94 protein-coding genes and 1 tRNA gene (2 of these 95 cut by a window edge) are annotated in these 115,343 nt (G+C 68.0%); 34 read left to right on the forward strand and 61 right to left on the reverse strand.

Annotation, left to right across the window (positions count from 1 at the left end; all coding sequences use genetic code 11):
• Positions 1-669, reverse strand: partial view of an HNH endonuclease signature motif containing protein gene (locus tag AMYHA_RS18920; protein WP_157362248.1) — the beginning only. Its footprint begins 687 nt before the window's first position; only the first 669 of its 1,356 coding nucleotides appear in the window; its start codon is at positions 667-669; its stop codon lies beyond the left edge, outside the window.
• Between the two features lie 489 nt (positions 670-1,158).
• Between AMYHA_RS18920 and AMYHA_RS18925 the strand changes: the two genes are divergently transcribed.
• Positions 1,159-3,171, forward strand: coding sequence for a right-handed parallel beta-helix repeat-containing protein (locus AMYHA_RS18925; protein ID WP_051400086.1), 2,013 nt, complete (start codon positions 1,159-1,161; stop codon positions 3,169-3,171).
• 68 nt (positions 3,172-3,239) lie between these two features.
• On the opposite strand, the gene AMYHA_RS18930 is transcribed toward AMYHA_RS18925, so the two are convergent.
• The 13 genes from AMYHA_RS18930 to AMYHA_RS18995 all read right to left on the reverse strand — a co-directional run bounded on the left by AMYHA_RS18930 (position 3,240) and on the right by AMYHA_RS18995 (position 19,267).
• Complete coding sequence (locus AMYHA_RS18930) at positions 3,240-4,565, reverse strand: glutamate-1-semialdehyde 2,1-aminomutase (protein WP_034273145.1); 1,326 nt, start codon at positions 4,563-4,565, stop codon at positions 3,240-3,242.
• Positions 4,562-5,110, reverse strand: coding sequence for a dTDP-4-dehydrorhamnose 3,5-epimerase family protein (locus tag AMYHA_RS18935; protein WP_034273148.1), 549 nt, complete (start codon positions 5,108-5,110; stop codon positions 4,562-4,564). Before AMYHA_RS18935 ends, AMYHA_RS18930 begins: the two co-directional genes overlap by 4 nt.
• Positions 5,110-6,375, reverse strand: a complete 1,266-nt coding sequence (locus tag AMYHA_RS18940; RefSeq protein ID WP_051400087.1) for a polysaccharide pyruvyl transferase family protein — start codon at positions 6,373-6,375, stop codon at positions 5,110-5,112. The genes AMYHA_RS18935 and AMYHA_RS18940 overlap by 1 nt, the downstream gene beginning before the upstream one ends.
• Positions 6,372-7,310 carry a glycosyltransferase family 2 protein gene (locus AMYHA_RS18945; protein ID WP_034273149.1) on the reverse strand — a complete coding sequence of 313 codons (939 nt, stop codon included), beginning with the start codon at positions 7,308-7,310 and terminating at the stop codon, positions 6,372-6,374. The genes AMYHA_RS18940 and AMYHA_RS18945 overlap by 4 nt, the downstream gene beginning before the upstream one ends.
• Positions 7,307-8,617: an MATE family efflux transporter gene (locus AMYHA_RS18950; protein ID WP_231104817.1), complete on the reverse strand. Its 1,311-nt coding sequence runs from the start codon at positions 8,615-8,617 to the stop codon at positions 7,307-7,309. The genes AMYHA_RS18945 and AMYHA_RS18950 overlap by 4 nt, the downstream gene beginning before the upstream one ends.
• Before the next feature lie 5 nt (positions 8,618-8,622).
• A complete protein-coding gene (locus tag AMYHA_RS18955; RefSeq protein WP_034277942.1) occupies positions 8,623-9,888 on the reverse strand; it encodes a DUF4910 domain-containing protein in 1,266 nt (421 codons plus the stop codon).
• A 77-nt stretch (positions 9,889-9,965) separates the two neighbouring features.
• A complete protein-coding gene (locus AMYHA_RS18960) occupies positions 9,966-10,997 on the reverse strand; it encodes an NAD-dependent epimerase/dehydratase family protein (protein WP_034273152.1) in 1,032 nt (343 codons plus the stop codon).
• Positions 10,998-11,001: 4 nt separating this feature from the next.
• Positions 11,002-11,661, reverse strand: coding sequence for a PIG-L deacetylase family protein (locus AMYHA_RS18965; protein WP_034277944.1), 660 nt, complete (start codon positions 11,659-11,661; stop codon positions 11,002-11,004).
• A complete protein-coding gene (locus AMYHA_RS18970; protein ID WP_051400088.1) occupies positions 11,658-12,533 on the reverse strand; it encodes a sugar phosphate nucleotidyltransferase in 876 nt (291 codons plus the stop codon). Before AMYHA_RS18970 ends, AMYHA_RS18965 begins: the two co-directional genes overlap by 4 nt.
• Entirely contained in the window at positions 12,530-13,765 is a 1,236-nt protein-coding gene (locus tag AMYHA_RS18975) for a class I SAM-dependent methyltransferase (protein ID WP_034273154.1), read from the reverse strand. The genes AMYHA_RS18970 and AMYHA_RS18975 overlap by 4 nt, the downstream gene beginning before the upstream one ends.
• Entirely contained in the window at positions 13,765-15,384 is a 1,620-nt protein-coding gene (locus AMYHA_RS18980; protein ID WP_084037367.1) for a sugar transferase, read from the reverse strand. Before AMYHA_RS18980 ends, AMYHA_RS18975 begins: the two co-directional genes overlap by 1 nt.
• Positions 15,385-15,944: 560 nt before the next feature.
• Entirely contained in the window at positions 15,945-17,651 is a 1,707-nt protein-coding gene (locus AMYHA_RS18985; RefSeq protein ID WP_051400089.1) for a DUF4407 domain-containing protein, read from the reverse strand.
• A gap of 122 nt (positions 17,652-17,773) precedes the next feature.
• Positions 17,774-19,267 (reverse strand): flavin-containing monooxygenase, encoded by a 1,494-nt coding sequence (locus AMYHA_RS18995; RefSeq protein ID WP_034273165.1) that lies wholly within the window; start codon positions 19,265-19,267, stop codon positions 17,774-17,776.
• Positions 19,268-19,366: 99 nt separating this feature from the next.
• Here AMYHA_RS18995 and AMYHA_RS19000 point away from each other — a divergent pair, with 99 nt between their 5' ends.
• Positions 19,367-20,008, forward strand: coding sequence for a GNAT family N-acetyltransferase (locus AMYHA_RS19000; RefSeq protein ID WP_084037369.1), 642 nt, complete (start codon positions 19,367-19,369; stop codon positions 20,006-20,008).
• Between the two features lie 100 nt (positions 20,009-20,108).
• Here the strand turns inward: AMYHA_RS19000 and AMYHA_RS27170 are convergent, their stop codons facing one another.
• A complete protein-coding gene (locus AMYHA_RS27170) occupies positions 20,109-20,297 on the reverse strand; it encodes a hypothetical protein (RefSeq protein WP_157362250.1) in 189 nt (62 codons plus the stop codon).
• A gap of 460 nt (positions 20,298-20,757) precedes the next feature.
• On the opposite strand from AMYHA_RS27170, the gene AMYHA_RS19005 reads away from it, so the two are divergent.
• On the forward strand, positions 20,758-21,225 hold the full coding sequence (locus AMYHA_RS19005) for an NUDIX domain-containing protein (RefSeq protein ID WP_034273168.1): 468 nt from the start codon (positions 20,758-20,760) through the stop codon (positions 21,223-21,225).
• A 1,223-nt stretch (positions 21,226-22,448) separates the two neighbouring features.
• Here the strand turns inward: AMYHA_RS19005 and AMYHA_RS26585 are convergent.
• The 4 genes from AMYHA_RS26585 to AMYHA_RS19020 all read right to left on the reverse strand — a co-directional run bounded on the left by AMYHA_RS26585 (position 22,449) and on the right by AMYHA_RS19020 (position 25,736).
• Positions 22,449-23,090 (reverse strand): J domain-containing protein, encoded by a 642-nt coding sequence (locus tag AMYHA_RS26585; RefSeq protein WP_084037370.1) that lies wholly within the window; start codon positions 23,088-23,090, stop codon positions 22,449-22,451.
• A gap of 119 nt (positions 23,091-23,209) precedes the next feature.
• Positions 23,210-23,737 carry a hypothetical protein gene (locus AMYHA_RS19010; RefSeq protein WP_034273171.1) on the reverse strand — a complete coding sequence of 176 codons (528 nt, stop codon included), beginning with the start codon at positions 23,735-23,737 and terminating at the stop codon, positions 23,210-23,212.
• A 22-nt stretch (positions 23,738-23,759) separates the two neighbouring features.
• Positions 23,760-24,365 carry a hypothetical protein gene (locus AMYHA_RS28010; RefSeq protein WP_051400090.1) on the reverse strand — a complete coding sequence of 202 codons (606 nt, stop codon included), beginning with the start codon at positions 24,363-24,365 and terminating at the stop codon, positions 23,760-23,762.
• 627 nt (positions 24,366-24,992) lie between these two features.
• A complete protein-coding gene (locus AMYHA_RS19020; RefSeq protein ID WP_034273175.1) occupies positions 24,993-25,736 on the reverse strand; it encodes an HAD family hydrolase in 744 nt (247 codons plus the stop codon).
• 91 nt (positions 25,737-25,827) lie between these two features.
• On the opposite strand from AMYHA_RS19020, the gene AMYHA_RS19025 reads away from it, so the two are divergent.
• From AMYHA_RS19025 to AMYHA_RS19030, 3 genes are all read left to right on the forward strand, one after another.
• Positions 25,828-27,021 (forward strand): helix-turn-helix domain-containing protein, encoded by a 1,194-nt coding sequence (locus AMYHA_RS19025; protein ID WP_051400091.1) that lies wholly within the window; start codon positions 25,828-25,830, stop codon positions 27,019-27,021.
• Between the two features lie 332 nt (positions 27,022-27,353).
• Positions 27,354-27,512 (forward strand): hypothetical protein, encoded by a 159-nt coding sequence (locus AMYHA_RS27180; protein ID WP_157362252.1) that lies wholly within the window; start codon positions 27,354-27,356, stop codon positions 27,510-27,512.
• Positions 27,513-27,514: 2 nt separating this feature from the next.
• Positions 27,515-27,748: a hypothetical protein gene (locus AMYHA_RS19030; RefSeq protein WP_034273178.1), complete on the forward strand. Its 234-nt coding sequence runs from the start codon at positions 27,515-27,517 to the stop codon at positions 27,746-27,748.
• 493 nt (positions 27,749-28,241) lie between these two features.
• On the opposite strand, the gene AMYHA_RS19035 is transcribed toward AMYHA_RS19030, so the two are convergent.
• The 3 genes from AMYHA_RS19035 to AMYHA_RS19045 all read right to left on the reverse strand — a co-directional run bounded on the left by AMYHA_RS19035 (position 28,242) and on the right by AMYHA_RS19045 (position 29,362).
• A tRNA-Val gene (locus AMYHA_RS19035) sits at positions 28,242-28,316 on the reverse strand.
• Between the two features lie 94 nt (positions 28,317-28,410).
• Positions 28,411-28,872, reverse strand: a complete 462-nt coding sequence (locus AMYHA_RS19040) for a peroxiredoxin (protein ID WP_034277963.1) — start codon at positions 28,870-28,872, stop codon at positions 28,411-28,413.
• A 67-nt stretch (positions 28,873-28,939) separates the two neighbouring features.
• A complete protein-coding gene (locus tag AMYHA_RS19045) occupies positions 28,940-29,362 on the reverse strand; it encodes a DUF3052 domain-containing protein (protein WP_034273181.1) in 423 nt (140 codons plus the stop codon).
• Between the two features lie 326 nt (positions 29,363-29,688).
• On the opposite strand from AMYHA_RS19045, the gene aceE reads away from it, so the two are divergent.
• Both aceE and AMYHA_RS19055 read left to right on the forward strand, forming a co-directional pair.
• Positions 29,689-32,478, forward strand: coding sequence for a pyruvate dehydrogenase (acetyl-transferring), homodimeric type (gene aceE / locus AMYHA_RS19050; protein WP_034273184.1), 2,790 nt, complete (start codon positions 29,689-29,691; stop codon positions 32,476-32,478).
• Between the two features lie 147 nt (positions 32,479-32,625).
• Positions 32,626-34,416 carry a hydroxysqualene dehydroxylase gene (locus AMYHA_RS19055; protein WP_034273186.1) on the forward strand — a complete coding sequence of 597 codons (1,791 nt, stop codon included), beginning with the start codon at positions 32,626-32,628 and terminating at the stop codon, positions 34,414-34,416.
• A gap of 97 nt (positions 34,417-34,513) precedes the next feature.
• Here the strand turns inward: AMYHA_RS19055 and AMYHA_RS19060 are convergent, their stop codons facing one another.
• Genes AMYHA_RS19060 through AMYHA_RS19070 form a run of 3 tightly spaced genes read right to left on the reverse strand, consistent with a single transcriptional unit; the run spans position 34,514 to position 37,300 of the window.
• Complete coding sequence (locus AMYHA_RS19060) at positions 34,514-35,140, reverse strand: fasciclin domain-containing protein (RefSeq protein WP_034273188.1); 627 nt, start codon at positions 35,138-35,140, stop codon at positions 34,514-34,516.
• A 47-nt stretch (positions 35,141-35,187) separates the two neighbouring features.
• On the reverse strand, positions 35,188-36,843 hold the full coding sequence (locus tag AMYHA_RS19065) for a molybdopterin-dependent oxidoreductase (RefSeq protein ID WP_084037371.1): 1,656 nt from the start codon (positions 36,841-36,843) through the stop codon (positions 35,188-35,190).
• Between the two features lie 55 nt (positions 36,844-36,898).
• Complete coding sequence (locus AMYHA_RS19070) at positions 36,899-37,300, reverse strand: DUF4383 domain-containing protein (RefSeq protein ID WP_034273190.1); 402 nt, start codon at positions 37,298-37,300, stop codon at positions 36,899-36,901.
• Positions 37,301-37,477: 177 nt separating this feature from the next.
• Here AMYHA_RS19070 and sigK point away from each other — a divergent pair, with 177 nt between their 5' ends.
• The 3 genes from sigK (at position 37,478) to AMYHA_RS19085 (ending at position 39,406) form a co-directional block, all read left to right on the forward strand.
• Positions 37,478-38,083: an ECF RNA polymerase sigma factor SigK gene (gene sigK / locus AMYHA_RS19075; RefSeq protein ID WP_084037372.1), complete on the forward strand. Its 606-nt coding sequence runs from the start codon at positions 37,478-37,480 to the stop codon at positions 38,081-38,083.
• Complete coding sequence (locus AMYHA_RS19080) at positions 38,080-38,811, forward strand: anti-sigma factor (RefSeq protein WP_034273192.1); 732 nt, start codon at positions 38,080-38,082, stop codon at positions 38,809-38,811. Before sigK ends, AMYHA_RS19080 begins: the two co-directional genes overlap by 4 nt.
• A gap of 136 nt (positions 38,812-38,947) precedes the next feature.
• Complete coding sequence (locus AMYHA_RS19085; RefSeq protein ID WP_034273194.1) at positions 38,948-39,406, forward strand: RrF2 family transcriptional regulator; 459 nt, start codon at positions 38,948-38,950, stop codon at positions 39,404-39,406.
• A gap of 68 nt (positions 39,407-39,474) precedes the next feature.
• Here the strand turns inward: AMYHA_RS19085 and AMYHA_RS19090 are convergent, their stop codons facing one another.
• Genes AMYHA_RS19090 through AMYHA_RS19100 form a run of 3 tightly spaced genes read right to left on the reverse strand, consistent with a single transcriptional unit; the run spans position 39,475 to position 42,703 of the window.
• Entirely contained in the window at positions 39,475-40,710 is a 1,236-nt protein-coding gene (locus AMYHA_RS19090) for an SAM-dependent methyltransferase (protein ID WP_034273197.1), read from the reverse strand.
• Positions 40,707-41,432 carry a DUF1365 domain-containing protein gene (locus AMYHA_RS19095; RefSeq protein WP_034273199.1) on the reverse strand — a complete coding sequence of 242 codons (726 nt, stop codon included), beginning with the start codon at positions 41,430-41,432 and terminating at the stop codon, positions 40,707-40,709. Before AMYHA_RS19095 ends, AMYHA_RS19090 begins: the two co-directional genes overlap by 4 nt.
• Entirely contained in the window at positions 41,429-42,703 is a 1,275-nt protein-coding gene (locus AMYHA_RS19100; protein ID WP_034273202.1) for an NAD(P)/FAD-dependent oxidoreductase, read from the reverse strand. The genes AMYHA_RS19095 and AMYHA_RS19100 overlap by 4 nt, the downstream gene beginning before the upstream one ends.
• A gap of 155 nt (positions 42,704-42,858) precedes the next feature.
• Between AMYHA_RS19100 and AMYHA_RS19105 the strand changes: the two genes are divergently transcribed.
• Positions 42,859-44,124 (forward strand): SAM-dependent methyltransferase, encoded by a 1,266-nt coding sequence (locus AMYHA_RS19105; protein ID WP_051400092.1) that lies wholly within the window; start codon positions 42,859-42,861, stop codon positions 44,122-44,124.
• The gene (locus tag AMYHA_RS19110; protein ID WP_034273205.1) at positions 44,121-44,906 is read left to right on the forward strand and encodes a DUF1295 domain-containing protein; all 786 of its coding nucleotides are present in this window, start codon (positions 44,121-44,123) and stop codon (positions 44,904-44,906) included. The genes AMYHA_RS19105 and AMYHA_RS19110 overlap by 4 nt, the downstream gene beginning before the upstream one ends.
• Before the next feature lie 86 nt (positions 44,907-44,992).
• On the opposite strand, the gene AMYHA_RS19115 is transcribed toward AMYHA_RS19110, so the two are convergent.
• Positions 44,993-45,751 carry a mechanosensitive ion channel family protein gene (locus tag AMYHA_RS19115; protein WP_051400093.1) on the reverse strand — a complete coding sequence of 253 codons (759 nt, stop codon included), beginning with the start codon at positions 45,749-45,751 and terminating at the stop codon, positions 44,993-44,995.
• Between the two features lie 503 nt (positions 45,752-46,254).
• Between AMYHA_RS19115 and AMYHA_RS19120 the strand changes: the two genes are divergently transcribed.
• The 5 genes from AMYHA_RS19120 to AMYHA_RS19140 all read left to right on the forward strand — a co-directional run bounded on the left by AMYHA_RS19120 (position 46,255) and on the right by AMYHA_RS19140 (position 51,207).
• Positions 46,255-47,466: a PucR family transcriptional regulator gene (locus AMYHA_RS19120; RefSeq protein ID WP_034273211.1), complete on the forward strand. Its 1,212-nt coding sequence runs from the start codon at positions 46,255-46,257 to the stop codon at positions 47,464-47,466.
• A 220-nt stretch (positions 47,467-47,686) separates the two neighbouring features.
• Positions 47,687-48,634: an ACP S-malonyltransferase gene (locus AMYHA_RS19125; protein WP_084037373.1), complete on the forward strand. Its 948-nt coding sequence runs from the start codon at positions 47,687-47,689 to the stop codon at positions 48,632-48,634.
• Entirely contained in the window at positions 48,628-49,605 is a 978-nt protein-coding gene (locus AMYHA_RS19130; RefSeq protein ID WP_157362255.1) for a beta-ketoacyl-ACP synthase III, read from the forward strand. The genes AMYHA_RS19125 and AMYHA_RS19130 overlap by 7 nt, the downstream gene beginning before the upstream one ends.
• Positions 49,606-49,663: 58 nt before the next feature.
• Positions 49,664-49,918, forward strand: a complete 255-nt coding sequence (locus AMYHA_RS19135) for an acyl carrier protein (RefSeq protein WP_034273219.1) — start codon at positions 49,664-49,666, stop codon at positions 49,916-49,918.
• A gap of 47 nt (positions 49,919-49,965) precedes the next feature.
• Entirely contained in the window at positions 49,966-51,207 is a 1,242-nt protein-coding gene (locus tag AMYHA_RS19140) for a beta-ketoacyl-[acyl-carrier-protein] synthase family protein (RefSeq protein ID WP_034273221.1), read from the forward strand.
• A gap of 96 nt (positions 51,208-51,303) precedes the next feature.
• On the opposite strand, the gene AMYHA_RS19145 is transcribed toward AMYHA_RS19140, so the two are convergent.
• The 6 genes from AMYHA_RS19145 to AMYHA_RS19170 all read right to left on the reverse strand — a co-directional run bounded on the left by AMYHA_RS19145 (position 51,304) and on the right by AMYHA_RS19170 (position 62,597).
• Positions 51,304-53,478: a molybdopterin-dependent oxidoreductase gene (locus tag AMYHA_RS19145; RefSeq protein WP_034273223.1), complete on the reverse strand. Its 2,175-nt coding sequence runs from the start codon at positions 53,476-53,478 to the stop codon at positions 51,304-51,306.
• Positions 53,479-53,496: 18 nt separating this feature from the next.
• Positions 53,497-55,035 carry an acyl-CoA carboxylase subunit beta gene (locus AMYHA_RS19150; protein ID WP_034277971.1) on the reverse strand — a complete coding sequence of 513 codons (1,539 nt, stop codon included), beginning with the start codon at positions 55,033-55,035 and terminating at the stop codon, positions 53,497-53,499.
• 208 nt (positions 55,036-55,243) lie between these two features.
• Positions 55,244-55,504: a DUF6222 family protein gene (locus AMYHA_RS19155; protein ID WP_034273226.1), complete on the reverse strand. Its 261-nt coding sequence runs from the start codon at positions 55,502-55,504 to the stop codon at positions 55,244-55,246.
• A 15-nt stretch (positions 55,505-55,519) separates the two neighbouring features.
• Complete coding sequence (locus tag AMYHA_RS19160) at positions 55,520-56,098, reverse strand: flavin reductase family protein (protein WP_034277974.1); 579 nt, start codon at positions 56,096-56,098, stop codon at positions 55,520-55,522.
• A 68-nt stretch (positions 56,099-56,166) separates the two neighbouring features.
• Entirely contained in the window at positions 56,167-56,625 is a 459-nt protein-coding gene (locus AMYHA_RS19165) for an acyl-CoA thioesterase (RefSeq protein ID WP_034273228.1), read from the reverse strand.
• 128 nt (positions 56,626-56,753) lie between these two features.
• Positions 56,754-62,597 (reverse strand): type I polyketide synthase, encoded by a 5,844-nt coding sequence (locus AMYHA_RS19170; RefSeq protein WP_084037374.1) that lies wholly within the window; start codon positions 62,595-62,597, stop codon positions 56,754-56,756.
• A gap of 315 nt (positions 62,598-62,912) precedes the next feature.
• Between AMYHA_RS19170 and AMYHA_RS19175 the strand changes: the two genes are divergently transcribed.
• Entirely contained in the window at positions 62,913-64,133 is a 1,221-nt protein-coding gene (locus AMYHA_RS19175; protein ID WP_034273230.1) for a cytochrome P450 family protein, read from the forward strand.
• 137 nt (positions 64,134-64,270) lie between these two features.
• Here AMYHA_RS19175 and AMYHA_RS19180 read toward each other — a convergent pair whose 3' ends face one another.
• Together AMYHA_RS19180 and AMYHA_RS19185 are read right to left on the reverse strand one after the other, a co-directional pair.
• Positions 64,271-64,696: an SgcJ/EcaC family oxidoreductase gene (locus AMYHA_RS19180; RefSeq protein WP_034273232.1), complete on the reverse strand. Its 426-nt coding sequence runs from the start codon at positions 64,694-64,696 to the stop codon at positions 64,271-64,273.
• Positions 64,697-64,723: 27 nt separating this feature from the next.
• Positions 64,724-65,905, reverse strand: a complete 1,182-nt coding sequence (locus AMYHA_RS19185) for an acyl-CoA dehydrogenase family protein (RefSeq protein ID WP_034273234.1) — start codon at positions 65,903-65,905, stop codon at positions 64,724-64,726.
• A 191-nt stretch (positions 65,906-66,096) separates the two neighbouring features.
• Between AMYHA_RS19185 and AMYHA_RS19190 the strand changes: the two genes are divergently transcribed.
• From AMYHA_RS19190 to AMYHA_RS19200, 3 genes are read left to right on the forward strand one after another with little or no spacing between them, the layout of a single operon-like run.
• Positions 66,097-67,485 (forward strand): condensation domain-containing protein, encoded by a 1,389-nt coding sequence (locus AMYHA_RS19190; RefSeq protein WP_051400094.1) that lies wholly within the window; start codon positions 66,097-66,099, stop codon positions 67,483-67,485.
• Positions 67,486-67,508: 23 nt separating this feature from the next.
• Complete coding sequence (locus tag AMYHA_RS19195; protein WP_034273236.1) at positions 67,509-67,757, forward strand: phosphopantetheine-binding protein; 249 nt, start codon at positions 67,509-67,511, stop codon at positions 67,755-67,757.
• Positions 67,757-68,590, forward strand: a complete 834-nt coding sequence (locus AMYHA_RS19200) for a phytanoyl-CoA dioxygenase family protein (RefSeq protein WP_034273238.1) — start codon at positions 67,757-67,759, stop codon at positions 68,588-68,590. The genes AMYHA_RS19195 and AMYHA_RS19200 overlap by 1 nt, the downstream gene beginning before the upstream one ends.
• A 485-nt stretch (positions 68,591-69,075) precedes the next feature.
• On the opposite strand, the gene AMYHA_RS19205 is transcribed toward AMYHA_RS19200, so the two are convergent.
• From AMYHA_RS19205 to AMYHA_RS19220, 4 genes are read right to left on the reverse strand one after another with little or no spacing between them, the layout of a single operon-like run.
• Positions 69,076-70,647, reverse strand: a complete 1,572-nt coding sequence (locus AMYHA_RS19205; protein WP_051400095.1) for a 4-hydroxyphenylacetate 3-hydroxylase family protein — start codon at positions 70,645-70,647, stop codon at positions 69,076-69,078.
• Between the two features lie 34 nt (positions 70,648-70,681).
• Positions 70,682-72,295 (reverse strand): tyrosine 2,3-aminomutase, encoded by a 1,614-nt coding sequence (cmdF, locus tag AMYHA_RS19210; protein ID WP_034277983.1) that lies wholly within the window; start codon positions 72,293-72,295, stop codon positions 70,682-70,684.
• Positions 72,296-72,341: 46 nt separating this feature from the next.
• Positions 72,342-73,952: an amino acid adenylation domain-containing protein gene (locus AMYHA_RS19215; protein ID WP_051400096.1), complete on the reverse strand. Its 1,611-nt coding sequence runs from the start codon at positions 73,950-73,952 to the stop codon at positions 72,342-72,344.
• A 14-nt stretch (positions 73,953-73,966) separates the two neighbouring features.
• Positions 73,967-75,397, reverse strand: coding sequence for an FAD-dependent oxidoreductase (locus tag AMYHA_RS19220; RefSeq protein ID WP_157362257.1), 1,431 nt, complete (start codon positions 75,395-75,397; stop codon positions 73,967-73,969).
• A gap of 227 nt (positions 75,398-75,624) precedes the next feature.
• On the opposite strand from AMYHA_RS19220, the gene asnB reads away from it, so the two are divergent.
• The 6 genes from asnB to AMYHA_RS19250 all read left to right on the forward strand — a co-directional run bounded on the left by asnB (position 75,625) and on the right by AMYHA_RS19250 (position 84,845).
• The gene (gene asnB / locus AMYHA_RS19225) at positions 75,625-77,517 is read left to right on the forward strand and encodes an asparagine synthase (glutamine-hydrolyzing) (RefSeq protein WP_034273241.1); all 1,893 of its coding nucleotides are present in this window, start codon (positions 75,625-75,627) and stop codon (positions 77,515-77,517) included.
• Between the two features lie 52 nt (positions 77,518-77,569).
• The gene (locus AMYHA_RS19230; RefSeq protein ID WP_051400097.1) at positions 77,570-79,420 is read left to right on the forward strand and encodes a non-ribosomal peptide synthetase; all 1,851 of its coding nucleotides are present in this window, start codon (positions 77,570-77,572) and stop codon (positions 79,418-79,420) included.
• A complete protein-coding gene (locus AMYHA_RS19235; RefSeq protein ID WP_034273243.1) occupies positions 79,417-81,846 on the forward strand; it encodes a condensation domain-containing protein in 2,430 nt (809 codons plus the stop codon). The genes AMYHA_RS19230 and AMYHA_RS19235 overlap by 4 nt, the downstream gene beginning before the upstream one ends.
• Position 81,847: 1 nt before the next feature.
• The gene (cuyB, locus tag AMYHA_RS19240; protein WP_084037375.1) at positions 81,848-82,597 is read left to right on the forward strand and encodes a cysteate racemase; all 750 of its coding nucleotides are present in this window, start codon (positions 81,848-81,850) and stop codon (positions 82,595-82,597) included.
• A gap of 116 nt (positions 82,598-82,713) precedes the next feature.
• Positions 82,714-83,415, forward strand: coding sequence for a thioesterase II family protein (locus tag AMYHA_RS25975; RefSeq protein WP_169732958.1), 702 nt, complete (start codon positions 82,714-82,716; stop codon positions 83,413-83,415).
• Between the two features lie 131 nt (positions 83,416-83,546).
• Positions 83,547-84,845 carry an acyltransferase family protein gene (locus AMYHA_RS19250; RefSeq protein WP_051400099.1) on the forward strand — a complete coding sequence of 433 codons (1,299 nt, stop codon included), beginning with the start codon at positions 83,547-83,549 and terminating at the stop codon, positions 84,843-84,845.
• A 347-nt stretch (positions 84,846-85,192) separates the two neighbouring features.
• On the opposite strand, the gene AMYHA_RS19255 is transcribed toward AMYHA_RS19250, so the two are convergent.
• The gene (locus tag AMYHA_RS19255) at positions 85,193-86,353 is read right to left on the reverse strand and encodes an acyl-CoA dehydrogenase family protein (protein WP_034273245.1); all 1,161 of its coding nucleotides are present in this window, start codon (positions 86,351-86,353) and stop codon (positions 85,193-85,195) included.
• A gap of 4 nt (positions 86,354-86,357) precedes the next feature.
• Positions 86,358-87,113 carry an SDR family NAD(P)-dependent oxidoreductase gene (locus AMYHA_RS19260; RefSeq protein ID WP_034273247.1) on the reverse strand — a complete coding sequence of 252 codons (756 nt, stop codon included), beginning with the start codon at positions 87,111-87,113 and terminating at the stop codon, positions 86,358-86,360.
• Positions 87,114-87,266: 153 nt separating this feature from the next.
• Here AMYHA_RS19260 and AMYHA_RS19265 point away from each other — a divergent pair, with 153 nt between their 5' ends.
• On the forward strand, positions 87,267-87,737 hold the full coding sequence (locus AMYHA_RS19265) for an SRPBCC family protein (RefSeq protein WP_034273249.1): 471 nt from the start codon (positions 87,267-87,269) through the stop codon (positions 87,735-87,737).
• A 146-nt stretch (positions 87,738-87,883) separates the two neighbouring features.
• Here the strand turns inward: AMYHA_RS19265 and AMYHA_RS19270 are convergent, their stop codons facing one another.
• Both AMYHA_RS19270 and AMYHA_RS19275 read right to left on the reverse strand, forming a co-directional pair.
• Entirely contained in the window at positions 87,884-89,524 is a 1,641-nt protein-coding gene (locus AMYHA_RS19270; RefSeq protein WP_034273251.1) for an AMP-binding protein, read from the reverse strand.
• Positions 89,525-89,531: 7 nt separating this feature from the next.
• Entirely contained in the window at positions 89,532-90,851 is a 1,320-nt protein-coding gene (locus AMYHA_RS19275; RefSeq protein ID WP_231104821.1) for an acyl-CoA dehydrogenase family protein, read from the reverse strand.
• A 42-nt stretch (positions 90,852-90,893) separates the two neighbouring features.
• Here AMYHA_RS19275 and AMYHA_RS19280 point away from each other — a divergent pair, with 42 nt between their 5' ends.
• Positions 90,894-92,327 carry an extracellular solute-binding protein gene (locus tag AMYHA_RS19280; protein ID WP_034273253.1) on the forward strand — a complete coding sequence of 478 codons (1,434 nt, stop codon included), beginning with the start codon at positions 90,894-90,896 and terminating at the stop codon, positions 92,325-92,327.
• A 25-nt stretch (positions 92,328-92,352) separates the two neighbouring features.
• Positions 92,353-93,075, forward strand: a complete 723-nt coding sequence (locus AMYHA_RS19285) for a DUF2306 domain-containing protein (RefSeq protein ID WP_034273255.1) — start codon at positions 92,353-92,355, stop codon at positions 93,073-93,075.
• A gap of 211 nt (positions 93,076-93,286) precedes the next feature.
• Here AMYHA_RS19285 and AMYHA_RS19290 read toward each other — a convergent pair whose 3' ends face one another.
• From AMYHA_RS19290 to AMYHA_RS19310, 5 genes are all read right to left on the reverse strand, one after another.
• The gene (locus AMYHA_RS19290) at positions 93,287-94,243 is read right to left on the reverse strand and encodes an RNA polymerase sigma factor (RefSeq protein ID WP_051400100.1); all 957 of its coding nucleotides are present in this window, start codon (positions 94,241-94,243) and stop codon (positions 93,287-93,289) included.
• Positions 94,244-94,348: 105 nt separating this feature from the next.
• On the reverse strand, positions 94,349-94,690 hold the full coding sequence (locus AMYHA_RS19295; RefSeq protein ID WP_034273257.1) for a YciI family protein: 342 nt from the start codon (positions 94,688-94,690) through the stop codon (positions 94,349-94,351).
• A 93-nt stretch (positions 94,691-94,783) separates the two neighbouring features.
• Positions 94,784-96,415 (reverse strand): MFS transporter, encoded by a 1,632-nt coding sequence (locus AMYHA_RS19300; protein WP_034273260.1) that lies wholly within the window; start codon positions 96,413-96,415, stop codon positions 94,784-94,786.
• A gap of 232 nt (positions 96,416-96,647) precedes the next feature.
• Positions 96,648-98,060: an FAD-binding oxidoreductase gene (locus AMYHA_RS19305; RefSeq protein WP_051400102.1), complete on the reverse strand. Its 1,413-nt coding sequence runs from the start codon at positions 98,058-98,060 to the stop codon at positions 96,648-96,650.
• A 23-nt stretch (positions 98,061-98,083) separates the two neighbouring features.
• Entirely contained in the window at positions 98,084-99,637 is a 1,554-nt protein-coding gene (locus AMYHA_RS19310) for a class I SAM-dependent methyltransferase (protein WP_034273263.1), read from the reverse strand.
• Between the two features lie 179 nt (positions 99,638-99,816).
• On the opposite strand from AMYHA_RS19310, the gene AMYHA_RS19315 reads away from it, so the two are divergent.
• Complete coding sequence (locus AMYHA_RS19315; protein ID WP_034273266.1) at positions 99,817-100,179, forward strand: hypothetical protein; 363 nt, start codon at positions 99,817-99,819, stop codon at positions 100,177-100,179.
• A gap of 26 nt (positions 100,180-100,205) precedes the next feature.
• Here AMYHA_RS19315 and AMYHA_RS19320 read toward each other — a convergent pair whose 3' ends face one another.
• The 7 genes from AMYHA_RS19320 to AMYHA_RS19350 form a co-directional block, all read right to left on the reverse strand.
• Positions 100,206-101,033, reverse strand: coding sequence for an SAM-dependent methyltransferase (locus AMYHA_RS19320; protein ID WP_034273268.1), 828 nt, complete (start codon positions 101,031-101,033; stop codon positions 100,206-100,208).
• 10 nt (positions 101,034-101,043) lie between these two features.
• Positions 101,044-102,402: a 3-deoxy-7-phosphoheptulonate synthase class II gene (locus AMYHA_RS19325; RefSeq protein WP_084037377.1), complete on the reverse strand. Its 1,359-nt coding sequence runs from the start codon at positions 102,400-102,402 to the stop codon at positions 101,044-101,046.
• Positions 102,399-103,187: a TIGR03084 family metal-binding protein gene (locus tag AMYHA_RS19330; protein ID WP_034273271.1), complete on the reverse strand. Its 789-nt coding sequence runs from the start codon at positions 103,185-103,187 to the stop codon at positions 102,399-102,401. Before AMYHA_RS19330 ends, AMYHA_RS19325 begins: the two co-directional genes overlap by 4 nt.
• Before the next feature lie 188 nt (positions 103,188-103,375).
• Entirely contained in the window at positions 103,376-104,338 is a 963-nt protein-coding gene (locus tag AMYHA_RS19335; protein WP_034273274.1) for a carboxymuconolactone decarboxylase family protein, read from the reverse strand.
• A gap of 8 nt (positions 104,339-104,346) precedes the next feature.
• On the reverse strand, positions 104,347-105,078 hold the full coding sequence (locus AMYHA_RS19340) for a DUF6008 family protein (protein ID WP_034273278.1): 732 nt from the start codon (positions 105,076-105,078) through the stop codon (positions 104,347-104,349).
• Positions 105,075-106,724 (reverse strand): FAD-dependent oxidoreductase, encoded by a 1,650-nt coding sequence (locus tag AMYHA_RS19345; protein ID WP_034273281.1) that lies wholly within the window; start codon positions 106,722-106,724, stop codon positions 105,075-105,077. Before AMYHA_RS19345 ends, AMYHA_RS19340 begins: the two co-directional genes overlap by 4 nt.
• A complete protein-coding gene (locus tag AMYHA_RS19350) occupies positions 106,721-107,251 on the reverse strand; it encodes a DUF5987 family protein (protein WP_051400451.1) in 531 nt (176 codons plus the stop codon). Before AMYHA_RS19350 ends, AMYHA_RS19345 begins: the two co-directional genes overlap by 4 nt.
• 384 nt (positions 107,252-107,635) lie before the next feature.
• Between AMYHA_RS19350 and AMYHA_RS19355 the strand changes: the two genes are divergently transcribed.
• Together AMYHA_RS19355 and AMYHA_RS19360 are read left to right on the forward strand one after the other, a co-directional pair.
• Positions 107,636-108,562 carry a DUF222 domain-containing protein gene (locus AMYHA_RS19355; protein WP_169732959.1) on the forward strand — a complete coding sequence of 309 codons (927 nt, stop codon included), beginning with the start codon at positions 107,636-107,638 and terminating at the stop codon, positions 108,560-108,562.
• A gap of 108 nt (positions 108,563-108,670) precedes the next feature.
• A complete protein-coding gene (locus tag AMYHA_RS19360; protein WP_034277011.1) occupies positions 108,671-109,936 on the forward strand; it encodes an IS256 family transposase in 1,266 nt (421 codons plus the stop codon).
• A gap of 605 nt (positions 109,937-110,541) precedes the next feature.
• On the opposite strand, the gene AMYHA_RS19370 is transcribed toward AMYHA_RS19360, so the two are convergent.
• The 4 genes in view from AMYHA_RS19370 to AMYHA_RS19385 are tightly spaced (at most 7 nt apart) and all read right to left on the reverse strand, a layout consistent with a single transcriptional unit that may run on beyond the window.
• Positions 110,542-112,011, reverse strand: coding sequence for a cytochrome P450 (locus tag AMYHA_RS19370; protein WP_231104822.1), 1,470 nt, complete (start codon positions 112,009-112,011; stop codon positions 110,542-110,544).
• Between the two features lie 6 nt (positions 112,012-112,017).
• A complete protein-coding gene (locus tag AMYHA_RS19375) occupies positions 112,018-112,968 on the reverse strand; it encodes a hypothetical protein (RefSeq protein ID WP_051400105.1) in 951 nt (316 codons plus the stop codon).
• Complete coding sequence (locus AMYHA_RS19380) at positions 112,965-114,026, reverse strand: enediyne biosynthesis protein (protein WP_084037378.1); 1,062 nt, start codon at positions 114,024-114,026, stop codon at positions 112,965-112,967. Before AMYHA_RS19380 ends, AMYHA_RS19375 begins: the two co-directional genes overlap by 4 nt.
• A gap of 7 nt (positions 114,027-114,033) precedes the next feature.
• On the reverse strand, positions 114,034-115,343 hold the 3' portion of the coding sequence (locus tag AMYHA_RS19385) for a CRTAC1 family protein (RefSeq protein ID WP_034273283.1). Its footprint extends 682 nt past the window's final position; the window shows 1,310 of its 1,992 coding nt (coding positions 683-1,992); its start codon lies beyond the right edge, outside the window — the gene reads right to left on this strand; its stop codon occupies positions 114,034-114,036.

A 115,343-nucleotide genomic window follows, 5' to 3' on the forward strand; every position in this document is an offset into this window, starting at 1 on the left:
CATCCCATTCTCGGTGAACCGCAACTCCACCCTGCGGTCTTCGCGGCAGCGCCGCACCCGCTCAGCCGCACCGTCGGGGTCCAGCTTGTCCACCCGGTAACGAGCAGAGCGTTGGATCGCCGCCCCATCCCGCCCGTCCAGGAGTGGTTCCATCGCGGCATCGAGTTGGTCGGCGTGCTCATCGGAAAGCAACGCACCCGCCTCCACCACCTTCTCGGTCTTCACGGCGTCCACATCGCCACGCTCCAACGACGCCAACAACCGCGGAAACCGACGCGTCATCTGAGTAGCCAACTCAATCTGTCGATCCGCGTGATGCCGCCCGACCGCCAACGCGAGCCCCACCTCGTCCGCGGTCTCGCGCTCACACCCCCGCCGTGCCCGCAGTTCGGCGATCGCCTTGAGTTGCACGGCCTGCACCCGCCCGAGCAGACGCTGCGAGAGCTTCGCAACCTCCACGAGAGCATCCGCGTCGAAATCCGCCCACTCCACATCACCAAGGCACAACACGTCCTCAGGGACAGACAGGCTCTCAGCGGATTCGCCCTCGCCCACGGACGCGGCCCCGGACGCACCGCTGCCTCCCGGCACGGCCTCACTCTCGAAATTCGGCCCGCCATCAGGCTCACCCTCGAACTCATCCCCATGACTCGACTCTGACGCCGACATCGACCACACCCCCTAGCGCGCGACGACAAAAGACCCGTCATCCCGCGCCCCCAGAAGAGGCCCACATCACGACACTACTCGAACTGACATTCGACTACAAGAGAAGCGACGTCACCCACACAGGCACCGGCCCGACGTGCCTCAACAACGCCGTCGCCCAGGCCCGCGCCGCCGCCTAGGTCCGCCACCTCGCGTCCGAGCCCTCATCGTCGACCACCGACCGCGCCAAGCACCGCGAAGGACGGCCACGCCGCCACCGACAAATCACACCCAGAGGTGTGACGTGCGATGAGGGTTCCAACGGCACCGGTCGCCGTAGCATGAATTCCAACCAGAGAACACGGCCGCAGAACCTCGTCCCGCGACCGGCGTGTCGAATTCGAGATCGGAACGAGACAGCTACGTAGCCGTATACGTGACCTCACGGCTTCGCGTCCGCGCTCACTCAGCAAGGCTGTCAGTCCCGACCGCTCCCACACGAGGTGGCGCATGGCCAGACACAGTCACTACGACCCCGAACATCGACGGCATGCGCCGCATCGGCGTACCCGACGCCGCTCACACCGCCGTCGCCGCAGCCTCACCGCCGCGCTCATCGGCAGCGCGACCGCCATCGTGATCACTGGTGCCATCGCGGTGTTCCCCACGAGCGCCGAAACCCCAGCAGCGACCCAGCTCGAGGTGGAGCGCACCGTCACCTGCCTCACCGATGCGCAGGGCCAGTGCACCATCGGACACACGCTGGGCGTCGCGCCTACCCAGATCGAGGTCACCTCATCCCTGCCGCCGCGCGCCCGCGCGTACAAGCTGACAGTCGTGCCAGGATCGGCGAACGGCGACCAGTTCGAGGTACGCGCCGAGCGGAACAACGGGAAACCGAAGTCGTTCAGCCGCATCCGGTTCGACTACCGTGCCTCGGCCGACGCGAACGTCGGCGGCGCCACATCGTCGCCGGCGTCGCCGACGACCACGCAGGAAGGCGCCGAAACGCCGAGTCCCGCACCCAGCACCACGACCAGCACGACCGGCACGACAACGACCACCGCGGCACCCGAGACGACGACGGCCACGACGTCCGCGACGACAACCACCACCGAGCCGACCACGTCCGGCGCCACGCTCCCCGCCGGGGCCACCGAAGTCTGCGGCACGGACACGCTCAACGGCCCGGATACCCCGCCCGAGGGCGCCGTCGTCGTCCCAGCGGGCGACAACAGCGGTGTCGACTTCGGCCACCCCGACACCACGTACTGGTTCGCACCCGGCGTGCACACCCTCGGCCAGGGCGAGTACGCCCAGATCGTCCCGGGCGACAACGCGACGTTCGTCGGCGCACCGGACGCGGTGCTCGACGGCAAGAACATCAACCGCTACGCGTTCACCCAGCACGCGAGTGGCGTCACCATTCGCTACCTCACCATCCGCAACTTCGTCGCGCCCACCAATGAGGGCGTCGTCAACCACAACTCCGGCGACGGCTGGACGATCGCGCGCAACACACTGATCAACAACGCTGGTGCGGCGATGATGGCGGGCTCCGGCCAGCGCATGATCGGCAACTGCGTCGCCCATAATGGACAGTACGGACTCAATGCCTTCCAAGCGGGCAACCAGATCCGCGACATCGTGCTGCGCGACAACGAGTTCGCGGGCAATCACACCGCCGACCTGGAAGCGCAAAACCCGGGCTGCGGATGCAGCGGCGCGATGAAGTTCTGGTCGGTCGATGGCGCGCAGATCGTCGGTAATTGGATCCACGATAACCACGGGCCCGGTGTCTGGGCCGACACCAACAACAACGACTTCCTGATCGAACGTAACCTCATCGAGCGCAACGATGGGCAGGCGGTGTTCTACGAGATCTCCTACAACGTCGTCGTGCGCGACAACGTGATCCGGCACAACACCTGGGCCACCGGCCGCGCCTTCGCCGACCGGAACGATCCGTTCCCCATTGGCACGGTGTACCTGTCCGAGGCGGGCGGCGAACCGCGCGTGCCAGCGCGCAGCTCGGTCGTCGAGGTCAGTGGCAACCGGTTCGTCAACAACTGGGGCGGCATCGTCGGGTGGGAGAACGCCGACCGCTTCTGCGGCACCAACACCACCAGTGAGTGCACCCTGCTCATCGGCGAGAACGACGCCGACCGGTGCGCGCCGCCCGGCATCAACGCCGAGCCCGAGTACTCCGACTGCCGGTGGAAGACCCAGCGGCTGCGAGTCCACGACAACGTCTTCGTGCACGAGCCCGCCAAGATCGACGACGGCTGCCCGGCAGGATACTGCGGCGTGTCCGGGCTGCTGGCGAACTACGGCACCTGGCCGGACTGGTCGCCGTACCACGGCCGCGCGGTGCAGGAGGCGATCACGTTCGAACAGGACAACCGGTGGTTCGACAACGACTACACCGGGGCCTGGCGGTTCGTGCCGTACGAGACCGGCAGGCTGCTCACGCTGGCCGAGTGGCAGGCCGCTCCATACGAGCAGGACGCGGGCTCGTCGTAAGCGGCGCAACCAGAGCGCGACCAGGGTGAGCCGGGCACAACCGCGCCCGGCTCACCTGACTCGCACCGTCAGTTGTACCGCCGCAGCACCGGCACCACCGATCGGCCGCCCATCCAGGGCACCGGGTCGGCGACGTCCAGCGCCTTGCGGTACACCGCGCAGGCCCGCCCCACGACGTCGACGGTGCGGTCGATGTCGTCCTCGGTCAGCGCGCTGCTGACCACAAAGGACGATCCGAGCACCCCGCCGAGGACGAGTTGCCGCAGGAACAGCGTGCGGTATTCCTGCGACGGCCTCCCCCGCTCGTCGAGGGTGGCGAACACCAGGTTGCTCGACCTGCCCCGCACGAACACGTGGTCGGCGACGCCCATCGCGGCAGCCGCCTCGGTCACCCCGGCGGCGAGCCGCTCCCCCAGCGCGTGCAGCCGCGCCGTGACACCTTCGGCGCGGTAGGTGCGCAGCACCGCCATCGCCGCGGCGAGCGCGTGTGTCTCCGCGCCGTGTGTCGTGGACAGCAGGAACGTCCGCTCCCGCCCGGAGCGCAGCCCGCCCAGCTCCATCAGCTCCCTGCGCCCAGCGAGCGCGGACACGCCGAAGCCGTTGCCCAGCGCCTTGCCGAACGTCGACAGGTCGGGCGTGACACCGTACAGCCCCTGCGCACCTGCCTCCGACCAGCGGAAGCCGGTGATCATCTCGTCGAAGATCAACACACAGCCGTGGCGGTGCGCGAGAGCACGCAGCCCGGCGAGATACCCCTCCGGCGGTTCGGTCAGCGTCGCCGGTTCCAGCACCAAGCAGGCGACCTGGCCCTCGTGGCAGCGCAGTACCTCCTCGGTGGCGGCGAGGTCGCCGTACGGGAACGGAACCGACAGCGTCGCGATCGGTTCTGGCACTCCCGCGCTCATCTGCGTGGTGCCGATGAACCAGTCGTCAGTGGAGAAGAACGGCTGATCGCCGCAGTACGCCACCAGCGGTCTGCCGGTCGCGGCCCTGGCGAGCCGTACCGCGGCCGTGGTGACGTCGGAGCCGTTCTTGGCGAACTTGACCATCTCCGCCGTCGGCACGGTGGCCAGGAACAGCTCCGCCGCCTCGGCCTCGATGATGCTGGGCCGCACGAAGCCGGTTCCGCGGTCCAGCTCACGGCGTACCGCGGCGAGCACGGCGGGATGCGCGTGCCCCAGGCTGACCGACCGCATCCCCGCGCCGTACTCGGTGTAGCGATTGCCGTCGACGTCCCACACGTACCCGCCGTGGCCGTGTGTGATGACCGGTGCGAGTCCGTCCGGGTACTGGTCGTCGCCCTTGGCGTAAGTGTGGGCGCCGCCGGGGATCAGCTCGTGCAGCCTGCGGTTCAGCTCGGTGGATAACGGCAGTCCGCCGTCCGCAGCGATCATTTCAGCCGTCCAGTCACCTCCGATGTCGACCGCGCATGGCGGTCCCGCTCCGACAGCGCCGTGACCGGCAGCGGCCACGCGATGCCGAGAGCAGGGTCGTCATGCGCGATGGCGACATCGGCTGCCGGATCGTGCGTCTGGTCGATGCGGTAGGCGACGTCGGCGGGCTCGGTCAGCGCCTGGAAGCCGTGCGCGCAACCCGCCGGGATGTAGATCGTCACCTGTGTCTCGTCGGTGAGCTCGATGGTCTCCACCGCGCGGTAGGTTGGCGAGTCCGGCCGAAGATCGACGATGACGTCGAACACCGCGCCGTATGAGCAGCGCACCAGCTTCGCCTCCCCAGGCTCACGGCGCAGGTGCAGCCCGCGCACCACGCCCCTGCGCGATCGCGACACACTGTCCTGCACGAACGCGGTCGGGTCGATGCCGACGGAGCGGACGACGTCGGCATCGAAGGTGCGACTGAAGGTGCCTCGCTCGTCGCGGTGTGGTTGCGGTTCGAATCGGTAGGCCCCTGCGATGGCAGGGATCGGGATCGCTTTCATCATGCCCCCTCGGCGGACGAATGGTTGGTGAACAGCTCGGCGGACAGCTCGGCGAACTGCCGCTCGACACCACGGCGCGCCGCCGCACTGCGCTCGGTCATGGCCTCCCGCAGCTCGGGCGCGCGCCGTTCCAGGTCGGTGAACTGCGCGATGAGCCGGTCCAGGTCGGGCTGCCGTGCGGAATGGCAGTACGCGGCGAGGCCGGACTCGGCCATCACGATGTCGATCTTGGTGGCGTAGCCAACCGAGACCGTGGGTTTCGCCAGCATCAGCGCGCACACGACGTTGTGGTAGCGGGTGGCGACTACGGCCTCGACGGTGGCGAGCTGGCGCAGCAGGTCGTGCAGGCTGGTCAGTGGTTCCACGACCAGCCGTGACTGGTCGAGGTCGGGACGGTGGGCGCGCGCGGCGGCGAGGATCTCGTCGACGACGTCGGTGTCGGCGTTGTCGCCGGAGAGGATGCGCACCGGTCTGCCCTGGTCCAGCAGCCAGTACACGAATCCGGTCATGGTGGCGACGTAGTCGCGGTGGATCTCGTCAGCGCGGGCACGGTCGTCGTTACTGCCGTAGTAGCCCATCACACCGACGCCGACGGCGTGATCGTCCGCATCGGGCACCTCGGGCACCGGCAGCGCGAACGCCAAGTCCGGATAAACGTGGTCACCGCCGACGTCGAGGCCCATCTGGCGCATCGCGTCACGGGACGCATCGTCGCGGTACGAGCGGTAGTCGGCGAGCCGCGCGGCCTGAACGACCAGCCAGCGGGTCAGCGGCTTGCTGATGACGTTGGCGCCGACGCTGACCAGCGCGACCTTGGTGCCGGTGAGCTTGCTGGCCACCCCGAGCGCTAGCAGCGAATACGGCATCGCCCACGGCCGCAGCGGCTGCGTCGACTCAAGCACACCCATGCCGGGCACGATCACGGCGTCCTTGTCGCGCACCCAGGCCAGCGTCCGCAGTGGGTCGAGCAGTTTACCGGTGATCTTGAGCAGCACCGCCCGCACTCCGGTGGCGGTATTCGCGTGCGCCTCGTACCACTGCAACGACTGGGCGGGGGCGTCGTAGCGGCGGGCGAGCCGGTCGGGGCCCATGCAGAAGAACCCGATCCGCGCCTCGGGGTGGCGTTTGGCGAGGTAGTTGGTCACGGACTCCAGGGACCCGTCGTTGCCGATGTTGCCGGAGCCGAGGATGCCGAAGAAGCCGACGTGGGTGGCTCTGTGACTCGTGCGGTGCCCGGCACCGTTTCCCCAGCGCCGCCTGGTCACCTGTGTTCTCTCCCGTCCCGCGCTGAGGCCGAGGTGTCGACACTGGTCGTGCCGAAGGCGGGCAGTGAGCGAGCGAACGTCAGCCGCCGTACCGGGGCGCGCAGCCCACGGCCGAGGAACCAGCCGAGGATGGCGCGGTAGCAGGCGACGCGGTCCCGTGTGGACAGCGGTGCCTTGTGGATCACGCTGACGTAACCGCCGACGTACTCGGCCACCAGCCGCGCGGTGCTGTGGCTGGCCCGTCGCGGGTCGAGGTTGCGGCAGATCGCCGTGATGCTTGGCAACCGATCGCCCCGGCCGGGGTGGTCGCGGCGGAAGTACAGCACCTCTGGCACCTGCACGAACCGGCCGTGCAGCGCGAGCCCGGCGACGAACACCCTGCCGCCGTTGTGGAAGCTGTCCATCCGAGGCGTGCGGCGCAGCACGTCGAGGCGCACGACGCCGTAGAAGTCGTCCCCGCCATCGGTGACCAGCAGGCTGCGGAACCGGGTCGGTGCTGACGGCGAGTCGGTGGCGATGGCGTAGTCGTACTCGTGCGACAGCGCGCCGTCGGCGTCGATGACGGCCATGTGGGCGTGACAGAGGACCGCGTCCGGGTTCGCGTCGAGCGCGGCGATACAGCGTTCCAGCAGCGTGTCACCGAACCGGTCGTCGTGCGCTGCCCACTTGAACAACTCGCCGCGAGCCTGGCCGATCAGGAAGTTGTGGTTGGGAATTGCGCCGATGTTGCGGGGCTGGCGGATGTAGAGCACGCGCGGGTCGGCGGCCGCGTAGGAGCGACAGATCCGTTCCGTGCTGTCGGTGGACGCGTTGTCCGAAATGATCAGCTCGAAGTCGGTGTACGTCTGGCCGAGCAGGTCGTCGAGCGCTTCTGCCAGATAGTTCTCCCCGTTGTAGACGGGCAGCCCGACGCTCAACCGTGGCGTGGTTGTCATGTGTTCACTCCCTCATTGCCGATGGTGGTTGCCACCGGGGAACCTCCGGGCGCCATGGTGCGGCGCGAGTGATCGCGCAGTCCGGCATGAAGTTGGGTCCACCAGAAGATCGCCGCGCACCAGGCCGCGATGGCGACGCCCCATGCGGACCCAGACGCGTCCGCGATGGCCGCGCCGAGCAACCCGCCGGTGATCAGTCCAGCCGCGGCGGCGAGCTGACAACGGAGACTCCTGCGCGCCGCGCCGAGTGCCCGCAGCCCCGCCGTCGCGCCGTTGGACAGGCCGACGCCGGCGACGGCGAGCGTGGCGGGGATCAGCAGCACCGACGCGGCAGGCCAGACCTCGCCGAGCAAGCCGAGTCCGAGTTCGTTCGGCAGCAGCACCAGCAGTCCGAGCCCCCACATCAGTGCGCCGCCGACCTGCAGTCCGCCAAGGCCGAGGCAGAACAGCCGCAGCCGTCGCGGATGGCTGCGCAGCACGCGGGACGCCTCGGGCACCGCGACAAGCGCGAGCCCCATGGTCACCGCGATGAACGGGCCGAGCAGCAGGTCAGCGCCGCGCACCGCGCCGACGTCCGCGAGCCCGGCGATGGCGCCGAGGCCATACATCCTGACCTGCACCGCGCCGCTGATGCTGACGTTCTCCACCAGATACCGCGGGCCGAGGTCGCGCTGCTGCCGCAGCCACGGACCCACGCCGCCCGCGTGCGGCATCAGCCCGGTCTGTGCCCAGCCGAACATGGCGGCCACGGCGGCGGCGCCGCCCCACGCGAGCAGGAACCCGAACACACTGCCGGTGCTCGCGGCGAGCATGAGCGCGGGGATCAGGGCGCCCGCCCACACCATGTCGTTGGTGAACGCGCGGCGCCCCTCCCCCGCGGCGAAGAACGCGAACCGCCAGCTGTCCTGCCACAGCAGCGCGGGCAGGATCAGCCCGAGGGCGATGAACGCCGAACCGAGCGAACCGCCAATGGCCGTACCCGCCGCGATGCTGAGGACACCAGCGGTCGCGCCGACGCCTATCGCTGTCCCGCAGGAACGCGGCACGGCCTGTCGCCAGTCCGCGCGCGGCACCCCGCTGAAGCGCACCGTGAGCGGGTCGGTGGCCAGCCCGCGCGAGATGTTGAGGACGACGCCGTAGGTGACCCAGGCGAGGGTGAAGATGCCGAACTCGACAGCGCCGAGGGTGCGCGCGACGACGATGCTCACCGCGAAGTTGGTCATGCTCGACACGGCCTGGTCGGCAAGCCCCCAGCTCAGCCGCCCCGCCATGGCGCGGAGGGCTTGCGAGTGGAACGCGGCGCGCACGGTGTTCACTCCGTGACCAGCTCGGCGGCGAGCAGCGCGTCGGCCGCCGCGGTGATGGCGTCGAACGGCAGTTGGGCGCGCTCAGCGATGTCGAGCAGCGAGTGGCCGCCGTCGGAGTAGTTAAGCACCCACAGCATCGCGAGCTGGGCCTGCTTGGCGTCGCTGCGACCGCCGAGCGCGTCGTAGAGGCCGCGTTTGCCGAGCTGCGGCTCGCAGTGCGGGTTGAGGTTGACGTAGCGGCGGTCGCGATCGAGCACCGCGAGGGTCTCGCGGCAGGCCGCGAGGGTGTCGGCCATGGCCTCGGCGGTGACGAAGTCCGGGTTGTCGGCCGAGGTGTGGTACTCCGGGTAGGCGGCGTACGGCGTCCTGGTGAGGCAGCCGACGCCGAGGTTGAAGCCGGGCGAGCAGTACTGGCGTTCGTCGTAGCCGTAGGGCGAGAAGTCGACAACGCGATGCGGACGCTGCGATGTGGACAGCACGTGCTCGGCTGCCCTGTCGATTCCGGCGTTGCCGCGCCTGCTGCGTTTGTAGGTTAGCTGGCCCCTGTCTCCCGCGCAGGCCAGCACGAGCCCGTGGGCGATGCGGTCGACGCGGTGCTGGTTGCGTGCCAGCCAGGTGATCGAGCCGATCGTGCCAGGCACGAACAGGAACCGGTAGGTGTAGCGCGGCGTTTCGCGCGCCAGGTGCCTCGCGAGCTGGCTGGCGACGGCGATGCCAGCCAGGTTGTCGTTGGCCAGCGACGGGTGGCAGATGTGGCAGGAGATGATCACCTCGTCACTGACCTGGCCGGGCACGACGTGCTCGGCGTAGGTGAGGTGGCCGTCGGCGAGGTCGGAGTCGATGTGGACGTCATAGGTGGCGTCGTCGCCGTGCTGCTCCAGCGCGTCGAGGGTGCGCTGGCTGAGGCAGAAGCCCCAGTCGCGCTGGTAGTAGCTGGTGCGATACGGGATCCACTCGGGGTGTTCCGGCAGCGTGTGCAGGTGTGGCCGCAGTTCCGCGAGCGGCATCCTGGCCGACACCGGTTCGCTGTAGCCGACGACGTGCAGATTCGACGCGGCGAAGTCGACCACGCGCCTGCCGGTGGCGTCGGCGATGTAGGCGTCGCGGATCGTCCACTCCTGCGGCACGGTCCAGTCGAAGACCTGGGCGCCCGTCGGGACCTCGGTGACGTCGAGCGACAAGTCCTCACCGATGATCCGCAGCGTCTCGCGGACCCCGTCGCCGGTGATGCTGCGGCACAGCGGGTAGAGCCGCCGGACGAGGGCGTGCATCGCGGCGGCGGTGTCGGTGTCCACGGCGGCGCTCGGCGCACCGCTCCTGGCGATCGTGGCCCCAGGCACCGCCGTCATCACGCCACCACTTTCGCCGGCCGCAGCCGGGCGTCGATGTCGCCCGCCGCCGTGCGGTCGGACAGCCACGCGAGCCGGGTGAAGCGGCGTTCGAAATCCGGGGTGGTGAGGCCGAAGCGGCGGTAGGCGTCGGCGAGTTCGACCGCACCATCCGCGACGGTCCAGAGCGCGGTGAACCCGGTCGCGGCACGCATCCGGGAGAAGTCGACACGGTAGGAGCGCGGGTCGGCGCCGGTCTCACCGGTGATGCGCAGCTCGGCGTCCGGCACGGCGGCGACGACCTCATTCGCGATATCGGCCACGGTGAGGTTGTTGGCCTCGGTGCCGACGTTGAACGCCATGTCGTGCACCTGCTCGCGCGGCGCGACCAGCGCGGCGGCGAAGGCGGACGCGATGTCGGCGGCGTGCACCAGTGGTCGCCACGGGGTCCCGTCGGAGAGCACGAGCACCACCCCGGACAGCAGCGCGTGCGCGACGAGGTTGTTGAGCACGATGTCGGTGCGCAGCCGGGGCGAGAACCCGAAGGCGGTGGCGTTGCGCAGGAACACCGGCGAGAAGTCGGTGTCGGCCAGTGTGTGCAGGTCGTCCTCGACGCGCACCTTCGACACGGCGTACGGGGTAACGGGACGCAGCGGGGCATCCTCGTCGAGCAGGTCGTCGCCGCCGGACGCGCCGTACACCGAACAGGTGGAGGCGTACAGGAACCGGCGCACCCCGGCGTCGCGGGCCAACCGGGCGAGCCGGACGCTGGCGCGGTGGTTGATGTCGTACGTCAGCTCCGGGGCGAGCGAACCGAGCGGGTCGTTGGACAGCGCGGCGAGGTGGATCACCGCGTCGTAGCCGGATAGGTGGGACAGCGTGATCTCGCGCAGGTCAACCGGGATGCCGGGCGGGTCGTCCGGCTCATCGCCGAGCACGCAGGAGGCGAACAGTCCCGAGTCGAGCCCGGTCACGTCGTGGCCCGCTTCGGCAAGGATCGGCGCCATGACGGTGCCGAGATAGCCTTGGTGTCCGGTCAGCAGCACGCGCATCGGCTCAGCCCTCCAGGTCTAGGGTCACGGTGGTGGTGTGGAATGCCTCGGCGTAGCGTGCCCCGCATTCGATGCCTCGGATGCGCGCCAGCCCGACGAAGGCTTCCCGGTCGAACCAGGGGCGGTGCCGCTGGGACGGGTAGTACTCATGCAGCAGTTCGACCTTGCGGCGCATCACGTCGTCCCGCAGCGGCCGGTACACGGCCGGCCTGCCGAGGTCGCCGTCGGACTTGACGATCTCGTAGCCAAGCACGAGGTGATCGCGAAACGTCTGTGACACCAGCTCGGCCAGCAGCCGGTGGTCCTGGTGCGCGTCGTCGAGATGCGGGGCGAAAACGACGTCGGCGTCTGCGTCGGCATCCGCGCGTTGCCGCAGTTCGCGCACCGCCGACTTGGCCTCGTCCCAGTGCGCCGGGGTGCGCCCGTCCGGCAGTTTGAGCACGGTCACGTCGATGTCCGCGCCGGGGCAGAACGCGGTGAGGGCGGTGTGCTCCTCGGTCTCACGGTCGGTCCCGCCACCGGTGAGCACGAGGGCGTCCACCCGCACGCCGGGGTTGGCGAGACAGGCGGTGTACAGGCTGCCGCCAGCGCCGATGGCGATGTCGTCACAGTGGGCACCGACCGCGGCGATGCGTTCGATGCTCCCAGTACGCAGCCGGATCATGCGCGCCACGCCAGGGTCGAGGCATGCGCCGCACTGTCGGGCGCTGTGCCGTTGCCACCGGTGTCGCCGTTGCCGTTCGTACCGTTGGCTCGCCCGGCGTCGCGTTCCCACAGCGCCCATGGCCGGTCGCCGTGCGAGTACGCCTCGTCGAGGGCGATCCGCTCTTTCACGGTGTCGGTCGGCCGCCAGTAGCCGCGATGGGGATACGCCAGTAGCCGACCGCGCTTGGCCAGCTCGACGCAGCCGTCACCGACGAGGTCGCCGTTCTCCGGAATGTGGTCGAAGACCTCCTGCCGCAGCACGAAGTAGCCGCCGTTGACCCACAGCGGCATCTCGCTGACCGGGGAGATCGCCTCGACCCTGCCCCCGTGGTCGATGTCGATGCAGTGGAACGTGCCCGGCGGCGGCACCACCATCATCGACGCGCCCGCGTCGGAGGCCACGAACCGGTCGATGATCTCGGGCAGCGGCGCGTCGGTGAGCACGTCGGCGTAGTTGGCGAGGAACATCTCGTCGCCGTCCAGGTGCTCTCGCACGCGCCGCAGCCGCTCCCCGATCGGCGAATCGATCCCGGTCTGCACGAACGAGATCGACCAGTCGGAGATGTCGGTGGACAGCAGTTGGACGGCACCGTCGCGGAGCACGAAGTCGTTCGACGTCGTCTCCTCGTAGTTCAGGAAGAAGTCCTTGATGTGATGCGAGCCGTAGCCGAGGCACAGCACGAAGTCGGTGTGTCCGAAGTGGGCGTAGTAGCGCATCACGTGCCAGATCAGTGGTCTCGGCCCCACCAGCTGCATCGGCTTGGGGACGTCGCCGGGCACCCCGGTGCGCATCCTGGTGCCGTAACCACCACAGAAGAGGACGACTTTCATGACGTCACCTCGACGATCTCGACGCTGGGAATAGGGAAAACGAGCCTGCCGTCCCATTCGCCCACGTAGGACAGTTGCGCGGTGATCTCCTCACGCAGGTTCCACGGCAGGACGAGCACGAAGTCAGGCTTATCGGCGGCGATGCGCTCCGGCGGCAGAATCGGGATCCGCATGCCCGGTGTGTAGGTGCCGTGCTTGTACGGGTTGCGATCGACGGTGTAAGCGAGCAGGTCCGGCCGGATGCCGCAGTAGTTGAGCAGCGTGTTGCCCTTGCCCGGCGCGCCGTAGCCGACGACGGTCTGGCCGCGCCGCGCCGCCGTGAGCAGGAACAGCAACAGGTCGCGCCGCAGTTCGTCGACCCGCTGCCCGAAGCCGATGTAGCCGGACATCTCGTGCAGCCCTGCCGCCTTCTCGCGGGCGAGGACGTCCCGCATCCGTTCGCTCGGCCCGTCGGCCACCTCAGCGGGCCGAGCCCACAGCCGCAGCGACCCGCCGTGCGTCGGCAACAGTTCGACGTCGACCAGCCTGAGCCCACCGGAGGCGAGCGCCCGCTGCGCGGATGCGACGGTGTAGTACTGGAAGTGCTCGTGGTAGATGGTGTCGAACTGGTTGTGCTCGATCAGCGCGAGCAGGTGGTGCACCTCGATCGACACCCAGCCGTCATCGGCGACCAGTCGCCGCAGCCCCTCGGTGAACCCGACGATGTCGGGCACGTGCGCGTAGACGTTGTTGGCGACGACCAGGTCAGCGGCGCCGTGCCCGGCGCGCACCGACGAGCCGAGGTCGGGATCGAGGAACCCGGTCAGCGTCGGCACGCCCGCCTCGCGCGCGGCTTCGCCGACGTTGACCGACGGCTCGACGCCAAGGCAGCGGATGCCGCGCTCGACGCAGTGCCGCAGCAGGTAGCCGTCGTTGCTGGCGGCCTCGACCACGAAGGAGTCGTCGCCGAGGCCGAGCCGGTCGGCGGCGTCGTGCACGAAGCGGCGGGCGTGGTCGACCCACGACGTCGAATACGACGAGTAGTACGCGTACTCGCGAAATGTGTCCTCCGGCGTGATCAGCGCGGGGATCTGGGCGAGCAGGCAGGATTGACACACCCGTAGGTGCAGCGGATAGGTGGGCTCCGGCTCGTCGAGCATCGCCTCGGTCAGCACCCGCTCGCAGGGCGGTGTCGCCCCGAGATCGAGCACGCTGGCCAGCGAGTCCGAACCACACAACCGGCACAACCGCATCAGTACGCTCCCTGTCCGCTCACGACGGCCCGAATCGTCTTCCACAAGATCACCGCGTCGAGGGCGAGCGACCAGTCCTCGACGTAACGCAGGTCGAGCTGCACCGACTCCTCCCACGACAGGTCGCTGCGCCCGCTGACCTGCCACAGCCCGGTCATGCCTGGCTTGACCAGCAGGCGACGACGCACGTGCGGGGCGTACTCCGCGCACTCACTCGGCAACGGCGGGCGCGGCCCGACCAGCGACATCGATCCGGCGAGCACGTTCAGCAGCTGTGGCAACTCGTCCAGCGAGTAGCGACGCAAGACCGCGCCGACGCGGGTGATACGGGGGTCGGCGCGCAGTTTGAACAGCGGGCCTGCCCCCTCGTTACTCTCGACGAGCTCGGCGAGCCGCTGATCAGCGTCGCAGTGCATGGTGCGGAACTTGACGATGGTGAACTCGGTGCCGTCCTTGCCGACGCGGCGCTGCTGGTAGAACACCGGGCCTCTACTCTCGATCGCGATCAGCGCCGAGACGACCAGGAACAACGGCGCGAGCAGCATCAGCAGTAGCGCGGCGCAGCCCCGGTCGACCAGTTCCTTGATCACGCGACGGAATCCGGTGAACGTCGGTTCGCTCACCCGCAACACCGGCATCCCGAGCACCCCGCTGACGTGCAGCCGAGGTCCGGCGACTTGCATCAGGCCGGGGTCGATGACCATCTCGGTGCCGGTGCCTTCGAGGTCCCAGGCGAGCCTGCGGAGCCGGTCAGGGGTCCAGTAGGCGTCCGGGGTGATCGCGACGATGCGGTACCCGCCGCGCCGCACCTGCTCCGCGACGTCGCGGAACGTGCCGATGATGGGCACGCCGTCGAGTTCGGTCGCGTATGCGGTCGCGGGCGTCGCGGTGCCATGCCCGTTCGTGCCGTTCGCGGTGACCGCGGTGCCGTGCCCATTCGTGCCGGCGCCATTCGCGGCCGCCGCTGTCCCGGTCTCGGTGCACACCGCGTCGACCCGCCAGCCGATGTGGGTAGCGACCCGGGTGCGGGCAATGAGATCGCGGATCGCGGCGGGATCGCCCGCGGCGAGCACCGGCAGCAGGCACCTGCCCTTGTGTCGCTGCCGGTGCAGCACTTGCCGCAACAGGTAGCGCTGCGGGAACACCAGCAACGCGATGCAGGGCACGACGACGAACACCCACAGCCGCGCGCCGGCCGGGGTGCCGACGGCGAGCAGCGAGAGGTTGAGCGTGACGACGGAGGCGAACAGCCCCTTGCCGAGCCTGCTGAACTCGTCCGGCCCCTGGCCAAGCACTACGGGATGCCACACCCGGCTCAGTCCGAGCGCCACCGCCACTGCCAGTACGGTCAACACTTCCAGCGTCACCAGCGAGAACGTCGTCCACGCCGGGTGCCGCATACTCATCACGGCGCCGACGACGACCACGACGAGCGTCGTCGCGAACAGGTCGGAGCCGATCACGGCTTGCCGGTAGCGGGGTTCCCAGCGGGTGTCCGGGGTGCTCAGCGACCGATGGCCACGGCGCCTTCCGCCTTGACGACGGCGCGGCCGATGCTGGGACGGTACCGGGGCACACGGAGCCGTGCTCGCGAGCCGGTACTCAACATCCTCAGTCACTACTTCCGGCCCCCTAACCGTCCTGTCTCGATAGCTTTCCCACGAAGCGGTGCCAGCTGGCCTCGCAACCGAGTCGGTGAGTAGTCGCCCGCCAGGCCGCGGCCCGACCCCACATTTCGGGCTTTCTGTACCTTTTGGGAGCTACTGACCCTTCATTCGCCTCGCCACCCAGAAGAGTTACGGGCCAGATCACGAGGAAATACCGTTAACCGACGCCGCGCCGCACCCACATGGCGTAAACACGTCCATAGTTCGTACTTAGTGAAACGGCACGAGCTGCTCATCCGACCTGCAAGCCAGGCGACCGAGGACGGGAGTCTGGTCGGTGACGAGCACAATGGCCGCGCGACCACAGCGGCCCGCGGTGCCGCCCATGATGCGCTGGCCACTCGGCGTTCTTGCCTCGCTGGCTAGTCATGTTCGGGGGCCTCGCGCTGCGCTACAACGAAACCGGCACCCCTGGCCGCGTCGACCGATGGACACTGGACGCACTGGGCGGAACCCAATACGCACCCTCGGTTGCCAGCACTCGGCCTCAGGGGAGGTTCTCCCCTCTCACCTCACTCGCCGCTGGGCAGTTCCCGGCGCTGGCCCTGCTCGACGGCCCGTGTCGATAAGCCGGAGCCGAGGGCGGTGTCCGAACGTCCGGACAGCTCCTCGCGGGCGGGGTCGTCTGTGGCGTCGATGACGCGGCTGGCGGTGACATGCTGGACGCGCGGCCGGTCGCTGCCCGCCGTCGCGGAATCCGCACCGGAACCGCCGGACTCCTCCTCATGCACGGTGACGCTGCGCTTCCTGGTGAACGTCACCGTCAGCTCCTCGACGTCCTCCAGCAGTGTGCGGGCTGTCTTGACCGGGTTGGTCACCACCTGCGCCGGGAATTGGGTGATGCGCTCGGGGATGAATCCGGTGACAGCCCGCGCTATACCTGGCAATGGCCCTGGCAGGTTGTCAAGCGGACCCGGCGCGCGGTGCGCCACCTCTCCCGAACCGGACGATCGGGGTTCGAGCGCGGTACCCGTAGGCCCCGCGGTTTCCGCGGTCCCGCCCGGGGTGCCGGATGCCGTGACCCCGCTGGCATCAGGACTCCCGGACTCCAGCGCCATCGGGGTGGCCCACTCCCCCTGGCGGCTGGCGGTCGCGGTCAGCATCGGCCGCTGCATTTCGGGGCGCTCCGCGAGGGCAGCGAGCGCCACCGCCCGCTCCGCCGGTGGCAGCGCGGCGTGGGCCGCGACCGCCTCGGTGCGCGCCTCCGCCCGCGCGATCGCGAGCGCGGTGTCGGCCTCCTCCTCGGCACGCAACCGCTCCCGGCGCGCGAGGATCCTACGATCTTGCTCAGTCTGGCCACGCCAGAGCCGCAGCAGCAACGGCACTAGGTTCAGCGCCACGAAGAACGCCAGCACGCCGAGCCGCAACACGAGCGCGACCGGGTTCGACGTCGTGTAGGTGTGCATCGCCTGCCACCGCGCGTCGATGCCGGAGTCCGCGCGGGCCAGCGCGACGGCGCGTTCCCGGTCGGCGGCCAGCTGCTCCCGTAGCGCGGCGATGTCGCGGTCGAGCCCTGGCGCGTCCTGGCTCCGCTCGGCACGTGCCCGCGCCAGGTCGCGTTCCGCCGCGGCGAGCGCGGACTCGGCGTCCCTGGCTTCCTCGGCGTAGCCGGGATCGCCGGTGATCTGGTCGGTCGGGCAGCCGGGACCAGGGTCGACCTCGCACCGCGCCACCGCCCGCGCGCTGTTGCGCTGCGCGATGGCGGCGTTGACGTCAGCGTCGAGTTGCTGACGGTCCTGCTGGAGCCGCTCCAGCCGCTGCGCGAGTTCGCTGGTCGCGACATCGGCGCGGGCCTGGTCGACCTTGTCGTTCAGCGCCCGGTCGATCGGACCGGCGAACAGCGCCAGCGCGGCCAGTTCCCCCACGACGAGCCCGATCAGCACCGCGACGAGCCCGCCCGCGACGTCGCCCGGTCCGAACCGTCTGGTGCGGGTCAGCCTGCTCGCCAGCACCCTGCCGAACGCGCCGACCAGCAGACCCAGCGGCAGCGTGAACACTGCCGCTAGCAGCGGACTCACGGCACTGACACTGATCACGGCCGCCGTGGCCACGCCCCACGCCATCAACCCGTTGAGCAGCACAAGGAAGCCCGCGAGCTGGTAGGTGGCGCGTTCGTCGTGGTCGGCGAGGTCGCGCCAGTGACCGCCGCCGAACCACACCAGCACCTTGCCCGCTCGGGTGATCGGCTCGGACGTCTCTGCGGAAGCAACGGAAGACACGGCTTCTCCTTCGCGGGGGCGGCCAGGCACAAGGCGGCGGGAACCGAGCCATCATGGGCCGCTCACCTGGGCATCGACCAGGCTTTTGTAACCGGCTTCACCGGGTGATTCGTACCGGAATGTCAGCCAGCGCGTAGCTCGTAGTCGTCCAGCGGGAAGCGGTTGGCCCGCCACCGGGCGGTGACGCTCGACTGCGGCCGCACGATGGACGGCCTGCCGTCGCGGTCCAGGTAGTAGGTATTCGACCCGGCGCAGGACGGGTTGAGGAACAACGTCTTCTCGTGCCCGGTGTCCATCTCCCGGTAGAAGCGCCGTTGCGCGTCGGGGCGCACCCCGGCGTAGGTGGCGCCGCTGCGGCGGGCGTGGCTGATGACGCGCTGCGCGTGCCGGGTTTGCGACTCCACCATGACCAGCCAGGACCAGCTCGTCGCGAAGTGCGGCGCCGGAATCAGGAACAGGTTCGGGAAGCCGGTGACGCTGATGCCCTCGTAGGCCTGGTAGCGGTTGTCCACCCACCAGTCCCGCAGATCGACGCCGCCCTCGCCGCGAAGCGGGTAGCCGGGCACGGAGTCGTATTCGAGGAACTTGAACCCGGTCGCCAGGATCAGGGTGTCGATCTCACGAACCTGGCCGTCCACGGTCTCGATGCCGTGTGGCAGCACCCGCTGGATCTTCTCGGTCACCAGGTCGACGTTGTCCCGGGTGAAGCTGCGCCAGTAGTCGTTGGACAACGCGGGGCGCTTGCAGCCGAACTCGTACTGTGGACGCAGCCGACGTCGCAGCTCCGGATCGGGCACCTGGCGCTCCAGGTGGCGCTCCGCGAGCCGCCGGATGCCTTTCACCAGGAACGGCAGCCGCGTGTGGTTGGTGACGCCGGCGAGCATCGCGATCTCGATACCGGCACTCACCGCGGCGCGGGCGGCCCAGCGGGCGGGCGGCAGCGCGCCGAACAGCCGCCGCACGGCCGGTGGCACCCGCACGTCCGGCCGGGGCACCACCCAGATCGGGGTGCGCTGGTACACGTCGAGACGTTCGACCTGCTTGGCGATCTCCGGAACGAGCTGCACCGAGGTCGCACCGGTACCGATGACGGCGACGCGCTCACCGGTGAGGTCATGGTCGTGGTCCCAGTGCAGCGTGTGGATGGTTTTCCCGGCGAAGTTCTTGACACCCTCGATGTCGGGATACTTGGCCTGCGAGAACACCCCGTGCGCCGAGATGAGGAACCGCGCGCTGCGGGTGCGGCCATCGGCGGTGGTGACGCGCCAGCGGTGGGCGTCCTCGTCGAACTCGGCGTCGATGACTTCCGCGCGGAAGCGCACGTGGTCGCGGATGCCGTAGCGGTTCACGACGTCGTCGACGTAGTCCTTGACCTCGGCGCCGCGCGCGAACACCCACCGCCAGTCGCTCTTCTGCTCGAACGAGAACTGGTACGTCACCGACGGGATGTCCACCGCGACCCCCGGGTAGCGGTTGTCCCGCCAGGTGCCGCCGACGTCGTCGGCACGCTCCAGCAGGACGAAGTCCTCGATGCCAGCGTCCTTGAGCCGGATCGCCGCGCAGATCCCGGCGAACCCCGCCCCGACGATCACCACCTCGTGCACGTCGTCCGCCATCGCGACTGCCTCGCATCCTTCGTCTACATCATCTCGGATACCGATGGTATCTGAAGTAACTATGCGGTGTCACGGCTCCCGCCTCAGTACGGTTGCCGCGTGACTCCAGACCACCTCCGCATCAGCACCGACCGACTCCTGTTGCGCCCCTTCACCCATGACGACGCGCCCGCGTTCGCGGACATGCAAGCTCGCCCCGACGTCACCCGCTACCTGATGCACGAACCACGCGATGAGCAGGCATCCCGGCAGGCGCTGGAACGCAACCGGGGCTTGCGGTTCGAGGCTGACGGTGACCGGCTGGCGCTGGCGGGCACCGACAAGACGTCTGGCGGTTTCGTCGGCGAGTTCATGCTCGTGCTGCAAAGCCGGGAACACCGCGGCGGCGAGGTCGGCTACGTCATCCACCCCGACCACCAGGGCAAGGGCTATGCCACCGAAGGCACGCGGGAGATGCTGCGACTCGGCTTCGACACACTCGGGCTGCATCGGATCGTCGGCAGACTGGACGCGCGGAACGACGCATCGGCCGCCGTGCTGCGCAAACTCGGGATGCGCCACGAAGCACGCTTCATGCGGAACGAGTTCGTCAAGGGTGAGTGGACCGACGAGGACGTGTACGCGCTGCTGGCTGACGAGTGGCGGGATGCGGCTGGCGGACACAGTGAAGGGCGTCTTCGCATCGCAGGTGATGCGAAGACGCCCTTCACGTCATCGCCGAGGGGGACGCGGAGGACCTGACGGGTGTGGGTTCGCTCCCAGAGCACACCTGACAAGGCCCTCGTGGCGCCGCGTCCCGGCTGCCGCCTCGGCGATCGCACGGCGCGCGGGGCGAGCGCGCCTACCCGATACTGATGACGAGGCTACCGATGGTGATCAACAAGTCGTCGCCGTCGAACAGGTCGATGACGATCCCTGGATCACCCACGGTGATGTCCGAGCTCGGTGCCGCATGAGCCGCTGGCGCCAGCACTAACGCCCCTGCGGCCATGGTTGCCGTCAGCCCTGCCAGTCGTGTTGTCTGGCGCATCTCGCTACCTCCTGGTTCGCGGTGAAACCCCATGGTCAGGGCCGCATGGCCGTGATGGCGAGATGCTGGCGACGCCACCACACGGCAGGAGGCCGATGACTACCCGAATGCCAGCGATTACGGAAAGTGATCGACATGAGGTTGTCGCGGCATCACCTGCCCGCGCGATTTTTTCGCCCGGGATGGATGCGAACCCGACTGGCACATCACGTACAGAAAGCACGAATTACCTGGTGCTGCGGCTTGACGTCGTCCGGAAACCGGTGATGACGTCCGTTGTTGATCACACGTACTCGCACTGTTGCGCGAGTTTGTCCGCTTCGTCGTTATTCTCGAACAGCATCGCGAGTAGGCGTGATCAACTCCTGGCGCGCCTGCACGCCGGACCACAGCACAGCGGGACGTCAGGCGTGTCGAGGCTCGCGGCGTGCGAGCACCATCGTGCGGCAGACTGCGGACCGTGGCAGGCAAACGAAGCGCGGGGCTCCTCGTCTACCGCAGGCGCGCGGGAGCGGTTGAGGTACTGCTCGGCCATATGGGCGGGCCGTTCTGGGCTCGGCGGGACGCCGGGGCATGGTCGATCCCGAAGGGTGAGTACGACGACACCGAGGAGCCGCGTGCGGCGGCGTTCCGTGAATTCCAGGAAGAGCTGGGCCTCGAGCCGCCATCCGGTGAGCTGATCGCGCTCGGCGACGTCACGCAGTCCGGCGGCAAGGTGGTCACCGCGTGGGCGGTGGCAGGCGACGTCGATCCGGATGCCATCGAGCCAGGCACGTTCGAGATGGAGTGGCCACGCGGGTCCGGGCGGATGCGGGAGTTCCCCGAGGTCGACCGAGTGACGTGGTTCGGACTCGACGAGGCGACGGAGAAGATCCTCGCGGGCCAGCGGGAACTGCTGGAGCGGCTTCGGGAGTACCTGGAATCGTAGGCCGCTGTTCCGCGAGGTCTTGGAGTCATAGCGGCCGCTGTCCGCGCGGGCTGCCCATGTACCGGAACGTCAGAGCAGATACCGCGCGGCGTTGTTCGCGACAGCCGGCAAAACAGACATACTCTCGCAACACCGCGCGGGTCCCTGATCAACTCCAGCCGCATCGTCCTACCGGTGATACCGGTCTGCGTAACCGTGTTGAGTCTTTTCAAACCCGCCCGAGAGGTGAAGCGTCTCGGACACCCGGGTCCGCCGTCACGTTCGTGCAAGGGGCTGACCTACATTATCTCGAACTCGACGGTCGCCATAGCGTCAAAGACTTCGACATGTGATCGTTCTACTCATCACCACGGTGCTATCGCGCATACCCGTGTGTCTTCATGCCACCAGTCTCCGTACCCGTCCCGTCGCATCTGAGCACACCACTCACGATCCAGTAGATCACTAGCCAGAAAACCCCCGTCAGCATCCAACGGTATGTAGAAGGTACCTTTAGTGGAACCGGGTTCGCCCTTACACGATGCTTTGTGCGGAAATGGCTCGCATTGAGGGTATTCGATTGCGCATCCCCAGGAGTTCGGCCCTTCCGCCCACTCGCCAATAGGAACATCTTTCTTGACGACCGTCCCGCCCAATTCCTCACACGCTCCGGTGTACCTTTGTTCAGCGGCGCGTTGCGCCGACCGTGATGCGGCAGCGGCCGACCGTGACGCTGTCACAGAGGCTTCCCGCTCCCGCTCCGCTTCGAGAGCCTCCATCATGTCGATATCACACGTGCGTATAACTTCCCCTGCGTATCGGCGGATGGCTAGCGCTCGCTGCTCCCCTTCCAATTCGAGGACGGCCTGGCGCTTATCCCCATGAGCAAGATCGTAACTAATTGGCTTTCCAGTATCGAGATACCGGGCGAACTCTTGCCCCTGTTCCTCGCAGTGGGGATAAGCTGCCGGGATGAGATCGTATTCTTGAGACACAGCGGTGGCATCATCCGACGGATCTGCGCACCCGGCAGCGACGGCAACGAGGAAGCCCAGTGCCCAGGACTGCCAACCTTCTCTAATAGTCACCAACCTCCTTACCCTGTACGTGCGGCGCAGCTCCTTGCAGCGAGGTGCAAAATTCAAATCTGGATAGTCGGAACCATACGTTTACGCACGCTATAGCCTCCTTGTTGATTAATGTGACTCTCGATTCGTTCGATCGCAATTGTCATCTTCTGCTCATTATGAGTCCGAAGCCGGACGAGAATGGACCTCTATATCCCGACACTCACCAGCTCGCTCCACCCACTCTGACTCATAGGTGACATCGCACGGATACTCGGTGTCGTAAGCTCCAGGACAAATTTCCCGTTCAGTGTGGGTGCCGGTGACAATCTCGCACATAGGAGTGGACGTAAAGAGATAGATCCCCACCAGCAAGGTGAGGACTACCGCGCAGACCCCCAGCACGGTCTTTAGCTGATCATTGGCCATCGCTTGTGCTCCTGTTTCGCGGGCCGTTTCCTTGCTGGCTGCATTGGAGCGCTGGTGGCGGTGCGTATAGTCATTACGTGGCTCGTCAGTTCGCGGGCGCTGTGTATGTTGACGGCTGGCCCGAGGCGGTTGGCGTGGTTCCTTTCTCTCGGTCGTGGCCGACGAAGGCGGCACGGTGTTGTCGTCCGGGCTTGACTCGTCTGTGAGCAGGACTTCTCGTGCACGCAGGATCCGTTGGAACGCGGCGCTGGCCGTGGCCTGCTCGGTGGCATCGCCGCTGAACCGATCGGGGTGTAGCAGTCGTAGCTGTGCTCGTGCCGCCGTCTGGATTTCGTCCCGGCTCGCGGAAGGGGAGACACCCAACACTGCCGCCGCCTCGGTGCGATTCATTGACGCCCCCACCTTCACCTCCCTACCTCCGCCTGCTGGTGCTGTATACGGCACCTGTAGGAATACGTGCACACCATTACGAAGTCCGGTTGCCGTACCAGCTCCCCAAGCGCCGATCTCTAGTTTGAATTCTCCGTGCTGAGCCACAGCCGGAGACCGAGTCGCCGGAACCGATCCGGGTCCGCGCAGATGGTAAGCCAGTTGCGCCGACCGAATTGCAGTGTCGTCTCCTGCTCGCCGTGGCGCTTGCCAAGTGCACCACAAATGGCACCCAATTCGGATGGAAAGGCCACAATGCCGGACACACGGAACCCCTCGAAGATGACAAGCGCGTACCAATCGACTCCGGGCACTGATCGAACGACGTGTTCGTTGACCCACGCTGCTTGACCATTGGTGGCTGTATTTAGGAGGCACTTCGCCTGAACTCGTGCGCCATCCAGCAGCTCAATGTCCCAGTGCGCCTGCACAGGGTTGTCTGCCAGCCGCCCACCCATCCAGGCCGCAACGAGGTGTTCCGCGAATTCCGTGAGTGGATCACGATTCGACATGCGGGGCCCGAGCATCCGCAAGAGGCGTTCCCGCGCCGCCCGGTACGTCTCCAACTCGCTCAGCAAGGTGGTGAGCCGTTGCTCGTCGCTATTCATCGGCACGACCGAGGCAACACGCTCATCGTTGAAGCGCGTAGAATGCGCGGGTGTCTTCGAAACTCAAGGTTTCCTCGATGCGGATGGTGGCGCCGTCGAGTTGGTTGGAGGGTGCGGAGATGCAGACGTTGCCGCGGACTTTGCCGTCGGGGAACGTTTCGCCGGTGTCGTCGAGCGGCTTCGGGATGACCCCGCAGTGGTCGTCCATCGAGGTGCCGCCGAAGGTATTGCCCTTGTTGCCGACGATAGCCCAACTGAAGTCCGTCCACGCGGTGCCAGACTCCTTGCCCTGGTAGGTGGCTTTCACGGCGAACATGACGAACTGACGACCCTTGACGGGTTTCTCGTTAAACGGATTTTCGTTGAGTACCTTCTTGGTGGCGTCGAGTGTGACGTCAGTGACGGCGAGCGTCCAGTCACCCATCTCGATCCTGGTGCCCAGCGTCAACGGATTATCTCGCGTGCCCAACGCAGCGTCACCGTCGTCAGCTTGCTGCCCGGTATCCCCGGGAGCCACCTGATTCTCGTCAACGGTGGTTGCGCCGGAGCCAGACGCAGGCCCCGTGCCACAGCCGGTGAACAGCGCGAGTGCCGCCGCAGGGGCGACAAGAAGTGTCGGGTACCGCATCGAGGGGGTTCCTCCTTCATCCACGGCCACGTAGTCAGCTTGGTGCCGCTGCAGGTTTCACAGCCCCTTGTTGGCCGCACCCACAACAGACGGGAATCGCTCCTAGCGAGCCCCTTGACTGCACCGTCGGTCATATAGCGTGCGTCGTTACGCAGAGCGGCTGACGGAAGCATCACCGGTGCGTGGTCGAACTAACCGGCAAGGCCGCTCGTCGCGTCCACAGGGCTCACCACTTCGAGCGGTTCAGTTCCCTCGAGTTGTAGACACGACCGTTATGCTTTGAGCTTGGCTCGCTCGGCCGGAGTCGCTGTCGAAGCCCGTTCCCGCCGCTTGATGTGTCACCTAATCGCTCACGGCCTGCTCATTCAGAGCCACGCCCACCATCCACTCAATCTTCCGGTCGGCCCACGCATCAATGCGTATCTGCCCTCAATCGGAGCGTGTCGCGACTGAAGAAAGTTGAGCAAACCTTCAGGAGTGGTCACCTTGTAAGGTCCAACGTTAGTTAAAGTGGATCAGACATGTGGTAGCGACCGTAGCAGGAACGTCATCGAAGCCTTACGCTACGTAATATCACGGATCATGTGGGCTACAGACGCGAACAACCCCGCAAAACATTCCCCGCGATCATCGTGGCCCGCTAGTCGATCGTGAACACGTCAGCATCTCGATTACTCGCTCCACCTGAGTCAGCTCCGGCAGCACATTAACGGCCCCTGCACCACGCAGTACTTCGGCGTCGCTCTTGCCGGTTGCGACCGCGACGACCCGCACGCCTGCCACCAGCGCGGCTTTCACGTCGTTGACGGTGTCGCCAATGAGCACCGTGTGATCGTTGTCGAACGTTGTTCCGGTGTGCTCTTTGGCTCGGCGTTGTGCGATGGCCACTAGCTCGGCCCGGTCGGTGTGGTCGTCGCCGTAGGCGCTGCTCTCCAGGTCGAGATAACGATCAAGCCCGAACACCTCTACCTTGATCCGAGCGACCTCCCGGAGGTTCCCGGTCAGCACGCCCTGGTGGACGTGTGGGATCGCCGCGAGCGTCTGCAGCGCTTCGGCCGCACCAGGGAGTGCCCGCCCGGTGGTCGCCAGTTCGTCGCGGGCGTCCTCGTGACCCTGCACAAGCGCTGCCGCCAGTCGCTGCACCGCCGTGTCGGTTGGCTCGATCCCGTTGACCCGCAGCGATTCGCTCATGATGTCCAGCTCAGTCCGACCGGCGATCTGCGCCAGCTTTTCCAGCGATCGGCCAGTCGCGGCGGGAAAAGCCCGGTCGTAGATCGCGCGACCGACACCCCTGGTTTCGATCAAGGTGTGGTCGATGTCCCACAGCACCAGGGTGGGCGCGTCGGGATCAGTTGGTTGCGGCGTCACCATTCTTACAAGTTTGCCAGTTGTCACGCTGCGTGCGGATCGCGATACGATCTGTCCTGGTCAGCTCCCTCAGTGGGAAGGGACATCGAGCACAGTGGCGAACGAACAGCTGGCACGCATCGTCGGCGAACGGGTGCGCTTCTACCGCGCCACCGCTCGCAAGACCAAGACCGTGGTAGCTGGTCTGGCCGGGATCACGCCCGACTACCTGTATCAAATCGAACGCGGCCAGAAGCTGCCAACGCTGACCGTGCTTGCCCAGTTAGCCGACATCCTCCGGGTTGAACTCAGTGCCTTGCTGGGTCACCAGCCCATGCCAGGACCCTCACGCAGCAGCAGCGCCCACGGCGACGTGCTGTACCGCGCCCTAACCGATCCGACATCGCACTCTCGCGAGGTGTCGCCGCTGCCGACGCTGCGGCACGAAGTGCTGAACGCTTGGCGCACCTGGCAAACCTCACCACACCGATACAGCGAAGTAGTGCAGCGCCTACCGAGGCTTGTCGCGGCCGTCAACACAGCAACGCGAGCGGCGCAACCCGCCGACCAACAGGCATCACACCGCATCGCGGCCGATCTCTACGGCCTGCTCCGCACCGTGACCAAGCGGGTTGGCCGTGGCGACCTGTCGCTGCTCGCCGCTGACCGCGCTGTCCGTGCCGCCGAAGCTGCCGACGACCCGCTGCGGATGGCAGGGGCGACATGGAACCTGACGCAAGTGCTACTCGCAGACGGCCAAACAGAAGGCGCGGAAGCCACCGCCATGCACGCCGTCGAACAGTTGCAGCCAGGTGTCACGGACGGCAACCCTGACGCACTCGCCCTCTCCGGTGCACTCCACCTGGTAGCAGCGATTGCCGCCGCCCGCCGCGGCGACACGTGGACAGCTCGCGACCGCCTCCGCACCACCGTTCCCTGGGCAGAGCACACTGGTGAACGCAACACCTGCTGGACAGCGTTCGGCCCGACGAATGTCGCGATGTACGCCGTCAGTGTCGAAGTCGAAGCTGGTGAAGGATTACGACTGGCAGAGCGCATTGACTACGAACACTCACCCTCCATTGAACGGCGCGTCGCCTTCCTGCTGGACCAAGCCAAGGGGCACCAGCAACGCCGTGACTACGGCAGTGCCTTAACGCTCCTCAGCGCCGCCGAACGGGAAGCACCCGAAGACGTCCGCTACCGCCCAGCTGCGCATGCCGTCTTGCGCACGGTTGCCGAACGCGGTCACCGATCCATCTCGCGTGAAGCCGCCCGGCTCGCCGACCGCGTCGGACTGCCGCTCTGACGCAATCCGAACTCACAGATCACCCGAACTGACAGTTCGGGTTACTGCTGGGTAATCGGCATACGGTCCCATTCCAGGCACTCAGCGCCGGGTGATCCAGTCCTGATCGCCCCGCACGCGACCCTCCCGCATAGGTCCGCCCCCGGCGTGCGTCTTGCTGCGACAGCTGTCCCCGGCGCTGAGTGCCACCCCACGGAAGGTTGCACATCCCCGGATGAGACGGAGACCGAGACCCAATGCCCACCCAGCTCACCACCGAGCGACACCCCCTCCCCGTGCCGCGCGCCTGGTATCGCGGCCGCAATGCCCTGGCACCACGGACTGAGCCCCGTGTGCCGGAACCGGCCCAGCTGTACTACCTGACCGCGTGGGCGTTCCTGCGTCACGTGCCAGCCGTGGAGCCGGACCGCGAGCAGCGGTGCGGCTGTTGCGCGCAGCGGTGGCCCTGCCCGCAGGTGCGCCTGGCCTTCCGGCTGCGGGAAGGGTTCTAGCCGTGACTGTGGGCGAAGGTTTGCCCACCGAGCCACAGTCGGACGCCCTGGAACCCGATACCCGAGCGCTGCTCTCAGCACTGGCGGCCATCAACGGCAAAGTGCCGGACGTCGCGCTGGCACTGCTAGAAGGCCGGATCACGCCGCAGCGGCAGCGGGAGTTCGCCGAGCTGCTGCTGGAGTTGGCCGAGCTGCTGCGCACACACGCCAACAACGGCGAAACCACCGATACATAGCTACCTACCCAGGCAGGATGGCCATGAATGCCCCGAAACCTGATCTGATTCGGTCCCGCACCGAGTCCGTGAGAGCGCCCGTGAACCGGCCCGGTTTCGCACAGCGGTGAGCGAGCATGATCGTGCATCACTGGACCGGTCGAGAGGCCAGCGCGCTGCGGCACGCAATGCGGATGAGCGTGCGTGCGTGGGCCGATCATCTCGGAGTATCGGTGCGCGCGATTTCCCGCTGGGAAGAGTTGGGCGCTGCCCGGGTCCCCAGGCCTCACATGCAGGCGGCTCTCGATCTCGTGCTAGCGCGGGCGGACTCCGGTACCCAAGAGCGCTTTCACGCACGACTCCACAAGATCGCCGCACGCGCAAGCTGCTCCGCCTGCGAACGCTCCAGCAGCGTGAATATCAGGGGCTCCCACCGGGTGTAGGCGGTCCGGCGCAAGCTGGATACGGATGGGCACGACAACGACCACGACAGCCCTATGAACTGCGCTTTCAGTGGTGGGCGCAGCAGGGTTCGAACCTGCGACCCCTTGCTTGTAAGGCAAGTGCTCTTCCGCTGAGCTATGCGCCCGATGGTGCCCGCCGCGACGACGGGCACCGCATTACATCATGCCGCAGCGTCACCGACGGCCGCCGCATGCCACTACCGGCATCATGCCGTGCCGTCAGGACAGCCCGGCAATCGCCTTCTTCCACGCCTCCTGGTCCCGTGCCTCACCGGGCTGGTTGACCTCGGCGTAGCGGACGATGCCGTCGGTGTCGATCAGGAAGGTGCCGCGCACGGCGAGGCCCGCCTTGTCGTTGAACACCCCGTACGCCTGCGCGACCTCACCGTGCGGCCAGAAGTCCGACAGCAGCGGGAACTGGTAGCCCTGCTGGTCGGCCCACGCCTTGAGCGAGAACGGGGTGTCCACCGAGACGCCGAGCACCTGCACGCCGCTGCCGACGTAGTCGTCGAACTCGTCGCGGAGCTGGCACAGCTCGCCTTGGCAGATCCCGCTGAACGCGAACGGGTAGAACACCAGCAGCACCGGCTTGTCGCCGCGGAAGTCCGACAGCGTGACGGGCTGCTTGTTGTAGTCGTTGAGCGTGAAGTCAGGTGCCTGCGAGCCAACCTCGACCGCCATCGGCGACATCCTCTCGATCCTTCGGGTGTACTGCTGCCGATCACACCCTAGCGGCCTCGAAAGACGCTCAACGCTTCGCCTTTTTCGGCGACACCAGCCGGGAACCCATCCAGGCCTCCCCGACGCTGACGTTCGAGGTCTGCGACAGGCCCACCGTGGGCACCGCCTCAGCGAGCTCAGCGGGCTCGACGTGGCCTGGGCGACCCGTCTTGGGCGTCAGCACCCAGATAGCGCCGTCCTCGTCGAGCGACACCCGCGCGTCGACGAGCGCGTCCCCGAGGTCACCGTCGCCGTCGCGCCACCACAGCAGCACGACGTCCACCACTTCCTGGGCTTCCTCGTCGAGTAGCTCCTCGCCCGTGAGCTCCTCTATCGCGGCTCGAACATCGTCGTCGACGTCCTCATCCCAGCCGATTTCCTGGACTACCATGTCCGGCTTGATGCCGAGCCTTTCGGCGACGCTGCCCGCAGCGTCTCCAGAGGCGACCACGACCGCTGTTCCTCCATTCTCGCGCGCGCTGCTTTTCAGCGCGTCGGTGATACATCTTCATGCGCTAGCGAACACGGCAACGGCGTCACATGCAAGCGGCAACGCCCGACTTGACTCCTTACACGATCAAGTCAACACGAATGACCTGAGGTCGCACGGAGTGAGACACACTCCTCGTACTGGCTAGTAACAGTGACGTGGCCTACGAAACACGCCAGGATGACTAGGTAACCCGCGCGCGCGTGCCCGAACCGCGACAAGGCAGAGCGCGGAGGACAATAGAACTGTATGACCACGATCACAGCTAACCCAGGCTAGGAGATCCCTTGCCCCAGCACAGCTCGAACGGCGACGGCGCCCCGGCTGGTCACGCCAGCCCGTCGCGCGTGCACGTCATTCGCGACGGCCTCGCCGCCCACCTGCCCGACATCGACACCGAGGAGACCTCGGAGTGGCTCGACTCGTTCGACGAGGCACTCGCACGGGGCGGTCAGCAGCGCGCCCGCTACCTGATGCTGCGTCTGCTGGAACGGGCCAGGGAGCGCAACGTCGGCGTGCCGCCGTTGACCGAGACCGACTACGTCAACACCATCCCCACCGAGAACGAACCCTGGTTCCCCGGTGACGAGGAGATCGAGCGCCGCTACCGCGCCTTCATCCGGTGGAACGCGGCGATCATGGTGCACCGGGCACAGCGGCCCGGCGTCGGCGTCGGCGGGCACATCTCCACCTACGCCTCGTCCGCCGCGCTCTACGAGGTGGGCTTCAACCACTTCTTCCGTGGCAAGGACCACTCCGGCGGCGGCGACCAGATCTTCATCCAGGGCCACGCCTCCCCCGGCATCTACGCCCGCGCCTACCTCGAGGGCAGGCTCACCGAGTCCCAGCTCGACGGCTTCCGGCAGGAGTATTCGCATGCCGGTGAGGGCGGCGGGCTGCCGTCGTACCCGCACCCGAGGCTGATGCCGGACTTCTGGGAATACCCGACGGTGTCGATGGGCATCGGCCCGATGAACGCGATCTTCCAGGCGCGGTTCAATCGCTACCAGCACGCGCGCGGCATCGTCGACACCTCGGACCAGCACGTCTGGGCGTTCCTCGGCGACGGCGAGATGGACGAGCCGGAGTCGCGCGGCCTGATCCACATCGCCGCCGGTGAGGGCCTCGACAACCTCACCTTCGTGATCAACTGCAACCTGCAGCGCCTCGACGGCCCCGTCAGGGGCAACGGCAAGATCATCCAGGAGCTGGAGGCCTATTTCCGGGGCGCTGGCTGGAACGTCATCAAGGTGATCTGGGGCCGCGAGTGGGACTCGCTGCTGCACGCCGACCGCGACGGCGCGCTGATCAACTTGATGAACACCACGCCGGACGGCGACTTCCAGACGTACAAGGCCAACGACGGCGCCTACGTGCGCGAGCACTTCTTCGGCCGCGACCCGCGCGCCAAGGACCTCGTCGCGGACCTCTCCGACGCCGACATCTGGAACCTCAAGCGCGGCGGCCACGACTACCGCAAGGTTTACGCCGCGTACAAGGCCGCGCTCGAGCACCACGGCCAGCCGACGGTCATCCTGGCGCACACCATCAAGGGCTATGGCCTCGGCGCGTCGTTCGAGGGCCGCAACGCCACCCACCAGATGAAGAAGCTCACCCTCGACGACCTCAAGCTGTTCCGCGACGCCCAGCGCATCCCGATCAGCGACGAGCAGCTCGAGGCCGACCCGAAGCTGCCGCCGTACTACCACCCCGGCGAGAACTCCCGCGAGATCGAGTACATGATGGGCCGCCGCAAGACGCTCGGCGGGTTCTTGCCTGAGCGGCGCACCCAGTCGAAGCCGCTGGTGCTGCCCGGCGACAAGGTCTACGAGTCCATCAGCAAGGGCTCCGGCAAGCAGGAGGTCGCCACGACGATGGCGTTCGTCCGGCTGGTGCGCGAGCTAGCCAAGGACGAGGGCGTCGGCAGCCGGCTGGTGCCGATCATCCCGGACGAGGCCCGCACGTTCGGCCTCGACTCGATGTTCCCGACGGCCAAGATCTACAACCCGCACGGCCAGACCTACACCTCGGTCGACGCCCAGCTCATGCTGGCCTACAAGGAAAGCGAGCAGGGCCAGCTGCTGCACGAGGGCATCAACGAGGCTGGTTCGGTCGCGTCGTTCACCGCTGCGGGGACGTCGTACGCCACGCAGGGCGAGCCGATGATCCCGATCTACATCTTCTACTCGATGTTCGGGTTCCAGCGCACCGGCGACAGCTTCTACGCCGCCGCCGACCAGATGGCGCGCGGGTTCGTCATCGGCGCCACGGCGGGCCGCACCACGCTCACGGGTGAGGGCTTGCAACACGCCGACGGGCACTCGCTGCTGCTCGCGGTGACCAACCCGGCGGTGGTCGCCTACGACGCGGCGTGGTCGTACGAGATCGCGCACATCGTCCGGGACGGGTTGCGCCGGATGTACGGCGACGATCCGGAGAACATCTTCTACTACCTGACGGTCTACAACGAGCCGTACCAGCAACCCGCCGAGCCGGAGAACCTCGACGTCGACGGGCTGCTGCGCGGGCTGTACCGGTACCAGCAGGCACCGGAAGGCACGGGCCCGAAGGCGCAGATCCTGGTCTCCGGTGTGACGATGCCGGACGCGCTGCGAGCGCAGGAGATGCTGGCGGACGAGTGGGGTGTACGCGCCGACGTCTGGTCGGCCACGTCCTGGTCGGAGCTGCGTCGCGACGCGGTCGCGGTGGACAGGCACAACCTGCTGCACCCTGATGACGAGCCGAGGTCGCCGTTCGTGACCGAGAAGCTGCTCGACACCGAGGGCCCGATCGTGGCGGTCTCGGACTGGATGCGGGCGGTGCCGGATCAGATCCGGCCGTGGGTGCCCGGCGACATGGTCAGCCTCGGCACCGACGGGTTCGGCTTCTCCGATACCCGGCCCGCCGCGCGGCGGTACTTCTTGGTCGACGCGCAGTCGATCGTGGTCGGCACGCTGGCCGCGCTCGCTCGCAAGGGCCAGGTGGAACAGTCCGTGGTGTCGCGGGCATCGCAGGCCTACCAGCTGCACGACATCGCGGCGGCGGGACCACAGCTGTCGGAGTCCGGCGACGCGTAAGGGCGACGTGCGACAAGGGCCCTTCCGGCCGCACCGCGGAACCGGAAGGGCCCTTACTCTTATCGGGTGAGTTGACAGCCCGCCAATAGCTGTTGGCCGTTGTTCAACAGTACGGTCATGGTCCATGGCGGAACGGCGGGAGACATCATGAAACCACCCGTGCCACGCAGGACCTTCCTTCGCACCGCAGCGGCGACGGGTGCCGCCGTAGCCGCGTGGAGTATCGGCGCACCCGCGTCCGGGTCCGTTCGCCGGTCTCCTGGACGTAGCGTCGCGATATTCGGTGCTGGGGTCGCCGGGCTGACCGCCGCCCACGAGCTGGCCGAGCGGGGCTTCGACGTCATCGTGTACGAGCGCACGTCGCTGGGTGGCAAAGCACGCAGCATCCCCGTGCCTGAGTCCGCCACTGGCGACCGCAGGCCCCTGCCTGGTGAGCACGGGTTCCGGTTCTTCCCCGGCTTCTACCACGATCTCGGCGACACGATGCGCCGCATCCCGTTCCCCGGCAACGACAAGGGTTGCTGGGAGAACCTGACCAGGGCCACGACGTATCTCGGCGCGCGGGCCGATGGCCGGGCGGATCTGACGATCCCGTTCCCTGAGCCGTTCCCGCCGCAGCCCCAGCCGTACACGCCGGAGTCATTCCTGGAGACCATGCGCGCGGGAGCCGAGACTGCGTTCCGGCTGCCGCCACAGGAGGCGGCGTTCTTCGCGCAGAAGGCGCTCGTGTACGCGACCAGTTGTGACGAGCGGCGACTCGGCCAGTGGGACCGGCTGCCGTGGAGCGACTTCATCCGGGCAGAGCGGATGTCAGACGAGTATCGGGCGTTCCTGGCCGACGGCATGATCCGCAACCTCGCGGCGATGAAGTCCGCCGATGCCAGCACGCACTCGATCGGCCTTGTCGGCGAGACGACGGCGTGGAGCGCGATGGGCAGGGGCAACGAAGAGAACGCCTCCGTCGACCGGGTTCTCGATGGGGAAACGAGCGAACGATGGCTGGACCCGTGGATCGAGCACCTGCGCGGGCTCGGTGTGCGGTTCGAGGTCGGCTGGACACTGGACGGCCTCCAGCTCGACCGCGGCCGGATCACCTCGGCGACGATAAGCGGGCAGGATGGCAGTACCACGGCGGTGCACGCGGACTGGTTCGTCTCGGCGATCCCCGTCGAGCGATTCACCCAGCTGCTGACGCCCGATCTGCTCGCGGCGGACCCGAGCCTTGCCAGCATCCGCGATCTGCGCACCGACTGGATGAACGGCTTGATGTTCTACCTCAAGCAGCCGGTGCCGATCACCCCTGGCCACGTCAACTACGTCGACTCAGGGTGGGCGATCACGTCAATCAGCCAGGCGCAGTTCTGGCGCCGGGACTTCGCCACCTACGGTGACGGCACGGTGTCCGACTGTCTGTCGACGATCCTGTCCGACTGGACCTCCCCTGGCATGTTCACCACGAAGGCGGCCAAGGACTGCGTGCCAGAGGAGATCGCCGATGAGGTCTGGGCGGAGATCAAGGCCCATCTCAACGACACCGGCAACGAGGTGCTGACCGACGACATGCTGCACTCCTGGTTCCTCGACCCCGCGATCATCGACTCCGGCACACCGGGTGTCCGCAATGCCGAACCGCTGTTCATCCAGTCGCCTGGTTCGTGGGCAGACCGCCCGGAATCGGGCACTGGTGTCGACAACCTGTTCCTGGCAGGTGACTGGGTCCGCACTGATATCAACGTCACGACGATGGAAGGCGCGAACAAGGGCGGGCGGCAGGCCGTCAACGCACTGCTGGACGCTGCGGGTGCCGACGCGGAGAAATGCCAAGTCACGCCGCTGTTCCGGCCACCAGAGTTCGAACCGGCCAAGCAGTGGGACCGCCAGTTGTATCGGATGGGCCTGCCCAACCAGTTCGACGTCCTCGATCCCCGCTTTCCCTGAGGCAGCAGCGGGCTGGCCTGACGCCCTGCCAAGCGCACGACAAGGGCCCTTCCGGCCGCACTGAGAAACCGGAAGGGCCCTTGCTGCTCAGCCGAGCTTACTGCTTCGGCATGAGCACGCTGTCGATGATGTAGACAGTCGCGTTGGCGGTCTGAACGTTGCCGCAGGCGACGCTCGCGCTGCCGTTGACCGTGAATTCCTCGCCACTGCCCGAGGTCTCCACCGTGCCGCCCTGCAGGGTCTCGAACTCACCCGAGGACAGGTCCTCCGGGGTGACCTCCTCGCCGACCACGTGGTAGGTCAGCACCGAGGTCAGGGTCTCCTTGTCGGAGAGCACCGCGTTGAGGTCCTCCTCCGGGATCTTGCCGAAGGCGTCGTTGGTCGGCGCGAACACGGTGATGTTCTCGGCCGAGTTCAGCGTGTCGACCAGACCTGCCTTCTTCACCGCGGTGACCAGGGTGGACAGCACCGGGTTGTTGGACGCGGCCGTGGCGACCGGGTCCTGAGCCATGCCATCGAAGCTGCCAGCGCCATCCTCCGGCACGGCCGAGCATGCCTCGCCGAACTCACCGCTCGTGCTGGCCGAGGCCGCGGTGTCGTTGCCGCCCGCGTTCTCGCTGCCGCTGCTGGCGGCCTCTTCGCCCTGCGAACAGCCGGCGAGCAACAGACCCGATGCGGCGATACCCGCGATGACACCCGCGAACCGATTCATTTTCCTCGACATCTCTGCGTTTTCCTTTCCTACGAACCCGACGAGCCTTCGTGCGGGTGCTATGGGGTGACGGTCACGGCAACGGAATGCCAACCGGATGCGCCGTCGGGAAACGGCGGCGTGCGATTGGGCGTCTGGAGGTCCCCATTGCCGTCGGCGGCTCTGACCTCGAACCGGCGGGTGCCGGGCCGAGCGCTGAAGGTCGTGCGCCACTGCCGCCAGGTGTCGGCGCTGACCTGTTCGGACAGTTCAGCGTCCTGCCATGGACCTCCGTCCATGCGGACCTGAACCGCACTGATGCCGCGATGCTGAGCCCAGGCAACACCGGCGACTGTGACTTCGCCTTGGCTCACCCGTTCGAACGGTCGCGGCACGTCGACACGCGAGGCGGTCTTGACCACCCCGCGCGGATCCCAGTCCCGTTGGGTCCAGTACGCCTGGACCTGATCGAACCGGGTCGCGGTGAGCTCGACGACCCACTTGGTCGCCGAGGTGTAGCCGTAGAAACCCGGGACGATCATGCGAGCGGGAAAACCATGGTTGATAGGCAGCGGCTCGCCGTTCATGCCGACCGCGAGCAGCGCGTCCCTGCTGTCGAGCACCGCCTCCATTGGGGTGCCGATGGTCATGCCGTCCTCGGAACGGCTGAGCAGCTGGTCTGACGAGCTGGACACGCCCGCATCGCGAAGCAGGTCGCCGAGCGGGACGCCGAGCCAGCGCGCCGTGCCGACGTAGGGGCCGCCGACCTGGTTGGACACGCACGACAGCGTCAGGTCGCGCTCGGTCAGCCCCCGGTCGAGCAGTTCGGCGTAGGTCAGCTCGATCGGCCGCGTCACGTCACCGCCGATGCGCAGCGTCCACTCCTCCGCGGGGATGGACGGCAGCGACAGCACGGTGTCGACGCGGTAGAAGTCCTTGTTCGGTGTGAAGTACGGGCTGATGCCCGGCACCTTCGTGCGGTACCCGGCTGGCAGCTCGGGCGCGGGGTCGGCCGGTGTGGGCAGCCGGATGGCGGCGCGGGACTCCGCGACGTCTTGTCGGACGGCTTGCAGCAACCTGCCCGCGGTGGCGGCGACGGCGGCACCCGCGACGCTGGCCACGCTCGCGATGAGCAGGCCACGGCGAGAAGGCTTGACACTGGACGTCTCGTCGGTCTCCACCGGTGCGGCGGTGCCGGAGGCCGGGTCAGCGTCGGGCGCCGGGTCGGGCGCCGCATCGGTTGCCGCGGGCGCGGGCTCCTCGCCCCTCCGCCACACGCGGACGAGCAGGTACAGCACGCCGAGCGCGGTCAGCCCCGCCAGCGCGGACGGGATGCCGTCGGTGAGTTCCGAACTGGCGCGAGTCAACGCGGCGAGCACGCCCAGGACGCCGAAGACCAGGAAGATGACCGCGCCGATGCCGAACCGCGTCCTGGCCAGAACGCCGCCGAACGCCGACAGGATCACCAGCGCCGCGAGCACTCCGGAGATCAGCACCAGCTTGTCCGCGGTGCCGAAGGTGCGGATCGCGAATTCCTTCACCGGAGTCGGCGCGAGGTCGATGGCAGCCGAACCGACCGAGAGCACCGGCGACGTCGCTGGTCCGGTGCCGGCGGCTGCCAGCTCACCGATCGCGAGGCCGCAGCCAGCGGCGATGATGCCCACGATGGCACCGATCAGGATGCGGCCACCGCGGCGCGTTCCGCGCTTCCGGTCGTTGATGTTCATGCCCTGCATTCGGCGCGATGATCACGTCGGATTGGTCGTGCTGGCACTTCACTCGAACGCGTGATCACCTGCGTGCCGCCGAGACAACGAGCAGGATGACCGCGCTGGACAGGTGCAGCACGTTGTCCGCGCCGTTCAACGCGAGCGGGTTCATTCCGGCGTCAAGCAGGAACAACCCAAGCACCCCGAGCGCGCCGAAGCAGGCGCCGACGACGCCGTTGACCAGCATCGCGTGCCGCAGCCCTCGGTAGGCGGCGAGGCCGAGCGCCGTGCCCAGCACGAGGTGCAGCACGTTGTGCAGCGGGTTCAGCTGGAAAATCAGCAGGTGAACGCCCTCAGCCGCCGCGAAGCCCGTCGTCGCGGTCAGCGTCAACCCGGCGATACCGATGAGGACGTAGCAGGCTCCGACGACCGCGCCCGCGACCCGGTTGGACGAGATCGCGCGGACGTGAACGTGCGAGTCCATACTGGTCTCCTGGCTAATCCTGGTGCGTTGCCGTACTGGCCGGTCTGCTGACCGCAACGGTCATTCGGTGCGGGCACCGCGATGGACTGGTCACGGCGACAAGCTGGGCAGCCCACCAATCCGGAACGCCCGAGCCTCCGAATACCGTTTGGTAGCTGCCCGCGATGAGGAGATGCGATGCACGGTGCGAGAGCTGAGCGCGCGCGTTCCGGCAAACCGGACCTGCGTGCCGTAGCCCAGTCAGGTCATCAGGACCTGATGAGCAGGGTGGCCCGAGGGGACGAGCAGGCCTTCGCCGAGCTGTACGACTTGCTCGCCGATCGGATCTACGGGCTCGTGCTCAGGGTCATGCGCGACCCAGCCCAGTCGGAGGAGGTCACCCAGGAGGTCTTCATCGACCTGTGGCGGACGGCGTCCAGATTCCACTCGGAGCGAGGCAGCGTGACGTCCTGGGCGATGACCATCGCACATCGCAGAGCCGTTGACCGGGTGCGCTCGGCGCAGTCGACCGTCGACAGGGAAGCGAGAATGGCGGCAGGCCAGCAGGACACCCCGTTCGACAGCGTCTCGGACGAGGTCGCGAGCAGGTTCGAGCAACGTCAGGTGCGTAACTGCCTTGACACGCTCACCGAGCTGCAGCGGGAGTCCGTTGGCCTCGCCTACTACCAGGGCTACACCTACGGCGAGGTCGCAACACTGCTCGACACCCCGCTAGGAACGGTCAAGACACGTCTCCGCGACGGCCTGATCCGGCTGCGCGACTGCTTGGGGGTGAGCAAATGAACGCCGACATCCACACCTTGACCGGCGCGTACGCGTTGCACGCGCTGTCGGAGGCCGAACGCGTGGAGTTCGAGGACCACCTCGCCCAATGCCCGGCATGCGCCAAGGAAGTCGCTGAGATGCAGGAGACGGCGGCGCGGCTCGGCTCGGCCGTCGCGACACAGCCGCCAGAGTCGCTGAAACAGGACGTCATGGCCGGTATCAGGCGGGTGCGGCAACTCCCACCCGACGAGGGTCCGATCATCCCGCTCCGGGGCAGGAAGTGGCCGCTGCGCGTGACGTCGATGGCGGCAGCGGCGGCGGCGATCGCCGCGATCGTGCTCGGTTCGCAGGTCATCCGGCTGGACGACGAGGCGAGCCGCGCTGAGGAGCAACTCGCGGAAGTGAGCTCCCGGTACGAGACCGTCGCCGACATGATCGCGGCACAGAACACCAAGATCATGGCAGCGAAGTCGGGCGACATGCGAGCCACCGTCGTGGTCTCCCGGCAGCACGGCAAGGTTGCTTTCCTGCCGAAGGACGTGCCTGCTCCCGGCGAGGAAAAGACGTATCAGCTGTGGCTGATCGGACCGGACGGCGCGCACTCCGCCGGACTGCTGCCCGACCAGGACACACCGGTCATCGCAGACACGATCGAGGGAGCCAACGTGCTCGGCGTGACCATCGAACCGGAAGGCGGCTCCGAGCAGCCCACCACCGACCCGGTCATGACGATGGCACTCGGCTGACGCCGGAGGAGGTCGTGAAGGGCGTCCTCCTCCACCGGAGCGAGGGCGCCCGTTCTTTGCCTGCTCTTTATTGAGCCTTCGCACGCCCCTTATACCGCTGCGGCTCTAACTCATGTTTTCTGAGAGACTTTGTCGCATGCGGGTCTCAGCGAAGTCGGACTATGCCCTGCGCGCCTTGATCGAACTGGCGCGGCGACCGGAGGGCGAGGCGGTCAACGCCGAGGAGATCGGCCGTTCGCAGAACGTCCCGCATGGCTTCCTGCAGGCGATCCTCGCCGACCTGCGGCGGGCAGGGGTCGTGGTCAGCCAGCGCGGCCAGGCCGGCGGCTGGCGGATGGCCCGCGACCCGGCGACCGTCACGGTCGCGGACGTCATCAGGGCGGTGGACGGGCCGCTGGTCAGCATCTATGGCCTGCGACCGGAAGGCGTCACCTACAACGAGTCGGCCGCGTCGCTGCAGCACGTCTGGATCGCCGCACGCAGCAGCCTGCGCGAGGTCTTCGAACAGGTCAGCATCGCCGACCTCGCCGCGAAGCGGCTGCCGGACCGCGTCATGGTCCGCACAACGGACGAAGACGCCTGGCAACCGCGCTGAAGGGCTCGGCCGGAGCGAACCTTGAGGCGTTGTGGCTGCTATAGCGACCAGAACGCCTCAAGATCCACTCACGAGGCAGGCTTGACCATCGAGAACTGCCAGTCGTCCAGATAGGACGACCGGAAGCCAGCCTCGCTGTAGGCGAGGTAGAACTCCCACATCCTGCGGAACGTCTCGTCGAATCCGCCGCAGCGGATCTCCTCCCAGTTCGCCAGGAAACGTTCCCGCCACAGCCGCAGGGTGTGGGCGTAGTCGAAACCGAGTGTGCGGCGCTCGGTGATACGCAGCCCAGTGTTGTCCGCTACGGCTTCCTCGATGGCACGCACCGATGGCAGCATCCCGCCAGGAAAGACGTACTTGTGAATCCACGTGTACGACTCGCTGGTGGCCAGCATCCGGTCGTGCGGCATGGTGATCACCTGCAGCCCGATCCTGCCGCCCGGCCGCAGCAATCGGTCCACCGACGCGAAGAACGTCGGCCAGTACTCCAGCCCGACGGCCTCAAGCATCTCCACACTCACGATCGCGTCGTAGCTGCCGCTGACCTCCCGGTAGTCGCACAGCGACACCGTCGCGCGGTCGGACATGCCTGCCGCCGCGATCCTGCGCTCCGCAAGCTCGCGCTGTTCGGCCGAGATCGTCACCGACGTCACCCGCGCGCCACGCTGCGCGGCGCGGATCGCCAGCGCGCCCCAGCCGGTGCCGATCTCAAGCACCTCGCTGCCCTCGCGGACGCCCGCGTAGTCAAGGATGCCGTCGATTTTGCGCAACTGCGCGTCGTACAAGCTCTCGTTCTGATGCCCGAACCACGCGGCCGAGTACGTCATGGTCTCGTCGAGGAACGCCGCGAACAGGTCATTGGACAGGTCGTAGTGGCGGCCGATGTTGCTGCGCGCCCCGGAGAGGTCGTTGCGCTCGGCCTCCGGCTGGCGCCGGTCCACCCAGCGCCGCAGCCGTTGCAGCTTCGGCGGTACGAGGGTGGCCATCCGCGCCGCGAACGGCGTCAGCACCTCGGCAAGCTCATCGGAGGTCCAGTCGCCAGCCATGTAGGACTCGCCAAAGCCGATCTTCGCGTCGACGCCGAGCCGGTGGTAGAAGTCAACAGGCCGCACCAGCCGCATCGTGGGCGCGTCCAGTCCCCCGGCACCCAGATGGGAACCGTCCGGCAGCAGCACCCGCACCGGCAGGGACCGCACCGCCTGCCGGAACAGCATTTCCGCCAGCCAGGCGCGCGGCGCGGACCGGGGAACGGTCACGATCTCCGGCCACACCGTAGCCCTGTCGATGGTCATGTCGCTGGTCATGTCGCTTTCTCCTCGTTGGTCGCGGCACGGGGAACAATCGGCAGGCCACGCAGCCAGAGCGCGATGCCGCGCAGGCGGATGGCCACAGAAACAACCAAGGGGGCAACGGGGTAGCGCAGCAGCAGCCGGAGGAACTGCCGCCACGTCGCGGGCAGTCGATTGCCTCGCATGACGGCGGTGAGCACCCTGCCGTCGACCTGATCCAGCGCGACGGTGACATGCAACCGCTCGCCTGGTTCCGGCACGTGCAGCCGGTAGGTCCCGTCGACGGTGACGAACGGCGAGACGTAGAACGTCTTCTCGGCGGTGTCGTCGCCGCCCGCGTCCGGATAGAGCAGGTAGCGGTGCCTGCCGCCGTAAGTGTTGTGCACCTCGGCGACGACGCAGGCCAGCTCGCCGCTGTCGCGGTAGCACCAGAACACGCTGATCGGGTTGAACACGTGGCCGAGCACGCGGGCCGACGCCAGCATCAGCACCCGGCCGCCGCGCAGGTCGACACCCTGCTCATCGAGCCAGCGGTCCAGGTTCTCGCGGATCGTCGCGCCCCGTCCATCTCCGTGGTCGGCGGCATGGAACCGGGCGAACGGCGCGAGCGGTCGGGGCAACCTCGGCAGCGCGTCGATGTCGACCAGCCAGAGGTAGAACCGGTGGCGGAACGCTGTGACGCGCGGCTGTCGCCGGGCGTGCACCACCGTCGTCTCGTACAGCGCGGGCGCCGTCACGTCCAAGCCACCCCGAACGCCTCGGCGGCGGCGACCCCGGACGCGCAGCCGTCCTCGTGGAAGCCCCAGCCGTGGTACGCCCCGGCATAGGTCGTCGTGGTGGTGGTCAGCGACGGCAGATCCGCCTGCGCCGCGACCGAGTCAGGGGTATAGATCGGGTGCTCGTAGGTCATCCGCGCGAGAACACTGTCTTCGTCGATCCGCCGGTTCGCGAGATCGGTGGCGTTGAGGGTGACCACGTGCGGGTCGCTGGTGGGCAGACTCATCAGCCGGTTGAGGTCGTAGCTGATCAGCACCTTCTCCGGGGTGACATGGCAACCGGGTTTGCGGTAGTTCCATGACGCGCGCGCCTTGGCGGCGTCCGGCAGCACGCTGTCGTCGGCGTGCAGCCAGGTCTCGTTGACCGAGTAGCCGAACGCGCCGAGCACCCGGCGTTCATCCGTGCTGGGGTCGCCGAGGAGACCGAGTGCCTGATCGGCGTGGGTGGCGATGACGACCTTGTCGACGTCGTGGGCCTCCCCCGCGTCGTCTCGCACCGTCGCGCCGCCGGAGTGGCGAGTCACCGCACGCACCGGGGTCGACGTCCGCACGGCGGTGAGGTTCTTGGCCGCACGCTCGACGTAGGTGCGCGATCCGCCAGTGACGGTGCGCCACGTCGGCGAGCCGGTCACCGAGAGCATTCCGTGGTGGTCGAGGAAGGCGAACAGGTAGCGGGCCGGGTAGTCCAGGCAGGTGCGCAGATCCGCCGACCACACCGCCGAGATCAGCGGCAGCAGCAGGTGATCGGTGAAGTAACGGGAGTAGCCGCCCGCGCGCAGGAATGCGCCGAGCGTGGTGGCGCCGCCGTCCTTGGCGAGCAGATCGCGCGCGGCGCGATGGAATCGGGGCAGCTCGGCAAGCATCCGCAGGTAGGCGGGCCGGAGTAGCGCCCGTGGCTGCGCGACGACGCCGTCGATGCCCCGTCCGCCCGCGAACTCGAGGCCGCAACCGTCGCACCGCACGCTCATCGACATCTCGGAGTCCTGGGTGGCGACGCCAAGCTCCGCGAACAGCCGCAGCAGGTTCGGATAGGTGCGCTCGTTGTGCACGATGAATCCGCTGTCGACGCCGAGCTGTGCGCCCTCCGATGTGGTGACATCGTGGGTGTGAGCGTGACCGCCGAGCCGGTCGTCCGCTTCGAACAGCAACACGTCGTAGCGACGCTGGAGCAGGTAGGCGGCGGTCAGTCCTGACACACCCGCTCCGATCACGGCGACTCGCTGGCGACTCATCGGTGTCCTCTCGCTCGTCCTGTCACTCATCAGGCGTCACATCAGATTCGGCGCAGGCACCCGGCCGGATGGGTCGAGATCAGACCGTTCGCCAATCCGCCGGCCTCTCATCTCCGAACCAGCGGTAAGCAGCAGGACCGAGGAAGGGGTAGGCGATGACGGGTGTTGCCCACGAGATCGAACGGCTCATGACGGAGACGATGGGACTGGCGTTACCCGTCGGACTCAGGGCGTGGGACGGCAGCCACGCCGGACCGGCGGACGGGCCGCAGGCGGTCCTGCGCTCACCGAAGGCGTTGCGCCGGTTGCTCTACAAACCGGGCGAGCTGGGTCTCGCGCGGGCCTACGTGTGCGGAGATCTGGACGTCGATGGCGACCTGATCGACGCGCTGCGGGCAGGTGGTGCCGCGGTGCGTAACACCGGCGCCAGCGGACTCAGCGCAAAGACGCTGCTGTCCTGGCTCGGATTCGGGCTGCGGCGCGGCGTACTCGGGCTGCCACCAGCCCCGCCCGCCGAGGAAGCGCGGCTGCGTGGCAGGTTGCACAGCCGGTTCCGCGACCGCGCGGCGATCTCTCACCACTACGACCACGGCAACGACTTCTACGAGCTGGTGCTCGACGAGCACATGGCCTACTCGTGCGGCTACTTCACCGCCGACGACCCCGAGTACATGCTGGACGACGCGCAGTGCGACAAGCTCGACCTGATCTGCGAGAAGCTAGGGCTGCAGGAGGGCATGCGGCTGCTCGACGTCGGCTGCGGCTGGGGCTCGCTGCTGTTGCGCGCCGCCGACCGCTACGAGGTGCGCGCCGTGGGCATCACGCTCTCGCAAGAGCAGGCCGAGTTCGTGACCGCGCGGGCGAAACAACGCGGACTGGACCACCTGGTCGAGGTGCGGCTGCGGGACTACCGGGAGCTGCCCGATACCGAGGAGGCTGGCTCGTTCGACGCAGTGGCCTCGATCGAGATGGGTGAGCACGTCGGCGAGGACAACTACCCGCGCTACGCCGAGACGTTGCGGGCGATGGTGCGGCCGAGGGGCAGGGTGTTGCTGCAGCAGATGTCGCGCGGCAACACCGCGCCCGGTGGCGGGGCGTTCATCGAGTCCTACATCGCGCCAGACATGACAATGCGTCCGCTGTCGGCGACCCTGGCACACCTGGAGGGCGCTGAATTGGAGATCCGTGACGTGCAGGCGCTGCGGGAGCACTACGTGCACACCGTGCGAGCCTGGCAGGACATGCTGGAACAGCGCTGGGACGACGTCGTGGCGCACAGCGGCGAGCGGTTCGCGCGGGTGTGGCGGCTGTACCTCGCCGGTGGCGCGCTGGCGTTCGAGGAAAACCGGATGGGTGTGGATCAGGTCCTCGCGGTGCGCCCCGACGCCGATGGCCACAGCGGTTTCGGGGTGGGTGCGTGAACCTGGACGGCCTGCTGATCAACCTGGTGGCGTCGGCGGTAGCCGTCATCCTCGTGCTCGCGGTGACCTTCGCGGTCACCGTGGTGCGGGGCCGCAAGGACACCATCGACACCGCCTGGGGCCTCGGGTTCGTCGTCATCGCCGCGGTGGGCGTCGTCGTGTCGGCAGGCGAGCCTCGGGCGTGGCTGGTGCTGACGCTGACGGCGATATGGGGCGGTCGGCTGGCGGCCCACCTCCACGAACGCAACACCCTGCGCGGTGAAGACCCGCGTTACACCGAGATGGCCGAACGTGCGGGTGGCCACCCGCACCGGCACCTGCTGCTCGTGGTTTTCCCCGCGCAGGGCGCGATCATGCTGCTGGTGTCGCTGCCGTTGCAGGCGGCGGCGCACCTGGACGCGGCTCTCGGGCTGCTCGACGTCATCGCCGTGCTGGTGTGGCTGATCGGGTTCCTGTTCGAGACGGTCGCCGACGCGCAGCTGTCACGGTTCACCGGGAATCCCGCGAACAAGGGCATGGTCCTCGACAGCGGGCTGTGGCGGTTCTCCCGGCACCCGAACTACTTCGGCGACGCCTGCGTCTGGTGGGGCCTGTTCCTGTTCGCCGCCCACCATTGGATCGGACTACTCACCATCGTCTCGCCGCTGGTGATGACGGCGCTGCTCGCGCGCGGGACCGGCAAGCCGATGACCGAGCGGCGGTTGATGTCAAGCAGGCCCGGTTACGCCGACTATGTGCGACGCACCAGTGGGTTCGTCCCGTTGCCGCCGAAACGCGGCTGAGCCGGCGGGCAGTGCCGCACACACACAACGGTGCCCGGTGACGAGATTCCGTCACCGGGCACCGGGGCCGGGGCTAACCCGTGGTTCTACCGAACGGGGTTACCGTGCGGCGGGGTTGGCGGCTCCTGACCCTGCGCGGACCGCGCCCCCGCACCCGCGGGGGTGCGAGCCTGCTGGCCGCCACCGCCGAACTGGCCTTCCAGGCTGGACAGCCAGCCAGGCCAGCGCTCGGAGGTCGCCTTGATGAGGCCACCGCCGAAGCCAACGACGATCACGCCGCCGATGGTGGCGAGCACCGCGATCAGGACCGGACCGGTCACCGTCGTGGCGATCTGGACCTGGTTCAGGGCGGCGATGATGCCGAAGGCCAGGATGAAGTAGTACGCGATCGACGCGAGCAGGTTGCCCGCTCCCCTGCCGGCCAGCGCGTTGCTGACCAGGCCGCGCACCGCGTTGCCGACCGCCGCCGCGACGATCACCAGAACGATCGCGACCACGATCCTGGGCAGGAACGCGATGACGTCGTTGAGGAGCTCGCTCACCGGGTTGGTCGGCCCGAACGTGCCGAACGCGAGTTGCAGCGCGATCAGCAGAATGAAGTAGTACGCCAGTTTGGCAATAATTCCGGTGGCGTCAACCTTGGATTGGCTGAGCGTTCCCGAAAGACCCGTCTTCTCGATGAGCTTCGGGAAACCGAGCCGGTTGAGAACCAGCGTCAATCCCTTGGCAACCGCCTTCGCGATCAGCCATCCAATCAGCAGGATGATCAAAAAAGCGAAGAGCTTCGGCACGAACGTGGCTATGGCGCTCCACGCGTCGCCTAAACCCTCCTTGAGCTGATCCACTGCAATCTCCTCCTTGGTCGTGACAAACGCCGGTGTCTGGCGAGACCTTAATCAATGCACAGAACGGGGCAACTCGAAACGGCGACACGAAAGAGTGAGTCCGGTGGCGTATCCCGAATCATGGGGTCCATAGTGGATCTACCGGTGGGGACCGGGGATGCCGAGAAACCCGGTGCGGCGCGCCGTACCCGTCGCACCGGGTTTCTCGGCACGAAACCAAATTCGCGCACGTAGTGGCGTTATGCCGGATTTTTCCCGCCGATTCCCGGTATCGCGGTCGGTGTCCCGCCGCGCACTCGCCGCATTATCATCACACCGCCGCGATCCGCACATCGGCAATCACGCGAGATATCCCCGAAATGGGTAAGAATTCAACCGCCTGCTCCGGCCGATTTCCCGGTTTCGCACACCTCGAGGACACGGGTGCGTTCCGATGCGTGTCACGACTCCGTGACCGGACCGAGACCGCGACGGTGCCGATTACATTCGATTAGTGTTGCCCCATGGGCGCAGACACGACGTGGCAGACCAAGCACGCCGGGGAGCTGTCGGCGCGCACCGTGCGCAAGGTGGAACGCGCGTCCGGCGAACTCGCGGCCAAGAGCGTGGCGGCGATGGCGGAACGGCTGCCGTGGTTCTCCCGGATGCCCGCCGACCAACGTGCCAGCATCTTGCTGATCACGCAGGTGGAGGCGGCGGGCTTCATCGAGTGGCTGCGCGACCCCGACACCGCGCAGCGGCCGACGACCGACGCGTTCCGCAACGCGCCACAGGAACTGTCGCGCTGGATCAACATGCGCCACACCGTGCTGCTGATCCGGATCGCCCTCGACGTCTTCGAGCAGGAGCTGCCCAAGCTCGCCGCGAACGAGACCGAACGAGCCACGCTCGCCGAGGCCGCCGTCCGGTACGGCCGCGAGGTCGCGTTCACCGCGGCGACCGCCTACGCCACCGCAGCCGAGTCACGCGGTGCGTGGGACGCGCGGCTGGAAGCACTCGTCGTCGACGGCATCGTGCGCGGCGATGCCGAGGAGGCACTGCTCTCCCGCGCGTCGGCACTGGGCTGGGACCTCGCCGATGCGGCGACCGCCATCGTGGGCAACGCGCCCCCCGACGACCCGCCGATCGCGGTCAAGGACGTCCGCGCGCGGGCGGCTCGCATCGATCGGCCGGTGATGCTCGGTGTGCAAGGCTCCCGGCTGATCGTCGTGGTCGGCGGACCGACCACCGGCTCGCCCCGCGACGAGGCTGTGCTGGACGCCCTCGCGGAGTCGTTCGGCGATGGTCCCGTCGTCGCTGGGCCGACGGTGGCCAGCATCGCCGAGGCGCACCTGAGCACCGCGGAGGCGCTGTCCGGGCTGCGGGCGGTCGTCGGCTGGGCCGGGGCGCCGCGCCCGGTGCGCTCGCTCGACCTGCTGCCGGAACGCGCGCTGACCGGCGACGCCGCCGCCGAGCGGCAGCTCATCGACCAGGTCGCCCGGCCGCTCGACGACGCGGGCGGGGCCATCGAGGAGACCGTGACCGCCTACCTCGAGGCAGGCGGCGTACTCGAGGCCTGCGCGCGATCGTTGTTCGTACATCCGAACACCGTGCGCTATCGGCTGAAACGCGCCACAGAGCTAACCGGACGCAACCCGATGGACCCGCGCGACGCCTTCGTGCTGCGCATCGGGCTGATCGTCGGCGAGCTTGCCCGATCGCGCGGCACATGGTGAGCGCATCACCGGTGGGCGGCCCGGTCACCGCACCGCTCACCCGCTCGGCTGTGAGTAACCTCTCAGCCAGGGTGCTATCGCCAGGCGGCGGGTAGTGCTATATGAACCCGACAAGAGTGATCGCCACATGCGATTCATCTCCGGGAAACGTTTGTAGGGTTTCTCCAAATCCGCCGGAGGTACTTCGTGCTTCCCGGCATGCCAGGAACCGCCGCTGACCGTGTTCCCTGGAGAGGTGACCTCCGCTGTGCTCGCTCCAGGACAAGGTTCCCAGTCACCCGGCATGTTGACGCCATGGCTCGACGTCGATGGCGCGCGCGCGAAAGTCGACCGCTGGTCGGAGCGCGCCGGGCTCGACCTGCACCGGCTCGGCACCACCGGTGACGCCGACGAGATCACCGACACCGCCGTGACCCAGCCGCTGATCGTGGCGCTGTCGCTGCTGTCGTTCCACGCGGCCGAGCAGCGCGGCGGGCTGCCCGCCGACGCCCCTGTCGCCGGTCACTCCGTCGGTGAACTGGCCGCCGCCGCGATCGCGGGCGTGCTCGACGCCGACGACGCGGTCGCGCTCGCCGCTGTGCGGGGCGCGGAGATGGCCAAGGCGTGCGGGCTGGCCGAGACCAGCATGGCAGCGGTGATGCTGGGCGACCCCGACGAGGTCGTTGCCTGGCTGCATGACAACGGTCTGACCGCCGCGAACCAGAACGGCGCTGGCCAGATCGTCGCCTCTGGCGCCGCCGACGCCATCGCGCGCATCGTGGCGGAGCCGATGGCGGGCACCAAAGTGCGCCAGCTCCAGGTCGCGGGGGCGTTCCACACCGCGTACATGAAGCCGGCCCGCGATGCGCTGGAGTCCTACGCCGAGAAGGTCACCGTGCGCGATCCCGGGCGTCCACTGCTGTCGAACTACGACGGCGCCGTCGTCGAGAGCGGCGCCGAGTACCTGCGACGTCTCGTCAACCAGGTGACCAGCCCCGTACGCTGGGATCTCAGCATGGACACCCTGGCTAAGCTCGGCACGACGTCCACCGTTGAGCTCGCTCCTGCCGGTACGCTGACCGGACTGGTGCGGCGCCAGCTCAAAGGCACCGTGACATCAACGGTCGCGCTCAAGACCCCGGACGACCTCGCCAAGCTTGCCCCAACCGACGAGGACACCGCATCGTGACGACTCTGCGCCAGTCGACCGGCGTCGCAGCCACCCGCATTCTGGGTATCGGAAGTTTCCAGCCGGAGAGGGTCGTGACCAACGACGACCTCTCGCAGCTGATGGACACCAACGACCAGTGGATTCGCGACCGGGTGGGCATCATCGAGCGCCGCTTCGCCGATAAGGACGAGTTCCTTGTCGACATGGCGGTCACCGCTGGCGAGCGGGCACTGGCCGATGCTGGCGTCGAGCCGTCCGATGTGGACACTGTCATCGTGCCGACCTGCACCATGCCGTCGCCGATCCCCAACGCGGCCGCCCAGGTGGCCGACCGGATCGGCATCAAGGCGTCAGGCGCGTTCGACCTCAACGCCGCCTGCGCGGGATTCTGCTACGGCCTCGGCGTGGCCTCCGACCTCATCAAAGCGGGATCGGCGGGCCGGGTGCTCGTCATCGGCGCGGAGAAGCTCACCGACGTCGTCGAACCGGTGGACCGGGCGAACGCGATCATCTTCGCCGACGGCGCTGGCGCCGCGGTGGTCGGTCCGTCGGACGAAGCGGAGATCGGCCCCGTGGTGTGGGGCAGCGCTGGCGACCTCGTCGACACCATCTACATGCGCGACCACCGCTACATCTACCAGGAGGGCCAGGCGGTATTCCGGTGGGCGACCACCAAGATCGCGCCGGTCGCACTGGAAGCCGTCGCGGCCGCGGGTCTTGAGCCGTCCGATATCGACGTGCTCATCCCCCACCAGGCCAACCTCAGGATCGTCGAGGCCATCGCCAAGCGACTGCGCGCCAAGGGCGCGCGGGACGACATGGTCGTGGCCGACGACATCAAGTACTCGGGCAACACCTCGTCGGCGTCCATTCCGATGGCGCTCGACCACATGCGCGCGGCGGGCAGGGTCTCGCAGGCCGACGTGGTGCTGGCCGTCGGGTTCGGTGCCGGGCTGTCCTACGCGGGACAGGTCTTCATCGCACCCTGATCACCACCCGCCCCGCCATACCGCGTGGGGTGCAACCAAGGAAGGAAACCGGACACACATGGCTGACAAGCAGCTCACCGAGCAGGACATCGTCGCAGGCCTCGCCGAGATCGTCGAGGAGGTCGCCGGGGTCGCCCAGGACGAGGTGACCAAGGAGAAGTCGTTCGTCGACGACCTCGACATCGACTCGCTGTCCATGGTCGAGATCGCCGTGCAGGCCGAGGACAAGTTCGGCGTCAAGATCCCTGACGACGAGCTGGCCAACCTCAAGACGGTCGGTGACGCCGTCGCCTACGTCGCCAACAACTCCTGAGCGGCCGCGGTAACTCAGGCACCGCCCCGACGCACTCGGAGGACGATATGAGTAACGCCGACGTCGTGGTAACCGGACTCGGCGCGACCACACCGCTCGGCGGAGACGTCGAGTCCACGTGGGACGGTCTGCTCGCGGGCCGCAGCGGGGTCGCCCGGCTCGATGAGGACTGGGTGGAGCGCTTCGACCTCCCGGTCAAGATCGCCGCCCGGCTCGCCGTCGAACCGAGCGAGGTGCTGCCGAGGGTGGAGGCACGGCGGCTTGACCGCTCGGAGCAGGTCGCCATGATCGCCGCGCGGCAGGCGTGGCAGGACGCGGGCTTCGGCGATGGCAACGCGGACGACGTCGATCCCGAGCGGCTCGGCGTTGTCGTCGGCACCGGCATCGGCGGCGCGACCACCCTGCTGAACATGGACGACCTGCTGGAGACCAGCGGGCTGCGCAAGGTCTCGCCGCTGACCGTGCCGATGCTGATGCCCAACGGGCCCGCCGCCTACGTAGGGCTCGAGCTCAAGGCGCGAGCCGGGGTGCACGCCCCGGTGTCGGCCTGCGCGTCGGGTGCCGAGGCGATCGCGATGGCATGGCGCATGCTGCGGACCGGTGAGGCCGACGTCGTCGTCGCCGGTGGTGCCGAGGCGTGCATCGCGGCGATCACCATGGCGGGCTTCGCGCAGTCGCGCACCATGAGCACCCGCAACGACGACCCCGTCGCGGCGTCGCGCCCGTGGGACGTCGAGCGGGACGGCTTCGTGCTCGGCGAAGGCGCTGGCATCGTGGTGCTGGAGCGGGCGGAGTACGCCAAGGCGCGCGGCGCGCGGATCTACGCATCGCTGGCCGGGATCGGCACCAGCGCCGACTCGTACCACATCACCGCGCCCGACCCGGAGGGAACCGGGCAGGCGCGGGCGATGGCTGCGGCGCTGCGCACCGGCGACATCGACCCGGCACGGGTGGGTCACGTCAACGCACATGCCACGTCGACCCCGGTTGGCGACGTCACCGAGACCGTCGCGGTGCGTAAGGCGATCGGCGAACACCCCGTACTCACCGCGCCAAAGAGCGCGCTGGGACACCTACTCGGCGCGGCCGGTGCGGTGGAGTCGGTGTCGACCGTGCTGTCGCTGTACCACGGGCTGATCCCGCCAACGCAGAACCTCAACGAGATCGACCCCGGCGTCAGCCACGACATCGTCACCGGCGAGCCACGCAAGGTGGACCTCGACGTCGCCATCAACGACTCGTTCGGGTTCGGCGGCCACAACGTCTCGCTGGCCTTCGCGGCGGTATAGCCGCCAGGGTCTGGCGGACCTCGCGTGCGGTGAATGACGCTTTCCCCGCGGTGGATGCGGCGAAAGCGTCATTCACAGTGCGGCACGACAAGACGGTCAGGACGTGGCGGGGCGCACCGTCACCGGGACGCCGTTGAAGACGGCGGTGCCGGACAGCACGTCCACAACGGATTCGTCGGTCAAAGCGTTGGCGTTGACCCCGGCGTCGGTGGTGGCGACCCGCTGCCGCCCGCCGGTATGACCCCAGCCGTGTGGCAAGCTCACCACTCCTTGCCGGATGGTGTCGCTGTGCTCGACCGCCACCTCGACCTCCCCCGCGGCCGAACGGATCACCGCGCGCTCGGCGAGGCCGAGCCGGTCAGCGTCGGCGGGGTGGACCAGCAACGTGCAGCGGTTGGAGCCGCCCCGGAGCGGTTCGACGTTGTGCAGCCAGCTGTTGTTGGACCGCAGCTGACGTCTGCCGATCAGCAGCATCTCGGCGGGCCGTCGCACCAGCCCGGACCGCAGCCGGGCGACGTCATCCGCCAGTTCGGCGGGCGCCAGTTCGATTCGCCCGGACTGGGTGCGAATCAGCTCTTTTACCCGGGGTTCCAGCGCGCCAAGATCGATGCCATGCGGCTCGGCGCGCAACGCGGCCAGCGACAGGCCGTACGGCCCTGCCTTCAACAGCGCGTCCAAGAACCGTTCCGGACCGTCGGCACCGTCCAGTCCCGCCTGGACGGCGGCCGGATCCTGGCCGGACACCCCGGAGCCGGGTAGCTGGGTCAGGGCGGTCAGCACCTGCTCGATGATCTGCTCGTCCAGCTGTGCCGGGTCAGCGGCGGCGCCAGCCCCCGCCACGATCAGCGTCAACCGCGCCATGATCTCGGCCTCGGAGCGCTGGTCGGACGCCAGCGGCACGGCAGCGGGCGAGAATCGGGTGTAGTTGCGCACCGCGACGATCTGTTCCAGGAAGTCATAGTGCGGACTCTGCGTGATGCGCGGCGGCGGCATGACGACGTTCGCGTGCCGGGTCGTCTCGTTCAGATACGGATCGACCGCGACCATGAACTCCAAGTTGGGTAGGGCACGGCCGATGCGGGGGCCGTTCGGGGCGGACAGCACCGGATTGCCCGCGATCATCAGCAGCGCGCGAGGCTGTCCCTCCCCCGGCGTCTCGATCTCGTCGGCGAGGGTGGCGACCGGCAGCTCACCCATCGTCTCCGGCATGCCCTTGACCCTGCTGTGCCAGCGTCCCTGCTGGTAGGGCTCTGGCGCGCGGAAGATCTCTGCGTGGGCGGTCCTGGTGAACAGCACCCCGCCTTGGCTGTCGAAGTTCCCGGTGAGGATGTTGACGACGTCGACGAGCCACTGCGTCACCGTGCCGAACTCGGCGGTGCATGTCCCGGTGCGGGCGTAGACCGCGGCGGTAGGCGCGGCGGCCAAGTCCCGTGCCAAGCGGGTGATGGCGTCGGCGTCGATACCGCAGTGCTCCGCGACCGCGTCCGGCGCGAAGTCCCGCGCGAGCGCGCGCAGCTCGTCCAAGCCGGTGACATCGACACCGATCGTGGTCAGCTCCTCTGCCAGTAGAACGTGCACCACGGCGAGCAGCAGGGCGGCGTCGGTGCCCGGCAGGATGGCGTGGTGCTCGTCCGCGGCCTTCGCGGTGCGAGTGCGGCGTGGGTCGATGACGACCAGCCTGCCGCCCCTGCGGCGCAGCGCTCGCAGCCGCCGAGGGAAGTCCGGCGCGGAACACAGCGACCCGTTGGACTCCAACGGGTTGGCGCCGATGACGACGAGGTGATCGGTGCGATCGAGGTCGGGGACCGCGATCGCCATCGGGTCACCGAGCATCAGTCCGCACGCGACCTGCTTGGGCATCTGGTCGATCGTGCTGACGGAGTAGATGTGGCGGGTGCCAAGCGACTCACTCAGCGGCTGCCGGTACAGGAACCCTGCCATGGTGTGAAACGTCGGGTTGCCGAAGTACGCGGCGAGCGCCTGCCTGCCGTGTCGTTCGATGACGCCGGACAGTCCCGCTTCGACCGCCGCGAACGCCTCGTCCCAGCTCGCCTCCCGCCAGTCGTCGCCCTCGCGGATCAGCGGCGTCCGCAGCCGGTCGGGATCGGCGTCGATCGCACCGAGGCTGGCGCCCTTGGGGCAGATGAACCCGCGTGAGAGCGGGTCGGCCTCGTCGCCGGTGACCGAGGTGACCCGGTCGCCGTCCAGTGTCAGGCGCAGGCCGCAGATCGCGTCGCAGATCGGGCAAGTGCGGTAGGCGGTCGTGGTCATCAGCGGTCTCCTGGATTGCTACAGCGGAATGTTGCCGTGCTTGCGTTCCGGCATGCGCCTGCGTTTGGTGCGCAGCATCGCCAAGCCGCGCGCCACCATCGCGCGCGTCTGCGCCGGGTCGATGACGTCGTCGACGAGGCCCCGCTCGGCCGCGTAATGCGGGTGCATGAACTCGTCGGTGTACTCCGCGACGAGCTCCGCGCGACGTTCGGCAGCATCGTCGGCGGCAGCGAGGTCCTTGCGGTGCAGGATGTTGACCGCGCCCTCCGCGCCCATCACGGCGATCTCGTTGGTCGGCCACGCCAGCGACAGATCGGTGCCAATGGAGCGAGAGTCCATCACGATGTAGGCGCCGCCATACGCCTTGCGCAGAATCACCTGGATGCGCGGAACGGATGCCTCGCAGTAGGCATAGAGCAGTTGCGCGCCGTGCCGGATGACCCCGGCGTATTCCTGCTCGGTGCCCGGCAGGAAACCGGGAACGTCGACCAGGGTCACCAGCGGGATGTTGAAGGCGTCGCAGAACCGCACGAACCGGGCGGCCTTCTGCGACGCGACGCGGTCAAGCACACCGGCGAGTACCTGCGGCTGGTTGCCGACGATGCCGACGACGTCGCCACCGATCCTGCCGAGCCCACAGATCACGTTCTGCGCCCAGTCCTCGTGCAACTCGAAGAACTCGCCGTCGTCGACGATCTCGGCGACGACGTCGCGCATGTCATAGGGCTGGTTCGGCTCAACAGGCACGATGTCGGCCAACGCGGGCCGCTCGTCCTGCTCGGCGTCCGGCGCTGGCGCGCGCGGGGGGACGTCGAGGTTGTTGGCAGGCAGCAGCGAGAGCAGGTAGCGGACGTCGTCGAGGCAGCTCTCCTCGTCGTCGTAGACCAGGGTCGCGACACCCGAGCGGGAGCCGTGCACGTCCGCGCCGCCCAGCTCATCGTGGCTGACCCGCTCGCCACTGACGGCGGCCACGACGTCAGGTCCGGTCAGATACATCTGCGCGGTACCGCGCACCATGAACGTGAAGTCGGCCAGCGCCGGTGAGTACGCCGCGCCGCCCGCGCACGGCCCCATGATCACGCTGAGCTGCGGAATCACCCCGGACGCCTCGACGTGCCGCCGGAAGATCCCACCGTAGCCGTGCAACGAGAGCACGCCTTCCTGGATGCGCGCACCGCCGCTGTCATTGAGCGCGATCAGCGGCGCACCGGTGGCCAGCGCGTGGTCCATCACCTTGTGGATCTTGGCCGCCTGCGCCTGACCCAGCGAGCCGCCGAAGATGGTGAAGTCTTGCGCGTAGACGAACACCCGCCTGCCATCGACGGTGCCGGACCCGGCGACAACACCGTCGGTGTACGGGCGAGACTTCAGCGTCGCGCTCGACGACTGGTGCCGCCGGTACATGTCGATCTCGATGAACGAGTCGGGGTCAAGCAGCAACTCCAACCGTTCCCTCGCGGTGCGCTTGCCAAGATCGTGCTGCCGTCGCACGGCGGCAGGTGCTCCGGCGGTGATCTCGTCGCGCAGCCGCGCGCGCCGGTCCCGCAGATGCGGCATCGTCCGATCCGGTCGCACCGGCTCCGGTTTGCCGTCGGGGCCGACGACCCGCAACCTCGGCGGGGCAGGGTCGGGCGTACCGGTATCCGGTTGCGCGGGCGGTGTGGCGGGCGAGCTCACGCCGCCTCCTTTCCGAGAGCCCCGTGCCGCGCCAGCGTTTCCGCGTCGGCGAGCGTGATGTCCGATGGTTCGGACCTGCGAGCAGTCCTCACGCCGCCTCCTTCCGTGCGGCTTCGGACGCCAGCCGGTCGCGCTCGATCATCGCGACGATGTCCGACCAGCGCACCCCGCGTCCGAGCCGGTGCACGCCCGCGGTGTCATCGACGACCCGCTGGGGTGGCTGCTCGTGCGGCTCAGCGGTGTGCGGCTCGTCCGCGTGCGAACCGGCGACATGCAACTCACCGCGCGGCACACCGGCATGCGGTTGTCCGCTGTTCTCCTGCTCTGATTGCTGCTCTCGCTCGATCATTTCTATTCCCTCCCCTCAACTCGCTTTCGGCAGCCGGTGGAAGTCACCAGCGAAGAACAACAACGCGTCGGAGCCACTGCCCGGCGCGGCCGCAGCGGCGTCCTGGTTGCGCTGCGCCTGCAACACGTCGCCGAGGAAGATGGAATGATCGCCGCCGTCGTAGGCTTTGACCAGCTCACACTCCACCCACGCCAATGCACCGGACAGCAGCGGGGCCCCGGTGCGCTGGCCCCGCTCCCAGTGCACGGCGTCGAATTGGGCACGCCCGCTCGGCCGCTGCCAATCGGCGAAGTAGCGGGCGACGGACTTCTGGTCCGCACCGAGGATCGACACCGCGAACGAGTGCGCTGACATGATCAGCTCGTGCATACGCGCCGCGCGCGACACGCAGCACAGCACCATCGGCGGGTCGAGCGAGACCGAGGTGAACGCGTTCGCCGTCATGCCGTGACAGGTGCTGCCGCTGCCCGCGGTCAGCACGGTGACCCCGGTAGCGAACTGCGACATCACCGAGCGCAGCGCGGCCTGCGGCGATAACGCGCGCGGTGAGCGGCGCGGTGACCTCGTCAGCTCGGCACGCCGCTGCGGCGGCATCAGGGTTTGCAGAGGTACTGCTGCGGTCTGACCGTTGTCGGACACTTCTCCTCCGTGGCTGCTCGCGCTCAGGCTGATCCCACGCCGGCCTGCATGACCTGCGGGTCGGCGTACGGCTCAAGGGCGTCGCGCAATGCCTGCGGCACCCTGGCGGGAACGGTGTTGGTGTTGGGCCCGCGCATACACGCGATGCGCTGGCGTCCCCTGGCGACCAAGTTCTCCGCGCCGCCGGTGACCTGCACGTAGTCGAACGCGAACTGCACCTGCGTCTGAGTCAACTCCTCAAGGCGCATCCTGATGGACAGTTCGTCGAACGCGGTGATCTCGGAGAAGAACTCACACTCGACCTTCAACGTGAACAGCTTCAGCTCGTCGCGGACGTCCTCGAGCACTGCCGGCGCCTTCTCCTTGAGGAACATCTCCCGGCAGCGGCCCTGCCAGCGCAGGTAGTTCACGTAGTAGACGTTGCCGACGAGGTTGGTCTCCTCGAACCCGACGGTGTGGGTGATCTCGTAATAGCCGGACAATGTTCCACCCTCCTCTTAGGACTGGCCCATGACGCCTGCTGGTTCGGACCCGCAAGCGGTCCTCACGTCCGATGGTTCGGACCCGCAAGCGGTCCTCACGTCCGATGGTTCGGACCCGCAAGCGGTCCTCACGCGAGCACCGCGAACACCACCGGATGAGCACGGTCATTGACGGTCGTCACCCACGTCGCGATCCTGACCTCGCCCGCAGCGAGGGACACCCAGCCATCGGGATGGACGCGGTCGACGGCCAGCGACTGGGTCATCAGTCCGGTCTTGCGTACGCACTCCATCGCGCTCCAGACCCGCGTCCCGGTGATGGCGCTGGACTCGCCGGTCTCCGCTCCGATCTGCTCGGCCACCGCCAAGAGCTCCGCGCCGAGCAGTGCCGTCCAGTCCTCGTCCTCCCGGTCGATCGCGGCCTCGACGTCACAGGTCAACTCGCCCTGTCCGGCGACGACAACGGTGAGACCCGCGCCGTGGGACGCGGAGATCTCCGCACCGTCGACCTCCGGCTTGCCGTCCGGCCGGTAGTGAACCGTGACATCGCGGTCCAGCGCCCGCCGCGCGGCAACGGCGGTCTGTGCCCGCCTGCCCTCGGTGCCGCCGGTCTCGACGCCAGGCGGATCGGGCTCCACCGCGACCGCGAGGTCGCCAGCCAGCACCCGCTCCACGGAGCGCTGCAGGTACGGACCCAACATCGACGGCACCCACGGGCCAGCACCATCGCGCTTGCGGACCGCGCGCAGCATCAGCCCGTCCCAGCGCTCAACGACCGCGCCGTCAGGGTCGCGCACCTCGATGTCGTAGACGTAGCTGTCGCCGTCCTGCGAACGCTCCCGTGCGTCGAGGAGCACGTACTCGGTGTCCTGCGCGTCGCGATCGGCCAGGTAGAGCCGCTCTACCCCCTGCGGCAGCAGCGTCGCGTCCGGCACGCAGCACTGGATCGCGTGCATCATCGCGTCACGCGTGCCGGGGTCGGCCAGCTGCCGCTGTTGTGGCAGAAACGGCGCGAACCAGGGGGCGTCGGTGGTCGTTGCGATCTCGGCCACCGCGTGCCGCGCACTGACCTTGCGGTAGGCGACGAGCCGCTGGAACCGCTTGCCCTGGAACAACACCCCGCCGTACAGCTCGGTGACCGGATCGACCGGGACCGGCGGAGACACCGCGTCGTGCGCGTCGAACTCGACGGGCACGTCCGGTCGCGGAAAGCGCAACGTCGCGCGGAAGTGGTCGGCGCTGTAACCGGTCTCCGCGCTGCGCAGCACGACATCAACAGTCTCCGCGTCGCGGGCGAGCGCCGCGAGCCGGATCGTGGTCGAGCCGCCCCGCGCGACGATGATCGGCCGCAGGAACTCGGCGTCGTCCAGGACAGGAGACCCGTCGTGCCCGGTGAGCGCCGATGCCACCTGGGTCATGGCCTCCATGCCCATCACCGCGGGGAACAACAAATCGCCGTCGAGCAAGTGGTCGGTGAGGTACGGGTCACTGCCCTCAGATAGATCCGCCTCGGTCACCAGCTCGATGCCCGGATAGTGCACCACCGCCCGGTCGACGAAGCGGGTCAGCGGCAGCTCGCCGCGCTCGATCGGCAGCGTCGGCAGGCCGGACGTCCTGCCGCAGATGACCTGCACCGGCGCGGCGTCCGGGTCGGCGAGCAGCCTGCGCATCACGTCGATGCCCTCCGAAGTGGGGATCGGGGTGATGCCGTCGCGTTTGAGCGCCTCGACGACACCGAGCCGCTCCCCCATGCCCGCGCCGGACCACACCGACCACTCGAGCGCCAACGCACGGGCGCCGGGATGCTCGTCGGCGAACCGCACCGTCAGCTCGGTCATCCAGTCGTTCGCGGTGGCGTAGTGCGCCTCACCACGCAGGCCGGCCCTGCCGATGATGCTGCCGAACGTGACAAGCAGCTTGATCCGGTCCGCATCGACAGCGTTCAGCACGGCACGCAGGCCGTCGATCTTCGGCGCGAGCGTGGCCTGATAGCTCTGCTCAGTGAGGCTGAACAACGCGCCGGGATCGTTCCGGCCAGCGCCATGCAGCACCGCCGTCACCGGGCCGTGCTCGGCCTCGATCGCGGTGACCACCTCCGCGACCTGCTCGGCCGAGGTCACGTCCGCCTGCTGATAGGTGTAGCGCACCCCGGCGGCGTCCATCCGCGCCAGGTTGGCGGCCAACTCGTCGTCGTCCTCCGGTGCGCTGCGACCGAGTAGTGCCAGTGTCGCGGCCGACTCGCTGGCGATGGCGAGCGCGCACTCGGCCGTAATACCCTTGCCGCCGCCGGTAACCAGCAGCACGTCGCCGTCCCCGAGCGGCAAGTCGCCTGCGGCGGGTTCGGCCGCGGGCGGCGTGAGCACCGGTACCAGCCGCCTGCCATCGGCGTCGTAACGCGCTTCAACGAAGTCAGTGGTCGACGCGGCCTCAGCGACCACCCGAGCGACCGCCTGCTCCACAGCGGCGGTGTCGGAGGGCGTGACGTCGGCGAGGTCGACGATGGTCGTCTTGGCCGAGGGGTCCTCCAGCCGGAGCGTCTTGGCGAGACCGGATGCGCCAAGGCCCTGCTGCACCACGACGAACCGCGTGCCGGTGGGCGCGGCCAGCACGGCCCGGCCCGCGTCGAGGAACAGCCCGGAGTGGCTGGCGTCGCAGTCGGGCGGCAGGCACAGCAGCACGCCGTCCCCGATGCCAGCGCCCGCGAGCGCGGCTTTGAGAGGCGTGGCCAGCACGTGCCCTTCCGGCGCGAACACCGTCCACTCGTTGTGCGTGGTACCCGAGACGACCTCGGCAGCAGGTGGCTCCTGCGCCTGCCGGTAGCTGACCGCGAACGGGCGCACCCACGGCGCGACGCCAGCGACCTCGGCGCCGCCGCCGGAGTCGGTCTCCCGCGCGGTCTGCGCGAGCTCGTCGATCATCTCGGCCAGTTCGCCGAGGCAGACCGTCGCGAAGTTCGGCATGGCCTCAAGCGGTGGCCTGCCGAGCGCCCTGGTGACCTCATTGACCAGCTGACCGACGGTGATCGAGCTGAGATGCAGGTCGTCGAGCGGGTGGGTGTCGGCACTAATGGTCTCGATCGGCAGCTCCACCCGCTCCGCGGCGAGCCTGCGGAGCAGTTCGAGCGTGGCGTCCGCCGCCGCGGGGTCCAGCTCGGGCGGTGCCGCGGCCGAGGACTGGGCAGGGGCGGACCCAGCCTCGGTCGCGGCACCGTGGTCAGGCCGCACGGCGCTCAGCTCGGCGGCGATGTCAGGGGCTTCCTCGCACGGGTTCGACAGGAAGGTCATCGCGCCATCGAGCGGCACGTCGCGCACCACCCTGCCGTCGAAAAGCGCATCGAAGTCCACATCGGACCCGACAACGAACGCGGCACCGACGACGCCGAGCAACGCGCCAAGCGAGGCATTGTCGGTATCGACCGACAACACCGGCTTGTCCGGCGCGATGTCGGCCATCAGCCCACCGAGCACCTTGCCCGGCCCCACCTCGACGACGAGGTCCGCGCGCTCGGCCGCCTTCGCGGCGGCCTCCCGGAACCGCACGGGCTGCACTACCTGATCCTGCAGCAGCGCGCGCAAGTCGTCCGCCGCGTGCAGCACCTCACCGGTCACCGTGGACACGACGGGTCGGCTGAGCCGGTCGAAGTCGAACGCCGCCAGCTCGTCGGCCATCGCGACGGCCGCCGGTTCGACCGACGGCGAGTGGAAGGCGTGCGAGACGTTGATCCGTGTCGCCTGCATACCAGCGTTGAGCGCCTGCGTGCTGACCCGCTCGACGGCCTCAGCTGGTCCGGAGATCACGGTCTGCTGTGGACCGTTGTAACCCGCGATGACGACGTCGGAGTCACCGATGAGCTGCTCCACGACGTCAGGGGACGCGGCGAGGCCAGCCATCGCGCCGTCGCCCCTGCTGGCAGAAGCCATGACCGTGCCTCGGATGGTGGCAAGCCGCAGCAGCGCGTCCTCGTCCATCGCGCCCGCCCAGTGCAGCGCGGTCAGCTCACCGAGGCTGTGCCCAACCGCGGTGGCCGCCTCGACGCCGAGCTGCCCGAGCACCCGGAGCGCGGCGAGCGAGCCGGTGACGATGCGGGGCTGCGCGACGTTGGTGGCCACCTGGTCGCCGTCCGAGGGCAAGTTCGCGGCACGGAAGATGTCCTCGGCGACGGCGAAGCGCCTGCGGATCGCGCCGACGGCGCCGCGCCCCGAGCCCTGCCCTGGGAACAGGTACGCGATCCTCGGCTCGGCGGCGGTGGCGAGGAAGATGCCTTCCAGCCCGGAGAACACCGTCTGCTCGCCGTTGTCGATCAGCTCGATCAACCTGCCCAGCTTCCGCACCGCGACGTCGGGGCTGCTCGCCACGACAGCGGCGCGCACCGGTTTGCCGGACAACGTACCGGTCAGCGCGTGGGCGATGTCGGCCAACTCTGCCAGCGCCAACGCGCCGACGACCTCGCGTATCTCGGCGATACGCGTACGCAACTGCTCGACGTCGTCGGCGTCGAACACCAGCAGCTCGGTGTCCTGCCTGCCGCTGACCAGCAGCTTCGTGCGCTCGTCCAGTTCACCACGTCGGGTGGTACCCGGCGCCTGTTCCAGCGCGATGTGGGTGTTGATGCCGCCGAAGCCCATGGCGGACACCCCGGCGCGGGCGGGGTGGTCGTCCGGCCAACCGCGCGCATCGGTCGGCACGTGCAGTGTCGCGCCATCCTCCAGCAGCAACGGGTGCGGGTTGACCTGGCCGGTCGCGGGCGGGATGACCCCGTGGTGCACGGCGAGGGCCGCTTTGATCAGCCCAGCGACCCCCGCCGCGGCCTTGGTGTGACCGATGTTGCCCTTGATGGTGCCCAGCGCGGCGACCGGCGCCGCCGGGTCAGCGTCGCGCCGCGCGGTGGACAGCGCCTCGATCTCGGTGGCATCACCGACCTCAGTGCCGGTGCCGTGGCCTTCGAAGTACGACACCGTCTCTACGCCGTACCCGGCCCGCCGGTAGGCCCTGGCGACCGCGAGCCGATGTCCAGCGGCTTCTGGGCGGGTGATGCCGCCCTTGCCGTCGGACGACATCCCCCAGCCGGTGAGTGAGGCGTAGATCCGCGCACCCCTCGCGACGGCGTCCTCCTCGCGCATCAGCACGAGCAGCCCGGAGCCTTCGCCGGGCCAGAACCCGTTGGAGTCGCGGTCGTACACCTTCATTTCGCCGGTGGCCAGTGCCCCGGTCTTGGCGAAACCGATCACCTCGAACGGGTCGATCGACAGGTCGACACCACCGGCAAGCGCGACGTCGAGGTCGCCATCGGCGAGCGCGTTCGCCGCGGTGATCACCGAGAGCAGCGAGGACGAACAGGCGCCGTCAACGGTGTAGCCACCGCCGGCGAGGTCGTAGTAGTTGCAGATCCGGCCCGCGATGGTGTTGGCGAGCCCACCGGCGAGGGTGTCCTCGTTGATCTCCGGGAACGGCGCCTTGTAGCGGACCTCGAGCTCCGCGAGCAACGTGGCTGTCTCGTCGTCGCTGAAGCCCCGATCGGCGAGCGCGGCGGCGACGGTGCGGCGCACGTACGGCCAGCGCAGCCGCATCACGTTCGCACGGGAGAACTCCCCGGTCAGGCTGTTGCCGAGCACGACACCCGTCGACTGCTTCGGCAGTCCATCGCCGTCGGCGAATCCGGCGTCGGCCAGTGCCTGCGAGGCGACGTCGAGCGCGAGCCAGTGAGTCAGGTCGGTCGAGCGGAACGTGCTGCCCGCGACTCTGAACCGCACCCGGTCGAACTCGAAGTCGCGCAGCACCGCGGCCTTCTCGGTGTAGAAGCGATCCGGCGCTTCTGGATCGGGCGAGTAGTAGTCCGATCGATTCATCCGCTCGTCCGGTAACCGCCGGAACGCCCGCCTTCCCGCCAGCACGTTCTCCCAGAGTTCACCGGGCGTGTGCGCATCCGGATAACGGAGACCGATCCCGATAACTGCGATCCGCTGGTTGTTCATGCTCGGTGACAACCTTCCGTCCTTGCCCGCGTTTTCCGCTGCGACACAACTGCAGCCGACCCCGCGTTCAACCGTGGCGCGATTCCTGCGCTCCGGTGTCGTCCGTGGTCACAATCCACCATGCCGGACGTCTCGACCAGCGTCTTCTCCGAACCTGCCCGGCAGATGAATCCGCGCGGCGAATCCGCTACCTCTCCTGGAATGCGCATTTCCCGTTAATTGTGGAAACACCATTGGAAGGGCATTGCCACATCGCTACTCTCGCCACGGGAGTGTTTCATTTCTGGCGTTGACGAAGTATTGGGAGCGGTCATTATGGAGAATCACTGTCCTGTCGCACTCGACACGACGGGAGCCGATATCCACGCCGAGACGGCGCAGTTGCGCAAGCTCGGCCCCGCCGTCCAGGTCGAGCTGCCCGGCGGTGTCGTCGCGTGGTCGCTGACCGGCCACGACGCCATCCGCACGGTGCTGACCGACTCGAGGGTGACCAAGAGCGCCCGCAACCACTGGCCCGCGTTCATCAACGGCGAGATCCCGCCCGACTGGGAGATGATCAGCTGGATCGCGATGGACAACATGGTGACGGCCTACGGCAAGGACCACGTCCGGTTGCGGCGGCTGGTCGGCAAGGCGTTCACCCCGCGTCGCACCGAAGCGATCCGGCCACACATCGAGGCGCTGACCAACTCGCTCATCGAGTCGCTGGCCGCCACCCCCGCAGGCGAGGTCGTCGACCTGCGGGAACGGTTCGCCTATCCGCTGCCAGCCATGCTGGTCGCCGACCTGATCGGCATGTCGGAGGACGCCCGAGCCAAGACCGCGAAGGTGATCGACATGATGGTCGACACAACGGTCACCCCGGAGCAGGCGCAGTCGATCCTGCTCGGCTGGCGCGGCGCGATGGCCGAGCTGATCGCGGCCAAACGGGAGAACCCTGGTGAGGACATCACCAGCGACCTGATCGCCGCGCGCGACGAGGACGGCTCTCGTCTGTCCGAAGAGGAGCTGACCGACACGATCTTCGCGATCCTCGGCGCCGGTTCCGAGACCACGATCAATTTCTTCGACAACGCGATCACCGCGCTGCTGACCCACCCCGAGCAGCGGTCGCTGGTCACCGCGGGCGCGATCGCGTGGGAAGACGTCATCGAGGAGACGCTGCGGGCACAGTCACCGCTGGCCCAGCTGCCGCTGCGTTACGCCGTCGAGGACATCGAACTGGACGGCGTGACGATCCCGCAGGGCGACCCGATCCTGGTGAACTACTGCGCGATCGGCCGCGACCCCGAGTTGCACGGCGACAGTGCCGACGTCTTCGATATTACCCGCGAGAACAAGGACCACCTGTCATTCGGTCTCGGCCCGCACTACTGCCTCGGCGCGGGTATCGCGAGGCTGGTCGCCAAGATCGGGCTGTCGACGTTGTTCGAGCGTTTCCCCGACCTGCGGCTGGCGGTGCCACCCGAGGAACTGCGGCCGCTACCGACGTTCATCATGAACGGCCACCAGAGCCTGCCGGTGCTGCTGCGCTGAGTGTGCGGGGGCCGTGCCGCCGAGGCACGGCCCCATGGCACAGCCCCCGCACCAGCCCGCTCGCGAGCCGCCGTCCCCCAGCACAACGAAAAGACCTTCCGGCGATACAGCCGGAAGGTCTTTTCGCGTGGCTGGCCTCAGAACCGGGGGCTGTTCTGATAGGCGGCAAGCCGCCACTGTCCGTCCCGTTTGACGACGAGCCAGGACGCCCGAATGGCGCGTTCATCGGCCACTTCGGACTCGCCCTTGTGCATGACGCCGCCGGCGGTGAGCAGGATCGCCACGTCGGGTGCGAGGAAGCGCAGGTCGACCGGCTTGCCGGTCACCTGGGTGCCCTGGTACTTGCCCGCGAACGCCTCAGCCATGTAGGCACGGATCTCGTCGGCGCCCTTGCGGTAGACGCCGGGCAGGATCATGGTGGCGTCCTCGGTGAACACCGAGGCGAAAGCGTCGGCGTCGTGGTAGGCCCACGCCGCGACGACTCGCTGGGTCAGCGAGGCGACCGCTGCCTGGTCGGCGTCGGACGGGCCGGTCTCGGCCCTGGTGTCGGCTGTGGTGGTCATGGTGTCCTCCCTGTCGTCGGCTGCTCGTCAGATGTAGGTCGTGTTGGGCTCGAGCCCGCACAGCACCCGGCCGTACAGCTCGGCGTTGGTGTTCGGGTGCATGAGGGCGTGCAGGTTGACGGCCTGGATGTCGCGGTTGATCCGCTGGATCGGCACGTCCTCGTAGATCGAGGAGCCCCCGCTGGCGGTGTTGTAGATGTCCACCGCTTCCTTGGTGAGCCGGACGACGGCACCCATGTCGGCCCGCGCCCGCGCCCGTTCCTCCAGCTTCCACTCGGCACCCGCCTCGGCTTTGCCGTCGACCAGCGACGTGAGCCGGTGGGCGTGGAACTCGGCCTGGTCCAGCTTCAAGGCCGCGTCGGCGACCTGCAGATGGGTCAGCGGGGCCTCGCGCTGGCTCTCGTAGCCGGTGTAGGTGATCTTGCGGTTCGGCAGCCGCTTGAAGAACGCGTCGGTGGCGGCCTTACCGAGACCGACCACGGTACCGACCGAGGACGCCGACGCCACCGGCAGCAGCGGGGCACGATAGATCGCCGAGTTCTTGTTGATCGTCGAAGCGATCTGTCCCTGCACCACGGACGGCAGCGGCAGGACGCGCTCGGCGGGGATGAACAAGTCCTTGGCGACGGTGCTGACGCTGCCGGTGCCGCGCAGGCCAGCCGTGTGCCAGTCGTCGACGACCAGCAGATCCGACATCGGGACAAGCGCCATGATCGGGTACGGCTCAGACTCGCCGTCGGCAAGGATCGCGATGATTTCCTGCCAGTGGCTGTGGTGCGCCCCTGAGATGAAGCCCCACTTGCCGTTGACGACGACACCGCCGTCGGCGGGCGCGGCCATCGCCGATGGGCTCAGCGTGCCACAGATCCGCACGTCGGGGGTCGAGAACACCTCGTCCTGCACCTCATCGGGGAACAGGCACGTCATCCAGGTCGGAATCCAGTACACCGAGGCGGTCCACGCGGCCGCGCCGTCGCCTCTGCCAAGCTCGGTCGCGACGTCGACCAGTGTCGCCGTGTCGGCCTCGTAGCCGCCGTAGCGCCGCGGGGTACGTAGCCGGAACACGCCCGCGTCGGCGAGCGCGTCGATCGCATCCGGGTGGATGCGCCGATTCTGCTCGGCCCACGCCGCGTGCTCGTGCAGCACGTCCGCCGCATCGGACGCACGGCGCACCAATTCCTCGCGTGTCGGTATTTCGGGAGCGGACAATGCAGCCTCCTAGGTCGCGCACTTGCCGACCGAGGCTCCCACTGCCTGAATACGACCCGCGTCTCGCTGATTGCGTTTTCCGCGAAACAGCCGACAACGCAGGAGAACCATCCTCGGCGCCGCATCGCTACCGTTGGGTTTCGTGGGTTTCTCGCCAGAACGTCACCCGCCGAAGGAGGATTCGCACGGTTATGAGCATCGCCGAGAATGCGACGGAACCGGATACGCAGGTGCGCCGGATTCCGCTTTCGCTCAATCAGGAGTTCCTGTGCATGTTCGACAAGGGCGACGGCGAGGGCCCGTTCGGCCCGCAGTACAACATCGGCTACGCCAGCCGCATCACCGGCGCCATCGACACCGGGACGCTGCGGGCCGCACTGAACGACATCGTCGTGCGGCACGAGGCGTTGCGCACCGTCGTCGTCAGGGAGGGCGAGTCCGGCCACCAGGCCATCCACCCGCCGCGCCCGGTATCACTCGACATCCGCGACCTCGGCCCCCACGGCGACCGGGACGCCCGCGCCGAGGAGCTGATCATCGACGTCGAGGCGGGCACCTACCCCGCAGACGAGGTGCCACTGTTGCGCGCCGTACTCGGCCGGTTCGACGACACCGACGCGGTACTGGTGCTCGTCGTGCACCACACCGCGGCCGACGAATGGTCGATGCCGCTGATCATGCGCGATCTCGCCGCATGCTACAGCGCACGCGACGGCGAGCCGTCCGCTGCGATCGGCGTCGCGCCGCAGTTCAGCGACTACACCACCTGGGAACGCGAGCGGCCAGCCGATGACCAGGCGGCATCGGCCGCGTACTGGCGCGAGCAGTTGCGGGACGCGGAGATCCTGGCGTTGCCCACCCATCACGCCCGCTCTGAGGGGCTGCCGAAGTCGACCGCGTGGCAGCGGTTCACCATCCCGGCCCAGGTCGCCGACGCGGTTACCTCGGTGGCCCGTGAGACGCGCAGTTCGCCGTTCATGGTCTTCCTCGCCGCGTACAACGTCACGCTGCACCGGCTGACCGGTGCGACCGACATCGTGGTGATGACGTTCTCCTCGGGAAGGGGCCAGGCACAGTTCCATGACACGGTCGGGTCGTTCTTCAACTTCGTCCCACTGCGCACGGATCTGGGTGGCTGCACGACGTTCCGCGACGTCATCGCGCGCACCAGGAAGACCTGCCTCGCGGCGTACGCCCACGACATCCCGTTCGGACAGATCCTCGCCGAAGCACCGGCGCTGATGGGACCCGCCGCGACCGACGATCACGCGATCTGTGCGTTCCAGGTGTTCCGCTCCCCGATGCCCGCGGAAGGCGACATCGGCGCCGCACGTTACACCGAGATCAGGGGACGCACCCGCTCGCAGTCGGTCGGCGGCGACATTCCCGATGGCGCGATGTGGCATCTCGACATGGATTTCTCCGGCGATTTGGCGGGAAGGCTCGGCTACAACACGAACCTGTTCGACGGTGAGCGGATGGCCGAACTGATCACCGTGTTCACCGAAACGGTCGCCGAAACCGTCACCGACCCTGACGCGCCCGTGGTGAATCGCGACGCCTCCCTGCCCGCTCAGTAACTGGAATTCAGGATGGGATTGCTATGACGAATCGTATCGACTCCATTGTCAGGGACACGGTTGAAAAGATCTGGAACGACGTGCTCGACCTGAACGGCACGGATCAGGACGCCTCGTTTTTCGATCTGAATGGTGACTCGATTTCCGCGGTGCGACTGGCCGCGCGGATCGACGAGGAACTGCACGTCGAGATCGATGTCGCCGACATCTTCGAGGACGACCCCACGCTGGCGGACCTGACCGACACGGTCGAGTCGAGGGTCGGCCACTGATGGGCGGGCTGCACCGGGTGCGCTCCGGCCACGACGTCGGAGAGGTCGTCGAGATCCTGGAACGCGACGGGGGCGTCATCGTCGAGGACTTCGTGCGGCCCGACACCCTCGAGAAGCTCTGGACCGACCTCGGTCCCGCGCTGGACGACCGCGGGTTCGGCGACGACTGGTACAACGGCACCCGCACCCGGCGAGTGTCGTCGGTGTTCGCTCGCACGACGCACCTGACGCCGGTGGTCACCCACCCGCTGTTCCTCGACACCGCGCGAGACATCATGCAGCGGCCGGTACCGATGTGGATCGGCCGGTCGCGCGTCGACATGACGCCGACCATCCAGATCAGTGGCACGCAGGTCATCCAGATCCATCCCGGACAGGGCAAGCAGCCACTGCACCGCGACGACGCACTGCACCTGCGCCGTCACCCCGGTCCGACGAGCAGGGTGCAGCTGATGCTGGCGATGAGCGAGTTCACCGCGGCCAACGGCGGCACGCTGGTCATCCCCGGCAGCCACCACTGGGACGACGAACGCGCACCACGCACCAGCGAGGCGTACTCCACCGAGATGCCTGCCGGTGCCGGTCTGATCTGGCTCGGCGGCGTGTACCACGGCGGCGGCAAGAACACCGCCGACGCACCGAGGACAGGGCTGACCATCGCGCTCGATCTCGGCAATCTGCGGCAGGAGGAGAATCAGTACCTCGCCGTGCCGACCGAGTCCGTGCTCGCCTACCCGGAGGAGGTCCGCAGGCTGCTCGGCTACGACCGCTGCCCGCCAGGGCTCGGCTGGCTGGAGATGGACGATCCGTACCGCGCGCTCACCGGCGAGTGATTGGACGCTGCGCCCCGGCTTGGGCTTGACGCAAGCCGGGGCGCACGTGTGTCGATCGCTTCATCGAGCTGACCGGCCCTGCTCGCCGCACGCCGGTGCTCGTGAGGACGGCTGGGGTGATCACGGTGACGACGACTGACGGTGACAACGACTGGATGCCCCTTCCAAGTTGATCACACCTCTCGCGGTGTTGTTCGTAGTACCCACGCAAAACCGGCAATTTCGCGCAACAGTCCAAGCTCACGCAACAGTCCGAGTAGGTGTGATCAACACCGAGCGTGAAGGACCGGTTCGCCAGCACCGAACGTGGCGACGTACGACGTCCGCGCGTGGTGTTGTTCCAAGGACCGCGCGAAGTGGACATACTCGCACCACACCGCGCGCGGACGTGATCAACTGGACCGCCCTACGCCGCGACGCCAGCCCGCCCCAGCGCGACGCGGTGGGCGCGGCGATACCGCCGCGCCCACCGCGCGCTCCGGCGCTCAGCCAAGCAAGTCCGAGCGCCGCTGCCGTAGTTCGTCGAACGAATTCAGGTCGGGCACCGTCCAGCCATCGAGGTCGTACTCAGCCATGCAGCGATCGACGAACGCCCGGTAGCCGTCCAACTGCCCGCTCGCCTCCTGCGCGGACAGCAGCTCCACCCTGGTGTTCTCGTGGTTGCCCGCGTAGTTCAGTTCGTACAGCTCGTGCCGCCCGCCGAACTCGCTGCCGACGGCGTCCCAGAGCAGCTTCATCACCTTGACCCGCTCCACCGAGTCCACGCCCTTCGAGCCCCGCAGGTACTTGTCCAGATACGGCCGGATATCGGGGTTGGCGAAGTCCTGCGCGCTCGAGTTGACGTAGATCAGCCCGCTGGCGACGTCGGAGAGCACGATCTCCTTGATGCGCGGGTAGCCGACCTGCATGAACCACCGGTATGCCAGCCCACAGTCCGGGTTCGGCAGCACGGCGCCATTGACCCATTCGACCGGGTTACGTGCCGCCGAGTCCGACAGCGCCCAGAACAGGTTCCGCCAAGCCAGCACCTCGCCGAGCCGGGTCTGCACCCCTCGGAAGTCCTTGGTGCCGGTGATCTCCAGCGCCTTGGCGAGCAGACCCGCGATGAACTCCAGCTTCACCGCGAGCCGGATGCAGCCGTGGAACGTGAACCGCTCTGGAAAGCCGGACCGCCCGGTGAACAGCTGCACCTTGCCGATGTGGCCGTAGATGAAGACGTTCTCCCACGGGATGAGCACCTTGTCCAGCACGAGGATGGTGTCGTTCTCATCGAGCCGCGAGGACAGTGGATAGTCGAACGGACTGCCCATCACCGATGCACTGGCCGAATAGGACGGTCGGCAGATCAGCTTCATGCCTGGCGCGTTCATCGGCACCGTGCACACCAGCGCGAACTCGCGCTTCTTGATCGGCAGCCCGTAGTGGGCGATGAAGTTGTAGTGCGTCAGCGCCGACCCGGTGGCGACGACCTTGGCGCCGCTGACGATCAGTCCGGCATCGGTCTCCTTCTCGACGTGGATGAAGACGTCCTCCACCTCGTCCGGCGGGCGATCCCGGTCGACCGGCGGGTGCACGATCGCGTGGTTCCAGTACAGGACTTTCTGCTGCGACTCGGCATACCAGCGGCGAGCATTGTCGTCGAACGGCTTGTAGAAATCGGCGTTCGCGCCGAGCGTGCCGAGGAACGACGCCTTGTAGTCCGGGCTTCGTCCCATCCAGCCGTAACTCATCCGCGCCCACTCCGCGATGGCCCGTTGGTCGGCGACCAGGTCGTCCGCACTGTACGGCGTGGTGAAGAACCGGTGAGTGTAGCCGTTGCCGGTGTCGGTCGCGGTGGTCAGCACATCGCGCCGGTCCGGGTCGTGCAGTGCGTCGTACATCCGCGCCACCATCCTGATCGGATTGTGGAACGCGGGATGCGCGGTGACGTCCTTGACGCGCTCGCCGTAGAGATAGATCTCTCGGTCGTCGCGCAGGCTGTCGATGTACTCGGCGCCGGTCAGCGGCCGGGTCTCACCCTGCCCTGCTTGCCCTGCCGGTGTGTTGTGCTGGCTCATCGGCTCCTCCCTCGCCGTCGCGTACCCCGGGCCCTCAGTACAGCTCGACATCCGTGCCCGTGACCGCGGCGAGGAAGTCGCCCCTGGCGAGCGCCGCCGAGACGGCTTCGATGTCGTCGCTCATGAACCGGTCGACCTCAACCGTGTCGACCAGCGACCGCACCGCGCGGTAGGCGGCCTGTGCCGCCGGGCTGAGCCGGTCGTAGCTACCCGCGAGGTCAACAGCCTGCGCGGCGGCAAGGTACTCGACGGCGAGGATCGTGTTGTTGTTCGACAGCACCCTGCGTGCGTTGCGCGCCGAGATGAGCCCCATGCTCACGACGTCTTGGTTGTCGCCATTGGACGGCACGCTCTGCGTGCTCGCCGGGCCGATGGTGCGGTTCTCGGCCACCAGCGCGGTCGCCGGATACTGCGCGCCCGCGAAGCCGCTGTTCAGCCCTGCCTCGCCCTTGACGAGGAACTCCGGCAGCCCGTCGGACAGGTGCCGGTTGAGCAGCCGGTTGGTCCTGCGTTCGGAGAACACGCCGAGTTGGGTGAGCGCGATCGTCACGTAGTCCATGGCGAACGCGACCGGCTGGCCGTGGAAGTTCGCGCCGTGGAAGATCTCCTGGCCCTCGAACAGCAGCGGGTTGTCGTTGGAGGAGTTCAGCTCGGTGTGCAGGGTGCGCTCGGCGTGCGTCAGCGTGTCCCGCACCGCGCCGACTACCTGCGGGATGGCGCGCAGCGTGTACGCCTTCTGCAGGTAGACCTCGGTGCGGTTCACGCCAGACCCGGTGCGCTGCTCCTGGGCGAGCTCGCGCAGCTGGGCGTGGTCCATGGCCAGCTGCGAACCCCGCATCAGCGCCCGCATGTTCGCCGCGGTCGCGATCTGGCCAGCGTGCGGCCGCGCGGTGTCGTGGCCATCGGACAGGAACGGGCTCGTCGAACCCTGCAGCGTCTCCAGCACCAGCGCTGTCACGATCTCGGCCTGCCTCACCTGGGCGAATGCCCTGTCCACCACGAGCGAGCCGAGGCCGGTCATCGCCGAGGTGCCATTGATCAGCGCGAGCCCTTCCTTGAACCGCAGCTCCATCGGCTCGATGCCATGCTCGCGCAGCACCGACGCGGTCGCCACTTTGGCGCCGTCGCGCAGCACGTAGCCTTCGCCGATCACCGTGCTCGCGATGTGAGACAGCGGCGCGAGGTCACCGCTCGCGCCGAGCGAACCGATCTCCGGGATCGCGGGGGTGATGCCCGCGTTGAGGTAGAGCGCCAGCCGTTCGACCAGCTCCGGCCGGACGGCGGAGTAGCCCTTGGCGAGCGCGTTGACCCGTGCGGCCAGCATCGCGCGGGCCTCGTCCTCGGCGAACAGCGGGCCGACGCCCGCGCTGTGGCTGCGCACGAGGTTGGTCTGCAGCTCAACTTCGCGTTCGGTGCCGACGAGCATGTAGATCATCTCGCCGTAGCCGGTCGTCACCCCGTAGATCGGGATGTCGTTGCTGACGATGTCTTCGAACATCGACCTGCTCTTGGTGACCCGCTCCAGCGCCGCTGGCGCGATCCGGCAGCGCGCGCCGTCCTCCGCGACCCGCCGCACCGCGGGGATGTCGACGGTCTCGCCGTCGAACTCGACCGTCGCTTCGCTGTTCGCTGTGTTCGTAGCCGTCACGTCGTGCTCACCCGTTCCTGTCGTGTGGTTGCTGGGAATCGATGGGTCACCTGCCGGCACCGGGCACCGCCGAGACGAGGGCACGCCGGTCCACCTTGCCGCCGAGATTGCGGGGAAGTTCGGGCAGCCAGCTCACGCTGACCGGGAAGAGCTTGGCGCCGAACCGCTGTTTGAGATGCGCGCGCAGCTCGGCGGCCGTGGCTTCTCCCTTGCCGACCACGTACGCCGTGAGCCGCGCGACGAAGCCGGCGTCGTCGCGCTGCGCCAGCACCGCGCAGTCCGCGACGCTGGGGTGCGCCATCAGCGCTGCCTCGACCTCGCCCAGCTCAAGTCGGGTGCCGAGCAGTTTGACCTGCGCGTCGGCACGGCCAGCGAACTCGAACAACCCGTCGGGCCGTAGCCGACCCTTGTCGCCGGTGCGGTACCAGCGTCCCGGCATCGCACACCCGTCGGCCGCGGGCGGGCGGAACGCCGCGTCACCACCGGACGCGGTGGTATAGGAGGCGCCCACGTCGCCGCCGGGCGCGCTCGCGTCGCCGAGGTAGCCGGGCGTGAGGTACCGGCTGCCGATGACGATCTCGCCGACGACACCGGGTGGACACGGCCGGTCATGCGCGTCAACGACCAGCATCGTCCTGCCGGGGATCGGACGGCCGATCGGCGCCGCGTCGGACAGCCGCTCGCCCAGCTCACACCAGCTGGCGAGGATGCACTCGGTCGGCCCGTACAGATTGATGAGCCGGACACCGGGCAACGCCGCGCGGATCTCGTTCGCCAGCGACCCCGGCAACGCCTCCCCCGCGAGCAGCAACCGATCGAGACGCGTCAGCCGTGGCGCGAGCCCACCCTGGTCGATCACCTTGACCAGCGCCCGCGCGAAGCTCGGCACCGTCTGGAACACCGAGACGTCCTCGTCGGCCAGCCACACCGCGATCTTGTCCGGGTTGGGCCTGATCCGTGCGGGCGCCGGACACAGCGTGCCGCCCGCGATGAGCGGCGCGAACGTCTCCACCAGGCTGGCGTCGTAGCCAGGCGCGGCCCACTGCGCGACCCGCGATCTCGCTCCGATGCCGAACTCCGCGGCGAACCACCCGGTCAGCTGCGCGAGCGCGGCGTGCGTCATGGGGATGCCCTTGGGGCTGCCGGTCGAGCCCGATGTGAAAGCGACGTAGGCCCGCTCGCCGACCGTGCACGGCGACGGCGACGGCACCGCGTCCGGCTCCCGCATGTCGGTGACGTCGAGCACCGGCCTGCCGTGCTCCGCGCGGAACCGGCTCGCGACGTCGTCGGCTGTCTGCTCGCCGTCGACGAGCAGACACGCGGGCAGGACGCTCGCGATCGAGTCCATTCCGGACCGTCCGATGTCCCCGGTGCGCAGGCACACCAACGATGCGCCCACGTCCAGCACGCCAAGCATCGCGACGGCCTGCCACGGTCCCGGCGCCACCCGTACCGCCACCGCGTCGCCGCGCCGGACGCCGTGGCGCCGCAGCACGGCGGTGACGGCTGCCGCGCGACGGGTCAGCGCCCGGTAGGTCACCGTCTCCCCCGCGTAGCTCACCGCGACGGCTTCCGGGGCGCGCCGCGCGGCTTCGTGCACGAGGTCGGAGACGGTGAGTGTGACGGGACCGCCCATCGGCGGTGCGTCCTGCGTCATCGGGGCACTCCGCGTCAGGCCGCGAGCTCGGACGGCGCGTCCTGGCGCGACGACGTCGCTGCGCTGCCACGAGTTCCGCCGCCGGCACCACCACTGCCGTTGTCCTGACGGGACCGGCCTGGTAGCAGCGCTCGCCAGAGCACACGCGCCACGAAGCTGGGGCGCATCAACGCTTCTGGCCGGTCGATCAGCCCCGCCGCCCGCATGTACGCGGCGGTGACCTTGCTGTCGCGGGCGGCGGCGGTCTGCACCAGCGACAGGAATGCCTGCTGCATCTTGAGCTGGAACGTCCGCTTACCCGGAACACCGGGGAAGCTCAGGTCGACGGCGTTGGTCATCTCCCACGGCGGGTCGATGACGTCACGCGCCAGGTCACGGAAGTACTGCAGCGGATCGGGGGTAGCGCCGGTGTGCAGGTGATCGCGAATCGTCAGCGCCGACTGCGCCGCCACCGTCATGCCTTGCGCGTAGATCGGGTTGAAGCACGTGACGGCGTCCCCGGTGACCAGCAGGCCGTCCGGGAACCGCGTCAGGTTCTCGTACCGCCTGCGCAGCGTAGTCGGGAACCGGAATGCCACCGGCTCGTCCAGTGGCTCCGCCTGGCGCGCCGCCTCCGCGATCTCCGGCGCGGCCAGCGTCTCCAGCCAGCGGTACAGCCCTTCTTGGTCGGTGGGCGGGTGGTCACCGAGCAGGCCGTAGGTGGTCAACTCCACCCTGCCGCCGTCGGTCTTGGTGAAGATCGCGCCACGTGGTAGCTCCACCGACGCGGCCGGGTTGATCGACAGATCGCCGTCGTACGGGTCCGTGTTGAGCCGGTAGTGCTGGGTGACGTAGCCGAGGCCGATCTTCTTCAGCTCCTCCTCGACCCTCGGGTAGCCCAGTTGCTCCAGCCACAGCGGGGTGCGCGAACCTCGGCCGGTCGCGTCAACCACCAGATCGGCCTCGATGGTCTTCGCGGCGCTCTTGCCGGTCAGCCGCTGCACCCGCGCACCGGTCACCCTGCTGCCGTCCGCGGTCGTTGCCAGGCCGAGGATGTCGTGCTTCTCCAGGAACGACACCTGTGGCAACACGCGGGTGCGCTCGCGGATGTGCTTCTCCAGCATCGGCCTGCTCGCGGCGACGCAGACCAGGCCGGCGTCCTCCTGCCGCAGCCGGTTGCCCTTGAAGTACCACCGGACGCTGCCCGCGAGGTCGCCAGTGGGCACGCCATCGGCGAACAGTTCCTCGGTGATGCCGGGGTATAGCTCCTCCATCACCTGCTGGCCGCGGGCGAGCAACCCGTTGATGTGACGTCCCTGCGGGCAGCCGCGCCGGGGGCCGTCCTGGCCGACGAGTTCGTCGCGATCGACGATGAGCACCTCGTCGTAGGCGTCGGACAGCACCCTGGCCGCGAACAAGCCTGCCAGGCTGCCGCCCAGCACAACCGCGCGAGACTTCTCGCTCATCGATTACCTCCTCGAACGGTGATCTGCCGCGCAGACAATTACCGAGATAATCCATCGCGGCGGGCCATCCCGACGTCTCCTCAACTGCGATTCGGCGCCCGCTACGCGCATTGTTCTCGGTTCTTGCGCATTACCCCTGAAACCCGAGAAACGCGGCGGAATATCCGGGTAGCGTCGACGTGCGAATGTGACAAACCGGTTCACGAGCTGCACGAGGAGCACCCCACGTGTGCGGAATCACTGGTTCCATGGCCAGGAACGGCGGCACTGCCATCACAGGAGACGTGCTGGAAAGAATGATTTCCGCGCTCACCCATCGCGGCCCCGATGAGCGTGGTGAATTCACCGGAAATGGTGTCGCGCTCGGGTTCCGCAGGCTGTCGATTATTGATATCGACGGCGGGCGACAACCGATGTACAGCGAGGACGGCGGAATCGTCCTCGTCGGCAACGGCGAGATTTTCGACCACGCGCGCATCCGCGAGGAGCTGCGGCGCAGGGGGCATCGGTTCCGCACCGATTGCGACATCGAGGTGATCGTTCACCTTTACGAGGAAGAGGGCATCGACCTGCTGCACCGGCTCAACGGGCAGTTCGCGTTCGCGCTCTACGACAGGACGCGCGACCGGCTCTACCTCGCCCGCGACCAACTGGGCATCATTCCGCTCTTCTATGCCGACACCGGCGAGCACCTGGTGTTCGGCTCGGAGATCAAGTCGCTGTTGCCGCATCCCGGCATCAGCCGCGACGTCGACCTGGTCGGCCTCGACCAGGTGCTCACCTTTCCCGGCTTGGTCAGCCCCCGCACGATGTTCCGGGATGTCAGCAGCCTGCGAGCGGGCCATTACCTGCGGGTGGACGGCGCCGGCGCGCGAGAGGTGACGTATTGGGAGCTGGACTACCCCGCAGCGGAGGTCGGCCGGGGCACGGGCACAGACGTCAGCGGGGACATCTCCGAGGCGACCGAGCAGCACTACGTCGAGCGGCTGCGGGATCTCCTCGCGACCGCCGTGGACCGGAGACTGGTCGCCGACGTGCCGGTCGGCTTCTATCTCAGCGGCGGGCTCGACTCCTCGCTGATCGCCGCACTCGCCGCGGACCGCGCGCCGGGATCGCACTCGTACTCGGTGACCTTCGGCGAGTCCGGCATCGACGAATCGGGCTACCAGCGGCTCATGGCGGACTCGCTCGGTACCCGGCACCACGCCATCGAGTGCACGACGGACGACATCGCCTCCGCCATCGAGCGAATGGTGTGGCACGCGGAGTGCCCGGTGAAGGAGAGCTACAACACCTGCTCGTTGTTGCTCTCGCAGCTCGCCCACGACACCGGGACGCCGGTGATCCTGACAGGAGAGGGCGCCGACGAACTGTTCGGCGGCTACGTCGGCTACCGCTTCGACCAGCTCGGCGGCCACCGGGGTAGCGCTGCCAACGACCTCGCCGGTGCGCTCGAGCGGGACCTGCGCGCCAGATTATGGGGCGAGCCGGACCTGTTCTATGAGCGGGACTACGACGCCTGGCGCGACACCAAGCTCGACCTGTACGCCCCCGGCGTGCGGGAACGGTTCGCCGACGTCGACTGCCTGCGGGAACCGATCGTCGAGCACGCCATGCTGCGCGGTCGCGACCGGCTGAACCAACGGTCCTATCTGGACACCAAGCTGCGGCTGTCTGACCACCTGCTCGCCGACCACGGCGACCGGATGACGATGGCGAACTCGATCGAGGCACGCTACCCCTTCCTCGATCGCGACGTCGTCGAGTTCGCCAGGACCATCCCGCCGCGGCTCAAGGTCGGCAGGCTCGGTGAGAAACACCTGCTCAAACGAGCGGCAGCCGGGCTGGTGCCGCCGGAGATCAGCAGCAGGGAGAAGTTCGGCTTCCGCGCGCCCGGTAGTCCGAGCCTGCTGCGCCGGTATCCGGAGTGGACAGCAGACCTGCTCTCCCCTGCCCGCATCAAGCGACAAGGCGTGTTCGACGCGGGCGTCGTCGAGCACCTCACCACCCGTCATCGCGGCGCGGACGACGTTCATCCGCACTTCGACGACGATCTGCTGCTCGTGGTGCTCACCTTCTCTCTCCTGCACGACGCCTTCGGCATGACGGACATCGGCTGAGGCGCTGGACGACCGCTGCGACAACGCGACACCCCGACAGGAAGGACACCAGATGACCTTCGAACCCATCACCGCGCTCGTCCAGCGCGCGGTCGAGCGATTCGGCGAGCGGGTGGCCCTCGACTGCGCTGGCACCCAGTTCACCTACTCCGAACTGGACGAACGGGCGGGTCGCGTGGCGGCGACGCTCGCGGCGTCCGGTGCGCGGAAAGGCGACATCGTCGGGGTACTCGCGGACAACCGCGGCGAGGTCGTCGCGGGCATCCTGGGCGTGCTGCGGATCGGCGGCGTCGTGATGCCGCTTGACACCCACACACCACCGCAGGTGCTGCGGCACCAGGTCACCGACGCCACGCCAGGTCACGTCGTCCTCGACACCGCGGCCAAGGCGGTGGCAGACGACGTACTGACCCACGCCGCGCCGACGGCGACATGGGTTGTCATGGACGCGTTGCTCCCGGACGGCGGCGCCGCGCCAACCGTGTCTCACGCGCCCGACGACCCGGCCACGCTGTTCTTCACCTCCGGCTCGACCGGACGGCCGAAAGGGATCGTCGGCAGGCTGTCCGGGATCGACCACTTCATCCGGTGGGAAGCGGACCAACTCGGCGCCGGTCCAGGCTGGCGGGTCAGCAACCTGACGTCGCCATCGTTCGACGCGGTGCTGCGCGACATCTTCCTGCCGTTGACCACCGGCGGCACACTGTGCGCGCCGGACGCGGACGTGATACTCGATCCCGCCGCGCTGTGCCGATGGCTCGACGAACAGCACATCGATGTCGTGCACTGCGTGCCGTCGGTGTGGCGCGGCCTGCTCGGCGCGGCGACGTCGGCCCGGTTCGCGTCGCTGCGCTGCGTCGCGCTGTCCGGCGAACCGGTCGCCCCGAGCGATGTCAGCCGCTGGTTCGACCTGTTCGGCGAGCGGATTCGGCTGCTGAACCTGTACGGGCCGTCCGAGACGCTGATGACCAAGACCTGGCACGAGATCCGGCCGTCCGACGCCGAGCGGGAGTCGGTGCCGATCGGCAGGCCGATGCCGGACACCGACGTGGTGCTGCTTGACGATCAGGGCAGCCCGGTGCCGCAGGGAGCGATCGGTGAGATCTACCTGCGCACGCCGCACCGCTCGCTCGGGTATCACAATCAGCCCGAGGCGACCGGTGCGGCATTCGTGCCGAACCCGGCCGGCGAGACTTCCGATGTCCTGTACCGCACCGGCGACTTCGGCCGCCTCGGCGACGATGGCCTGCTGGAGTTCCTTGGCAGGACCGACCACCAGGTGAAGATCGGCGGGGTCAGGATCGAGCTGGGCGGCGTCGAGAGCGTGTTGCGTGCGCATCCGGCCGTAGCGGACGCCGCCGTTGTGGTCTCCAGTGCGGCCGATGGGCTGTGCGCGTTCGTTGAGCTGGCTGGTGAATCCGACCCGGACACCCTCACCGAGCACGTGGCCGAGCGGCTGCCCAGCGCCGCGGTGCCGAGCGTGATCGTGCCGCTGCCCGAACTGCCGCGCACGATCAGCGGCAAGATCAACCGCAAGGCGCTGCCCGTGCCCTCGGCGCGCCGCCAACCACCACGCTCTGACGGGCCGCCCCCCAGCACGCCGATGGAACGCACGATCGCACGGATGTGGGCAGCCGTGCTCAACATCGGCACCGAGACCGATCAGCTCGACGTCACAGCGGGCTTCTTCGCGTCAGGTGGCAGCTCGCTGCTTGTCATCGAGCTGCTCTCCCGGATCAGCGGCGAGCTGCGCGTCGACGTCGCGCTGCAGCGGTTCCTGGCCGAACCCACGATCGCCGCACTGGCGCGGCTGGTCGAGGACGCCGCCATCACTGATGACGCGCTCGACGACCTGCTTGACGACTCGGCAGCGGGCAGCACACGAGAGGAAGGTCTCGCATGAGCCAGCAGACACTGACCCAGCCGTCCGCCGAACAAGCGAGGTTGATCGAACGGCAGGTCGAGGACGCGCTGCGCCAGCGCGACGGCGTCGCGGACTGCGCGGTGGTCTACGCGGGTGCCGGAGCGACGGCCAGCGCGAACTGCGTCCGCTGCGGCATCAGCGACGCCTTCCCAGGCATCGGCTTCGACGACGGCGGGGTGTGCGACCTGTGCACCATGTACGCCACCCACCAGGACGAGATCCATTCTTACTTCGGCGACCTGGACGAGATGGTTCGGCTGCTCAAGGAGCGCGCCGCCGCCGTGGACGCGCCGTACGATTGCCTGCTGCTGTTCAGCGGCGGCAAGGACAGCAGCTACGTGCTGTACCGGCTGGTTGATCTCGGGTTGCGGGTCATGACGTTCACCTTCGACAACGGGTTCATCTCGAAGACAGCGCTGCGCAACGTCGAGCGGATCACGTCGGAGCTGGGCATCGAGCACGTCACCAAGACCCGTGCCGACCAGCGCAAGGTCTTCTTGGAGAGCCTGCGACAGCACAAGAGCGTCTGCAACGGCTGCTTCCGGTCGCTGCTCGACCTGAGCACCGAACTGGCCCATGAGCGCGGCATCCCGTCCCTGGTGACCGGACTGTCGCGCGGACAGATCATCGACGAGCGGCTGTCGTGGTTCTATCAGAACGGCATCTTCGACCCGGCGCAGATCGAGCCGAAACTCGCCATGGGCCGCCGGATCTACCACAGCGAGGAGGCCACCATCCAGCAGGCGGCCGTCGACGCCGTGGAGGTGGTCGACTTCTACCGCTACAGCGACGTCACCAAGGACGGCATCAAGGCGCTGCTCCAGGAGCGCTCGTCGCTGTGGTCGCAACCCGCTGACACCGGGTTCTGCAGCTCCAACTGCATGATCAACGACGTCGGCGTCTACGTGCACAACGCGGAACGCGGATTCCACAACTACGAGGCGCCGACGCGATGGGAGGTCAGACTCGGCCACCTCCGCCGCGCGGAGGCCGACGCCGAGCTGCGCGAACCCGTCAACATCGAGCGGGTCAAGCGGATGCTCGCCAAGATCGGCTATCCCGACCCTGAGAGCCACGCCCTGCTCGGCGACCGGCTCACCGCCTACGTCGTCCCCCGCGACGCCGGCGATTCGGAACGGCTGCGCGCCGGATTGGCCGAGGTGCTCCCGGAGTTCCTGCTGCCCGCGACGTGGGTCGACGTCGACGAGATCCCCCGCACGGCAGGCAAGGTCGTCCGGGAGCAGCTGCGTCCGGCGCGGGCCAGCCGCTTCGGCGTCGACACCAGCCCAACTGAGCCGCCGAGATCGGCGCCGCTGACGGCACCGCTGACCGAGACGCAACGCGTGATCCTGCGCGAGACCGGCGACGTCGACCAGGCGAGCATGGCGCTCCTGCTGGAACTGTCCGGCGACATCGACGCCAGCGCGGCGAAACGGATCGTGCTACAGGTACTGCTACACCACGACGCGCTCCGGCTGCGGTTCACCCGGGAAGACGGTGAGTGGTCGCAGTGCGACGGCGGGATGCCCACGACGCTCCCGGTGTCCAAACTGGACCTGTCAGGAAAACTGAGCGACGAGGAGCGGCTGACAGCCACGGCTGTCGCGCGGTTGCGGTCACGGTTGAGCGTGACCGCAGGACCACTGGTAGGCCTCGCTGTGGTCGAGCGTGGTGCGCTGCCGACGAGGTTGCTGCTCGTGGTGCACCAGCTCGCCACGGACACCCCCTCCCTGCGGCGACTGCTCGACGACCTCGCGACGGCCGTGCGGCAGTCCCAAGCAGGCGAGCCCCTGACGCTGCCCGACGCGGCGTCGTTTCTTGACCAGTGCGCTGCCGACGACGGGCCAGTACCGGCGGCCACGGCGACCCCGGACCACGACGTCCTGCCCGCGACAGACGACGGCGGCGACCGGGTTCGCATGCGCACCCAGTCACCCGATCCGGCACACCGTTCGGCCACGGACGTCGCGCGCGCCATCGCGTCGGCGCTCGCTGACTGGACGGGCGGCGACCTTGCGATCGACACGGTGGACCACACCAGCACCAACGACCACACCCGGCCCGTCGGGGCGCTCACGGAGCCGGTTCAGCTGGACATCGACACCAGCGGCCAGCTGATGACAACCGGCCGGCCATCGGCACGAGCGTCGGTCCGTTATGACCATTTCGGTGAGCCAGGTGCGCTCTACCCGTCGTCGAACACGCTGGCGGTCGTGCCGTGGCAGGAGATTGCGTTCGCACCCGCGTGGCACGGCGACCGCTACCGGATCGCGGTCACTGGATCCCGCAGCGATGGCGAGCTGACGCTGGACTGGTGGTGCTCGCCCGCCATGCGGGACCGGCTCGCCGCGGCAGGCGTGCCGCAACGAGTCGCGGATCGCCTCGGCGCCAGCGGGAGCCGGTGAGATGCGCGCACCGCAGCACAACCTGGGCGTACTCGGCGGTATGGGACCGTTGGCGACCGCGGAGTTCCTGCGGTCCCTCGCCGTGTCCGCCCCAGCGGCGACCGACCAGCAGCACCCCCGCGTGCTGCTGCTGTCCGAGCCAACGATCCCCGACCGCACCGAAGCCGTCCTCACCGGGGACGACGCACCACTGCCCGCGCTGGAACGCGGGCTACTCACGCTCGCGGGGTGGGGTGCGGACCTGCTCGCGGTGCCGTGCAACACCGCGCACGTGTACCTCGACCGGTTACGGGGGCGGCTCCCGGTCCCGGTGGTGGACATCGTCGACGCGACGCTGCGCGAGTCGATGCGGGTCAGCCCCGCGGGCGGTTGGCTCGCCGCGTCGTCTGGGACCGTCGCGAGCGGCCTCTATCAGCGACGCGCTAAGGCACTCGGCTACCGCGTGCTGGTGCCGGACGGCGTGCGGCGGGACGCGATCCACACCGCCGCGGTGCAGGTCAAGGCGAACCAGGCAGCCGAGGCGGGTGACACGCTACGGGAAGCGGTCCGGTCGCTGTGGCAGCGCGCGCGGCTCCCGGTCATCGGCGCCTGTACAGAGCTGCCACTCGCGTACGCGGCGGCGGACCTGCCGCCCGCGATGATGGTCTCCAGCCTGGACGCACTCGCGCAGGCGTGTGTGCGGCGCCTCTACGGCGCCACCCCGCCGCTGTGGGTCGGTGCGCCGTATGGCGAAGTAGGTGAGGCGGCATGAGGGCTGCTCGCAGGCCCGAATCAGCCAGCACTGGGGCTGCTCGCAGGCCCGAATCAGCCAGCACTGGGGCTGCTCGCAGGCCAGGGGCGGGCCGTGGCGCTGCGTGGCTCACGCCGTTGCGACCCGAGACCGGTGGCCCGCGCGTCGTCGCCGTCCCCCACGCGGGCGCGGGACCGCACGCGCTGATGCCACTGCTCTCCCATCTCCCCGAGGATCTCGATGTCTTGGGCGTGACACTTCCGGGCAGGGAACATCGTTTCGGCGAGCCGTGGGCCGATCCCGACCCCGGTGGGGTGGTCACGGAGATCGCCTCGGAGTTGGCGCTGTTGCCACGACGCCCAACCGTCTTGTTCGGACACAGTCTCGGCGCCGCCGTCGCGGCCGCGACGGCGCTGCGCAAACCCGAGGTGTGCGATGCTGTCGTGCTCAGTTCTTACCCGTCCGGCGGAACCGAGGCGCAGCGCGCTGGCCGCTGGGAGGATGCCGAACTGCTTGACATCGTCGCCCGCAGTGGCGGCACCCCGGAAGAGGTGCTGACCAGCGACTTCTGGCGAACACACCTGCTGCGGCTACTGCGGGGGGATCTCACGCTTGGCTCGCGGCTTTCGACGTCCACTGTGGATCACACACTGCCGATGCCCGTCACGCTGCTCACGAGTGACGACGACGAACTGGCGATAGGCACGAGTCTCGCACCAGGCGGATCACGAACACGGCGTCGGCGGTTTCCCGGCGGACACTTCTACCTGCTTGACGATCGCAACCAGCGCGGCGTCGCCAGCGAGATCGCCGCAGCGATCCAGCAAGCAGCGAGATGAGTTTCCCCTGGTAACGGCGCACGCTAAGACCCCATGTCACTTACCAAAACGACCGAAACCGAATCCCAGTTCGGGGTTCGCATTCGGCCGAGTTGGTAGCAACCGACACAGTAACGGACAAGGAGAAGCGCATGGTTGCCGTCGATACGGGCGCCTCGGGCGGTGCGTCACCGGGGCCAGTGACGACGCGACGCCGGTTCTTTCCCGAACTCGAGGGAATGCGAGGCTTCGCCGCGCTCGGCGTTCTGGTCACGCACGTGGCGTTCAGCTCAAGCCAAGTCGGCTGGGACGAGGTACCCGGCTTCGAACAGCAGGGCAATGGCTTCGCCGCAAACCTGCTGCAGCAGTTGCACGTCAGCCTGCCGATCTTCTTCGTGCTCTCGGGCATGCTGCTCTATCGACCGTTCGTGCTGTCCACCATCGCCGACACCCGGAGTCCCCGGCTGCGGCCGTACTTCTGGCGCAGGGCGCTGCGCACGCTTCCTGGCTACTGGGTGTGCCTTGGTGTCGTGCTGATCACCCTGAACACCGATCTCATCGAGAACTTCTGGGACGTCTTGCGCCCTGTGCTGCTACTGCAGGTATATGAGCAGGGGGCGCACGTCGCCGGTCTGGAGCAGGCCTGGAGCCTCGCCACCGAGGTCGCGTTCTACGCCACGCTGCCGGTGTTCGCGGCACTTCTGCACCGGTTCGCGCGCAAGGTCAGCGATCCAGGGCAGCGCGCGCGGCGCATCCTCACCGGACTGTCGCTCGGGCTGATCGTCGGTATCGCGTTCACGATCTACACGCACCAGCCGTCGATGGGTGTCTACCCGATGCAGAACGAATGGCCGATCGGCTGGGTCGGCTTCATCGCGATCGGGATGGCGCTGGCCACCTTGTCCGCGACGGCGGAGGTCGCGCCGCACGCGGTACCCGCGCCATACCGGCTTGTGATGGACCGTCCGATCCTGCCGTGGATCGGTGCGGTCGTGGTGTACTTGCTGGCGTGCGTGTCGCCGTTCGGTGACCCAGGCAAGGCGAACTACCCCGCGATGGACCAGGCGCTCGTCGAGCACATCGCCTACCTGAGCTTCGGACTGCTGATCGTCGCCCCGCTGACCGTGCCTGATCTGCGCTCCCGGTTCATCAAGGCGGTGCTGAGCAACCCGGTCACGCTCTACTTGGGACGGATCTCCTACGGCCTGTACCTCTGGCACATCGCGATCATCTACTACTACAGCACCGACGGCGTCCTGTTCCAGGTCGCCGGGTTCGGCGAGCTGCTTGTGGTGACCCTGCTCGGCAGCACCATCGCCGCCACGCTGAGCTACTACGTCGTGGAGAAGCCCGCGATGGCGCTCCGTGAGCGCCTGGGCAAGACAACCCGGACGCCGAGTGTCGCCGTCCTCGACAACACGCAGGAGCGCGCGCCTGTCCCGTCCGCCTGACGCGGCGGCTCATTCGCAACGCCCACGGTGGGGGTGGTCCTCGCGACCACCCCCACCGTGCTGCGCGCGCCGGCCTCGTGCGCCGTATCCCCCACTCTCGACGCTGTGTTCCCCGTTCCCGACGCTGTCGTCAGCGTTTCGGTCGTCGGTGTGTGCTCACGGGGCCCGAGCTCCTGGACCGACCACACACCGTCGGAGGGTGCGCAACACGCAACACGGCAGCAGGAACGTGGGACACAACGCCCTAGGCGTGGGACACGGCGTTCTGAGCGTGGGACACGGCGTTCGAAACGCGCAGCACGACGCTCCGGACGCCGCACATCGCGTCCGGAGCGGACGAGACGATGCTACGCGGGCAAGCCGAGGTGGCGGGCGATAAGCATCCGCTGCACCTCGCTGGTGCCTTCACCGATCTCCAGGATCTTGGCGTCGCGGTAGAAGCGCCCGACCGGCGACTCGTTCATGAAGCCGTAGCCGCCGAAGATCTGCGTGGCGTCGCGGGCGTTGTCCATGGCCGCGTTGGAGGACACCAGCTTGGCCATCGCCGCTTCCTGCTTGAATGGCTCGCCACGCAGCAGCTTGGCCACGGCCGCGTAGTACGCCAGCCGGGCGGTGTGCACGCGGGTTGCCATGTCCGCGATGGTGAACTGAATGGCCTGGCGGGACCCGATCGGCGCGCCGAAAGCCTCACGTTGACTGGCGTAGCGGACGCACTCGTCGACGCAGCCTTGGGCGAGTCCGACACCGACCGCCGAGATGGCGATGCGGCTTTCATCCAGAATGGACAGAAACTGCGCCATTCCCCTGCCGCGCTGGCCGAGCAGGTTCGATTCAGGTACCCGGCAGTCGGTGAAGGACAACTCGTGGGTGTCCGATGCGCACCATCCCACCTTGGAGTAGCTGGGACCGACGTCGAACCCCGGCGTGCCAGACGGCACCAGAATCGTGGAGATCTCCGCGCCGCTAGTACCAGCGTGGCCACCCGTCACCGCGGTCACCGTCACGACGCTGGTGATATCGGTGCCCGAGTTGGTGATGAAGCATTTGGTGCCGTTGATGACCCAGTCGCCGCCGTCCAGCTCAGCGCGCGTGCGAGTCGCTCCCGCGTCCGTACCGCCATCCGGCTCGGTCAACCCGAACGCCGCCAACGCCTCGCCACGGCACAACGACGGCAGCCACCGCTCGCGCTGTTCGACCGTGCCGAACCGGTACAGCGGCATCGCTCCGAGCGACACCCCGGCGGACAAGGCGATCGCGACGGACGAGTCCACCCGCGCCAGCTCCTCCAGCGCGATACACAGCGCGAGATAGTCGCCGCCCATGCCGCCCAGTTCCTCGGGGAACGGCAGACCGAACAGGCCCATCTTGCCCATGGTGGCGACCAGTGGATACGGGAACTCGCCACGCTCGTAGTAGTCGCCGATCACCGGCGAGACCTCGCTGCGCGCGAAGTCCGCGACGGTCGCGCGCAGCGCGTCGTGCTCGTCGTCCAGCCGAAGATCGATCACCGGATCACCCGGGAACCGAGCCGACCATGCCGCCGTCGGCGACGATCTCCTGGCCGGTGACGTACCCGGACGACGGCGACAGCAGGAACAGCACGACGTCAGCGATCTCGTCAGGCTCAGCGAGCCTGCCAGCAGGAACCTGGCTGCGGAAGAGGTCCCTGACCTCTTCCGATCCGGTCATGTCCATGAGCATCTCGGTCGCGACGTGGCCGGGCGTCACGGTGTTGACGCGGATGCCGCGCCCCGCGAGCGCGGGCGCCAGCGTCTGCGCGAGGCTGCGGACGGCCGCCTTGCTTGCGGCGTAGACCGAACCGGGCGCCATGCCACGATGCACCAGCCACGAGCCGTTCAGCACGATCGAGCCGCCATCGGCGAGCAGGTCGAGGGCCTTCTGCACCGTGAAGAAGGTGCCCTTGAGGTTGGTGTCGACGACCTGGTCGAAGTCAGCTTCGGTGATCGCGTCCGGCATCGCGTTGAGCCCGACACCGGCGTTGGCGAACACGCCGTCGAGGCTGCCGAAGCGGTGCTTGGTCTCGGCGATGATCCGATCGATCTCGTCGGGCCGTGCGACGTCGGCTGCCACCGCGAGCACCCGCGTGCCCGCGGCGAGCTCGTCGCTTGCCCGCTGCAACCGGTCCTTGTCCCTGCCCGCGATGACGACATTGGCGCCCTCGGCCACGAGACGACGGGCGGTGGCGAAGCCGATTCCCGAGCCGCCACCGGTGATGAGCACTGTTTTGCCTGCGAAAAACTCAGCCATGCCATCAGCGTCGCAGCCGAGGTACCCAGGAGGCGTCTTGCCGATTGCGCTTCGCTGACCAGCGGCGCCGCAATGCTGAGGACGCCTCCGTGCGCCAACCTGCGCGACGCTGCCCTCGACACGCACGGTTGTCACACCGAGAAAGGACCACATATGAGCGAGCTTCGCGAGATCCGGCTCAGCCGCGTCATCCCGGCGCCGCCGGAGACCGTGTTCACGGCGTGGATCACGCCAGAGCAGTTCACACACTGGTGGGGCGGCGAGGGCTTCTCGGCCCCGCTGTCGACGATCGAGATGGACGCCAGGCCGGGCGGCACCTGGAAGGCGACCATGATCTCCGACGAGGACGGCATGGAGATCCCGTTTCACGGCATCTACCACGAGGTCGTCCCTGGCGAGCGGTTGGTGTTCAGCCTGATCGACGAGAACGACGACGACCTCGAGGCCAAGCGGCAGGCAGGCACGGCGGAAGAGTCGGTAACGATCACCTTCACCGACCGCGACGGCAAGACCGAGCTGGAGTTCCTGCAGCGCGGATACCTGCCGGAGGAGGAACTGCCACGCGCGGCAGAGGGCTGGTCCAGCTTCTTCGACGGCCTCGCCAAGTACCTCGGCGAACGCTGAGACGTCGACCCCGCCACGCGACAACGACCCGGTGGCGCACCCGCACTACGCAGGGCGCCGCCGGGTCGTTCCTTGCCCTGGGTAGGAGTCCCGATGTTGATCAGGCGCCCACGCCAGGCGCGCCGCCACGGCCGCGTGCCACTGCCCTACCGGCTTGTTGGTAAGCCCACCACGAGGTCTTCGCGCGCCCATTCGGCCAGCTCCACCTTGCGGACCTTGCCGCTGGCGGTCATCGGGAACTCGCCGGTGAAACGCACGTAGCGTGGCACCTTGAACGCGGCGAGCTGGCCCCGGCAGAATTCGCGGACCTCATCCGGCGTCAGCTCGTCGGCGTGCTCAGCGGGCCGGATCCAGGCGACCAGTTCCTCCCCATAACGCTCGTCGGGGACACCGACCACCTGCGCGTCGGCGATGTCCGGGTGGGTGTGCAGGTACTGCTCGATCTCGGCGGGGTAGATGTTCTCCCCGCCTCGCACGATCATGTCCTTGATCCGCCCGGTGATACGCAAGTAGCCGTCGTCGTCGAGCACACCCTGGTCACCGGTATGCATCCACCGTGCCGGGTCCACGGCCTGAGCGGTCTTCTCCGGCATCTCCCAGTAGCCGAGCATCACCGAGTACCCCCGGATACACACCTCCCCCGGCGTGCCACGCGCCACGGTCCGCCCGGTAGCTGGGTCGACGACCTTGATCTCGACGTGCGGTCCCGCCGCACCCACCGTGGACACCCTGCGGTCCATGCCGTCCTGTGCCCTGGTCTGCGTCGCGACCGGCGAGGTTTCCGTCATGCCGTAGCAGATGGTCACCTCCGCCATACCGAGCTTGTCGATGACCTGCTTCATCACCTCGACCGGGCACGGCGAGCCGGACATGATTCCCGTGCGCAGCGAACGGACGTCGAGCTCATCGACGTCCGTCCTGTCGAGGATGTCGATGAACATCGTCGGCACCCCGTACAGCGACGTGCACCGCTCGTCGGCGACGGCGTGCAGCGTGGCACCAGCGTCGAACGACGGCGCGGGCAGTACGACAGCGGCGCCGTGGGTCATGGCGGCGAGCGTGCCCATCACCATGCCGAAGCAATGGAACAACGGCACCGGGACACACACCCGGTCCGCCTCGGTGTAGCCGCACAGCTCCCCGACGAAAAAGCCGTTGTTCAGGATGTTGTGATGCGACAGGGTCGCCCCCTTGGGGAAGCCCGTCGTGCCAGAGGTGAACTGGATGTTGATCGGGTCGTCGGCGCTCAGCGTCGCCTGCACGCCCCGCAGAATGTCCAGTTCGGACCGCTGGCCTGCGGCGAACAGGTCGTGCCAGCGAGCACTCCCGATCAGCACCACGTGCTCGAGTGCAGGGCAGCGCGGCAACACCAGGTCGATCATGGCCGTGTAGTCGGACGTCTTGTAGCGCCGCGCGGCGACAAGCAGCCGCACGCCCGCTTGGTTGAGCACGTACTCCAGCTCGTGCTCGCGATACAGCGGGTTGATGTTGACAAGAATCGCGCCGATCTTCGCCGCGGCGAACTGCGTCACTGTCCATTCCGCACAGTTCGGCGCCCAGATGCCGATCCGGTCACCGGTCGCGATCCCGGCGTCGAGCAGGCCGAGCGCGAGGGCATCGACCTGCGCGGACAGCGCGGCGTACGTCAGCCGGACGCCGCCGGCGACGTCGACCAGCGCCTCGCGGTGGCCGAACCGGGACACGATCGTGTCGAAGCGGTAGCCGATGGTGTCCCCAGCCAGCGGCGCCCCATAACCACCCGACGTGTAGCTCGGCAGGCGTGTCATCGCTGCCTCAGGCCGCGACGCCGAACTCGGCCTTGGCCAGCTCCCGAGGCGCGATCGCGGACAGGAACACCGCGACCCCGGCGTGACTGTGCAGCATGGACAGATCGCGCCACACGCGCTCCACCCGTTCGCCCTGCCGGATGGCGCTGGAGCCAGCGGTCGGGAACAGGTAGTCGGCGACCGCGCTCCAGCACAGCTGGACAACCTCCCGGCAGATACCGGCGATCCGCAGTTCCTCGGCCTGGGTGAACGACGACGGCCCCGCGGCGCACAGGTCATTCCACTGCTGGATGGCCTGCAGGAACGCAGCCTCCGCCGTCGCGATCCTGCCAGCGGCCTTGCCGTACCACCACTGGAAGTCCGGATCGTCGGTGCGGTCGACGATCGGCGGGAAGGTCGTCGTCCGAGAACGCATCAGGTCGGCGTAGGCGTCCAGTGCGTTCAGCGCCATCCCCACCGCGAGCACCGCGTCCTCCAGCACCATGAAGCTGAGCAAACCGCCGCCATACAGCGGATTGCCGTGCAGCGCCAACCCCGGCGTCCCTTCGGTCACCGTGATCATGCTGAGGTGCTGGCGGATCGTGAAATGGTCGGGAACCGTGCCGTCGGTCATCGCGATGCTGTGTGAACCACTGCCCCGCTGCCCCAGGTAGCCGCCCCAGTCATCGAGCCGCTCCCACTGGTCGCGTGGCGCGATGAACAGCATCGGTTCCGGCTCGCCGCCCTCGCCTTCGACGAGGGTGTGTCCCATGAAGTGCGTCGCGTACGGCACGCCAGAGCAGTACTTCCAGATGCCGTTGAGCACCCACTGGCCATCGCCACGTTCCACCGTGCCGCTTGGCACGACCGTCGCGGGGCAGATGAAGTCGCCGTCGCGGAACAGCTCGTCCTGCGCGCGCTCGTCGAACAACGAGGCGACGGCGTGTGCGTGCGCTGCTCCGAGGCAGTACATCCAGCCGGTAGACGGGCAACCGCGGATCAGCTCGAGCGCGACCCGCATGAACGTGTCGACGCCGAACTCGTAGCCGCCGTAGCGCCGGGGAACGAGCAGCCGGTAGAAGCCTGCCTCGCGGAAGTCCTCATGGGTGTCCTCCGCGTAGTAGGTGCGCTTCTCCGTCTCCGTCTGGCGCTCCACCAGCGTTGGCGCGATCGCCTTCGCGCGGGCCACGACGTCGGCTGGAGTGAGATCCGGTTCGGGGGGTGCGGACAGCTCGGCCATGCCCGCAGCATCACACCCGCCGCCGAACCGGTGCGTCTCATCGATTGCGTCGCGCTCCGGCAAACAAGGAGACGTCTCCGCGGTGACCCCGCCGTCACGCTGTCGCATGGATCAAACCCGGCCACAACGTGGAGGAACGAGGAGAGCGCAGTGAGCAAGACCGTTATCACCGTCTGGGTACCCGATCTCACTTTCCCCGGCTGGATGGAGCGGTGGCACGGGTTCGGACGCGAGTTCAACCAGCGCCACCCTGACTACGAGGTAGTCATCGAAGGCAAGGACTTCTGGACGTTCCCGCTCGAGGTCGCCAAGGCCGCCCAGCACGGGAAGCAGCCAGCGCTGGCCGAGCTGTACTTCTACCTCGGCCAAACCGCACGCGACATGCGGGCCCAGGACGGTTCCCCGCTGTTCACCTCGGTGGAGCGCGCGGTGGGATCGCGGCAGCACATCCTCGGTGAGCCGGTGGTGCTGGACGACGTCGTCGGCGCGTTCCGTGAGTACTACACCCACGACGGCGACCTGATGTCGATGCCGTCGGTCGGCACCACCAGCCTGATCTACGCCAACGCCGAGCTGCTTGAAGCGGCAGGCGTGTCCGAGCTGCCGCAGACCTGGGACGACGTGACCCGCGCGTGCGAGGCGGTCGCGCGCATGAACGGCGGGCCGGAGCACGCCATCACGTGGTCCAACCACGGCACGTTCTTCCAGCAGGCGCTCGCCACTCAGGGCGGGCTGCTCGTCAACAACGACAACGGCCGCTCGGGCAGGGCCACGACCACCGACCTCGCGTCCAAGGAGATGCTGCGCTGGGTCGAGTGGTGGCGGGAGCTGCACCGTGACGGGCACTACCTGCACACCGGCGGCATTCCGGACTGGGCGCCGACCATGCAGGCCTTCGCCGACGGTCAGGTCGCCATGCGGATCTCGTCGTCCAACGACGTCAACTACATGGTCAGGGCCGCGGAAGCCACCGGTTTCACCATGGAGGTCGGCATCTGTCCGTTCACCAACGACGTCGACTACACCGGCAACGCCGTGGCAGGCACCTCGCTGTGGCTCGCAAACGGCCTCGACAAGTCCGAAGAGGACGGTGCACTGGCGTTCCTGCAGTTCCTGCACAACCCGGAGAACGCGGCGCAGCGGCACAAGGACAACAGTTTCGCGCCGATCACCCACGCCTCGTTCGACCTGCTCGAGCGGGAGGGCTGGTTCGAGCGGCACCCGTACCACCGGGTCGCCAGCGACCATGTCAGCGCCTATCCCCGCGACGCCCGGCCGCCCCAGGGTGCGCCTGCGACACCGGTCTCGCAGGGCGCCGTGTTCGGCGACTTCGCGGGCAACCAGGACGTGATGACCCGCGCGATGCGTGACGTGCTCGACGGGGCCGACCCCGCCGACCGCTTCGCGAGGGCGACCGAAGAGGCCCAGCGGCTGCTCGACGCCTACAACGCCTACGCCATCGAGACCGGATTCCGTTCCCCGGACGACAGTCCCAACAGCAGCCTGAACGTGGAGTACTTCACCACGGCCATGGCTGGCAGGGACTACTCGGCAGCCGACCTGGAGAAGGTCGTCAACCGCTGACCCCACCGCGAGACAGGAGCACGTCATGACCCAGATCGACCAACGCGGCCCCGTTGCCGTGAAGCCCTCCACGTCAGAGGGAGGTCAGCACCCAGCCGCACGGAGCGGAAAACGGCGCCGCGCCTGGTGGCTGCTCGGCATCGCCGCCGTCATCATCGCGTTCCTCATCTACCAGGTCCCGCCGTACGCCAGCATGGACCCCAGCCAGTCGCGCATCCCGTTGCAGTTCCCCGCGCACTATTGGCTGATCGTGGGGCACGTGCTGTTCGGGTCGGTCGCGATGCTGACGCTGATCCTGCAGCTATGGCCGTGGATCCGCCGCAGGCATCCCACGGTGCACCGCTGGAGCGGCAGGGCGTACGTCTTCGCGGGCGCGATCCCGTCGGGCCTGTTCGCCGTGGCGATGCTGCCGGTGTCGTATCCGGCAGGCCGGATCGGCGTGGCGATGTCGGCCGTGCTGTGGATGGCCACCGCCGTGCTGGGCTGGATCAAGCTGCGGCAGGGCCGCTACGCCGTGCACCGCAGGCTGATGCTGTACAGCTTCGCGATCGTGTGGGGCCAGGTGATCTGGGGCTTCGTCATCGGCATGCCGTTCGCGCTCGGCTGGATTCCGTTCACCGGCGACTTCGACCACATCGTCGAGGCCGCGCGCTGGGTAGGCTGGGTCGGCAACCTGGTCGTCGTCCAGTGGTGGCTGGACCGCACCCGGGGTCGTGACCTCGGACTGGTCACCCCCAGGACCGCCTAACCCGGTCCTCCGGGCCCTGCGCCCAGCCCACTGGCAAGCCCCGGCCGCTTCGGATACCGAAGTGGCCGGGGCTTCGTCGTGCTCGGACATCGCGACGTCCCCAGATCATTGTCCGCTGGGTGGAAGACGATCTCCCCATCAGTCGACAGCGCGAAGCGGTCAGGATACGACCAAAGTGGGCGTCATGTCCGCTCACGCCAGTTAGGAGAGTCTATTCCGCGGGAGCGGTCTCCGCGAGACGCGCGGTGAGGAACGCTCGCTCTGCCTCGTTCTCGGCGAGCGCCAGCGCGGCGCGATAGGCGGTGGCCGCCTCGACGTCGCGGCCGAGTTGGCGCAGCAGGTCGGCCTTGACGGCTGGCAGGTAGTGGTACCCGGCGAGGGTGTCATCCGTTTCCAGCTCAGCGACCGCGTCGAGCGCGACGGCGGGGCCGTGCACCATCGACACCGCAACTGTCCGATTCAGCGCGACCACTGGTGTGGGTGAGACGCGGTACAGCTTGTCGTAGAGGTCGAGAATCGTTGGCCAGTCGGTCTCGTCGTAGCTGGGCGCGGTGGCGTGGACGGCGGCGATCGCGGCCTGCAGTGTGAACCGGCCGGGCTCACCCCTGCGGAACGCGCCCGCGATGAGCGCACGCCCCTCCTCGATCGCCGCGCGATCCCATGCCACACGGTTCTGCTCGGCCATGGTCAGCAGTCTGCCGGTGCCGTCGGTGCGAGTCACGCTGCGGGCTTCCATGATCAGGATCAGCGCGAGCAGAGCACGCACCTCGGGTTCGTCCGGCATCAGATCGGCGAGCAGCTGCGCGAGCCAGAGCGCGTGCTCAGCCGGTTCGGCGGCCATCAGCTCCGCGCCGGACGGTGCGGAGTGCCCCATGGTGTAGAGCAGGTGGACGACGCCGAGTACCGCGTCGAGCCGATCGAGCAGTTCGGCGCCCTTCGGCACCCGGTACGGCGTGCTCGCGCTCAGCACGGTGCCTTCCGCGCGGTCGAGCAGCGCAGCGGCCTCGTCCTCCGGCATGACCAGGACGTGGGAAATGTCGGAAACACTGACGTCGCAGACCAGCCGCAGCGTCAGCGCCAGCTGGGTCGGCACGGGCAGTCGCGGGTCGCAGCAGGTGAAGATCAGCCCCAGTTCATCCTGACCGTCGTGTGATGGCGCTGGTCGCATCGGTGGCTTCCCCCTCGGTGCTGGTGTGTCTTACGAGAAAAGGCACGCACCGGGCAGCGTGGATGTCGCTGTCCCGGTGCGTGCCTGCCGCGTGTAGTGCGGTCCTCACTCCGACGGCGGAACGAACACCGGACGCACCTCGACGCCGCCGCCCTTCTTGGTCGGCACCAGCTTGGCGATTTCGGTCGCCTCGTCAACGCTGTCCGCCTCGACGAAGAAGAAGCCAGCGAGGACCTCCTTCGCCTCGACGAACGTGCCGTCGGTGACGGTGCCGTCCTTGACGGCGCGCGCGTCGGTGCTCGGGGTGAGCGCCTGCGGATTGAGGATCTCGATGTTGCGCTCGCTGACCTCCTTCTGGAAGACCTCGTGCGCCTCCATGTCTTCCGGACCCATGTCCATCGGGTCGGCGGGTGCCGGCGAGTAGAGCAAGATCGCGTACTGAGCCACTGTGCTATCTCCTTTCACTTTCTTCTTTCGACGAACGGGACCGTGTCTCATGCATTGCCACGCGACAGCCCCCCTTCGACACCTGTGAGTTCGCTAGCCCGGCGTCGCGGCGGACTCCTTGTCCGCGTCGGCGCCTTCCGCCGCGCCGGCGCCGGCAGCGCCGTCATCGGAGTCGGTCGGCGCGTCGTCGGCAGGGGCCTGCTGCCCGATCGGCGGTTGCGACTTGAGCTTGGCCGAGACGAGACCCGCGATGACGACCAGCAGCACCGCACCAGTCAGCGCGACGGTCTGCACGCCGCTGGCGAACGCCTCCCGCGCCGGGGTGAGCAATGCGGACGCGGTGTCGCCCGGCAGCTCACCCGCAACGGCGTTCGCGCCTGCCAGGCTGTCGCGTGCCGCGGTGGCGGCGGACTCGCCGATACCAGCGGGGATCGCGCCGTCAACGCTGAACCGGTAGATGGCGGTGCCCAGCGTGCCGAGCACTGCCAGACCGAGCGTGCCGCCGAACTCGTTGGCCATCTGCGCCAGCGACCCGGCGGAGCCCATCTTCTCCGGTGGCGAGGTGCCCATCACCAGTGCCGTCCCGAGCCCAGCCATCGGTGCGCCACAGAACGAGAACACCGCGAAGCCGATGATCAGATAGGCCGAGCCGGACGTCGGGCCAACCTGGGTCATGAACACCAGCGCGGCGGCGGAGCCGAGCAGCCCGACCGCGATCACGTGCGCTGGCCGGAACCGGGCGCCGAGCTTCGGCGCGACCGTGAAGCCGAGCGCACCAGCCGCCATACCCGGCACCATCGCCAGCCCTGCCTGCAGCGTGGACATGCCGCCCACCAGCTGGAAGTACAGCATCATGAACAGCATGATTCCGCCGCCGACCGTGGCGTAGCTGAGCTGACCGACCAGCGACGTCCCGATCACTCTGCTGCGGATGAGGTCGAGGTCGAGCAGCGGGTCCCGCAGCGAACGCTGCCTGCGCAGGAACGCGAACCCGGCACCGAGGCCGATGACGAGGGACACGATCGGCAGCGTTTCCCAGCCGTCGCGGGCCAGTTCCTTCATGCCGTAGACGATCGGCAGCAGCGCCAGCAGCGAGAGCAGCACGCTCGCAAGGTCGACGCGGCCCGGCTCTGGGTTGCGGAACTCCGGCAGGAACTTCGGCGCGAGGAGCAGCGTCAACACCATGATCGGCACACCGAGCAGGAAGATCGAGCCCCACCAGAACTGCGCGAGCAACGCACCACCGATGACGGGACCGAACAGCGCGCCGAGGGTGAACGTGCCACCCCAGATGCCGAACGCCGTCGCCTGCTGCTTCGGGTCGGTGAACAACGTGCCGATCAGCGCCAATGTCGACGGCCCGAGCGTGGCGCCCGCGATGCCGAGCAGCGCGCGGGCCGCGATCAACATCTCGGGTGTCGTCGAGTACGCGGCGAGCAGTGAGGCCGCCGCGAACGCCGCGGCACCGATCAACAGCAGCTTGCGCCGCCCGATCCTGTCGCCGAGCGTTCCCATGGTGACCAGGAAACCGGCGAGCATGAAGCCGTACATGTCCATGGTCCACAGCTGCTGGTTACTGCCCGCGCCGAGGTCGGCCGCCATGTGTGGCAGAGCCAGCATCAGCACGAACAGATCGATGGCGACGACGAAGGTCGGCAAGGCGAGCACCACCAGGCCGAACCACTCGCGTGCGCCAGCCGGTGCGGGCGCATCGTCTGTAGTCACTGTTCTCATCCTCTCGTTCTCACGCCGCGTACGCGGTTGATGTGCGCGGGACTTGTCGGTACGTCGGAGCTACGACCTGGTGTGTCGACATGTCCGCCGAAGTACGTCGCGCGAACGCTTCGTGCGGTAACAGTGTGTTGCTTTCCGTAGTCGCTCCAGAAGTGCCGCACACACCAGGTCGATGTGCATTTCTCATATCCGACCTGGTCAGGCCGTTTGCCGTCGCGCCTTGTCAGTGACATCGCGGCGGCCTGCCTGGCCGGTTCTGTGCCGCTGCCGCGTAGCAACCGGGCGCGATGTCGTCACTGAACAGCCCGGTCGGGTCGACTCGTGCCCTGACGCGGTCGACCGCATGGATCTGCTCGGCGGCGAGATGGCCCTGCGGCTGGTCCCGGTTCTCCACGAAGCTCGGTACCGTGCGCCCGGTGTCCCACGGCCGCAGCGCGACCCGCACCTTCTCGCAGTGCTCGGTGATGCCCGCCGCCGTCTCGGAGTCGGTCGCCACACCCGCGCCGGAATAGGCGTACCGGCCATCCAGGTGGTCCAGCACACCGCCAGCCGGGTCCGGCGTGGCGAACGCGCCACCGAGCTGTCGCAAGCTCGCGCTGATCAGCGGTGAGCCAGAGCCCTCGCCGACGGCGCCGAGGAACGCTGCGGCGCCGTCGTCGCTGATCTCGTCGAGCAGCAAGTGATCGCCAACGATCGGGACTGGCTCCTCCGGGTCCATGTGTGCTCGCAGCACCGCGGCCGGTTCGGTCTCCTGCCAGGTGTCGAGCAGCGGTGGCGCCACCGCCCGCAGCCGGCTCAGCAGATCCTCCGCCTCCTGCGTCGGGTCGGTGCCCGCCGTGCCGAGCACGGCACCGTCCACGCACAACACCGGCCCATCGGTCAGTTCGCGCGGGATCTCCGGCAGTGGCGGCAGCGTGAGGATCTGCAGCGACGTCGTCGCTTCGCGTGGTGCGTCGACGGTCCACACCCGCCAGCGCCACAACAGCTGCTCTGCGTGGCGCACCGGCCAAAACGCCGCACCGGTGCAGACCCGGCTCGCGGGGAACAGCGCCACCTCGATCGCGGTGACGACGCCGAACCCGCCACCTCCGCCGCGCAATGCCCAGAACAGTTCAGGGTCGGTGGTCGCATCCACCTTGCGCAGCGTGCCGTCCGCGGTGACCAGTTCGACGGCGCGCACGCTGTTGACGGCGAGGCCGGTGTACCTGCCGTAGAAGCTCATCCCGCCGCGCAGCAGGTAGCCGACGACACCGACGGTGCCGGACGAGCCGTGCGGCGCGGCAAGCCCGTGCTCGGCGGCCGCCGCGACGACGTCCGCCCACAGCGTGCCCGCCGGAACTCGCGCGACTCGCCGCCGAGGGTCGACGGTGACACCGCCGCGCAGCCGTGTCCTGATCAGCAGCGCGTCCGTCATGGGATGCGCTGTCGGCGCAGCGTGCCCCGTCGCGTGCACCCGCACCCGCATGCGGCTCGATCGCGCGCACGCGATGGCGGCTTTGACGTCGTCGACGGTGCGCGCGGTGACCGCCGCGTCTGGGGTGGCTGGCGCGGCGAGGTTGAACACCTGGGTCGCCGCGTCGAAGGCATCGTCTCCCGGCACCGAGACTCGGAAACCGCCGTGATCGACCGTGGTCATCGTTGTTCCCCTTTCGGCATCGGTCACGCGGTCCGTTCCGCGGTGAGGAACACGAACGTCCCCGGACACCACTGCTCGCGCACCGTCAGCCCGGCATCGGACAACCACCGGCTGATGTCGGCACGCTCGAACAGCAGGTGTCCCTGTGGCCTGCTCGGGAAGTACTGGGTGGCCTGGAAGTGGCGGCCGATCGGGTCGTCGTCCCAGCGGAAAGTCATCATCGTCAGCCTGCCGCCCGGCCGTAGGCAGCGACCGATCTCGGCGATCGCGGCTGGTGCGTCATCCGGGAACGCCTGCAACGCGTTCCAGCAGTTCACGACGCCGAACGAGGCGTCGTCGAACGGCAGGCTCAGCGCGCTGCCCAGCACGGCGGGGACCTCGGGGACCGAGCCACGCAGCACGGTGAGCATTGGCAGCGCCATGTCCACGGCGAGCACTCGGTCAGCGCCCACCGCGTCCGCGACGATCCTGGTCCATCTGCCAGCACCCGCCGCGAGGTCGAGCACAGGGCCTTCCGTGTCTCGCAGGTTGCGCCGCAGGAAGGCGTCCTCATCGGCGATGGTGACGTCGTTGCCCCAGTTGGACCCGGCGAGCCGCAGGTAGGCGGGCCGCAGCATCGCCTCGTAGTGCAGCCCGAGCCGCGGCATCGCGGCGAGCTGCGCCAGCAAGTCGGCGGTGTCGTCATCGCCGGGGCGGGTCACAGCATCCGCCGAGAGGTCGACGATGCCGCCCGCGATCGGGTACGCCCGCGCGCACCGCTGACAACGAGCGGACGAGCCGTTGAACGACAGCGGGCCCGCGTCGCAGGACGGGCAGCGGAACGTGGCGGCATGGCGGGTGAACAGGTCAGCGCCGGTCTCCGCGCCGTCGAAGGCCGGTGCGGAAGCCAGCTTGTCGGCGGATTCAGGGCCTGGTGCGCGGTTGCGCACCGCCCAATACGCCTTCGCGCCGGAGTAGGCCCGCACGGTTCGGGTGTCGTTCTCCCAGTTCAGCCGGAGCTGGTCCGGGGTGAGGCTCCTGATGTGGCGTTCGTCGAACGCCCGCTCGTCCGCGTCGAGGTCCCACGCCGTCGGCGCTGGCCACACCCGCCCGACGTCGGGGTCGTCCGGATCGAGCGGCTGCGACGCGCGGACCAGCCGGGAACGGTCCGATGCGGACAGTGGCAGGGCATCGGCGGCCGCGAGGATGCGATCCCGCTCGGCAGGCAGCTGTCCAAGCAGATACAGCAGCGCGAACGTCAGCGGCTGCCCGTCGCCGGACCGGCCGAGCAGCCGCAGGTAGGTGTCGATACCCCTGCTGACCTCCGCCGTCACCGGTCCCGGCGTGGGGTACTCAGCTTCCGCGAGCAGCCCGAGCAGCACGGCGAGGTAGCCCTTGCGTTCGTCGTCGACCAGGTCCAGCTGCTCGATCAGCACCCTGGCCGCGGGCTCGGACAGCGAGGTGAGAGCGCCGTCGCGCCACACGGCGTCCGCCAACCGCAGGAAGGAATCGCGGAGCGCCCCCTCGGCGTCGCCTTGCGCGTCGGCGAAGGATTTCACTAGTTCCGCTACGGTCTCGTGCGCGCTGGAATCAGTCATGGACGTCCTTTCCGCGAGAAGCTCGGAACCGATCGTCGCAACGGGTGATCAGGCTGGTCTTCTCAAGCCATGCGCAGCGAGCACCGCGGAACAGCGGGCACGAATAGTGAGCAGCGCCTAAGATATGCGGCACGAACCTGCACGATGGATGATGTGATTTCCCAAGGGGTGACGGCGTAGTGCGACATATCTGGATCCGCACCTTCAGCGACGGCTTGGTTCGTGCCGACCAGGTCATCGGGATCACCGCGCATCGCACCCCATCCATCGTCGGCAAACCGTCGCGCTGGTTGCTCGACCTCGCCCTCGCCGTCCCGGCGGGCAGCGGCACCACCGAGGGGTGGGACCTGGCCGACCTGCATCGGACGATTCTGCAAACCGACTGGGAACCACGCGGCGCGAGCCAATCGCTCGCGAAGCTGCTGCACGAGTTGTCCGGCACCGACAAGGCCGGTGTCATTCGTACGACCGTTGTCGACGGTGAGGTCAGGTTCCAGTTCGCCTCCTTCGACGAGCTCGATGCTCACGGTGACGAAAGGTAGGCCTCGGCCTGCGCCCCGCTCCCGAGTCAGGCCGGCTTGCGCGCGGCGACGATGACGTAGCCGATCTGGTCCTTGCGCGGCGCGAAGAACCCCCGGTGCCTGCTGGAGAACTCAGCGACGGCGTCGTCGCCGAACTTCGCGGCGAGCCGTTCGCGCTGCGCCATCGCCGCGCGCAGGTACTTGCCCTTCATCCCGAACGAGCGCGGACCGCACTGGGTGTACTCCTCGACCACGAATCCGGCGTCGCGCACATGATCGAGCCAGCCGGACAGCGTTGGCAGCGTCGGCAGCTTCAACGTGTCCATAAAGGTCGTGATCCGGTCCGGGTCCGCGTCGGACTCCAGGCTGAAGTCGGACAGCGTCAACCTGCCACCTGGTCGGAGCACGCGGCACAGCTCCGCGAGCACGGCGGCGACGTCGGTGGCGTTCTGCAGCGACTCCAGCGCCAGCACGGCATCGAACGTTCCATCCGGAAAGGACAGTGCGGTGTAGTCGCCGTAGTCGATCCTGACCCGCTCGGTGAGCCCCCGTTCCGCCGCCCTGCGCCGGGCGGCGGCGACCTCAACGTCGCTGAGGGTGACGCCGGTGACTCGCGCACCCAACTCGGCGGCGAGGTAGACAGCGGTGTTCCCCGGCCCGCAACCCGCGTCCAGCACGTGCTCGCCGGGCCGCAGTCCGAGCGTGTCTGTCACCTTGCGCGTCATGCGGTGCACCGCGGCGGGCAACGTCGCCTCGTCGGCGTCGTCGTAGAAGTACCACATGTGCAGCTGGCCATCCCGCAGCTCGTCGGCGATGGGCGTGCGTTCGTCGTAGTGCCTGCCGATGACGCCCGCGTCGGTGATTGGCTCGGTCACGACGTGCTCCTCACGCGGCGGGCCGCAGTCGCGGCCTGGGAATGTCGAGCGGGGTGTCGACCCAGGTCCAGGGGTGGTGCCTGCGTCGCACCTCGGCGATCACCCGGAACGCCAGCTCGACAGCCTGGTCGGCATTGAGCCGGAGATCGCTCGCGGTCTCGTAGGCTCTCGCCAGCTGGGCGTCGAGCACCTGGTCGGCTCCCCCGACGCGTTCGGTGGCGTGCTCGTCGCTGGTCAGCTCAAGATGCAGTCCACCAGGGTGGGTACCGCATTCCTCATGCACCTCAAGGAATCCCGATACTTCCGCTGTGATGTCGTCGAACCGCCGGGTCTTGTACCCGCCCTCGGACAACAGGGGGTTGCCATGCATCGGGTCGCACGCCCACACCGGCAGGTGACCCGCCGCAGCCACCCCGTCCAGCAGCGGCGGCAGGTGCTCGGTGACCCGCTCGGCGCCCATCCGTGTGATGAGCACCAGCCTGCCGGGAACGCGCCATGGGTCGAGGCGATCACACAGGCGCCGCAACTCGTCCGGCGTGACGCTCGGCCCGAGCTTGACGCCGATGGGATTGGCGATGCCGGACAGTAGCTCGACATGCGCACCGTCGACCTGCCGCGTCCTGTCGTCGACCCACACCAGGTGGGCACTGCCGCAGTACCACGCCCCGGTGTCCGGATCGCACTGGACGAGCGCGCGTTCGTAGCCGGGAAGCAACGCCTCGTGCGAGGTGTAGCAGCCCTGCTCACCGCCGTACGCCGCGTCCGGCTCGACCCTTCGCGCCGCCATGAACCGCAACGCCATGGTGATCTCGTCGATGACCCGCTCGAACTGCCGCCGCGCCGGACTGAGCCGCACGAACCGCTGGTTCAGCGCGTGGATGTCCGACAGCTCCGGCGGCCCAGCGGTCGCCATCGCGCGTAACAAGTTCAGCGTGGTCGCGGCGTGGTAGTAGGCGGTGCGCAGCCTGCTCGCATCCGGTGTGCTGGTTGTGCCGAACTGGCCCGCGGTCCTGCCGAGCGTTACCACCGGAAGCCCGGCACCGTAGCTGAGCAACACCGCCAACTGCTGGATTACCTGGAACGTTCCGCGCACCTCGCGCTCGGTGCAGGAGGAGAACAGCTCGGCGCAATCCCCCGCCTGCAGCAGAAACGCCTCCCCGCGCGCCACCTCAGCCAGCGCCGACTGCAGCCGGCGCACCTCGCCGGGCACCACAAGCGGCGGCAACCCGGCGAGCTCGCGCAGGACCGCGTCAACGGCACCGGGGTCGGACCAGTCCGGTTGCTGCGCTGCGGGAAAGTCCCGCCAGGAGTCAGGATGCCAGCCCGCTGCCGGGTGGTGCACCGCGACGTCGATGGCGGCGTGGCTCATGCGAACTGGCCCGGCTCACGACCTTGGCCCGCTGGTCCCCGATACGCCTGCGCGATCGTGAGCCAGTGCTCGGCGTCGGGCCCGACAGCCCGCAGCGCGAGGTCGTCCGGGTGCCGCCTGCGGGTGACAAGCAGGCAGAAGTCCGCCGCGGGACCAGTGATCCGCTGGGGCGAGTCGGCCGGACCGAACAGCCACGTCCTGCCGGATGGCGCGGTCAGCTCGAAACGGAACTCTACGTCGGGTGGGGTCAGGTCCCGGGCCTGGTAGCCGAAGTCCCACGTGCGCACCGCGAACGCGACAATGTGCTTGAGCCGGTCGGTGCGGGTGCGCCGCACGCCGAGCGCGTCGGCGATGTCCTGACCGTGGCCGAACAGCTCCATCATCCCAGCCGCTGCCAGCACCGGCGCCGGCAACGGGTTGACCAGCCATGGCACCAACTGACCAGCTGGCACCTCGGCGAGCGCTTTGATCCCGGCGTCGCGCTCCGCGCGCCAGCGGGTCAGCAATGCCTCCGGCGGGTCGTTGACGTAGTCGTCCAGCGCGGCGTTGACCGCGGCATCGAAGCCGCCGCCCACCTGGGCCGCCATCGCACGGAAGGCCTCAGGCTCCGCGGCGGCCATCCCCGCGATGCGGAAAATGAACGCCAGATGCCCGATCTGGTGCGCGATCGTCCACCCCGGCGCTGGGGTCGGCGACGCCCATCGTGCCGTGTCGAGCCCAGCGACCAGCTGGTCGACCTCAGCGGCCTCAGCGGTGAGATCGGCGATCACAGTCTGCTCTTCCACGTTCGACCTCTTTTCTGGCTGCGGCAACCCATCCGTTGCCTGCCGACGGTGCCTGTCAAGTACAGCGCGGCACCGGCCGTCCGGTCTTCTCCGCCGCTGTTCTCCCTGGTTGCGTGGCTGCGGGCGCGCTGTGGCGCGTCAGGTCGTTGCGGCAGACGACACGGCTACGCGTGACAACCAGTTGCGGCTCATGCCACGCGGCGTCGCGCGGCCGCCCAGCTTGCCCACGCGGTCAGCGCGATCACCGCGGCGTCGTCGTTGTCCTCTGCCAGGAACGCGCTGATCAACGCGTCGTCGATCTGGTATGAGGCCAACGCGGTGAGCAGCGCGACACGACCCGCCGTCCGGTGCTGTGCTGGCAGCCGCGCGACGTCGTCTTCCACCCACGCCCTGCTCGGGCCAGACGGACCCGCTTCCGGCGCCGCCACCCGCTCGAGGACCAGCTCGCGAACCGTGTCCGGCACCGACCGCGCACCGGCGGCATCGAAGGCGTTGCTCGCTCTGGCGAGCGCGGCGGCGATCGTTGGGTTCGGTGTCGCCCACGCGAGCTCCTGCGGCAGTACGGCGTCCGGCAGCAGATCGACGGACTCCCCCGGCACGATCGCGATGTCGCGCACCACGACGCGCCCGAGCAGCCCGCCAGCCGTGGCCGCAGCCGACTCCGGAAGCCCGGGCAGCGGCGAGTCCGGCAGGAACACATTGACCATCCGATTGAGATAGTCGAACGTGGCCGCCACGCCGAGGTACTCCGCACGATGCTCGGCGGAGAACGGCTCATCACCGCCACGCATCGCCCACGTTCGCAATGCGTCCGCCGCGTCGCCGACCTCGCCCGCCCGCCGTCGCGACGCGCCGTGCACCGCGACGCAATACGGGCAATGGTTGGCTTCGGACACCGCGGTCGCCACGACCTCCTTCGCCGCGCGACTCGCCAAGCCGTCCGCCAGCAGGCTCTCCCGCAACAGCGTCCAGCTCGCCGCCATCACCTCAGGCACGGGCGCGTGCAACGCGATCGGCGGCGCCAGCATTCCGAAGTCCCGCTCCACCTGGCGGTAGACGTCGGCGACGAGACCACTCGCCGCCGACGTCTTGACCGGTCGAACATGCCGGACTTGGTTGCGCGCGCCGCGCAACAGTCTCGTTGTCAGCATGTCCCGCGCTACCGCGCTGCCGTCAGTTCGGGCTCAGGGGTGGGCGCTGCCGCATCCCACTGGCTCCCGGCGGACAGGTACCCAAGCCGCACCTCACGCCGCTCCCGCCACAGGTGATACACCGCGACCGCGAAGATGACCGACCCGACGACGTTGGCGATGAAGTGCCACCAAATGCGGTACGTCCACAAGCCTGGGCCGGGATCGAGCAGGCCGAACCACGTCGACAGCCCGATCGCCTGGCTCGCGCCAAGCGCCACCGACAACGTCAACACGAGGTGCTCCATGCCGTGGATGCCCTGCATCAGCACGCCCATCTTCCCCCACTTTCGGGCCTTGGTGGACAGCGCGCGACGGGTGATGAGCACGACTCCGACCAGCCCAGCAAGGAAGATGAAGTTGCCCGTCATGTGCAGGATCTCCATGCCAAGCGACGGTTTGTCCGGCGCGACCTGGCCTAGACCGTTGGCGAGACCCGTGCCGAGCGGCGTCATCCACGCCTTCTCGTTCGGATGCGCGAGCCAGTAGGCCACCTGCGCGAAGTGCTCCTGGACGTGGCCGAGTTGCCCGATGATCCCAAGACCGATCACCCCGACGGACAGGCTATACACCCACGGCCGCACCGGCCCGCGGTTGGCGTAGGCAAGCACACCTACGGCCGCCCACATCGCCACCGCCCACACGACCAGGCCGACCGCCCCAACCGACGCCAGCGGCGACGGCATCGCACTCATGGTCATGCCCGCTCTCCCCTCATAGCTGACACCCTGTTGCCTCGTGAGCCCGCATCCGGCGGCGGCGCGCCGTAGGTGACGTCGACGCCGCGTTGCCGCGCCGCGCCGACGATGCCCGGCATCGCACGTTCGGCGAGTGCCGCGATGGTCATGGCGGGATTCACCGTCAGCGCGCCAGGCACGGCGGAACCGTCGGTGACGAAAATGCCAGGGTGATCGCGCAGCTCATGGTTGTCGGTCAGCGCCGACGTCGCGGAGTCGTCACCGATCCGGCAGGACGCAAGCGGGTGCACGGTGTAGGCGCCGACGAGATCGTTCGTCCACGCCGCGACCTCGGCAAGCCCGTCACGCTCCAGGATGTCGGCGACCTCGGCGTCTGCCATCGCCCACGCCCGCAGCGTTGATTCACGCGGCTGGTAGCTCAGCGCGCCCTTGCCGAGCATCTGCTGCGAGATGCGCATCGCGTTGCCGGTGGGCGGCGGCGGGCCGAACACACCCTCGTTGTCGTCCTCGATCATCTGGAAGATCGTCAGCCAGGAGCGCCAGCGGGACAACATTTCCTTCTTGTCAGGGCCGAACCAGTCGCCCGTGCCCGGCACCTGCGCCAGGATCGTGCCAAGGCCAGGCGGGAAGTAGAGCTGTTCCAGCGAGTAGCGGGTGAACTCGGGCAGCGAGCCGTCCAGTCGGTCCCAACTCGCGACGGTCGGGCCTTTGCCGATGTGATTGGCCTCGTAGGCAGTGTTGTCGTCCCCGTCGCCACGCCTTAACCCGAGGACGTCGCGGACCTTGTCCTCGTTCATGATCGCGGTGTTGAGGCGCTCGCCGTTACCGGAGAAGTACCGGCCGACGGCGTGCGGCATCGCGCCAAGCTCAGGTTCGGAGCGTTGCAGGATCACCGGCGTCGCCCCGGCACCGGCGGCGAGGACGACGAGTTTGGCATCGATGGTGCCGCTACCGACGTGCTGGCGATAGTCGACCTGGTCGATCTGGTTGTAGTGCACCCGGTAGCCCCCGTCTACCGTCCGGGTCAGGTGCTGCACCTCATGCAGCGGCCGGATCTCCGCACCGTGCGCCACGGCGGCTGGCAAATAGTTGAGCAGTAGCGACTGCTTGGCGTCGAACTGGCAGCCTGCCATCATCCAGTTGCAGTTGGTGCAGGTGCCGTGGTCGATCGCCGCCGGGAGCGGGTTCGCGGTGCGTCCGGCGTGCTGACAAGCCGCCGCCCACAGCCCGCCCGCGTAGCTTGCGTGCTGCCAGTCCGGTTTGGAAATCGCGATCGACTCCGCGACGCGGTCGTACCAGGGATCAAGCGTGTCGCGGGTGATGGCGGCGGGCCACATCCGCTGGCCAAGGCTGCCCTGGCGCTCGAAGATGAAGCGCGGCGCGCGCGGCATCGCGGCGAAGTAGACGACACTGCCACCGCCGACGCAGTTGCCGCCGAGCACGCTCATGCCGTCCCCGACCACGAAGTCGAAGATCCGGGTGTACGACGAGCCAAGCAGGAAATCGTGCTCGAAGTCGTTGGCCTCCAGCCACGGGCCGCGCTCCAGCACCGTGACCTTGGCCCCGCCCGCCGCGAGATGGTACGCGGCGATCGCGCCGCCGAAGCCGCTGCCGACGACGAGGACATCGGTGTGTTCAGTGCTGGTCATGCCGGGCTCCCTGACGCGGTGGTTGCGGGGTGGATGTCGGCGAGCGGGCGACCGTAGGAGCCTTGACCGTACTGCCAGCGGCCGTCAGCGGCGGGGACGCCGATGTCCATAGCGGTCAGGCCGGGGTGACCCTCGGCGAGTGCCTGCGCGGTGGGTTTGTGCGCCGCGCTGTCGTAGGCCATGTTGCAGAACAGCGCGAGGCTCACCCAGCCGTCTTTCTCCGGGTGCCCTGGAGTGGTCAGCTGCCGCACCAGCGCGGCGCGGTGCTCGTAGTCCAGCGCGACGAACGCGGGAACGGCGTCGTCGACCGGCAGATCGTGCTCCTCGGCGTAGCCGATCGCATGCACATTCAGCGTGGCGGCGAGCGGTTCCAGGCCCGCTGTCACCCCGGTAGCCGGAGTTTCCAGCAGGTCGAGGGCACCAGCTTCGACCGCCCCGCCGCCCTCAGATATCCCAGCGATCGCCCTATCCCCCGCCCACCGCTTCGCTCCGGGGATGATTGTGTCCGCGAACGCCTCGAGTGTCATGGTCCTCACGGCGTCGTCGGTCAGTCCCCCTGCGGTGCCAACGCTTTCATCCCCGTTCGTGCCGGGTTGGCTCCCAACCGAATCCACAACAGACCGCTCGGTCATCCGGCGCACCTCCAGTCGTGCGAGTCGGTACCCAGAATGCGGTGGCGGCGCAGCCAGGCGCGTCTTCTCGGCTGCGTGGCTCCGACACGTGAGCCGTTAGAACACATATTCGATATGTTGTGGTATAGTTTCGTCGTGGGCCTCTTCTGGGGGCGCGGGATGACGGGTCTTTTTGTCGTCGCGCGCTAGGGGGTGTGGTCGATGTCGGCGTCAGAGTCGAATCATGGGGATGAGTTCGAGGGTGAGCCTGATGACGGGCCCGATATTGAGGGTGCGCACGTGCCCGGAGCAGGCGGTGAGTCCGGGGGCGAATCCGCTGAGGTCCTGTCTGCCCCTGAGGACGTGTTGTGCCTTGGTGATGTGGAGTGGGCGGATTTCGAGGCGGACAGCCTGATCGAGGTTGCGAAGTTGTCGCAGCGCCTGATTGGGCGGGTTCAGGCGGTGCAATTGAAGGCTGTTGCGGAGTTGCGGGCGCGGCGGGGGTGTGAGCGCGAGACCGCGGACGAGGTCGGGCTCGCGCTAGCCGTCGGGCAGCACCAGGCTGATCGGCAGATCGAGTTGGCTACGCAGATCACGCGCCGGTTTCCGCGGTTGTTGGGGTCGTTGGAGCGTGGTGATGTGGACGCCTACAAGGCGGCGAAGGTGGTGGAGTCGGGCGCCCTGCTTTCGGACGAGCACGCCGCTCAGTTGGACGCGGAGATGGAGTCACGGCTCGCGGGTCGGGATGGGGCGGCGATCCAACGCTCTGCTCGTTACCGGGTCGACAAGCTGGATCCGGAGGGTGCGGCCGAGCGGGTGCGGCGCTGCCGCGAAGACCGCAGGGTGGAGTTGCGGTTCACCGAGAATGGGATGGCGGATTTGTGTGCCTACCTGCCGGCTGAGACCGCGGCGGCGATCTATGGACGGATTGATGCGATCGCGAAGTCGAACAACTCCCGCCGCGAGGAGCGCAGCCTGGATGCGATCCGTGCTGATGTGCTCACCGAACTGCTGCTCGGTACGCGGGAGAGCTACCGGCGGGTGCAGATCCAGGTGACCGTTCCCGTGACGACGCTGCTCGGGGTACGGGATCTGCCGGGTGATCTGGAGGGCTATGGGCCGATTCCGGCTGAGATCGCCCGCGAGATGGCCGCCGATCCCCGCTGCACGTGGCGACGCCTTCTCACCGGGGGTGCAAGATCTTTTGTGGAAGTGGGCGGGCCATGATCATCGGTGGGCCGGAGGGTCCGGGCCGGTGGAAGGGAACGCTACGTGACGACGGACAAGGCGCAGGATGCGGTCGAGGGCTCGGCGGCGGAGGAGGCTTCGCGGCGGTTGGCGGAGCTGGTCTCGCCGGAGGGTATTGATCGGATTCTGGCTGACGCGAAAGCGTCGGGGACGCCGTTGGATGGCCCGGACGGCATTCTGAATCAGATGAGTAAGGCGGTGATCGAGCGGGCGTTGGGCGCGGAGATGCATGAGCATCTCGGGTACGCGAAACACGACGCTGCGGGACGCGGAACGGGCAATTCCCGCAACGGGTATTCGGCGAAGACGGTCACCACCAACACCGGTAAGGTCCAGATCGAGGTTCCGCGGGACCGCACGGGCGGGTTTGAACCGCGGATCGTGAAGAAGCATCAGCGTCGGCTCGGCCAGATCGATGACATGATCTTGTCGCTGTATGCGAAAGGGATGACCACCCGCGATATCAAGGATCATTTGCTCGAGGTGTATGGCGCCGAGGCGAGCCACGAGCTGATTTCGAATGTGACCGATGTGGTGCATGACGAGATCAAGACGTGGCAGAACCGTCCGCTGGACCAGGTGTATGTGATCGCCTACATCGACGCGCTGGTGGTCAAGATCCGCACCAACGGGGTGGTGATCAACCGGCCGGCCTACATCGTCACCGGTGTCGACGTCGACGGGTTCAAGCACGTGCTGGGTGTGTGGATCGGCCCCACCGAGGGGGAGAGCAAGGCCCACTGGCTAGCGGTACTGACCGAGGTGAAGAACCGCGGCGTGGAAGACGTACTGATCGTGTGCTGCGACGGGCTGACCGGACTGCCGGACGCGATCCGCACTGTGTGGCCGAAAGCCGAGGTGCAAACCTGCGTGATTCATTTGATCCGGAATTCGATGAAATACGTGTCCTATTCCGACCGCAAGAAGGTTGCCGCCGCGTTGAAACCGATCTACACGGCCGTCAACGCCGAAGCCGCCGAGATAGCGCTGGAGCATCTCCGTAAAGAGTGGGGCACGAAATACCCAGGCATGCTCGCCGCGTGGGATCGCGCCTGGGAAGACTTCACTCCGTTCCTCAAATACCCGAAAGAAATACGAAAAGTGGTGTATACCACTAACGCGATCGAATCATTGAATTTTCAACTGCGGAAAATCATGAAAAACAGAGGACATTTCACCACCGAGGACGCCGCGATGAAGCTGCTTTATCTCGGCATCCGACACGTCACCGGACGCTACATCGACGGTGACGGTCATGTTCGCGCCAAGGGCGAACGCGGCACCGGCACTTACGGGTGGAAAGCCGCGCTCAACCACTTCGCCGTCCTCTTCGGCGACCGGCTCGTCCTCTAACGCGCCGTCACACACAGTGACGGATTCGACCACTCATCAAAAGCAACGAAAAGGATAAACAGGCCCAAACATCCACAAAAATCTTGACACGCTGTTCTCACCGACCCGCCGACGGGACAGCTCCTGGAGATGGGGCGTCGCCGCTACAAACCACCCGCACAGTTGGGTGACTATGTGCGTGCCCGGGATCGCCGGTGTTTGGTGCCGGGGTGTAACCGGCCCGCTCGGCGTTGCGATACCGACCACAGCATCGAATGGCACCGCTATGGCACCACCGACGCGAAACTCCTCGCCTGCCTGTGCCGCCGCCACCACCGGCTGAAGGATCGGCCCGGCTGGCACTTCGAATTCAACGGAGACACGCTGACCATCACCACCCCGACCGGCCGCACATACCGCCCCCGCACACCCCGCATCACCGAACCCGAACCAGACCCAGCGCCGCCGAGCGACCCAGAACCACCACCCTTCTAATGACGAGCGCGACCCGACGATCGGTAAGTCCACATGAGACTTATCGATGGGTCGAACGACGTCGCGAAGCGAGCGGGACAGTCACCTGGGACGGCGTGGCCTCTGCCTGTGACGGCCGGATGCCCGCCGCGCTACGCGGCCCGCTCGCCCGGCGCTGCCTTACCGTGCCGATCAACGCTGTGCCGATCACCACCGTGCCGAGCCCCGCCGTGATGTGCCGCGGTCCGCACCGTCATCGGGAGGCCATCCTTGATCCGCAGCGACAGCATCGGCTCGCCCACAACGCGGTGGCCGCGTGGTTTCGCCAGCCGCAGCTCACGCGCCACCATCGCCAGCACGAATGTGGCTTCCATCAGCCCGAGATGGCTGCCGACACAGAACCGGGGCCCAGCGCCGAACGGGATATGCGCGTATCGGGGCCGATCCGCAGCGCGATCCGGCGCGAACCGTTCCGGATCGAACCGGCCAGGCTGGTCCCAGAACCCGGGGTGCCGGTGCAGCGTATACGGACAGACCAGCACGTCCGAGCCCGCTGGCACGTGGTAACCGCCGACCTCATCGTCGGCAATCGCCTGCCGGGTCAGGATCCACACCGGCGGGTACAGCCGGGTCACCTCCTGGATAACCATGCCGGTATAGGTCAGTTCCCGCAGGTCGGCATGGGTCGGTGGGCGGTCGCCCAGCACCCGCACCGCTTCCTCGTGCAGCCGCTCCGCCACCTCGGGATGCTCGTCGAGCAGGTGGAACGTCCAACCGAGAGTGCTCGCCGTTGTCTCGTGGCCCGCGAGCAACAGGGTGACCAGCTCGTCCCGCAGCCGCTGCTCCCCCACCCTGGGGTCCGGTTCCCGCCGCGTCGACAAGATCAACCGGGTCAGCACGTCGTCCGCGTTCTCGTCGAGGCTGGCCAACCGGCTGCTGACCAGCGAGCTCACGGTGCGCTGCAGGTCGGCCCTTGCGCGACGGAAACGCAGTTGTCGGGGCAGTGGCAGCCACATCGGCACCGCACCCATCGTCTCCATCTCGAACATCGCCTGGTCCTGCACGACCTCGAACGACGTCCCGATGGAGCCGAACGGGCTGAGATCGGCGTCAAGCAGCGTGCGGCCAAGCACGCCGAGGGTGAACCCTGTCATCTCGTCCAGCACGTCGACCGGCCCGCGCCCCGCGTTGGCCCGCAACCGGCCGACGAGCTGCTCGGCCTCCTCGGCGATCACCCCGGCCTGCGTGGCGATCCGACGGTTCTGGAACACCGGCTGGATGGTCTTGCGTTGCTTACGCCACAGCTCTCCCTCGCTGGTGAGCAGCCCGTCACCGAGAGCACGCTTCGCCTGGATGTAGCCGATTCCTTTGACGTAGTTGTCGCTGTTGTCGGCCAGCACATGCTTGGCGTGGTCGGGGTGGTTGAACAGGTACAACGTCTTCGGGCCGATCGCGATCCGCACCGCGTCGCCGTACGTCTCCGCCGACGACGAGAGCAGTCCGAGCCGGTCAGTCGCCAGTTTGCGCAGCAATCCCAGCGTCGCCCGGCGGGGCGGGCCAGGCGGCACCTGTGCGGAGCCGCCATGGCGCCTGGTGAATCCCGTCAGCATGCCATCACCCATGCGGAATCACTCCTGGTAAGGCAGTCGCGGCCAGCCGAACAGATCAGCCCAGTGGCCGAGCTTGACGCCCCAGTAGACGACAAGGAACGCACCGACCAGCAGGAACGCTCCTGCGGCGAATCGAGCATGCCTGCCCGGCCGCGCGTGCAGCCAGCGCTGAAACCCGCCCCGCGTGAGCACCGTCAGCAGGACGAAGAGCAGCACGACGCCAAGCACGTTGCCGATCGACTGCAACGCGAACGTCACGAACCCGAGCAGTGGATCGCGGGTCTCCGCCGCGTACGCGAACAGGTTCCGGAACGGCGGAAACGGCCGTCCAATCAGAAACGCGCCGATCAACCCACCGAGGAACACGATCTCGGCACGAGGGTGCCGCACCGAGATCGCCGCGAACGGATTAGGCGTGACACCAGCATAAGCAAGCCCACGCCACAGCATCACTAGACCGATCAGCCCGAAGACGATGGACGCCTGCAGCAACCGCGCGGGAACACCACCGATGCTGCCCTCGGACAGTTGCGGCAGGCTGTCCGCGAACAGCACCCCGATGACGCCATACAGACCCGAGACGACAACGGCACCGAGCAGCAGCCAGCCAATCGGACGTAGCATCCCCGCGACCTGCCGCCGAACGGTGCTGGTGCGTGCCGACATCGGTGCCAGAGCGGAGAACACGGCTACGTTGCACGCGGTGAACATTCCGGCGAACCCCGTCATGAAGGCGAACGCCATCGCCATGCCAGAGCCGGTGATCGTGGCATCGCGGATACTTTCACCGAACACCGGATCCGCGATGCCACCCGCGATCACCGTGTCGACGAACGCGGGTGACCATAGGATCGCCATCGCGACGCCCGCGAGCATGCTCACCAGCACCACTCGCCACGGACTTCCGATGGCGCCGCCGGTGCCGACATCATCGCGCCGGTCCGCCACACCGTGTGCGTCAGTCGTCATGCCGCGCGCTCCTGCGTGCCCGAGCCGTCCTGCCCCTCGGGTTCCGCCTTCGCGGCGATCGGCACGGGCTGCGCCACCGGCTGCTCGGCTGGCTGCGCAGCCGTCTGTCCGGCTACCTGCTCCGTTGCCTGCGCAGCCGCGCGCTGCTGCGCCTCCCACTGCTCCCGCGACTTGTTCGCGATGTGCAGCGACCACAGGAAACCGCCCCGGATCGCGCACACCAGCGCGGTGGCGAAGAACAGCCCGTAGGCGACGCCAGCACCGGTGATCACGCCGTAGAGCACCGCTACGCCAGCACCGAACGCGAACTGCGACGCGGGACGGGACGGCGTCGTACCGGGATCAGTGATCATGTAGTTGGTGAACAGCACGAACGCCACGCCGGTCATGGTCGCCAGCGCGCCGAGGATCGCGGTGTCGAAGATGAGCCCACGCACGACTGACTGCAGCGCGAAGAAGCTCACCCAGCCCGCGATCAGCCACATCCGGTTGGTCAGCTTGGCGTTGAGCATCGTGCCGGTCACGATGATCGCCAGCGGGATCAGCCAGTCGACGGGACCGCTGACGTGCTCGGTGAAGTGGTACGGGGGCGCGATGCTCGCCCACGGAAACAGCACAAGGATGATCGCGATCCCGAAGTTCGACGGGTTCATGAAGTGCCGAAGCTTGCCGCGCACTGGAGCGCGCAACACCCACTTCGCGCCGACCGCGACGGTGACGCCGAACATCATGACCAGCACCTGGTCATTGACGTAGCTGAGCATGTTCACCGCGAGCGCGGTGATGTGGGCGGGGAAGAGGAACTCGACGAGCCCGCGCGCGCCGTTGCCGATGAACCGGGGTGGCCTGCCCTCGTTGCGAGCGGCCAGCCACTCCAGTCCGATCTCGACGGTGTACGCCGTCGCGAGCGCGATGAACGGCCACAGCCACGGCTGCTCGAAGCCGAGGAACGCGTAGCCAACGATGTTGAAGATCGAAATCGAAATCGCGAACCGCCGCAGCGCCGTCACCACCTGCGGTGCGTGCCGAGGAGCCGCCTGCTGTTTCTGATCGGACATGACCCTGTCACCTCTCCTTGACCTGCGCACCGAGCCGCAGCGCGTGCCTGCCCGGACTCAGTTCCAGCTCCTGCTCGCGCACCGTGCCGTCCCTGTCTCGCCAGGTGATGCGCACGTCGACCGCGCCGCTCACATCGCCGAGTCCGATATGGACGTCCGTGCTCCGCTTTCCGGAGTGGCCGCTGCCGCCGTCGACGCGGTTGATCAGCGTGCGGCCGTCCGGCGTCGTCACCTCGACCTGCGCGTCGACCACCGGAGATCCCTGCACCAGCGAGCCGCCGGCAAGACCCGCGTCCTCCTCGGCGAATCCCGCGTCGTGAGTGAGGTCGAGGCTGAGGTACTCCGCCTCGGCGTCGCCGGTGTTCTGGTAGAAGACCGGCTGGTCCCACTGCCGTGCCACGGCGAGGTCAAGCAGCCCGTCGCCGTCGGCATCACCGGTCGCGATGCCCCTTGTCGGCACCGGAACGTCAAGCCCGAGCTCGCGGGACACGTTGACGAACCGGTCACCGTCCGGCGCGAAGAAGTTGAGTCGCTGGCTACCGGCGACGTCGTCGTTCTCACCGATGTTGGGCCACCACTGCGGATGCTCCAGCACGAGGTCGTTGGCCGTGGCCAGTTCCTGCAGCTGGGGCCAGCGGTTGTGCTCGCCCTTGACGAAGCCGTTGGCCTGCGCGATCTCCAAGTTGCCGTCGTTGTTGAAGTCGTCCAGCTTGACGTCCCAGCACCAGCCACCCCACGCGGTGTCGTAATCGGTGCTCTCGTCGATCCACGGCGCGAGGCCGTCACTGAGCTTGTCCCGCAGCTCCCGCGTGTCATCCGCCTTCGCCATGAACTGGTAGCTGGACTCCTGGATGCCGAACGACGTGGTGATGTTGCTGACGAACATGTCATAGAGACCGTCGCGGTCGAGGTCGCCGAAGTCGACCCCCATCCCCTTGAAGGAGTCAACGCCGACCCGCTTCGACTTCGGCACCAGCGGCGACTTCGGACCGTATACCGGCTCCAGCACGATCTTTCCCGGCTGGGACCGGTTGTGGAGCATGGCGTCCGGGCCGTGGTCGTTCGCGAGATACAGCTCAGGAAGCAGGTCGCCGTCCACATCGGTGGCGCCGGCGCCGAGCACCCAGCCCTTCGAGATCGCGGGCGGCAGCACATCCTTCACCCACTCGTACTCGGCGGCGCCGTCCTGGTCAGCCGGGGGTGCGCTCCACCGGAAGAAGTGGCCCTCGCCGCCGTTGGCAGCGTTGGACAGCGAGCGGTTCATCTCAACGCCGCCGTACACGGTGTGGTCGAGCACCGGACCGTCAGGGAAATAGT

It is taken from the genome of Haloechinothrix halophila YIM 93223 (assembly GCF_000504245.1).
GTDB classification, from domain to species: domain Bacteria; phylum Actinomycetota; class Actinomycetes; order Mycobacteriales; family Pseudonocardiaceae; genus Haloechinothrix_A; species Haloechinothrix_A halophila.

What these genes read in the sequence shown, in the direction of transcription:
- AMYHA_RS18925 (WP_051400086.1), top strand. Translation starts at nt 1,159, where the DNA reads ATGGCCAGACACAGTCACTACGACCCCGAACATCGACGGCATGCGCCG.
- AMYHA_RS18930 (WP_034273145.1), bottom strand. Translation starts at nt 4,565, where the DNA reads ATGATCGCTGCGGACGGCGGACTGCCGTTATCCACCGAGCTGAACCGC.
- AMYHA_RS18935 (WP_034273148.1), bottom strand. Translation starts at nt 5,110, where the DNA reads ATGAAAGCGATCCCGATCCCTGCCATCGCAGGGGCCTACCGATTCGAA.
- AMYHA_RS18945 (WP_034273149.1), bottom strand. Translation starts at nt 7,310, where the DNA reads ATGACAACCACGCCACGGTTGAGCGTCGGGCTGCCCGTCTACAACGGG.
- AMYHA_RS18955 (WP_034277942.1), bottom strand. Translation starts at nt 9,888, where the DNA reads ATGCACGCCCTCGTCCGGCGGCTCTACCCGCTGTGCCGCAGCATCACC.
- AMYHA_RS18960 (WP_034273152.1), bottom strand. Translation starts at nt 10,997, where the DNA reads ATGCGCGTGCTGCTGACCGGACACCAAGGCTATCTCGGCACCGTCATG.
- AMYHA_RS18965 (WP_034277944.1), bottom strand. Translation starts at nt 11,661, where the DNA reads ATGATCCGGCTGCGTACTGGGAGCATCGAACGCATCGCCGCGGTCGGT.
- AMYHA_RS18970 (WP_051400088.1), bottom strand. Translation starts at nt 12,533, where the DNA reads ATGAAAGTCGTCCTCTTCTGTGGTGGTTACGGCACCAGGATGCGCACC.
- AMYHA_RS18975 (WP_034273154.1), bottom strand. Translation starts at nt 13,765, where the DNA reads ATGCGGTTGTGCCGGTTGTGTGGTTCGGACTCGCTGGCCAGCGTGCTC.
- AMYHA_RS18995 (WP_034273165.1), bottom strand. Translation starts at nt 19,267, where the DNA reads ATGGCGGACGACGTGCACGAGGTGGTGATCGTCGGGGCGGGGTTCGCC.
- AMYHA_RS27170 (WP_157362250.1), bottom strand. Translation starts at nt 20,297, where the DNA reads ATGCGCCAGACAACACGACTGGCAGGGCTGACGGCAACCATGGCCGCA.
- AMYHA_RS26585 (WP_084037370.1), bottom strand. Translation starts at nt 23,090, where the DNA reads ATGAATCGCACCGAGGCGGCGGCAGTGTTGGGTGTCTCCCCTTCCGCG.
- AMYHA_RS19010 (WP_034273171.1), bottom strand. Translation starts at nt 23,737, where the DNA reads ATGAATAGCGACGAGCAACGGCTCACCACCTTGCTGAGCGAGTTGGAG.
- AMYHA_RS28010 (WP_051400090.1), bottom strand. Translation starts at nt 24,365, where the DNA reads ATGCGGTACCCGACACTTCTTGTCGCCCCTGCGGCGGCACTCGCGCTG.
- AMYHA_RS19020 (WP_034273175.1), bottom strand. Translation starts at nt 25,736, where the DNA reads ATGGTGACGCCGCAACCAACTGATCCCGACGCGCCCACCCTGGTGCTG.
- AMYHA_RS19040 (WP_034277963.1), bottom strand. Translation starts at nt 28,872, where the DNA reads ATGGCGGTCGAGGTTGGCTCGCAGGCACCTGACTTCACGCTCAACGAC.
- AMYHA_RS19055 (WP_034273186.1), top strand. Translation starts at nt 32,626, where the DNA reads ATGAAACCACCCGTGCCACGCAGGACCTTCCTTCGCACCGCAGCGGCG.
- AMYHA_RS19060 (WP_034273188.1), bottom strand. Translation starts at nt 35,140, where the DNA reads ATGTCGAGGAAAATGAATCGGTTCGCGGGTGTCATCGCGGGTATCGCC.
- AMYHA_RS19065 (WP_084037371.1), bottom strand. Translation starts at nt 36,843, where the DNA reads ATGCAGGGCATGAACATCAACGACCGGAAGCGCGGAACGCGCCGCGGT.
- AMYHA_RS19070 (WP_034273190.1), bottom strand. Translation starts at nt 37,300, where the DNA reads ATGGACTCGCACGTTCACGTCCGCGCGATCTCGTCCAACCGGGTCGCG.
- sigK (WP_084037372.1), top strand. Translation starts at nt 37,478, where the DNA reads ATGCACGGTGCGAGAGCTGAGCGCGCGCGTTCCGGCAAACCGGACCTG.
- AMYHA_RS19080 (WP_034273192.1), top strand. Translation starts at nt 38,080, where the DNA reads ATGAACGCCGACATCCACACCTTGACCGGCGCGTACGCGTTGCACGCG.
- AMYHA_RS19085 (WP_034273194.1), top strand. Translation starts at nt 38,948, where the DNA reads ATGCGGGTCTCAGCGAAGTCGGACTATGCCCTGCGCGCCTTGATCGAA.
- AMYHA_RS19090 (WP_034273197.1), bottom strand. Translation starts at nt 40,710, where the DNA reads ATGACCAGCGACATGACCATCGACAGGGCTACGGTGTGGCCGGAGATC.
- AMYHA_RS19100 (WP_034273202.1), bottom strand. Translation starts at nt 42,703, where the DNA reads ATGAGTCGCCAGCGAGTCGCCGTGATCGGAGCGGGTGTGTCAGGACTG.
- AMYHA_RS19105 (WP_051400092.1), top strand. Translation starts at nt 42,859, where the DNA reads ATGACGGGTGTTGCCCACGAGATCGAACGGCTCATGACGGAGACGATG.
- AMYHA_RS19120 (WP_034273211.1), top strand. Translation starts at nt 46,255, where the DNA reads ATGGGCGCAGACACGACGTGGCAGACCAAGCACGCCGGGGAGCTGTCG.
- AMYHA_RS19135 (WP_034273219.1), top strand. Translation starts at nt 49,664, where the DNA reads ATGGCTGACAAGCAGCTCACCGAGCAGGACATCGTCGCAGGCCTCGCC.
- AMYHA_RS19140 (WP_034273221.1), top strand. Translation starts at nt 49,966, where the DNA reads ATGAGTAACGCCGACGTCGTGGTAACCGGACTCGGCGCGACCACACCG.
- AMYHA_RS19145 (WP_034273223.1), bottom strand. Translation starts at nt 53,478, where the DNA reads ATGACCACGACCGCCTACCGCACTTGCCCGATCTGCGACGCGATCTGC.
- AMYHA_RS19150 (WP_034277971.1), bottom strand. Translation starts at nt 55,035, where the DNA reads ATGCCGCATCTGCGGGACCGGCGCGCGCGGCTGCGCGACGAGATCACC.
- AMYHA_RS19155 (WP_034273226.1), bottom strand. Translation starts at nt 55,504, where the DNA reads ATGATCGAGCGAGAGCAGCAATCAGAGCAGGAGAACAGCGGACAACCG.
- AMYHA_RS19160 (WP_034277974.1), bottom strand. Translation starts at nt 56,098, where the DNA reads ATGCCGCCGCAGCGGCGTGCCGAGCTGACGAGGTCACCGCGCCGCTCA.
- AMYHA_RS19170 (WP_084037374.1), bottom strand. Translation starts at nt 62,597, where the DNA reads ATGAACAACCAGCGGATCGCAGTTATCGGGATCGGTCTCCGTTATCCG.
- AMYHA_RS19175 (WP_034273230.1), top strand. Translation starts at nt 62,913, where the DNA reads ATGGAGAATCACTGTCCTGTCGCACTCGACACGACGGGAGCCGATATC.
- AMYHA_RS19180 (WP_034273232.1), bottom strand. Translation starts at nt 64,696, where the DNA reads ATGACCACCACAGCCGACACCAGGGCCGAGACCGGCCCGTCCGACGCC.
- AMYHA_RS19190 (WP_051400094.1), top strand. Translation starts at nt 66,097, where the DNA reads ATGAGCATCGCCGAGAATGCGACGGAACCGGATACGCAGGTGCGCCGG.
- AMYHA_RS19195 (WP_034273236.1), top strand. Translation starts at nt 67,509, where the DNA reads ATGACGAATCGTATCGACTCCATTGTCAGGGACACGGTTGAAAAGATC.
- AMYHA_RS19200 (WP_034273238.1), top strand. Translation starts at nt 67,757, where the DNA reads ATGGGCGGGCTGCACCGGGTGCGCTCCGGCCACGACGTCGGAGAGGTC.
- AMYHA_RS19205 (WP_051400095.1), bottom strand. Translation starts at nt 70,647, where the DNA reads ATGAGCCAGCACAACACACCGGCAGGGCAAGCAGGGCAGGGTGAGACC.
- AMYHA_RS19215 (WP_051400096.1), bottom strand. Translation starts at nt 73,952, where the DNA reads ATGACGCAGGACGCACCGCCGATGGGCGGTCCCGTCACACTCACCGTC.
- AMYHA_RS19220 (WP_157362257.1), bottom strand. Translation starts at nt 75,397, where the DNA reads ATGAGCGAGAAGTCTCGCGCGGTTGTGCTGGGCGGCAGCCTGGCAGGC.
- AMYHA_RS19230 (WP_051400097.1), top strand. Translation starts at nt 77,570, where the DNA reads ATGACCTTCGAACCCATCACCGCGCTCGTCCAGCGCGCGGTCGAGCGA.
- AMYHA_RS19235 (WP_034273243.1), top strand. Translation starts at nt 79,417, where the DNA reads ATGAGCCAGCAGACACTGACCCAGCCGTCCGCCGAACAAGCGAGGTTG.
- cuyB (WP_084037375.1), top strand. Translation starts at nt 81,848, where the DNA reads ATGCGCGCACCGCAGCACAACCTGGGCGTACTCGGCGGTATGGGACCG.
- AMYHA_RS19250 (WP_051400099.1), top strand. Translation starts at nt 83,547, where the DNA reads ATGGTTGCCGTCGATACGGGCGCCTCGGGCGGTGCGTCACCGGGGCCA.
- AMYHA_RS19260 (WP_034273247.1), bottom strand. Translation starts at nt 87,113, where the DNA reads ATGGCTGAGTTTTTCGCAGGCAAAACAGTGCTCATCACCGGTGGCGGC.
- AMYHA_RS19265 (WP_034273249.1), top strand. Translation starts at nt 87,267, where the DNA reads ATGAGCGAGCTTCGCGAGATCCGGCTCAGCCGCGTCATCCCGGCGCCG.
- AMYHA_RS19270 (WP_034273251.1), bottom strand. Translation starts at nt 89,524, where the DNA reads ATGACACGCCTGCCGAGCTACACGTCGGGTGGTTATGGGGCGCCGCTG.
- AMYHA_RS19275 (WP_231104821.1), bottom strand. Translation starts at nt 90,851, where the DNA reads ATGCGACAGCGTGACGGCGGGGTCACCGCGGAGACGTCTCCTTGTTTG.
- AMYHA_RS19285 (WP_034273255.1), top strand. Translation starts at nt 92,353, where the DNA reads ATGACCCAGATCGACCAACGCGGCCCCGTTGCCGTGAAGCCCTCCACG.
- AMYHA_RS19290 (WP_051400100.1), bottom strand. Translation starts at nt 94,243, where the DNA reads ATGCGACCAGCGCCATCACACGACGGTCAGGATGAACTGGGGCTGATC.
- AMYHA_RS19305 (WP_051400102.1), bottom strand. Translation starts at nt 98,060, where the DNA reads ATGACCACGGTCGATCACGGCGGTTTCCGAGTCTCGGTGCCGGGAGAC.
- AMYHA_RS19310 (WP_034273263.1), bottom strand. Translation starts at nt 99,637, where the DNA reads ATGACTGATTCCAGCGCGCACGAGACCGTAGCGGAACTAGTGAAATCC.
- AMYHA_RS19325 (WP_084037377.1), bottom strand. Translation starts at nt 102,402, where the DNA reads ATGAGCCACGCCGCCATCGACGTCGCGGTGCACCACCCGGCAGCGGGC.
- AMYHA_RS19335 (WP_034273274.1), bottom strand. Translation starts at nt 104,338, where the DNA reads ATGCTGACAACGAGACTGTTGCGCGGCGCGCGCAACCAAGTCCGGCAT.
- AMYHA_RS19340 (WP_034273278.1), bottom strand. Translation starts at nt 105,078, where the DNA reads ATGACCATGAGTGCGATGCCGTCGCCGCTGGCGTCGGTTGGGGCGGTC.
- AMYHA_RS19345 (WP_034273281.1), bottom strand. Translation starts at nt 106,724, where the DNA reads ATGACCAGCACTGAACACACCGATGTCCTCGTCGTCGGCAGCGGCTTC.
- AMYHA_RS19350 (WP_051400451.1), bottom strand. Translation starts at nt 107,251, where the DNA reads ATGACACTCGAGGCGTTCGCGGACACAATCATCCCCGGAGCGAAGCGG.
- AMYHA_RS19370 (WP_231104822.1), bottom strand. Translation starts at nt 112,011, where the DNA reads ATGGGTGATGGCATGCTGACGGGATTCACCAGGCGCCATGGCGGCTCC.
- AMYHA_RS19375 (WP_051400105.1), bottom strand. Translation starts at nt 112,968, where the DNA reads ATGACGACTGACGCACACGGTGTGGCGGACCGGCGCGATGATGTCGGC.
- AMYHA_RS19380 (WP_084037378.1), bottom strand. Translation starts at nt 114,026, where the DNA reads ATGTCCGATCAGAAACAGCAGGCGGCTCCTCGGCACGCACCGCAGGTG.